This is a genomic window from Picosynechococcus sp. PCC 7002 (assembly GCF_963860125.1).
Classification (GTDB): Bacteria; Cyanobacteriota; Cyanobacteriia; order Cyanobacteriales; family MRBY01; genus MRBY01.
The window spans coordinates 1,714,620-1,829,105 of record NZ_CAWLFA010000001.1 but is presented as its reverse complement, the minus strand read 5'-3'; the positions used below and the strand labels follow the sequence as shown (position 1 = coordinate 1,829,105).

Annotated in this window: 106 protein-coding genes, 1 tRNA gene and 1 pseudogene (2 of these 108 running past the window's edge); 45 read left to right on the top strand and 63 right to left on the bottom strand. The window is 49.5% G+C overall.

Features of this window, described 5'->3' with window-relative positions; all coding sequences use genetic code 11:
- The 3 genes from cobT to AACQ84_RS08865 all read right to left on the bottom strand — a co-directional run.
- Positions 1–637 carry the 5' portion of a nicotinate mononucleotide-dependent phosphoribosyltransferase CobT gene (gene cobT, locus AACQ84_RS08875; protein WP_012307354.1) on the bottom strand. 470 nt of this gene lie to the left of the window's left edge, so the window shows 637 of its 1,107 coding nt (coding positions 1–637); its start codon is at positions 635–637; its stop codon lies off the left edge, out of view.
- 142 nt (positions 638–779) lie between these two features.
- Positions 780–956: a 30S ribosomal protein S21 gene (rpsU, locus tag AACQ84_RS08870; RefSeq protein ID WP_012307353.1), complete on the bottom strand. Its 177-nt coding sequence runs from the start codon at positions 954–956 to the stop codon at positions 780–782.
- 346 nt (positions 957–1,302) lie between these two features.
- Complete coding sequence (locus AACQ84_RS08865) at positions 1,303–2,559, bottom strand: MgtC/SapB family protein (protein ID WP_012307351.1); 1,257 nt, start codon at positions 2,557–2,559, stop codon at positions 1,303–1,305.
- Between the two features lie 144 nt (positions 2,560–2,703).
- Here AACQ84_RS08865 and AACQ84_RS08860 point away from each other — a divergent pair, with 144 nt between their 5' ends.
- A complete protein-coding gene (locus tag AACQ84_RS08860; protein ID WP_012307350.1) occupies positions 2,704–3,375 on the top strand; it encodes a J domain-containing protein in 672 nt (223 codons plus the stop codon).
- Between the two features lie 113 nt (positions 3,376–3,488).
- Entirely contained in the window at positions 3,489–5,774 is a 2,286-nt protein-coding gene (gene recJ / locus AACQ84_RS08855) for a single-stranded-DNA-specific exonuclease RecJ (protein WP_012307349.1), read from the top strand.
- A gap of 10 nt (positions 5,775–5,784) precedes the next feature.
- On the opposite strand, the gene AACQ84_RS08850 is transcribed toward recJ, so the two are convergent.
- Entirely contained in the window at positions 5,785–6,243 is a 459-nt protein-coding gene (locus tag AACQ84_RS08850) for a tetratricopeptide repeat protein (RefSeq protein WP_159449838.1), read from the bottom strand.
- 199 nt (positions 6,244–6,442) lie between these two features.
- On the opposite strand from AACQ84_RS08850, the gene AACQ84_RS08845 reads away from it, so the two are divergent.
- From AACQ84_RS08845 to AACQ84_RS08830, 4 genes are all read left to right on the top strand, one after another.
- The gene (locus tag AACQ84_RS08845; RefSeq protein WP_012307347.1) at positions 6,443–7,420 is read left to right on the top strand and encodes a metal ABC transporter substrate-binding protein; all 978 of its coding nucleotides are present in this window, start codon (positions 6,443–6,445) and stop codon (positions 7,418–7,420) included.
- Between the two features lie 54 nt (positions 7,421–7,474).
- On the top strand, positions 7,475–8,272 hold the full coding sequence (locus AACQ84_RS08840) for a metal ABC transporter ATP-binding protein (RefSeq protein ID WP_012307346.1): 798 nt from the start codon (positions 7,475–7,477) through the stop codon (positions 8,270–8,272).
- Positions 8,269–9,132, top strand: coding sequence for a metal ABC transporter permease (locus AACQ84_RS08835; protein ID WP_012307345.1), 864 nt, complete (start codon positions 8,269–8,271; stop codon positions 9,130–9,132). The genes AACQ84_RS08840 and AACQ84_RS08835 overlap by 4 nt, the downstream gene beginning before the upstream one ends.
- Before the next feature lie 158 nt (positions 9,133–9,290).
- Positions 9,291–9,926, top strand: a complete 636-nt coding sequence (locus tag AACQ84_RS08830) for an L-threonylcarbamoyladenylate synthase (protein WP_012307344.1) — start codon at positions 9,291–9,293, stop codon at positions 9,924–9,926.
- Between the two features lie 11 nt (positions 9,927–9,937).
- On the opposite strand, the gene AACQ84_RS08825 is transcribed toward AACQ84_RS08830, so the two are convergent.
- The 8 genes from AACQ84_RS08825 to AACQ84_RS08790 all read right to left on the bottom strand — a co-directional run bounded on the left by AACQ84_RS08825 (position 9,938) and on the right by AACQ84_RS08790 (position 17,426).
- Positions 9,938–10,579, bottom strand: a complete 642-nt coding sequence (locus AACQ84_RS08825) for a hypothetical protein (RefSeq protein WP_012307343.1) — start codon at positions 10,577–10,579, stop codon at positions 9,938–9,940.
- A 127-nt stretch (positions 10,580–10,706) separates the two neighbouring features.
- A complete protein-coding gene (locus AACQ84_RS08820; protein WP_012307342.1) occupies positions 10,707–11,570 on the bottom strand; it encodes a shikimate dehydrogenase in 864 nt (287 codons plus the stop codon).
- A 71-nt stretch (positions 11,571–11,641) separates the two neighbouring features.
- Positions 11,642–12,418 (bottom strand): DUF6816 family protein, encoded by a 777-nt coding sequence (locus tag AACQ84_RS08815; RefSeq protein WP_012307341.1) that lies wholly within the window; start codon positions 12,416–12,418, stop codon positions 11,642–11,644.
- 4 nt (positions 12,419–12,422) lie between these two features.
- Positions 12,423–13,517 carry a redox-regulated ATPase YchF gene (gene ychF / locus AACQ84_RS08810; RefSeq protein ID WP_012307340.1) on the bottom strand — a complete coding sequence of 365 codons (1,095 nt, stop codon included), beginning with the start codon at positions 13,515–13,517 and terminating at the stop codon, positions 12,423–12,425.
- 38 nt (positions 13,518–13,555) lie between these two features.
- On the bottom strand, positions 13,556–15,439 hold the full coding sequence (locus AACQ84_RS08805) for a WD40 repeat domain-containing serine/threonine-protein kinase (RefSeq protein ID WP_234991397.1): 1,884 nt from the start codon (positions 15,437–15,439) through the stop codon (positions 13,556–13,558).
- Positions 15,440–15,658: 219 nt separating this feature from the next.
- Positions 15,659–16,291 (bottom strand): hypothetical protein, encoded by a 633-nt coding sequence (locus AACQ84_RS08800; RefSeq protein WP_012307338.1) that lies wholly within the window; start codon positions 16,289–16,291, stop codon positions 15,659–15,661.
- A gap of 2 nt (positions 16,292–16,293) precedes the next feature.
- Entirely contained in the window at positions 16,294–16,677 is a 384-nt protein-coding gene (locus AACQ84_RS08795; RefSeq protein WP_012307337.1) for a hypothetical protein, read from the bottom strand.
- A complete protein-coding gene (locus AACQ84_RS08790; protein WP_012307336.1) occupies positions 16,674–17,426 on the bottom strand; it encodes a hypothetical protein in 753 nt (250 codons plus the stop codon). The genes AACQ84_RS08795 and AACQ84_RS08790 overlap by 4 nt, the downstream gene beginning before the upstream one ends.
- 154 nt (positions 17,427–17,580) lie before the next feature.
- Here AACQ84_RS08790 and AACQ84_RS08785 point away from each other — a divergent pair, with 154 nt between their 5' ends.
- From AACQ84_RS08785 to AACQ84_RS08770, 4 genes are read left to right on the top strand one after another with little or no spacing between them, the layout of a single operon-like run.
- Entirely contained in the window at positions 17,581–18,822 is a 1,242-nt protein-coding gene (locus AACQ84_RS08785) for an HlyD family secretion protein (RefSeq protein ID WP_012307335.1), read from the top strand.
- 2 nt (positions 18,823–18,824) lie between these two features.
- Positions 18,825–20,786: an ATP-binding cassette domain-containing protein gene (locus AACQ84_RS08780; RefSeq protein WP_234991398.1), complete on the top strand. Its 1,962-nt coding sequence runs from the start codon at positions 18,825–18,827 to the stop codon at positions 20,784–20,786.
- Positions 20,787–20,789: 3 nt separating this feature from the next.
- Positions 20,790–21,896, top strand: coding sequence for an ABC transporter permease (locus AACQ84_RS08775; protein ID WP_012307333.1), 1,107 nt, complete (start codon positions 20,790–20,792; stop codon positions 21,894–21,896).
- Positions 21,897–21,906: 10 nt separating this feature from the next.
- Positions 21,907–23,037 carry an ABC transporter permease gene (locus tag AACQ84_RS08770; RefSeq protein WP_012307332.1) on the top strand — a complete coding sequence of 377 codons (1,131 nt, stop codon included), beginning with the start codon at positions 21,907–21,909 and terminating at the stop codon, positions 23,035–23,037.
- On the opposite strand, the gene AACQ84_RS08765 is transcribed toward AACQ84_RS08770, so the two are convergent.
- The 3 genes from AACQ84_RS08765 to AACQ84_RS08755 are packed head-to-tail and all read right to left on the bottom strand — an operon-like array spanning position 23,009 to position 25,585.
- On the bottom strand, positions 23,009–23,896 hold the full coding sequence (locus AACQ84_RS08765) for a tRNA (5-methylaminomethyl-2-thiouridine)(34)-methyltransferase MnmD (RefSeq protein WP_012307331.1): 888 nt from the start codon (positions 23,894–23,896) through the stop codon (positions 23,009–23,011). The two genes, AACQ84_RS08770 and AACQ84_RS08765, sit on opposite strands and share 29 nt — an antisense overlap.
- A gap of 20 nt (positions 23,897–23,916) precedes the next feature.
- Positions 23,917–25,005 (bottom strand): endolytic transglycosylase MltG, encoded by a 1,089-nt coding sequence (gene mltG / locus AACQ84_RS08760; RefSeq protein WP_083764453.1) that lies wholly within the window; start codon positions 25,003–25,005, stop codon positions 23,917–23,919.
- On the bottom strand, positions 24,995–25,585 hold the full coding sequence (locus AACQ84_RS08755; RefSeq protein WP_041443524.1) for a DUF3727 domain-containing protein: 591 nt from the start codon (positions 25,583–25,585) through the stop codon (positions 24,995–24,997). The genes mltG and AACQ84_RS08755 overlap by 11 nt, the downstream gene beginning before the upstream one ends.
- Positions 25,586–25,717: 132 nt before the next feature.
- On the opposite strand from AACQ84_RS08755, the gene AACQ84_RS08750 reads away from it, so the two are divergent.
- From AACQ84_RS08750 to metK, 3 genes are all read left to right on the top strand, one after another.
- Positions 25,718–26,065, top strand: a complete 348-nt coding sequence (locus AACQ84_RS08750) for a hypothetical protein (RefSeq protein ID WP_012307328.1) — start codon at positions 25,718–25,720, stop codon at positions 26,063–26,065.
- A gap of 89 nt (positions 26,066–26,154) precedes the next feature.
- Positions 26,155–27,147, top strand: a complete 993-nt coding sequence (galE, locus tag AACQ84_RS08745; protein ID WP_012307327.1) for a UDP-glucose 4-epimerase GalE — start codon at positions 26,155–26,157, stop codon at positions 27,145–27,147.
- Between the two features lie 133 nt (positions 27,148–27,280).
- Positions 27,281–28,534: a methionine adenosyltransferase gene (gene metK / locus AACQ84_RS08740; protein ID WP_012307326.1), complete on the top strand. Its 1,254-nt coding sequence runs from the start codon at positions 27,281–27,283 to the stop codon at positions 28,532–28,534.
- Positions 28,535–28,572: 38 nt separating this feature from the next.
- On the opposite strand, the gene AACQ84_RS08735 is transcribed toward metK, so the two are convergent.
- Positions 28,573–29,772, bottom strand: coding sequence for a YihY/virulence factor BrkB family protein (locus AACQ84_RS08735; RefSeq protein ID WP_012307325.1), 1,200 nt, complete (start codon positions 29,770–29,772; stop codon positions 28,573–28,575).
- A gap of 796 nt (positions 29,773–30,568) precedes the next feature.
- On the opposite strand from AACQ84_RS08735, the gene AACQ84_RS08730 reads away from it, so the two are divergent.
- Together AACQ84_RS08730 and AACQ84_RS08725 are read left to right on the top strand one after the other, a co-directional pair.
- Positions 30,569–30,988, top strand: a complete 420-nt coding sequence (locus tag AACQ84_RS08730) for a hypothetical protein (protein WP_012307324.1) — start codon at positions 30,569–30,571, stop codon at positions 30,986–30,988.
- A gap of 170 nt (positions 30,989–31,158) precedes the next feature.
- Positions 31,159–32,349 (top strand): hypothetical protein, encoded by a 1,191-nt coding sequence (locus AACQ84_RS08725; protein WP_041443521.1) that lies wholly within the window; start codon positions 31,159–31,161, stop codon positions 32,347–32,349.
- 29 nt (positions 32,350–32,378) lie between these two features.
- Here AACQ84_RS08725 and larC read toward each other — a convergent pair whose 3' ends face one another.
- Positions 32,379–33,623 carry a nickel pincer cofactor biosynthesis protein LarC gene (gene larC / locus AACQ84_RS08720; protein WP_012307322.1) on the bottom strand — a complete coding sequence of 415 codons (1,245 nt, stop codon included), beginning with the start codon at positions 33,621–33,623 and terminating at the stop codon, positions 32,379–32,381.
- Positions 33,624–33,636: 13 nt separating this feature from the next.
- Between larC and AACQ84_RS08715 the strand changes: the two genes are divergently transcribed.
- Positions 33,637–34,308, top strand: coding sequence for an L-threonylcarbamoyladenylate synthase (locus AACQ84_RS08715; protein WP_012307321.1), 672 nt, complete (start codon positions 33,637–33,639; stop codon positions 34,306–34,308).
- 134 nt (positions 34,309–34,442) lie between these two features.
- On the opposite strand, the gene phoU is transcribed toward AACQ84_RS08715, so the two are convergent.
- The 5 genes and pseudogenes from phoU to AACQ84_RS08690 form a co-directional block, all read right to left on the bottom strand.
- Complete coding sequence (phoU, locus tag AACQ84_RS08710; protein ID WP_012307320.1) at positions 34,443–35,111, bottom strand: phosphate signaling complex protein PhoU; 669 nt, start codon at positions 35,109–35,111, stop codon at positions 34,443–34,445.
- Between the two features lie 177 nt (positions 35,112–35,288).
- Positions 35,289–36,785, bottom strand: coding sequence for a DEAD/DEAH box helicase (locus tag AACQ84_RS08705; RefSeq protein ID WP_012307319.1), 1,497 nt, complete (start codon positions 36,783–36,785; stop codon positions 35,289–35,291).
- Positions 36,769–37,062 (bottom strand): hypothetical protein, encoded by a 294-nt coding sequence (locus AACQ84_RS08700; protein WP_315862037.1) that lies wholly within the window; start codon positions 37,060–37,062, stop codon positions 36,769–36,771. The genes AACQ84_RS08705 and AACQ84_RS08700 overlap by 17 nt, the downstream gene beginning before the upstream one ends.
- Positions 37,063–37,224: 162 nt before the next feature.
- Positions 37,225–37,650, bottom strand: a pseudogene (rnhA, locus tag AACQ84_RS08695) (ribonuclease HI); the annotation flags it as partial.
- A gap of 54 nt (positions 37,651–37,704) precedes the next feature.
- Positions 37,705–38,853, bottom strand: coding sequence for a tetratricopeptide repeat protein (locus AACQ84_RS08690; RefSeq protein ID WP_012307317.1), 1,149 nt, complete (start codon positions 38,851–38,853; stop codon positions 37,705–37,707).
- Positions 38,854–39,023: 170 nt separating this feature from the next.
- On the opposite strand from AACQ84_RS08690, the gene AACQ84_RS08685 reads away from it, so the two are divergent.
- Together AACQ84_RS08685 and gcvT are read left to right on the top strand one after the other, a co-directional pair.
- The gene (locus AACQ84_RS08685) at positions 39,024–41,252 is read left to right on the top strand and encodes a DNA polymerase III subunit gamma/tau (protein ID WP_012307316.1); all 2,229 of its coding nucleotides are present in this window, start codon (positions 39,024–39,026) and stop codon (positions 41,250–41,252) included.
- A gap of 44 nt (positions 41,253–41,296) precedes the next feature.
- On the top strand, positions 41,297–42,388 hold the full coding sequence (gene gcvT, locus AACQ84_RS08680; protein WP_012307315.1) for a glycine cleavage system aminomethyltransferase GcvT: 1,092 nt from the start codon (positions 41,297–41,299) through the stop codon (positions 42,386–42,388).
- A gap of 8 nt (positions 42,389–42,396) precedes the next feature.
- Here the strand turns inward: gcvT and AACQ84_RS08675 are convergent, their stop codons facing one another.
- From AACQ84_RS08675 to AACQ84_RS08640, 8 genes are all read right to left on the bottom strand, one after another.
- A complete protein-coding gene (locus AACQ84_RS08675) occupies positions 42,397–43,005 on the bottom strand; it encodes a TerD family protein (protein WP_012307314.1) in 609 nt (202 codons plus the stop codon).
- A 21-nt stretch (positions 43,006–43,026) separates the two neighbouring features.
- Entirely contained in the window at positions 43,027–44,643 is a 1,617-nt protein-coding gene (prfC, locus tag AACQ84_RS08670) for a peptide chain release factor 3 (protein WP_012307313.1), read from the bottom strand.
- A gap of 41 nt (positions 44,644–44,684) precedes the next feature.
- Complete coding sequence (locus tag AACQ84_RS08665; RefSeq protein WP_012307312.1) at positions 44,685–45,449, bottom strand: PD-(D/E)XK nuclease family protein; 765 nt, start codon at positions 45,447–45,449, stop codon at positions 44,685–44,687.
- Positions 45,450–45,600: 151 nt separating this feature from the next.
- Positions 45,601–47,334, bottom strand: coding sequence for a tetratricopeptide repeat protein (locus tag AACQ84_RS08660; RefSeq protein WP_012307311.1), 1,734 nt, complete (start codon positions 47,332–47,334; stop codon positions 45,601–45,603).
- A 27-nt stretch (positions 47,335–47,361) separates the two neighbouring features.
- The gene (locus tag AACQ84_RS08655; RefSeq protein WP_012307310.1) at positions 47,362–47,658 is read right to left on the bottom strand and encodes a hypothetical protein; all 297 of its coding nucleotides are present in this window, start codon (positions 47,656–47,658) and stop codon (positions 47,362–47,364) included.
- Between the two features lie 220 nt (positions 47,659–47,878).
- Positions 47,879–48,466 carry a DUF4087 domain-containing protein gene (locus tag AACQ84_RS08650; RefSeq protein ID WP_012307309.1) on the bottom strand — a complete coding sequence of 196 codons (588 nt, stop codon included), beginning with the start codon at positions 48,464–48,466 and terminating at the stop codon, positions 47,879–47,881.
- A gap of 198 nt (positions 48,467–48,664) precedes the next feature.
- A complete protein-coding gene (locus AACQ84_RS08645; RefSeq protein ID WP_012307308.1) occupies positions 48,665–48,949 on the bottom strand; it encodes a DUF29 family protein in 285 nt (94 codons plus the stop codon).
- 30 nt (positions 48,950–48,979) lie between these two features.
- Entirely contained in the window at positions 48,980–49,312 is a 333-nt protein-coding gene (locus tag AACQ84_RS08640) for a YkvA family protein (protein ID WP_012307307.1), read from the bottom strand.
- Positions 49,313–49,471: 159 nt separating this feature from the next.
- Between AACQ84_RS08640 and leuS the strand changes: the two genes are divergently transcribed.
- The gene (gene leuS, locus AACQ84_RS08635) at positions 49,472–52,030 is read left to right on the top strand and encodes a leucine--tRNA ligase (RefSeq protein ID WP_012307306.1); all 2,559 of its coding nucleotides are present in this window, start codon (positions 49,472–49,474) and stop codon (positions 52,028–52,030) included.
- 189 nt (positions 52,031–52,219) lie between these two features.
- On the opposite strand, the gene AACQ84_RS08630 is transcribed toward leuS, so the two are convergent.
- Positions 52,220–52,462: a hypothetical protein gene (locus AACQ84_RS08630; protein ID WP_012307305.1), complete on the bottom strand. Its 243-nt coding sequence runs from the start codon at positions 52,460–52,462 to the stop codon at positions 52,220–52,222.
- A gap of 359 nt (positions 52,463–52,821) precedes the next feature.
- Here AACQ84_RS08630 and pyrR point away from each other — a divergent pair, with 359 nt between their 5' ends.
- On the top strand, positions 52,822–53,355 hold the full coding sequence (gene pyrR / locus AACQ84_RS08625) for a bifunctional pyr operon transcriptional regulator/uracil phosphoribosyltransferase PyrR (RefSeq protein ID WP_012307304.1): 534 nt from the start codon (positions 52,822–52,824) through the stop codon (positions 53,353–53,355).
- Positions 53,356–53,419: 64 nt separating this feature from the next.
- Here the strand turns inward: pyrR and purH are convergent, their stop codons facing one another.
- Positions 53,420–54,970 carry a bifunctional phosphoribosylaminoimidazolecarboxamide formyltransferase/IMP cyclohydrolase gene (gene purH, locus AACQ84_RS08620; RefSeq protein WP_012307303.1) on the bottom strand — a complete coding sequence of 517 codons (1,551 nt, stop codon included), beginning with the start codon at positions 54,968–54,970 and terminating at the stop codon, positions 53,420–53,422.
- A 91-nt stretch (positions 54,971–55,061) separates the two neighbouring features.
- Positions 55,062–55,520 carry a molybdenum cofactor biosynthesis protein MoaE gene (locus tag AACQ84_RS08615; protein ID WP_012307302.1) on the bottom strand — a complete coding sequence of 153 codons (459 nt, stop codon included), beginning with the start codon at positions 55,518–55,520 and terminating at the stop codon, positions 55,062–55,064.
- Positions 55,521–55,582: 62 nt separating this feature from the next.
- On the opposite strand from AACQ84_RS08615, the gene upp reads away from it, so the two are divergent.
- The 3 genes from upp (at position 55,583) to AACQ84_RS08600 (ending at position 57,057) form a co-directional block, all read left to right on the top strand.
- Positions 55,583–56,239 carry a uracil phosphoribosyltransferase gene (gene upp, locus AACQ84_RS08610; protein ID WP_012307301.1) on the top strand — a complete coding sequence of 219 codons (657 nt, stop codon included), beginning with the start codon at positions 55,583–55,585 and terminating at the stop codon, positions 56,237–56,239.
- Between the two features lie 156 nt (positions 56,240–56,395).
- Entirely contained in the window at positions 56,396–56,698 is a 303-nt protein-coding gene (locus AACQ84_RS08605; RefSeq protein ID WP_012307300.1) for a hypothetical protein, read from the top strand.
- 92 nt (positions 56,699–56,790) lie between these two features.
- Positions 56,791–57,057 (top strand): YggT family protein, encoded by a 267-nt coding sequence (locus tag AACQ84_RS08600; protein ID WP_012307299.1) that lies wholly within the window; start codon positions 56,791–56,793, stop codon positions 57,055–57,057.
- A 283-nt stretch (positions 57,058–57,340) separates the two neighbouring features.
- Here AACQ84_RS08600 and AACQ84_RS08595 read toward each other — a convergent pair whose 3' ends face one another.
- The 7 genes from AACQ84_RS08595 to AACQ84_RS08565 all read right to left on the bottom strand — a co-directional run bounded on the left by AACQ84_RS08595 (position 57,341) and on the right by AACQ84_RS08565 (position 65,493).
- Complete coding sequence (locus AACQ84_RS08595; RefSeq protein ID WP_012307298.1) at positions 57,341–57,583, bottom strand: hypothetical protein; 243 nt, start codon at positions 57,581–57,583, stop codon at positions 57,341–57,343.
- 34 nt (positions 57,584–57,617) lie between these two features.
- Positions 57,618–58,031 (bottom strand): type II toxin-antitoxin system VapC family toxin, encoded by a 414-nt coding sequence (locus AACQ84_RS08590; protein ID WP_012307297.1) that lies wholly within the window; start codon positions 58,029–58,031, stop codon positions 57,618–57,620.
- Positions 58,032–58,033: 2 nt separating this feature from the next.
- The gene (locus tag AACQ84_RS08585) at positions 58,034–58,276 is read right to left on the bottom strand and encodes a hypothetical protein (protein WP_041443519.1); all 243 of its coding nucleotides are present in this window, start codon (positions 58,274–58,276) and stop codon (positions 58,034–58,036) included.
- A 21-nt stretch (positions 58,277–58,297) separates the two neighbouring features.
- Positions 58,298–60,016, bottom strand: a complete 1,719-nt coding sequence (locus AACQ84_RS08580; protein WP_012307296.1) for an AIPR family protein — start codon at positions 60,014–60,016, stop codon at positions 58,298–58,300.
- A gap of 107 nt (positions 60,017–60,123) precedes the next feature.
- A complete protein-coding gene (gene acnB / locus AACQ84_RS08575; RefSeq protein ID WP_012307295.1) occupies positions 60,124–62,730 on the bottom strand; it encodes a bifunctional aconitate hydratase 2/2-methylisocitrate dehydratase in 2,607 nt (868 codons plus the stop codon).
- A 121-nt stretch (positions 62,731–62,851) separates the two neighbouring features.
- The gene (locus AACQ84_RS08570) at positions 62,852–64,303 is read right to left on the bottom strand and encodes a serine/threonine-protein kinase (protein WP_012307294.1); all 1,452 of its coding nucleotides are present in this window, start codon (positions 64,301–64,303) and stop codon (positions 62,852–62,854) included.
- Between the two features lie 65 nt (positions 64,304–64,368).
- A complete protein-coding gene (locus AACQ84_RS08565; protein WP_012307293.1) occupies positions 64,369–65,493 on the bottom strand; it encodes a THUMP domain-containing class I SAM-dependent RNA methyltransferase in 1,125 nt (374 codons plus the stop codon).
- 131 nt (positions 65,494–65,624) lie between these two features.
- Between AACQ84_RS08565 and AACQ84_RS08560 the strand changes: the two genes are divergently transcribed.
- Positions 65,625–66,176, top strand: coding sequence for a Uma2 family endonuclease (locus tag AACQ84_RS08560; protein ID WP_012307292.1), 552 nt, complete (start codon positions 65,625–65,627; stop codon positions 66,174–66,176).
- A 41-nt stretch (positions 66,177–66,217) separates the two neighbouring features.
- On the opposite strand, the gene AACQ84_RS08555 is transcribed toward AACQ84_RS08560, so the two are convergent.
- The 4 genes from AACQ84_RS08555 to fabI all read right to left on the bottom strand — a co-directional run bounded on the left by AACQ84_RS08555 (position 66,218) and on the right by fabI (position 69,727).
- Entirely contained in the window at positions 66,218–66,799 is a 582-nt protein-coding gene (locus AACQ84_RS08555; RefSeq protein ID WP_041443517.1) for a Uma2 family endonuclease, read from the bottom strand.
- Positions 66,800–66,962: 163 nt separating this feature from the next.
- Complete coding sequence (locus tag AACQ84_RS08550) at positions 66,963–67,922, bottom strand: lysozyme inhibitor LprI family protein (protein ID WP_012307290.1); 960 nt, start codon at positions 67,920–67,922, stop codon at positions 66,963–66,965.
- Positions 67,923–68,001: 79 nt separating this feature from the next.
- Positions 68,002–68,874 carry a 16S rRNA (cytosine(1402)-N(4))-methyltransferase RsmH gene (rsmH, locus tag AACQ84_RS08545; RefSeq protein WP_012307289.1) on the bottom strand — a complete coding sequence of 291 codons (873 nt, stop codon included), beginning with the start codon at positions 68,872–68,874 and terminating at the stop codon, positions 68,002–68,004.
- A 76-nt stretch (positions 68,875–68,950) separates the two neighbouring features.
- A complete protein-coding gene (gene fabI, locus AACQ84_RS08540) occupies positions 68,951–69,727 on the bottom strand; it encodes an enoyl-ACP reductase FabI (protein ID WP_012307288.1) in 777 nt (258 codons plus the stop codon).
- Between the two features lie 280 nt (positions 69,728–70,007).
- On the opposite strand from fabI, the gene ntcA reads away from it, so the two are divergent.
- The 3 genes from ntcA to AACQ84_RS08525 are packed head-to-tail and all read left to right on the top strand — an operon-like array spanning position 70,008 to position 72,578.
- Positions 70,008–70,739, top strand: a complete 732-nt coding sequence (ntcA, locus tag AACQ84_RS08535; protein WP_232308876.1) for a global nitrogen regulator NtcA — start codon at positions 70,008–70,010, stop codon at positions 70,737–70,739.
- 52 nt (positions 70,740–70,791) lie between these two features.
- Positions 70,792–72,162 carry a DUF3084 domain-containing protein gene (locus AACQ84_RS08530; protein WP_012307286.1) on the top strand — a complete coding sequence of 457 codons (1,371 nt, stop codon included), beginning with the start codon at positions 70,792–70,794 and terminating at the stop codon, positions 72,160–72,162.
- 14 nt (positions 72,163–72,176) lie between these two features.
- Positions 72,177–72,578, top strand: coding sequence for a pre-16S rRNA-processing nuclease YqgF (locus tag AACQ84_RS08525; RefSeq protein ID WP_012307285.1), 402 nt, complete (start codon positions 72,177–72,179; stop codon positions 72,576–72,578).
- 54 nt (positions 72,579–72,632) lie between these two features.
- Here AACQ84_RS08525 and alaS read toward each other — a convergent pair whose 3' ends face one another.
- The 3 genes from alaS to AACQ84_RS08510 form a co-directional block, all read right to left on the bottom strand.
- The gene (gene alaS / locus AACQ84_RS08520) at positions 72,633–75,266 is read right to left on the bottom strand and encodes an alanine--tRNA ligase (protein WP_012307284.1); all 2,634 of its coding nucleotides are present in this window, start codon (positions 75,264–75,266) and stop codon (positions 72,633–72,635) included.
- A gap of 162 nt (positions 75,267–75,428) precedes the next feature.
- Positions 75,429–76,559, bottom strand: a complete 1,131-nt coding sequence (locus AACQ84_RS08515) for a site-2 protease family protein (protein WP_041443516.1) — start codon at positions 76,557–76,559, stop codon at positions 75,429–75,431.
- Positions 76,560–76,808: 249 nt separating this feature from the next.
- Positions 76,809–77,231 (bottom strand): DUF29 domain-containing protein, encoded by a 423-nt coding sequence (locus AACQ84_RS08510; RefSeq protein ID WP_012307282.1) that lies wholly within the window; start codon positions 77,229–77,231, stop codon positions 76,809–76,811.
- 99 nt (positions 77,232–77,330) lie between these two features.
- Here AACQ84_RS08510 and AACQ84_RS08505 point away from each other — a divergent pair, with 99 nt between their 5' ends.
- The 4 genes from AACQ84_RS08505 (at position 77,331) to AACQ84_RS08490 (ending at position 80,751) form a co-directional block, all read left to right on the top strand.
- Entirely contained in the window at positions 77,331–77,561 is a 231-nt protein-coding gene (locus AACQ84_RS08505) for a type II toxin-antitoxin system HicB family antitoxin (RefSeq protein ID WP_012307281.1), read from the top strand.
- Positions 77,561–77,782, top strand: a complete 222-nt coding sequence (locus AACQ84_RS08500) for a type II toxin-antitoxin system HicA family toxin (RefSeq protein WP_012307280.1) — start codon at positions 77,561–77,563, stop codon at positions 77,780–77,782. Before AACQ84_RS08505 ends, AACQ84_RS08500 begins: the two co-directional genes overlap by 1 nt.
- Before the next feature lie 61 nt (positions 77,783–77,843).
- Complete coding sequence (purL, locus tag AACQ84_RS08495; RefSeq protein ID WP_012307279.1) at positions 77,844–80,135, top strand: phosphoribosylformylglycinamidine synthase subunit PurL; 2,292 nt, start codon at positions 77,844–77,846, stop codon at positions 80,133–80,135.
- Between the two features lie 49 nt (positions 80,136–80,184).
- On the top strand, positions 80,185–80,751 hold the full coding sequence (locus tag AACQ84_RS08490; RefSeq protein WP_012307278.1) for a Uma2 family endonuclease: 567 nt from the start codon (positions 80,185–80,187) through the stop codon (positions 80,749–80,751).
- A 41-nt stretch (positions 80,752–80,792) separates the two neighbouring features.
- Here the strand turns inward: AACQ84_RS08490 and AACQ84_RS08485 are convergent, their stop codons facing one another.
- From AACQ84_RS08485 to AACQ84_RS08475, 3 genes are all read right to left on the bottom strand, one after another.
- Entirely contained in the window at positions 80,793–82,415 is a 1,623-nt protein-coding gene (locus AACQ84_RS08485; RefSeq protein ID WP_012307277.1) for a serine/threonine protein kinase, read from the bottom strand.
- A gap of 69 nt (positions 82,416–82,484) precedes the next feature.
- Positions 82,485–82,928: a hypothetical protein gene (locus AACQ84_RS08480; RefSeq protein ID WP_012307276.1), complete on the bottom strand. Its 444-nt coding sequence runs from the start codon at positions 82,926–82,928 to the stop codon at positions 82,485–82,487.
- Positions 82,929–83,215: 287 nt separating this feature from the next.
- Positions 83,216–83,992, bottom strand: a complete 777-nt coding sequence (locus AACQ84_RS08475) for a COP23 domain-containing protein (RefSeq protein ID WP_012307275.1) — start codon at positions 83,990–83,992, stop codon at positions 83,216–83,218.
- A 132-nt stretch (positions 83,993–84,124) separates the two neighbouring features.
- On the opposite strand from AACQ84_RS08475, the gene AACQ84_RS08470 reads away from it, so the two are divergent.
- Together AACQ84_RS08470 and AACQ84_RS08465 are read left to right on the top strand one after the other, a co-directional pair.
- Positions 84,125–84,205: transfer RNA gene (locus tag AACQ84_RS08470), tRNA-Leu, on the top strand.
- A 32-nt stretch (positions 84,206–84,237) separates the two neighbouring features.
- Positions 84,238–84,570 carry a hypothetical protein gene (locus AACQ84_RS08465; RefSeq protein WP_012307274.1) on the top strand — a complete coding sequence of 111 codons (333 nt, stop codon included), beginning with the start codon at positions 84,238–84,240 and terminating at the stop codon, positions 84,568–84,570.
- Here the strand turns inward: AACQ84_RS08465 and AACQ84_RS08460 are convergent.
- The 4 genes from AACQ84_RS08460 to AACQ84_RS08445 all read right to left on the bottom strand — a co-directional run bounded on the left by AACQ84_RS08460 (position 84,560) and on the right by AACQ84_RS08445 (position 90,736).
- Positions 84,560–85,387, bottom strand: coding sequence for a segregation/condensation protein A (locus AACQ84_RS08460; protein WP_012307273.1), 828 nt, complete (start codon positions 85,385–85,387; stop codon positions 84,560–84,562). The genes AACQ84_RS08465 and AACQ84_RS08460 overlap by 11 nt on opposite strands.
- 22 nt (positions 85,388–85,409) lie before the next feature.
- Positions 85,410–85,871, bottom strand: a complete 462-nt coding sequence (locus AACQ84_RS08455; protein WP_012307272.1) for a LapA family protein — start codon at positions 85,869–85,871, stop codon at positions 85,410–85,412.
- Between the two features lie 151 nt (positions 85,872–86,022).
- Positions 86,023–87,819, bottom strand: a complete 1,797-nt coding sequence (pyk, locus tag AACQ84_RS08450) for a pyruvate kinase (RefSeq protein WP_012307271.1) — start codon at positions 87,817–87,819, stop codon at positions 86,023–86,025.
- A gap of 202 nt (positions 87,820–88,021) precedes the next feature.
- Positions 88,022–90,736 (bottom strand): cation-transporting P-type ATPase, encoded by a 2,715-nt coding sequence (locus AACQ84_RS08445; protein WP_012307270.1) that lies wholly within the window; start codon positions 90,734–90,736, stop codon positions 88,022–88,024.
- A 388-nt stretch (positions 90,737–91,124) separates the two neighbouring features.
- On the opposite strand from AACQ84_RS08445, the gene proS reads away from it, so the two are divergent.
- From proS to AACQ84_RS08430, 3 genes are all read left to right on the top strand, one after another.
- A complete protein-coding gene (gene proS, locus AACQ84_RS08440) occupies positions 91,125–92,930 on the top strand; it encodes a proline--tRNA ligase (protein WP_012307269.1) in 1,806 nt (601 codons plus the stop codon).
- A gap of 57 nt (positions 92,931–92,987) precedes the next feature.
- Complete coding sequence (locus tag AACQ84_RS08435) at positions 92,988–93,428, top strand: DUF29 domain-containing protein (RefSeq protein ID WP_012307268.1); 441 nt, start codon at positions 92,988–92,990, stop codon at positions 93,426–93,428.
- Positions 93,429–93,640: 212 nt separating this feature from the next.
- On the top strand, positions 93,641–94,840 hold the full coding sequence (locus AACQ84_RS08430; protein WP_012307267.1) for an HhoA/HhoB/HtrA family serine endopeptidase: 1,200 nt from the start codon (positions 93,641–93,643) through the stop codon (positions 94,838–94,840).
- A 64-nt stretch (positions 94,841–94,904) separates the two neighbouring features.
- Here the strand turns inward: AACQ84_RS08430 and fmt are convergent, their stop codons facing one another.
- Positions 94,905–95,891 (bottom strand): methionyl-tRNA formyltransferase, encoded by a 987-nt coding sequence (fmt, locus tag AACQ84_RS08425; protein WP_012307266.1) that lies wholly within the window; start codon positions 95,889–95,891, stop codon positions 94,905–94,907.
- Positions 95,892–96,028: 137 nt separating this feature from the next.
- A complete protein-coding gene (gene bchB / locus AACQ84_RS08420; RefSeq protein WP_012307265.1) occupies positions 96,029–97,555 on the bottom strand; it encodes a ferredoxin:protochlorophyllide reductase (ATP-dependent) subunit B in 1,527 nt (508 codons plus the stop codon).
- A 303-nt stretch (positions 97,556–97,858) separates the two neighbouring features.
- Between bchB and AACQ84_RS08415 the strand changes: the two genes are divergently transcribed.
- The 5 genes from AACQ84_RS08415 to AACQ84_RS08395 all read left to right on the top strand — a co-directional run bounded on the left by AACQ84_RS08415 (position 97,859) and on the right by AACQ84_RS08395 (position 102,014).
- Positions 97,859–98,263 (top strand): Npun_F0494 family protein, encoded by a 405-nt coding sequence (locus AACQ84_RS08415; RefSeq protein ID WP_012307264.1) that lies wholly within the window; start codon positions 97,859–97,861, stop codon positions 98,261–98,263.
- Between the two features lie 54 nt (positions 98,264–98,317).
- A complete protein-coding gene (locus AACQ84_RS08410) occupies positions 98,318–99,805 on the top strand; it encodes a nucleotide-binding protein (RefSeq protein WP_012307263.1) in 1,488 nt (495 codons plus the stop codon).
- Positions 99,806–99,983: 178 nt separating this feature from the next.
- Positions 99,984–100,496, top strand: a complete 513-nt coding sequence (locus tag AACQ84_RS08405; RefSeq protein ID WP_012307262.1) for a Fur family transcriptional regulator — start codon at positions 99,984–99,986, stop codon at positions 100,494–100,496.
- A 27-nt stretch (positions 100,497–100,523) separates the two neighbouring features.
- Positions 100,524–101,381: an ABC transporter ATP-binding protein gene (locus AACQ84_RS08400; RefSeq protein ID WP_339367122.1), complete on the top strand. Its 858-nt coding sequence runs from the start codon at positions 100,524–100,526 to the stop codon at positions 101,379–101,381.
- Between the two features lie 159 nt (positions 101,382–101,540).
- Entirely contained in the window at positions 101,541–102,014 is a 474-nt protein-coding gene (locus tag AACQ84_RS08395; RefSeq protein WP_012307260.1) for a CRR6 family NdhI maturation factor, read from the top strand.
- A 1-nt stretch (position 102,015) separates the two neighbouring features.
- Here the strand turns inward: AACQ84_RS08395 and cysE are convergent, their stop codons facing one another.
- From cysE to AACQ84_RS08375, 4 genes are all read right to left on the bottom strand, one after another.
- On the bottom strand, positions 102,016–102,753 hold the full coding sequence (gene cysE / locus AACQ84_RS08390; RefSeq protein WP_012307259.1) for a serine O-acetyltransferase: 738 nt from the start codon (positions 102,751–102,753) through the stop codon (positions 102,016–102,018).
- A 113-nt stretch (positions 102,754–102,866) separates the two neighbouring features.
- Positions 102,867–104,495 (bottom strand): ABC1 kinase family protein, encoded by a 1,629-nt coding sequence (locus tag AACQ84_RS08385; protein ID WP_012307258.1) that lies wholly within the window; start codon positions 104,493–104,495, stop codon positions 102,867–102,869.
- 155 nt (positions 104,496–104,650) lie between these two features.
- Positions 104,651–105,565, bottom strand: a complete 915-nt coding sequence (locus tag AACQ84_RS08380; RefSeq protein WP_012307257.1) for a M23 family metallopeptidase — start codon at positions 105,563–105,565, stop codon at positions 104,651–104,653.
- Between the two features lie 64 nt (positions 105,566–105,629).
- Positions 105,630–105,839, bottom strand: coding sequence for an Hfq-related RNA-binding protein (locus AACQ84_RS08375; protein WP_012307256.1), 210 nt, complete (start codon positions 105,837–105,839; stop codon positions 105,630–105,632).
- Positions 105,840–105,880: 41 nt separating this feature from the next.
- On the opposite strand from AACQ84_RS08375, the gene dapF reads away from it, so the two are divergent.
- Positions 105,881–106,726, top strand: coding sequence for a diaminopimelate epimerase (gene dapF, locus AACQ84_RS08370; protein ID WP_012307255.1), 846 nt, complete (start codon positions 105,881–105,883; stop codon positions 106,724–106,726).
- Here the strand turns inward: dapF and AACQ84_RS08365 are convergent.
- Positions 106,723–107,961 (bottom strand): GAF domain-containing sensor histidine kinase, encoded by a 1,239-nt coding sequence (locus AACQ84_RS08365; RefSeq protein ID WP_012307254.1) that lies wholly within the window; start codon positions 107,959–107,961, stop codon positions 106,723–106,725. The genes dapF and AACQ84_RS08365 overlap by 4 nt on opposite strands.
- Positions 107,962–108,116: 155 nt before the next feature.
- Positions 108,117–108,869 (bottom strand): YebC/PmpR family DNA-binding transcriptional regulator, encoded by a 753-nt coding sequence (locus AACQ84_RS08360; RefSeq protein ID WP_012307253.1) that lies wholly within the window; start codon positions 108,867–108,869, stop codon positions 108,117–108,119.
- A gap of 185 nt (positions 108,870–109,054) precedes the next feature.
- Between AACQ84_RS08360 and AACQ84_RS08355 the strand changes: the two genes are divergently transcribed.
- Together AACQ84_RS08355 and AACQ84_RS08350 are read left to right on the top strand one after the other, a co-directional pair.
- The gene (locus tag AACQ84_RS08355) at positions 109,055–112,228 is read left to right on the top strand and encodes a hybrid sensor histidine kinase/response regulator (RefSeq protein WP_012307252.1); all 3,174 of its coding nucleotides are present in this window, start codon (positions 109,055–109,057) and stop codon (positions 112,226–112,228) included.
- Between the two features lie 62 nt (positions 112,229–112,290).
- The gene (locus AACQ84_RS08350) at positions 112,291–113,883 is read left to right on the top strand and encodes a SpoIID/LytB domain-containing protein (RefSeq protein ID WP_012307251.1); all 1,593 of its coding nucleotides are present in this window, start codon (positions 112,291–112,293) and stop codon (positions 113,881–113,883) included.
- Here AACQ84_RS08350 and AACQ84_RS08345 read toward each other — a convergent pair.
- Entirely contained in the window at positions 113,880–114,176 is a 297-nt protein-coding gene (locus AACQ84_RS08345; protein ID WP_030006981.1) for a hypothetical protein, read from the bottom strand. The genes AACQ84_RS08350 and AACQ84_RS08345 overlap by 4 nt on opposite strands.
- A 205-nt stretch (positions 114,177–114,381) precedes the next feature.
- Between AACQ84_RS08345 and hisF the strand changes: the two genes are divergently transcribed.
- On the top strand, positions 114,382–114,486 hold the 5' portion of the coding sequence (hisF, locus tag AACQ84_RS08340) for an imidazole glycerol phosphate synthase subunit HisF (RefSeq protein WP_012307249.1). 678 nt of this gene lie beyond the right edge of the window; the window shows 105 of its 783 coding nt (coding positions 1–105); it begins with the start codon at positions 114,382–114,384; its stop codon lies beyond the right edge, outside the window.

The following is a 114,486-nucleotide window of genomic DNA, read 5'->3' as shown; positions in this document are numbered from 1 at the left end:
AATTCGCTTTTTTTAAACCTGTTTGCACAATTTGCCACTTTAAATCGTGGTTACATTCGATATAACTGCTATTCACTTTCTGGTTGGCGTCATAACCTAATCCTGTTAACACCCCCAATGCCGTTGTGGTGCCTGCGACCACACATTCTCCCAACACGAACAAATGATTGAGATATTGGGTTGCTAATGTTTCGCCCCAGGTTAAACCCTGCTCGAAAAGTTTGTTCACCGTTGAAAATTCGAGGGCCTTTCCTGTCGAAACACACCTTGCTTTTTGACCACTGACATCAATACAATCCACGGCATTTTTGTCTGGTTTAAGCCATAAGCCCGTGTCAAATAAATAGGCAGGAATTTGATAATGCGACAAAATAGCACGGGATAAAATCGCCGGCGACGCCCCGACAATTAACGGTGGTAAGGGATAAATGGCTTTTTCTCGGAAACCATGGCAAATACATTCTGCATCGGCGATCGCTGTATATTTGCGCGCCTCTGGGGTGGCCCCGGCAGCGGAAATGTTCGGAATTAAAGCCGTATCTGTAAAGCCCAACCCACAGGCGAAAACGACCGATTTTTGCTGGTGGTTACTGAGCCAAGCCTGGCCCTGGGTCTGTTGTGTATAAATGCGGATCATGTTGCCTTTCCTTGCCCTCAGTCTAGCCAGAACGATATTTCCCTCCTAAAAAAATTAGGAGAATCGCAATGATCCCCCTAATCTTCCTACTTATTCGTGATATTTCCGAACATCAAGATTCAATAACCAAGACAGAAATTCTTTAGCGGAAACGCTTCTTCCGACGGGCCACAGCCTTACGCTTACGCTTCTCGATGGGCGTTTCAAAGTGACGACGACGTTTGATATCAGCAAAAATACCAGCTTTAGAAACTTGACGCTTAAAGCGACGTAATGCAGATTCGATATTTTCGTTTTGTCCAACAACCACTTGGGTCATAGGGTATCCTCCTTTGTTGGTGATGTTATTAATTGAAATAGATGGAGCCGGGCAAATGATTTTTTACGTCATTTCCTCGAAAAACATTTGGCAAACTGCCAGATATACGATCTTAGGATCTTTTTGGGGGGAGTTGCAAGGTTTGTCTTGTGAGGCATTCAGAAAAATGAGCTTAATCGAAAGCCACTTAAGGAAAGGCAACACCGGATCAAAACATGGTAGTCAGTGTCGTTTTTTTCGAGGTTTATCAGCCAATAAAGCTGATTCTTTAGTTAAAGTCCCGTACACCACCTCCAAAGGGGGTATTCAAAAGGCTCGTGAATCTTGATGGGAAAAAATATTTCACTCAGACTGCTAACAATACCAAAAAACCGGCAATTAAACCACTCAACATAATGCTGCCGCACCAATAGGCGAGTTTGGGATTCCCAATCGTCCGAGTAAAGCCGACTTTGACAAGGGTGTTGGCTGTTACGGCTAACCAAATACCATACATGGCAACTTTTTCGGGAAGGTCGTCTTGTACCGCGTTGGCGAGGGATAAACTCACGGCATCGACATCGGCAAAGCCAGACAGGGCAGAGAGGAGATAAATCCCCTGTTCACCAAATTCTTCCTGGGCCCACCGCACCAACAGGGATAAAACCACCAGGAGAGCGGTGTATTGAATTGCGGAACCGAGTTCAACGGGATTATTCACGCTCACTTCGGCGGCGGGTCTGTCCTGGGGTTGGGTTTTCCAACGGGCGATCGCCACTGCGGCAATCACAGGAATCAAACCCAAAATTAATAAAGGAGCCGCCAACTTGTAGGCCAGAGTTTGACTGACTACAGCAATCACCAACAACAAACGAGGGGCCATAATGCCATTGGCAAGGACAATGCCAGCCGCAAGGGAAATGGTTTCGCTGGGTTGTTGTTTGGCCATGCGAGAAAAGGAAACCGTCAAGGCAGTGGAGGAAGCAATCCCCCCAAAAAAGCCCGTTAACATCAGCCCGACTTGACTACCTAAAATGCGAATCGCAAAGTAACCAATGTAGGAAATGCCTGCAATTAACAACACTAGCCAACCGATCGCCCGTGGATTAAGAGCATTCCATGGCCCCATGGCTTGGTTGGGCAGAAGGGGTAACACGACCACCGCAATCAGCAGTAGTTGGAGAGTTGCAATTAATTCCTGGCGCTGGAGCCAATTGAGGGTTTTTGTGAGTTCCGGTTTTGCCCCTAGGATCCAGGCCACCACCACCGCCACGGCGATCGCCTCTTGGGTAAAGCCACTCAAGGCCAAGGCTCCCAGACAAAAGGTGATCATTAAGGCCAATTCTGTCGTGCTGCCATAATCACCGGATTTTTTCGCGGTTAAAACGTAGGAGGTGGCCACCAAACCCGCTAAACCGAGGAAAATGCCGACAAGAATACCAAATCCCCAACTTTGCGCCAGTAAAGCGGCAATTCCCCCTAGTAAGCCACAAATTGAAAAATTGCGGAGGCCGCTATCGCCGTAACCCTCATCGTCGGCCCGGTTGCGCCAGCCCCGTTCTAGGCCAATAATCACCCCCAAGGCTAAGGCGATCGCCAACTCGACAATCACATCTAAATTCATCGCATTCCTCAAATTTTCAACCTTAGCTTACCCACATTTAGGGGTCACAAAAATTTAAAAAACGCCTGAAACAGCCGCCAATTTCGGTTAGCATAGCTCGTAATCTCGCCGCAATTTCTCGCAATTTTCAGCGAATTTCGGAGTATGACAACGCCAGATTATTACAAAGTGCTCAACATTTCTCCGAAGGCCACCCAGCAGGAGATCAAAAACGCCTATCGTCGCCTCGCGAAGCAGTTTCACCCAGACACCTGCGATAAAAGTCAAACCGCCAACGGCGATCGCATTGTGGCCCTAAACCATGCCTACGAAATCTTGGGGGATGCCCACCAGCGCAAGCAGTATGATCTCAGTCGGGATGCGGCAAACTATCGCGGAATTCGCTCGGCCCAGGGGACAACGGTGCGCCCCCGCCAAACCATGGAAACGGATTTAGATGTCTGGTTACAGCACATTTATCGACCGTTAAACCAGGCAATTTTAAAGATTATTAAGCCCCTAGAAGCTCAAATTGATGAGTTGGCAGCCGACCCCTTTGATGATGATCTGATGGCAACGTTCCAAACCTATTTAGAAGATTGCCAAGCCATTTTAGACCAGGCCCAAAAATTATTTCAATCGTTGCCAAATCCAACTAATGTGGCGCGGGCCGCACGGGATTTATATTATTGCTTAAATCATCTGGGTGACGGGCTAGAGCAATTGGAATGGTTTACCCTCAATTACAATGAAGAATACCTCCACAGTGGCCAGGAAATGTTTCGCCGTGCCGACCAGTTTTCTTGGCAGGCCCAGGAGGCGATCGCTCAATTATAAAAAATCAATCTAAGCGAAGCTTGGAAATTATATTTCTATAATTTTACCGTAATTGGCTATTGAGCAAAATCTAACAGTCAAGCCATTAAAAACCCAGAGGAAAAAGCATTAAAGTGAATTGGCAGGTTTTAGCAACACCAGAGGTGCCGGACTCTTTTATTCGGCGGGTCGAAATCCTGACCGATGGCAAAGGCGATCGCCATTTAGCCCAACTCCTATGGCAACGGGGCTTTAATGATGAAAATACCTTAGCTGGCTTCCTCAACCCAGAGGCTTACGCGCCAACTTCTGCCTTTGCCTTTGGCCAAGAAATGAAACGGGCGATTCACCGCTTGATACAAGCGAAAGAACGGGGTGAAAAGGTGGCCATCTGGGGAGACTTTGATGCCGATGGCGTCACCGCGACGAGTGTTTTATGGGAAGGATTAGGGCAATTTTTTTCCCAAGAAACCCAATTAATCTATTACATTCCCAATCGTTTAACGGAATCCCACGGCTTAAATAATCCAGGCATTGACCGCCTGAAAACTTGGGGCGCAAGTTTAATTATCATCTGCGATACTGGTAGCACAAACTTGACAGAAATTGCCCACGCAAAAAGCCTTGATATTGACCTGATTATTACCGATCATCACACTTTACCGGAAACCAGACCCGACGTTTTATCGATTATTAATCCCCGTTATTTTGCTGAAAATCATCCCCTATTTCATCTGTCTGGGGTTGCCGTGGCCTATAAATTAGTTGAGGCGTTATCGGAAACTCTACCGGATCCGACGAGGCCGCCCGTTACCGATCTCTTAGACCTCGTGGCGATTGGTTTAATTGCAGATTTAGTGGCCCTCAAAGGAGATTGCCGTTATCTGGCCCAGGTGGGGATCCAAGCCCTGCAAAAACAAACAAACCCGAAGACTGTCGTCCATCCAGGCATTAAAGCGCTCCTCGACAATTGCCATAAAACCGGCGATCGCCCAACCGATATTTCCTTTGGCATCGGGCCACGAATTAATGCCGTCAGTCGCATCTACGGCGACGCAAGCTTTTGTGTGGAACTGCTCACCAGTCGTGAACGGGGCCGCTGTGGTTACCTCGCTCAACAGACGGAACTCGCCAATGCCCGTCGTAAAGAGATTCAACAAAAGGTCGTCCAGCAGGCCAAGGCCCAGATCGAAACCCTAGATTTATCGACCACGAGCGTTTTAGTGCTGTGTGATGCCCAGTGGCAGGGGGGCGTGCTGGGATTGGTAGCGAGTCAAATTGCCCAAACTTTTGGCCGCCCGACCATTCTTTTAACCTACGATCCGGAGCAAGACCTCTGGAAAGGATCCGCCCGTTCCGCCCACGGCATCGATTTGTATGATTTGGTACAAGCCCAAGGCCATCTACTGCATCGCTTTGGCGGGCATCCCTTTGCGGCGGGTTTGAGTGTGCGGCCCGAAAATTTGGCGATGTTTAAAACAGCCATTAATCAGCAGGCCCGGCAACAGTGGGGGAGTTCCATTGAAACGCACCAGGGAGAAATCACCATTGATCTTGTGGTGGCGATCGCCGACCTGGGGGAATCATTATTTCAATCTTTAGAATGCCTAGAACCCTTTGGGATGGGGAATCCAAAACCAAAATTATTGATCAAAGACTGTGGTCTGACGGTGACTGGGTTTAGCAAATTGCGGGACAAATTTAATCGCAAACTGAATTATTTCAAAACAAACTTTGAACTTTGGGATGAAACGGATCAAATTAGTGGCATTTGGTGGGGCGGCCATCCCGACGATTTAACCCAGGGGGCCGGGTTGGACGTGGTAGTTGAGCTAGACCGCAAAGAGGCCCAGACTCAGGATCAATATTTTGTGCGTCTCTTGGCTGTGGCCCCGACCGCAAAGATCGCCGCAGAATCGGCCCCACAAACATTACTCGATTTTCGCCATCAGTCTCTCCCCCAGGAAGCTTTGGATCAGTATGTGTTGCAAAAGGATTGCCCTGTCACTTGGCAGGAACTTTATGGGAATTATCAGCAGGCGATCGCCACGGGAAAACCCTTGGCCCTCCACTATGCTTCCCCAACTTCCCGTACTCCGGAGCAGTGTTTTAAAACGCTGATTGGCATTGCGAAATATGTACTGGCCCAGGATCAAACGGTTTCCCTGGCTGACCTGAAAGCAAAACTCCATTGCGGCGATCGCCCCTTAGATTTCGGTCTAAAGGCTTTAAAGAATGTCGGCTTTGTCGCTGAAATTCAAGGCGAACAAGTGCGTTTTCAGCAGACGACCGTCACTCCTGATCCAGAAGCCTTTGCCCAATTTAAACAGGCGATCCTCGAAGAGCAATTTCAAAGGCAGTATTTTGCCCAGGCTCCCCTCACCGTTATCCAAGCCACCCTCGAAAAAATTCCGGTCTAAATCACAAGGCTTACTCCGGCGCGGTCTGTAACTGTTGGTAGAAAGTTTGGGCTTGGTCAAAATTTGGGGCGATCGCCAGGGCTTGGTTCACCTGAGTCAACGCCTGGGTTGGGTTTCCTTGGCGATTATAAATAATACCCAGGTTGTAATGGGCGAGGGCATGGATGCTTGCGGGTTCCTCCGGGTGATCCGGCAATGCCAACACTGTCTGTAACAACGCTTCCGCGTCGTCCAACTGGCCCATGCTGATATAGATCAAGCTCAAATTGATGTAGGGATCAACAAAATTCGGATCAACGGCGATCGCCCTTTGGTAGGCGGCGATCGCTTGGTCAAAATCAGCCATCCCGTGGAACTCAACCCCCGACTGATAAGCTGCTTTTCCCGCAGTAGTTGGGGGCAACTCTAAACCCTGAGTTAAGGGCGAAACCACCTCTGAAACGACCGGAAATTGGGGTTCTGAAACCATTGCAAATACAACATTCAACATAAATTTTTCGACGACCAATTAGATATCGGCAACTATGGCCACTCCTCTAGCTTAACGATGGAGTACCTACGGAACGAATAGTAAAGAAACTTTACAAAAGCAGTTTTTAGGAGGGCAACCTTGGCAAATATGAAAAGAAAATGAGATAATCTGGCTAGGATTTTTTCATAATTGTTTCATGATTCGGATAAACTTACCGCGTCAAACCCTCAGCCTAGTCGGTATTGTCTGCGGCATTTGGTTAGTAGGTTGTACCCAGCAAGCGGCTCCGCCAGTCAATAGTGATGTTTCGACTAATAACGAAACAACGGTTAATGACACAGACAGGCGCAAAAAAGTCTTAACCACATTCACCGTGATCGCCGACATTGCCCAGAATGTGGCAGGCGATAAATTAATCGTTGAATCCATCACCAGAATTGGGGCCGAGATCCACGGCTACGAACCCACCCCCAGTGATCTCGTGCGGGCCCAGGATGCGGATTTATTGCTCTATAACGGCATGAATTTAGAACGGTGGTTTGAGCAATTTTTAGGCAATCTCAACGATGTCCCCGCCGTCATTGTGACCGAAGGCATTGAACCGATTCCCATTGCCGAAGGCCCCTATACCGACAAGCCCAATCCCCATGCTTGGATGTCGCCAAAAAATGCCCTGGTTTATGTCGAAAATATCCGTCAAGCGTTTGTGGCACTCGATCCAGACAATGCGGCAACCTATAACGCCAATGCCGCTGCCTACAGTGCCGAACTAGAGGCGATCGCCGCCGAATTTGAAGCTGATCTCAACCTTGTTCCCGCAGCACAACGGTTCCTCGTCAGTTGTGAAGGCGCATTTTCTTACTTGGCCCAGGATTATGGCCTCGAAGAAATCTACATTTGGCCCATCAACGCCGAACAACAATTTACCCCCAAGCAAGTCCAGAGCGTCATCACCCAAGTTGAAGCTAACGATGTCCCCACCATTTTCTGTGAAAGCACCGTCAGCGACGAAGGCCAAAAAGAAGTGGCTAAGGCGACGGGCGCCCGCTTTGGGGGGAACCTCTATGTCGATTCCCTCTCAACCCCCGATGGCCCAGTGCCAACATTTTTAGATCTCCTCGAATATGACGTGCGGACGATCGCCAATGGTCTCCTTGCGGGAACGGCCCAGTAAAAGCCAACCCACTTAAATCAAACTTTCCCAAACCCACTACCCCTGTAAAATGCGATGACTTACCCAATCCCAGAAATCGCCGTTGAGAATATCAGCGTCATCTACAGCAACACCCGCCTCGCCCTTTACAACACCAGTTGTCACGTCAAACCAGGCACCATCACCGCCCTTGTTGGCCCCAATGGTTGTGGTAAATCAACCCTGTTTAAATCGATTATGGGGTTTTTGAAACCGACCCAGGGGCGTGTCACGATTGCGGGTCAGTCGGTGCAGCAGGCCCAGAAAAAACAACTGATGGCCTATGTTCCCCAAGCCGATGAAGTGGATTGGAACTTTCCTGTGAGCGTGTTTGATGTGGTGATGATGGGTCGCTATGGCTATATGAATCTGCTACGGATTCCCAGTCAAAAAGACCGTCGTTTAGTGATGGAAAGTCTAGAGCGGGTAGATCTGGTGGAATTTCGTCACCGTCAAATTGGCGAACTCTCCGGCGGCCAAAAAAAACGGGCTTTCCTCGCGCGGGCCTTGGCCCAGGAAGGCAAAATTATTTTGCTCGATGAACCCTTTACGGGAGTTGATATCAAAACAGAAAAAAGCATCATCGATCTGTTGGTGCAGTTGCGGGATGAGGGGCACACGATTTTAATCTCGACCCACGATCTTGCTTCGATCTCAACGTTCTGCGATCGCACAATCTTACTAAATCGCACCGTCCTCGCCGAAGGTTACACCGCTGATACCTTCACAGAAGAAAACCTCGTGATGACTTTTGGGGGGTTACCCGTCGCCAGTCTCGAGAAATTATCCTCCCATTACCAACAGCAACCCAACAGTTTAGAAGTAGATCAATGAGCTTAGTGAATTGGATTATTGAACCCCTACAGTACGGATTTCTCGTCAAAGCCATTTGGGTAAGTGCCTTTGTCGGCCTCGTCTGTGCGGTGTTGTCCTGCTATATCACCCTCAAGGGTTGGTCACTGATGGGGGATGCTGTTTCCCATGCCGTCGTTCCAGGAGTCGTGGTGGCCTATGCCCTAAATATTCCCTTTGCCATTGGCGCCTTCATCTTTGGTTTTGGCGCAACTGTGGCCATTGGTTATGTAAAGTCAAAAACAAGGCTCAAAGAAGATGCTGTCATTGGGGTGATTTTCACCGGGTTCTTTGCCTCTGGCTTGGTCTTAATTACGAAAATCCCCAGTAATATCGATCTTTTCCATATTCTGTTTGGCAACGTTCTTGGGATCTCCAACAGTGATATTGTGCAAACCTTGATCGCCGGCACCCTGACCTTGGTAGTGATCCTCATTCAACGGAAGGATCTGTTACTTTTTTGCTTTGACCCAAATCACGCTAAAGCCATCGGCCTGAATACTCGACTGATGTATTACACGCTTTTGTCTGTACTGGCGTTGACCATTGTGACGGCCCTACAAACAGCGGGCATTATTCTCGTCATTGCGATGCTCGTGACCCCAGGCTCCATCGCCTATCTACTGACAGACCGCTTCGACCATATGCTGTGGATTTCTGCGGCGAGCAGCATTTTTTCCTGTGTTTTCGGCACCTATTTGAGCTATCACTTCGATGTTTCGACGGGGGGGGCGATCGTGGTTTTACTGACGATTGTCTTTGTGTTGGCGATGTTTTTTGCGCCGAAGTATGGCATTTTAAGCCAGGGCAAGTCCTCGATACCGTTGGAATCTTCGCCATAGGATAAGAATATTGCCAGCAGTTCATTGGCCTTGAAAAAGGGTGAGCCTCGCTGCCATTTAGATTAGATATGCGAAAAATTAAATATTTTAATGCAAAAAAACGCATCATGCAGCAATTGCATCACTTAGGATAGAAAAAATAGCTAGGTGCAATTACTATGGCAACATTTTTGCCCAAATCTCCCCAGGCGATCGCCCCGATCATCGAACAACTAGACCGTGGGCAGGTCGTCGTGATCCATACCGACGTAGTGTATCTGCTCATTGCCAATGCCCTAAATCCCCAGGCGACCAATCAGATCCACGAACTCAAAGGCTGGGAGCCCCGCAAACCCTTGACGCTTCTTTTAACGCCCCCAAAAGTACCTGAATACGGCATCCTCAGTGCCGAAGCCCAAACCCTCGTCAATCAATTTCCCTATCCCATTAGCGTCATTCTTCCCCACCGCAACAACTTGGCTGAAGGGGTAACTGCTGGTCATAGTGAGGTTTTTGTGTCCTGTCCTGACCAATTTATCTACGACCTCGCCGCCCAAGCTCCTTTTCCCATTGCCGCTGGCACCGCAAGTTTAGGGAGTGAGATGCGTGCAAATGATGCAAAAACCGCTGAAGCCTTTTTTGGGCAACAAGTTTCGCTCATTATCGATGGCGGCAAGGCCAAGGAACGCATCCGCACCACCCTCATTGATTGCCACTTGCCTTTACCGACCATTTTGAATTTTGGTCTGGTGTCCTTTGATGATTTGCGGGAAATTATTCCCCACATCGAATTGCCTTCTCACCTGCGGAAATAAAAGCTCGTCGTTCACAGTTGCTCATCATCACCCAACAGCTCTGAACCAGAACTGCCCGTTAAAAACATGATATTTGCCCCTTTTAGTTTACGGCGGAGGTAGGTGTAGGGATTGCCATAATTCCCTTCCCAAGGGTTGACCCAAACTTCCGCTTCCAGGAGGGGGAAAATTCGCACCACTGTACGCGTTAATTCGTAGATATTATCGAATTTAAAATCTGGAAAGAGAATTTTTTCTCCTTTGCCCAAGAAACGCAGGGTGTCATATTGAGTAACGTGGAGTGCTTTGAGTTGGGGAATTTTGAGGGCGTAAACCTTGGGTTGGGGCAAGAATTGAAACCAAGGGCGGCCCCGCTTAAAGAGTTGAATTAAATAGGCTTCTAAATAAATAATTTGGTTCGCATCGGCATCTACTTTTAGATAGCGAGCGTAGGGCATCAGATAAAAGGGAAAAAAGATAAAAGTATAGATAAATAAACCCACAAGATAAACGGCATAGCGATAGCCCAAAAAATCAGAAATTGGCCATAAAATAATCGCGAGGGTTGGCACGAAGGCAAGGATTATCGCTGTGTTTTTATCAATGCCTTGTTTGAGCACGAGGTCAGAAGGACTGATGCTCTGGATTCTATAGACTCTTTTGTATAGGCCCATGGGGATTTATCTTTTGTGAGCGCCTGGCGAGGAAGAGTGGAAGAGTTGGCCCTGGCCTAGCCAAGGGAGATGCTTTTATCATACGCAGTTTTGATCGAGGAACCGATAGATCTGTCCGACTCTAATTTTACCGAGCGAGATGATTAAGTAACGCTTGACGCATGGTATCGACAGGAACCGGTTGACCAAGCCATTTTTCTAAGGCGATCGCCCCTTGCTGTACCAACATTTCACTCCCGTCAATAATTGCTGCGCCCTGGGTCTGGGCTTGTTTAAGAAACTGGGTAGGAGAAGGCGTATAGATTAAATCGTAGGCGATCGCCCCTGGGGGAAGATTGGCCATCAACTCGTCACTGACTGGGGACGCATCGACCTTGGGAAACATCCCGATAGGTGTGGCATTGATCAGCAGTTGGGCCTGGGGAATCAAGCGTTGGCGATCGCCCCAAAGATGGGTTTGTACCTTGCCCGCTAGGGGCGTATTTTGCCAACTTTCGCTAAATTGCGCCAATTTTTCGGGATCACGCCCCAACACATGGATCTGCGGACAACCCAGTTGATGGCAACCGACCACCACTGCCCGGGCTGCACCGCCATTACCGAGAATCACCGGGGTCACGTTCGACCAGTCCCGTTCTAACGCCTGCAAAGGAGCCACAAAGCCCGCCACATCGGTATTTGTCCCCTGCCAGCCGGTTTCTGTGCGCCAAACGGTATTCACCGCGCCCACCAGTTCAGCCTCCGGGGCGATCGCCTCTAGGTGCGCCATAATCGCCTGTTTGTGGGGAATGGTGATGCTAAATCCTTGGAGATCAATCGCCCAAAATCCATCCAGGGCCGCTTTTAGAGCCGCCGCCGCCACCGGGAACGCGAGATAAACATAATCCACTCCCAGTTCGGCGATCGCCGCATTGTGCATGATCGGCGAGAAGGAATGTTTAACCGGATCCCCAATCACACCGAGGAGTTTTGTTGTGCCAAGAATTTTCATGATTCACCTTAATTTTTAAAAGATTAGCTTTGTATTAAAAATCGTTCTGAAACGTGTTTAAAATTCCTAATTTATTCAGAAATTTTCGTTAACTCTAAATGGTAATGGTAAAGGGCTACAGGTTTATTTTGGGCCTGGAAAAAGTCTGGATCACTGGGAGACAAATAAATCGCAGTTACTTGATTGGCTGTAACATGATCGGAGTCAAGCTGTTGATAATCCGTCGTTGTTTCAACGCGATTCAGGTAGATTTGCTCGCTACTTTGAAATTGCTGTTGGGTGAGTTCACTACTGAAAAACTGGTCGGGTTCAGGTTGAGCTTGGGCACGGCCTGTGACGGTAGAAATTAAGCGGCGATCGCCTTTTAAAATCGTTAACTGGCGGTTAGGATTCTGGGGATCGACTTCTACTTTTTGTACCGTTTTTTCGCCTAGGTAAGCCCTCGCAATTTCAGCACCATTAAACGCCCGGTCTGCCACAATCGCCGCCGCAGTCTGCCTCGGTAAAGATAAAGGTTTTACTAAAAAGTTCGTCTGGGGCTGAAACCGCACCCGAAACAGAAAAGGCTGACCAATTAATGTTTCGTTAGCGGCAAAGCCAGGTGTCACTAAATCCGGCGCGAGGGGAGCCACCTGGTCGATCAGGGTACTCGCGACCTGCCAGGTACCCGCAAACCAATCCGGATAAATTAGATCTTCTCCAGTTTGCACCGGATTCAAGCTTGGTAAATCCTGCCACTGGGGATAATGATCAAGGCGATCGCCTAGGGATTCGGCCCAAACCGGACTCCACCCCAAAAACCAAATCAATAAACCCAGAACAAGCACTTTTCCCCAAACCTTAACCATTGCCCTAGACATTAAACCGGAACAACATCACATCCCCTTCCTGGACTAAGTATTCTTTTCCTTCCGCACGCACTAGGCCCTTTTCCTTAGCCGCAGGCATTGCCCCACAATCCACCAAATCTTGATAGGCGACCGTTTCTGCCCGGATAAAGCCCCGTTCAAAGTCTGTGTGAATTACCCCGGCGGCCTGGGGTGCTTTCATGCCCACATGGATTGTCCAAGCGCGGGTTTCTTCAGGGCCAGTGGTGAAATAGGTTCGTAAACCTAACAGTTCATAGGTGGCACGAATCAGAGATTGCAACCCCCCTTCTTCTACGCCGAGAGATTCCAAGAAATCTTTCTTTTCAGCGGCGTCTAATTCCACTAATTCTGCTTCTACTTGGGCCGAAACCACGACCACCTGGGCATTTTCCTGCTGGGCTAACTCCCTGACCTGTTCTACCCAAGCATTACCGTCGGCAAGATCTTCCTCGGAAACGTTGGTCGCATAGATTACAGGCTTACGGGTCAGCAAACCAAGGGCTTTAATCGCCAGTTCTTCCTCTTCATCCAATTCCACTTCCCGGGCTGGACGAGCATCTTCGAGGACGGGCAAAATCTTTTCTAAAACGGCCACTTCCAACAGAGCTTCCTTAGCGCGACTCTTGGCTTGTTTGCGGGCGCGATCAAGACGTTTTTCCACCTGGGCCAAATCAGCGAGGATCAACTCTAGGCTAATCACTTCAATGTCGCGGATCGGATCAACGGAACCGGACACATGGATAATGTCATCGTCGTCGAAACAACGCACTACATGGACGATCGCATCCACTTCACGGATATTAGCGAGGAACTGATTGCCCAAACCTTCCCCTTGGCTCGCCCCTTTTACCAAGCCAGCGATATCGACAAATTCGATGCGGGTGGGGACAATTTTGGCGGATTTGGAAATGTCGGCGAGGACATCAAGACGCCCATCGGGAACCGCCACCACCCCCACATTGGGTTCGATGGTACAAAAAGGAAAGTTAGCCGCGTCTGCTTTGGCATTCTCACAGAGGGCATTGAAAAGGGTGGATTTTCCAACGTTGGGTAGTCCGACGATTCCGGCTCGTAGCATGGGGCTTTATGTTTTAAATTCTTGTTTTTGCTCGGTGGTCATTGTATCCCGAATCGCCAGAGTTTAATGGTTTTATCGGCGGCAGCGGTGGCAATAATCTGACTGTCTGGGGCAATGGCGATCGCCTTTATTTCGCTACTGTGGGCAGCTAATGTGACAAAGGGTTGTTCCTGACCGAGTTGCCAGAGGGAAAGGTTTCCTTGGCGATCGCCGCCAGCAAAAAAACGTTGACTAGGGGCGATCGCCAATTGGGTAAAGGGAATGACTGGCCGAAGAATTTTGGGTGTGTAATCAGAAGCGAGGGGCCAAATTTTGAGGGTCTGATCCGTGGCGATGCTGATTAAAAATTGACCATCGGCACTGACTTGAAAATCAAGAATGTCTCCCTGATGTTCCGGGAGAGTTTGAACAGACTGGCCTTGTTCATAGCAAGTTAAATGATTTCCCTGGGCGAGCCAGAGCTGATTATTTCCTTGGGATGCTCGGATCAGTTGAGCACCTGATGCGGTAAAAGTGTAGAGAATTTTTTGTGTCGTTAAATCCCAGACAACGATTTCCTGATCGGCCCCCAAAGTGGCTAATTGACCTGTTTTTTCCCAGCAAGCAAGCCCCTGAATCCAAGTCGATCTTTTCTGGAGACAAGCGGTCTGTTCTCCCTGTTGCCAATTCCAGAGACGAATGGTGTAGTCCCAACTGCCAGAAATGAGGCGATCGCCCCAAAAGGCCAACCCAGAAATAATTCCCCGGTGCCCCCGCAAACAACGAGACTCCCGGCGGCGATCTAAATCCCAGAGGCGAATCGTTTGATCCGCAGCAGCACTGGCAAGGAACTGACCATCTGGAGCAAACTGCAAAGCGGTGATATAGGCATGGTGACCCGTAAAGGTGCGAAAACAATACCATTGGGGCACGGGGCTGGGTTCAATTAGGGAAATAATTTGAGGCGGTTCGGGGGCAACTCGCGGTATCGGTTTTGGGGTAACTGGTCTGGCGGTTGGGAAAAGTTGATCGAGGATCGCCTGGGCAGACTGGGGGCGATCGCCAACGGCTTCAGCCAACATTTGATCCAGTAAGTGGCCCAGATTATTGCTAATCGGTGTGGTGAGATAATCCCGCCAGACCCAGCGATTTTCCCGCACACTGTAGAGATCAAAGGGATGAATTGAGGTGAGCAGTTCCAGGCAAATCACCCCCAGGCTGTAAAGATCGCTGCCAGGATAACTTTGACCCCGCAGTTGCTCTGGGGCAGTGTAAATCCCCGAACCGATTAGGGTGCCGGGTTCCGCGCTGGCCATTTTTGAGGTCACCTTCGCCGCCGTAAAATCGACGATCGCCCAATGCTGTGCTGGAGTAAACAGGAGATTATCGGGGTTTAGATCTCGATGAATTAGCCCATGATCATGAATGAGTTGTACCAAGGGGAGAATGTCTTGGAGAAACTCCCGTAATTTTGTCTCGGAGAATGGCCCCATAAGATCGAGCCGCTGCCGTAAACTTTCCCCAGCAATTTTTTCAAACACAAGGGTCGGTGGAATCGTGATTTGATGCCAATGTTCCGGTAAAAATAGCCCTAAAACTGTCGGAAATTCCGGGCGATCGCCTAACGTTTTTAACCGCGCCGCATTCTCCTGGAACGTTTCCACAAACTGCTGGGCCTGCACGCTCTGGGTCAGAAAAATCTGCTTCAGAATGCAATAACTCTCAGGAAAAGTGCCCCGGTCAATGCCCAAGAGAGTGCGTCCCTTAGTTCCTTGGTGCAAAACTTGCCGGACTATATAGCGATCGTCTAACACCAGGGGTTGACCACAGGCCATGCAAAATTTCCCCTGATCAGGGTTGCGGGGTTGGGAACAAGTGGGATTCAGGCAAAGAATCATCAGTGGCGATCGCACAGAAACCTTTCCATTGTGGCAGGAAGCCATCGTTCCGTTAAAACTTTCCCAGTAAACTAACGGGGATAGTCACCAGTAATTTCTAAAGTGAAAATTAATTCCCTATTTTTCCGGAGATTTTTGTAGATCGCTTAGGTGCAATCTACAAGGCGATCGCCAACAAAATAATCAGCACTGCCATTATCTTGCGGGATAATTTCAATGCTGCTGCCAAATTTTGCATCATTTGTACATCATCCTACAGTTGAGTCAATTTTGTTGTGAATTTGAAAAGGCGATCGCCGCCACCCAGATGTGGAGATAATCTGCGGCCCGTCGCCAGGATCCCTGGGATTGGGTCACAATTTCCGCCGCCTTTTCTGGGGAAAGAATTAAAGGGCAAGTCTGATCCGGGATGGTGGCCGCCGCAATTTTGAACGCAGCCCAGGCTTGCAAAGTGGGTATGTCGAGAGAGGGAAGCTGAATCGTTGTTGTTTTCAGCCCCGCAAGTTTCGCCCAAAAACTCACATCTACATGGCTGCCAACTACTACCGTCCCCCGTCGCATCCGCACCCGGAGCAGTCCCCCCAAAAATAACCCCAGGGGCAGGCGATCTACTTCGTCCCAATAGGCGATCGCCCCCGTTTTTAGCCATTGCCAGCGCTGGAGATAATTGGGCGGCACATAACAATAACTTCCCCCCGTTTGCGATCGCCAATGGTGCAGATGGGCCGTTTTCCCGAAACCCTTTTCCCCCAGGATTTGCACAAATTGATTTCCCCCTGGCAAGGGCGCTTCAGAATAACCGTGATCCAGCCAAAAAGTGACCGTCTGCGCCAGTTGTTCCGTGCCGATAAAGGGATTGTGCCGTAAACCGATGGCCTGGTAAGGATTTGTCGCCATGCCTAAGCCAATACCTGAAAAGGAGCTACCGCTGTATCTTTGTCGCTAAACAAGCCTGGAAACGTGATCCGCACTTCCACAGACCACATCAACCGAAATAAAAAGCCATCGTAGGAAATAGGCGCATCCAACGGAATCTCAAACGTAAAAGGATGGTTTCGTTCCATGAGATTCAGCACCATATTTGGGTCAAGGATTTGGGAACTGACCCTGTGGCGATCGCCTTTGCCTCGGCCTTCCGTTGACCACAGAATAGAAACCGTCGCTTTTTTCGGGCAACGTTCCGTATCTTCTGGCTGCCAGACAAAATCACCCGATAATCTCTCTCCCAAACTCACTGCATCACGGTCAAGATGTAGCGTAATGGGCGTTTTCAGCGTTGTCATGGTCTCCTCACCACCCTTAACTTAAAAAAAGATGTATCCCGCACAACCTGGGGCAAATGACAACGCACCTGAAGTTCCCAGCGCAGTTGATTGTGGGGCGGCGCGTAGATGCTCGGCTTGGCATCGGCGGGAATGGTCAGATCGATTGTGTATTCTAGTTGCTTGACTCCCCGACCAATGGCGCGCTCCAAGCAAGCCTGGGTTGAAAGCCCGTGGGTCACAGTTTCGAGGTCTGTGCCGCGATAATATTGCACCCATTCGTAATGCAGCCAGGTGGCAGATAAAAGGGCGGTTTGGGTTGTTTGCCCGTTACGCAAGGGACGACGATAGCGCACCCGATAGGTTTCCCCAGCATAGAGCGGATAGGTCGGTAAAATCAGTACCCCAGTTTTGATTCGATATTTTTGGTAGAGGAGTCGCCCAACCCAAATCAGTCCGCCCACACCAATGGCCACAAAGGGAATTAGGAACAGCAACATCAAGATATTGCCGACGGTTGGTGTTCTGAAGAGTTGTAACAGGGCGATCGCAAACATCGTAAAAGAAACCCCGCACCAAATCCCCAGCCACACCGTAATAAAAAGACCCGCACAGCCCATCGCGGCCCAGCTTCTCGATTGGGGAGATTCTGCTGAGAGGACATAACCTTCTGGGGTCGATTTTGGTTCCCAATATTGGGCGTAGGGGCAATACTCTTGCTTCGGGATTTTGAGATTGGCCATGGGCGATCGCCTTAAGTTGCCCACCATTTTCCCTGGAATTTTGCCGGGTGTCGCCAAAAATAGATAAACCTTATCAGCCGATGGCAATTTGTCGAAATACTACGTGCTGAGCCATCCCCCGGCGTATCCCTTCCATAATGAAAGGTAGTTAGATTAACGACGAAAATCTCCTAGAAATGTGATGACTGCCGCCACAACGACCCAAAACAAAGGCATTCCAAAATTTTTTAAAATTGCGCTGCCCATTGTGCTGGTGGGGGGATTGGGCGTTGGTCTTGTAAATTATTTCCTCCGTCCGGAACCCACCCAAGGCATCGAACTCAGTGGCAGAATCGAAGGCTATGAAACGAATATTAGCGCCAAGGTGGGCGGGAAAGTAGAGGCGATCGCCGTGCGGGAAGGAGATACGGTACAAAAGGGGCAAGTTATCGTCACCCTCGACAGTGCGGAATTGCAAGCATCCCTTGATGGCGCCCAGGCACGGATTAACGCTGCCCAGCAACAGGTGAACCAAGCCCAACTGCAAATTACCGTCATCGAAAACCAGATCACCGAAGCCCAACTCACCCAACGGCAAGCCCAGGACGACACCGCCGGACGGGTCAATGCTGCCCAAGCCAATGTTGCCGCCGCGAAAGCCCAACTCGCCCAAGCCCAAGCTCAGGTGAAACAACTTGAAGCTGAACTCGCCCTTGCCAAAGCCGATGGCGATCGCTTTCAAGAATTGTACGCATCCGGTGTGGTGTCTAAACAGCGTTTAGAACAGGCCCAAACCCAATATTTATCGACGAAGGAAAACCTCGATGCCCGCCGTGCCGTGGTGGCTGCCGCCGCTGAACAGGTTAAAACCGCCGAGGGAAATCTCACCCAAACCCAAGCCAGCCAATTTAACCCCGATATCCGTGCGGTGCAAGTGCAACGGCTCCAAACCCAACTTGTCCAAGCTCAAGCTCAACTTAGTGCCGCCCAAGCCCAAGTGCAAAATGCCCAAGCCAATTACAACGAAATTGCCGCGAAACTCCAGGATTTAGAATTGGTCAGTCCCATCGATGGGGTGGTGTTAACGCGCACCGCCGAACCGGGGGAAGTGGTGGCAACGGGAAAAACCCTGTTAACCCTAGTGAATTTGGGGGATGTGTATCTACGGGGCTTTATTCCTGAAAAAGAGGTGGGGGCGATTCAAATTGGGCAGGCGGCAGCGGTGTTTTTGGACTCTGCGCCGGAGGAACCTTTACGGGCAACGGTGGCGGCAATTGATACGGAGGCTTCCTTTACGCCGGAGAATATTTATTTTCGGGATGATCGGGTGACCCAGGTGTTCGGTTTGAAATTGCAGATTGAAAATGAAGCGGGTTTTGCGAAACCGGGAATGCCTGCAGATGCGACGATTTTGACGGATGAGACCCAAAATGTGCAGCGATAGTGATGATGACAGCGACGAGCAATCATTCAACTTTTAGCAACGGGTTACGCTACGGGGAAACGACGATTCAGGTGGCGGGACTGCGGAAAGACTATGGCGCGGTGCGGGCGGTGCGGGGCATTGATTTTTCGATGAAAGCGGGGGAAATTTTTGGGCTGATTGGGCCGGATGGGGCGGGAAAAACGAGCACGTTCCAGATTTTGGCGGGGGTGATGGGGGCCACGGCGGGAACGGTAGCCATGCTCGGTAAAACGCCGCAGGAGTCCCGCTTGGATGTGGGCTATTTAACGCAACAGTTTTCGCTGTATTTGGATCTGAGCATTCTGGAAAATTTGCGCTATGTGGCAGGCTTACGGAATGTGCCAGAGCGGATATTTGGCGATCGCCATCGGCATTTACTGAAATTGATGAACCTCGATCAGTTTCCAGAGCGGTTGGCGCGGCAGTTGTCGGGGGGGATGAAACAGAAGCTGGCGTTATGTTGTGCGTTGATTGCCCAGCCGAAAATTTTGTTGCTCGATGAGCCGACGACGGGGGTTGATCCGGTGTCGCGGCGGGAGTTTTGGGATTTGCTGGCGGGGATTGCGGCCCAGGGGGTGACGATTGTCACGGCAACGCCCTATCTGGATGAGGCGGAACGCTGTCATCGCCTCGCCCTGATCTATGACGGGGAAATTCAGCAGCTTGGCACACTGGGGGAATTGCAACGGAATTTAGGCTTGCAGCGCTTGGAATTGCGGGCGACTCCCCTAACCGCAGCGGAAAAATTGTTACGAAAAAATGCGCCGGAAACGGTGATCGATGTGCAATCCTTTGGCGATCGCCTCGACATTTTGACCCCCGATATTCATCAAGCCCAGCGGGACATCACCCAAACCCTAGCCCAAGAAAAGATCACTTTACACAGTTTAGAGGCGAATGAACCGACCCTCGAAAATGTCTTTGTGAATCATCTACGGCAGGCCGGCGCAGATCCGGTCTATAAAGCGTTTCCCTATTATCGACAACGAAAAAATTTAACCCCAGAAGCGCCTAAACTTGCCATTTCTGCCCAAAACCTCCAAAAAACCTTTGGGGAATTTCAGGCGGTGAAAAATGTCACCTTTGATGTCCGCTACGGCGAAATTTATGGACTCCTCGGCGCAAACGGGGCAGGCAAAACCACCACGATTAAAATGATCTGCGGTCTGTTACCCGCGACGGCAGGGATAATCCAGTTGGCAGGGGAAACGGAAAAACTCCACCGTGCAGAAGTGCGATCGCGTCTTGGGTACATGAGCCAAAAATTTACCCTGTACGATGACCTGAGCATTCAGCAAAATTTGGAATTTTATTGCGGCGTTTACGGCATTCCCCGAAAATTGCGGCGGGAAAAAATCGCCTGGGTTTTAGAAACCTGTGGCTTGCTCGGTCGGGAAAAAACCACAACGGGCAGCTTACCGGGGGGCTGGAAACAGCGGGTCGCCTTTGGGGCATCGGTGATGCACGAGCCAGACATTTTATTTCTCGATGAACCAACTTCGGGGGTGGATCCGGTGGCGCGGCGGCAGTTTTGGCGCTTGATCCGGGATTTTGCTGGGCAGGGAACGGCGATCCTCGTCACGACCCACTATCTAGAAGAAGCAGAGAATTGTAATCGTATGGCGTTTATGGTGGCGGGGGAGATCGTGGCGCAGGGTTCCCCCACGGAAATTAAGGCGGCACAACCAGGGCAATTGCTCGAACTTTGCACCGACCAAATTCAGCGCAGTTCGGATCTCCTCAAGGAAAAATTAGCCCATTGGCGGGTCTCGATTTTTGGCGATCGCCTCCACCTCGTTTTAGATAATCCTGCCCAAGACTTAAATTTTGTCCAGCAAACCTTACAGCAAGAAGGGATTGAAATTTACAGCCAGCGCACCATTCCCTTTACCCTCGAAGATTCCTTTATTGGCACAGTGCAACGGGCGGAGGATTCACACTAAACCATGAGCCTCAAACGGATTTTATCCCAAGCGAAAAAGGAACTGGCGCAATTTAGCCGCGATCGTCTGACCGTTGCCTTGGCGTTGGTGCTGCCCTTGGGGATGCTGTTAATTTATGGCTACGCGATCCGCTTAGAAACGAAAAATATTCCCCTCAGTATTCAGGATTCCGACAATTCGCCCCTGAGCCGCAGTTACGTGGAACGGCTTTTTGCCACCAATCAATTTATCCCCACGCCCCTCGCTGGAACCTCCCCGTTATCGTCGCTGGATCGGGGCACCGCCAAAGCAACCATCGTCATTCCCCCAACCTTTGCCGCAGATTTGGCAGCAGGTAACGCCAAGGTACAAGCTCTGATCGACGGCACCGATGTCAATAATGCGCGGGTGATTCAAAATAGCGTCCGGGCCGTGACCAACTTTTTTATCCAAACTCTGCCCAACGCCCAACGTCCCGGAGGCATTCAAGCGCGGGTGCGGATTTGGTTTAATCCCGGTCGCGAGGAAGCCCTGTACATTGTGCCGGGGATTTTTGGGGTCGTCTTTTGGGTATTTCCATCGATGCTGTCTGCCATTTCGGTGGTGCGAGAAAAAGAGCAGGGAACCGCAATTCAGGTTTACGCTTCCGATCTCAGTTCTACGGAATGGCTTTTGGGGAAAGGGTTGGCGTATTGGCTGGTGGCGATCGCCGAAGCCCTTGTGGTGATGGTCGTCTCGTTTTCACTCTTCCATATCCGCCTTCAAACTAGCCCTCTTCCTCTAATAGTGGGCACTGGAACCTATCTCGCGGCGGCAGTTTCCTTTGGCCTCTTTGTTGGGGCGCGGGGGGGCAATCAAAATGCCGCTGTCCAAGGCACGGCGATCCTCGGTTTTCTCACCTCATTTTTACTGTCTGGTTTTATTTATCGCCTCGAAAATATTCCCTTTCCGCTCTCTCTTATTGCTAGCATTATTCCTGCTCGCTACTACATTCTGCTCACCCGTGATGCCTTTGTGCGGGGGAGTGGCTGGGAGAGTATCTGGTATGTGCCGATCATTGTTAGCATCATGGGCTTAGTCCTCTTTAAAGCTGCTACAAAAACCATGGAAAAAATGCAGTTTTCGGAGTGAATTTGACACGATGAAAATCAATTTATTACAACGTTTTTTTGATGGTCGCTTCTGGGCTTTAGTCCTAAAAGAAATCCGGCAAATCCTTAAAAATCGTCAATCTATTTTTCTCCTTATTTTTCCGCCGACAATTCAATTATTAGTTTTTGGTTTAGCCCTCAGTCCCAATGTTGACCATCTCAGTTTAGGTTTGGTTGATTATGCTAACTCTGGCCAAAGTCGTGAATTTGTTTCGGCACTGGTTGAAAATGATATTTTTCAAATTGCTGCGACCCCAAAAAATGAAGCCCAATTGCAACAACAGGTGCGCAACGGCCAATTAATTGCCGGGTTGATTATTCCTCCAGACTTTGATCGGGACTTAAATCGGGGAAATTCTACCTTCGTGCAAGTTTTTATTGATGGAGTAGATGCCAATACCGCCGGGATTACCCGTGGCTACCTCCAGCAAATTATTAATGCTTATAATCGCCAACAAAATCCTCAATTTTCTACCTTGCCCATCGAAACCCAAAGTCGTTTTTTATATAATCCGGGTTTGATCAGTAGTTGGTTTTTCGTACCGGGGGTAATTGGGGTAGTGTTAACGTTAACGGGATCTTTGATTTCTTCGGTCACAGTGATCCGGGAAAAAGACGTGGGAACATTAGAGCAATTATTAATGACGCCTGCTTCGGGCTGGGAAATTTTGTTAGCAAAAATTGTGCCGCTATTTGTCTTATTAATGGGGGATGTTTTAATTGCGGCGGCGATGGGAAAATTTATTTTTAATTTACCTTTTCGGGGGAATTTTTTGATTTTTTATGGTCTTTCTGGATTGTATGTTTTTGTCAGTATTGGTTTAGGCATTTTACTCGCCACGTTATCCCGTACCCAACAACAGGTCGTCTTAACGTCGTTCTTTTTTAATGCGCCGATTATTCAGCTTTCTGGGGCGATCGCCCCGATTGAGAGTATGCCGACATTTTTCCAGATTCTCTCGTGGTTTGACCCGCTGCGCCATTATGTGGCGATCGCCCGGAGCTTAATTCTCAAAGGGGTGGCGATTGACTCCCTGTGGCCGAATATTTTCGCCCTGTGCGGTTTTGCGATTATTTTGTTGTCGGTGAGTGTCAGTCGCTTTCGGGCGCAGTTGAATTGAGGGCTGACCAGCGTTTTTTCCAGTGGCTCGTGGATTCTCGCTGGCTAGATTGTTGTTCCTCCCGTCGCCGTTGCAAAATTGTTGCTGCATCGTCTTGGAGGGTCGGATCGCGGTAGGCGATCGCCGCATTAGTGAGAAGATGTTCCTGCTCCTGTTGGGAAAGGGGCGTGAGTTCGTCGGGGATAAACCGGGCGAGGGTGCCAGGGGATTTACGGCCCACACCGGGGGTTTTGCCAAGTTGTAAACCTGCTGCCTGGAGCGCCACCCGCACCGCCGCCGCACAGGAATAGGTTGCCAAATAGCCGTCGGGGGCAAGGCATTGGGCGACTAAATCGAGAAATTCCACCGTCCAGAGCTGGGGACATTTTGGCGGTGAAAAGGGATCAAGAAAGATGGCATCGGCCTGAAAATTTGACTGAATCACCCGTTGGATAGTTTGTCGCGCGTCCCCCGTGAGCAATTGGGCTTTAAGCCGCCTTGTTTCAACTTGGAGATTTTCACTACTCAGCTCCCGGAGTAAGGAAACTACCATTTCAGGATAGGCCGCCAGGATATTTTGTTGAATGCTATCGAGGGCGATCGCCTGGTCTTTTTCTAGGGCAAATAAGGTCACTTGGCAGTGTGGATTAACGCGCCAAATTTCTGTGAGAGCCGTGGCGGTATTATGACCCAAGCCGTAGCAAACATCCAAAAGCCGGAGCTGTGGTCGTTGGGCAAGTTCAGCGATCCGACAGGGCAGGAGAAATTTTTCTTCGGCCTCCCGTTTGGCCCCCACCTGGGAGTGAAAATGCTCCTGAAACTCTTCCGAAAAAAAGGTGTAGGAACCGTCGGCGGTTAACTGGGGCACCAAGCTAGACATCGTCGCGATTGATTTTTTAACTATTCCGTCTCACCGTCGATGGTGGCGCGGATCCGTTGGGTGGCGGCTTCATGTTCTGCCAGGGTTTCACTGAAAACATGGGTACCGTCGTAGTTGGCCACGAAAAATAAAAAGTCCGTCGCTTCAGGATTGGAGGTGGCTCGAAAACTCGCTAACCCCGGTGAGGCGATCGCCCCTGGTGGCAAACCTTCATTGAGATAGGTGTTGTAGGGATTGGGGGTGCGTACCTGTTCAAGGGTCAGGGGCTGTTCCTTCGTTTGGCGAATGCCGAGGCCATATTCCACCGTCGGGTCTGTTTCCAGGCGCATGCCCTGTTCCAGACGATTGACAAATACCCCGGCAATCAACGGCCGCTCCTCAGGGATCACCGCTTCTTTTTCCACAATGCTCGCTAGGGTCACCCATTCTGTGAGGGACAAATCCAGGGGCACTATTTCGGCATCATAGAGGGGCAAGACCACCGCTTCAAACTGGCCCAACATCTGCTCAATGATCGCTGGGGGGCTGGGCTGGGCGGTATCGAGAAAATAGGTGTCGGGAAATAAAAAGCCTTCTAAGGAGGTTAAATCTGCTGGCAACCAGGGAAATTGCTCGCGGGGGATGGTCTGGGTCGCCGCAATAAACTCCGTGGCCGGAAAAAACCCCAAAGCTTCAAAACGGTTTGCCATCTGTTGGATCGTCCAACCTTCGGGGATCGTCACGCTCGTCTGCACCACGTCCCCCGACCAAATTTGCTGGGCGATCGCCGGGAGATCTTGGTTGGGCGGAAATTGATAGGTGCCCGCCTTGAGACTGCCGCCCCGATCCGTGAGCCTGAGCCACTTCACCCAGATCTGCCAGGCCTTGGGCGATTGGATTAAACCCAAAGCCGTTAAATCTTCGCCAATTTGGGCTGCGCCCGTACCGACCGGAATGTCGAGTTGTACCGCCTGGTCGGCATTTTCCCCAGGGGCGATCGCCCACCGCCACCAGGCCCAACTCTGCCAAAAGGCGATCGCCACTGTCAGGGCGAGGATCCCAGAAAACCAAGGAAAGCCCCGTTTTCGCTGTGCTAAGGGTTGCGTTTTGGGGGGCGCATTAGTCGGCATCTTGGAGCAGGAGCGTATCAACTAAACTCTGGATCATCGGATCCCCAGGTTCGAGGATCTCCATTTCTTCATCCTCGGTCACCTTCACAAAAATGGGAATCGGCTCTAGGGGCGTGTAGATGCTATACAGTTGGTCGAGGTGGTAGAAGCGTGCTAATTCCTGTAACTCTTCGGCCTCTAGCTCTTCGTCTTCAAAGTCATCATCTTCAATCTCTAAAGAGAGAATTTTATCCTCTTCCAGGGGGGGCAACTCACCACGGACGGTCATCACATGGGCTGTATCCTGGAGGATTAAATCATGTTCTGCCAGTACCGCCTTGGCATCGGGAAAAATTTCTGCAAGTTCCTCTGGATCTTCAACCAGTTCCGTTTCCGGTAAATCGCTCTCATCGGCTTCATCTTCGTCCCAAGCGAGGATCACCACTGGCTGGTCTACTGGCATCAAAAAATAGTATTCAGTGCCATCCTGGGTAATTTCATTCTCAACGTAACAATCTAGCGATCGCCCCATGGCATCGGTGAGGGTAACGATGTCCTGAGCATCAAGCTCCCGTCCGGAATCAAAAGAAGGCGAAGACATAGACAGTGGCTGGCAAAAAAGGAACAGAAATAATTTCTCTCAGAATATCACGCAGTGGGCCAAAGTTTTGATTTGTACAGGCCCCCTAAACTCCCACTATGATGTTTTCAATGCGCCCATTGTGATCTGCCCATGTCCAAAGCCCCAATTACTGTCCAATCCGAGGTTACAGCCCCCCTCACAAAAACCGTCCAGGAGCAAGAATTTGAAGAGAAACGCCTCCAGGATATGTTGCTGCTCATTGAAACCATGTTTTTGCGGGAAGAGACCACGGTCAAACTGGTTTTAGAATGCCTCTACGACATTGGCTCGGTGAATTTAATCAACAAAAAAGTCCGCCGCCGCCCCCTCAATCGCTTGGCGAAATACATTGCCCGATTTTCTAAGCCTATTTTTCGGATTTTGGCCTGGCGTTGGTTTATGAAAAATTGCCCGACTCTCCTGGTAAATTGGCTCCATGGGAAGGTGTCTAAATTCTAGTTTCTGAATTTGAGAAAGGATTTGATGCCGAACCAGTTAATTGCACGAATGTTCTAGCGGTCATTTAGAAGATAAACAGGGGGACAGCCATGGCAGACAAAACAGTTTTAGTCACGGGGGGAGCGGGTTACATTGGCTCCCAGGCGGTATTGAGTCTGCAACGGCGCGGTTATCGGGTCATTGTGCTAGATAACTTGGTCTATGGTCACCAAGATTTAGTGGCGTCGGTGCTCAAAGCGGAACTGATCGTTGGGGACACAGGCGATCGCCCTTTGTTAGATCAAATTTTTGCAGACCACAAAATCGATGCGGTGATGCACTTTGCCGCCTATGCCTATGTGGGGGAATCGGTCACGGCACCGGGCAAATATTACCGGAATAACGTGGTGGGTACGTTGACCCTCCTGGAGGCGATGGTTGCGGCCGGGGTAAAACAATTCGTCTTTTCTTCTACCTGTGCCACCTACGGCGAACCAAGCGAAATTCCCATCCCCGAAGCTCATCCCCAAAACCCGATTAACCCCTACGGCATGAGCAAGCTGATGGTGGAAAAAATGCTCTGGGATTTTGACCGGGCCTATGGGTTGCGGTCGGTGATGTTTCGTTATTTCAACGCAGCGGGAGCTGATCCCAATGGTCACCTAGGAGAAGACCACAACCCCGAAACCCACTTGATCCCCCTGGTACTCTTTGCAGCCCTTGGTAAACGAGACAGTATTTCCATTTTTGGCACCAATTATCCTACCCCCGACGGTACTTGCGTCCGGGATTATATCCATGTGAGTGACCTCGCCGACGCCCATGTTTTAGGTCTGGAATATTTACGGCAAGGCGGGGTAACTGAGGCCTTTAACCTCGGCAATGGCAATGGGTTTTCGGTAAAGGAGGTAATTGAGGCCGCCCGCAAAATTACCGCCAAAGAGATCAAGGCGATCGCCACCGACCGTCGCCCCGGTGATCCCCCCAGCCTTGTGGGGAGCAGTGAAAAAGCCCGTACAGTTCTGGGTTGGCAACCCCAATACGCCGACCTAGAAACTATTTTGCAACACGCTTGGCACTGGCACCAACAGCGTCATGGTTAACCTAGCAGTCAGGAAAATTGGCGATCGCCCAGCAGAAACTCCCGAATTCTGAAAGAGAAAGGAACTCAACCAGATAAAATAAAAAGCCACTACCCCGCTTGTCCACTTTCTAAACTCAAGAGGATATACAACATTGTCTCGTCGTTATCTCTTTACCTCCGAATCCGTCACCGAGGGACATCCCGATAAAATTTGTGACCAAATCTCCGATGCAATTTTAGATGCCGTACTTGCTGCTGATCCCAGTAGCCGTGTTGCTGCTGAGGTTGTGACCAATACCGGTTTGGTGCTGATTACGGGTGAACTAACAACCCAAGCGAATGTGAATTTTATCCAGGTGGCTCGCCAAAAAATCAAAGAAATTGGCTACACCAATGCCGATAATGGCTTTTCTGCCAATAGCTGCTCTGTGATGGTTGCCCTGGATGAACAATCCCCCGACATCGCCCAGGGGGTCACCAGCGCCCAGGAGCAACGGGACAAACTCAGTGACGACCAACTCGATGAAATTGGTGCCGGAGACCAGGGGTTAATGTTTGGCTATGCCTGCAACGAGACACCCGAATTCATGCCCCTCCCGATTAGTTTGGCCCATCGTTTGTCTCTGAAATTGAGCCAAGTGCGCAAAAGCGGTGAACTGCCTTACCTCGGCCCCGACGGTAAAACCCAAGTAACGGTGATCTACGAGGACGGCAAACCCGTGGGGATCGATACGATTTTGATTTCGACCCAACACACAGAGACCATTGGGGCACTCACAGACAATACGGAGATTCAGGCCAAGATCAAAGCGGATCTGTTGGAAAAAGTAATTAAACCTGTTTTTGTCGGGGCAACGGTGGGTTTAAGTGACAGTACGAAGTTCCTGGTAAATCCCACTGGCAAATTTGTCATTGGTGGCCCCCAGGGAGATTCTGGACTTACGGGCCGCAAGATTATTATCGATACCTACGGTGGCTATTCACGTCACGGGGGCGGTGCTTTCTCCGGCAAAGATCCCACTAAGGTAGATCGTAGTGCTTCCTATGCTTGCCGTTATGTGGCGAAAAATATTGTCGCAGCGGGCCTTGCGGAAAAATGTGAGGTGCAGGTGAGCTACGCGATTGGGGTGGCTCGTCCAGTGAGTGTGATGATCGAGACCTTTGGTACTTGCACTGTGGATGAGGATCGGTTGCTTGAAGTCGTGCAGAAACATTTTGAACTGCGTCCGGCGGGGATTATCCAAGCTTTCGATCTGCGCAATTTACCGAGCCAACGTAATGGGCGTTTTTATCAGGATATGGCCGCCTATGGACATTTTGGTCGGACAGATTTAGATCTTCCCTGGGAACGTTTGGACAAGGTAGATATTCTCAAACAGGAACTGGCCACGGCAACAGTTGCCTAGTTTTCTTGCGTACTGACGTCCTAAACCTAAAAAGCTAATTAAATTTCCCCTGGTGCTTCTTCTGGCAGTGGGGGATTTTTGTTGAGTTGGCGATCGCCGCGTTTGAGGGCATCTGCAAGCATGGCTTCGCCGACAACGACATTAAGCTGATCCCCTAGGAGCATCACCAGGGCGCTGAGTTGGAGCCAAAGCATCAGAATAATCGCCGTCCCCACAGCCCCATAGACACGGTTATATTGGCCAAAGTTGGCAACATAGAGGCGAAATAGAGAAGAGATAATCGCCCAGGAAACAGCTCCCAGAACGGCACCGGGCAAAATGGGCATCCCTTTAATCAGGCGACTAGAACCCATGCTGTAAATAAAAGCAAAGGCAATGGAAACGATCGCCAAGGCGACGGGCAGGCTCAAAAAACGCCAGAGAATGACCAACAGATTTGCCAGATCGTAGTTGATCTCCATATCGACAATCAGATTTTGGATAAAGAGAATCGAAAAACACAGGGCGAAAAAGGCAATGAGGGCGATCACTAAACCAAAGGACATCTGTTTGAGTTTGCGCAGGGGATGACGTCGATCAGGGGGACTCGTCAGAATGTTAATCACCATCGCAATAATGCCCGTCCCTAACCCCAACGCTAACGGGAAACTCAATAGCCGCCAGAGGGTGACCAGGACATTGACCCCCGTCGTATCTACAGGTAAGCGCACAATTAAATCGAGCCCGACTTTAATGACGCTATCGCCCACCAGCACCAGAAATGAGGCAAAAATCAAAAGGGCGATCGCCCCCAGGGTAATAAAAATCGACATCAACTTTGCTTTCCAGAAAGGACGCCGTTGTTCCGGGGGGATTTCGTGGATTTGATCGAGGGCATTCATTGCCGCACTCAGCGCTCCGGACGAGACCCAGATCGTCGCGACAAAACTCACCGAAAATAAACTTTTACTGGGAGTTTTGCTAATTTCTGCCGCGAACTCTCGCAGGAGCGTCCATACCGACACCGGCATCACATCTTCGTAATAGCTCGCCAACTGTAGAATGGTTTGGTTATCGAGGGTGGCCGTGAATAAGCCTAGGGCCGTCAACGCCATAATGATCGTCGGGAACAAGGACAGCATGACGTTAAAGGCAATCTCCGCCGAAAGCCCCAACAGTCGCCGTCGTAACGCCTGGCGGATCGTCCAATACAGCGTTCGGTGATTAAGAAATAAAAAAAATCGCAAAAAACGTTTCATCGCCTGACCGATCGGGGCAACATATTTTTTGGGGCGTGTTTATGCAGCTGCATTTGCTGAAACATTTTGAGATTCCAAGAAGTACAGTACCACTACCTATTAGTTTATCGGTCAAAACTCCCTTGGCGATCGCCTCGCTTCTCCCCCCAAAGTACAAAGCCACGTCAGGCCGCTGTCGCACTACCCAAAAATTATCTGGTCAGCTGACGGGATTATCAAGTACATCTTTATGACGAAAATCACGCCCAAAGTTTACCAATGGTGCGATATTTGATAGATTGCTGCCGAAAAAAATCTTTTTCAATCTTAATAAAAAGTAGTGGGAAAATACCAATAAAAAAATATAGAAATACGACCCAGAACTTTTTATTTTTCTCTGGGTTATAAATCCTTCAAAAGAGTCAAATGATCCCCGAATATGGGGAATCACCCCTCAACCCCATCGGGTCAAGCCTTACTTTCTAAAGTGATTTTTCTGGTTAATGGCTTAAATCCTCTGTTTTTAAGGACAATTCTCTTATTGAATAATTTTTAAATCGGTTAAAAATAAAATAAAGAAAAAATTAAATTTTTTAAGCCATTGGTTATTACTTTTTATAAAAACAAGCCATTGTTGCAGGGAAAAATAGCGACAATATTATTAGCCTTACATTACCTTTTTGATGGTGGAGGTAACTGAGATGTTACACCCTACAATGCACCGATCCCTAAGTCTGTTGCTAGTCCCCTCGGTTTAGTCCTGGCCACAGCCCTAGGCCCCCAGAAAAATCTCAATGCCCAATCCTGCAACGTCTATATGGGTCAAGCGGTGACTGGCGCGAGTATCAATGTGGATCGTTGTTCCATCCGGCGGGCTAGTGAACGTAGTGTTAACTTCACTTACTACCTCGGCCAAATGAAAATTAATGCCCAGGCCCATTGTTGGGATAACACCTGGACGAGCTTCCATGATGGTGTGACCCATAGTCCCAGATCCACGGCCACCCAAAATATGCTGAACTTTGTCTGTGATGGTAATCCTGGTAATACGGGCGCAAATGATACTGCTTTTGTCTTTGCTCCCCCCTCGAATGTCCGCACTTACCCCAATGGGCCAATTTTGTGCACCGTGCGATCGCGCCAAACCATCAACCTCTATGGCAACCAAGGAAATTGGTTCTATACCGATGTCTGCGGCGGCATGGGGATGATTCACTCTAGCCAAATTCGCTTCTAGGAACGGAGGGCAAGACTCAATGTTGAGGCCCAAGATTGGGCAAGGGGTGGGGAATTTTTGGTCTTAGGTTGACGCCTCGCTCAATGGAAAAATTATTTCGGTAATTTTTCGGCGGTTTCGTAAAAGATCAACAACGCAATGTAACAAACCCCAGGGGAGAGATACACTACATGGTAGCGCTGGGGTTATTTGATCAAATCAGTGAGGAAAGCATGCCCATCGATAACGCACCACAATTAGAGCGTCTACTCTCTTTAGTCAAGGAAGGTCAGCTTACCCAGGAGGAGTTTGGTGTACTCCAGGCTCACTTTGACCTCAAAATAACTCCCCCCCCTCAAGGTACGACGAATCAGACGACTGCGGCCCCAGAGTCCCCATCGACGGAAGAAAAAACCGCCGATTCTTTTTGGAAGAAGCCGATTTTTGGCAACAAGAGCTTGGTGGAGAAGGTCACAAACTATTTTGCGAAGCCTCCGGTTCCCCCTTATTCTCTTGATCGCTATGGGCAGCTTTGGAAGCAACTTGAAACGAAGGCGATCACTCTCCAGGGCTTAGAAAATCGAAAATTCGGCAATCAGGAGTTCCTTGATTTCTTTCGGATTCGGATTTTAATCGATCTGAACATGGGCACCTTTAAAAATCTCAAGAATACGATTGATTTGTTTGAGGTGATGTTATTTTCCCTTGAAAGTTTTGTCTTGATTAACGAAACGGAATTTCTGTATCGCAGCCCGACTCAGCTTAAGGTCTATGAGGCGATCGCCGATATCTTAGACAACCACACCGACACCACCGAGATTGTCCTTGAAATGAAAGCGAAAGTCACCCCTTTCCTCAAGGAATTTAAAACCGATGAGGGATTGCGAGTTACCAAAAACTATATTTTGGCGATTAAAGAGGTCAGTCGCTATAAAAGTGGCGTGAAGTTGCTGAACATTTTGAGAAACCTGAAATCCCGCTATTCTCTGCTGTTATCAACCTTTAAACTAGCTCAGGAAGTATTGACACAGCCGATTGGCACCGATCTAGAGGTTTTGGAGCAGCGGGTTTCGGAGATCGAAGAAACGGTTTACACGCTGTGTTCGGCGATGGGGATGCCGAGGAACCAAAATAACCTTTTGGGCCATGTGAAAGTGTTTCACTTTCTCGCACTGAACTACCGCAATAAAAACGCAGGGGCTGAGTTTAAGGCTCTCCTGGGGGATCTCAGAAAGTGGGAGCAGATTGCTGGGGAGTTACAGAGCATTAAAGATACCTATCCTCCCAATGATTATGATGTGCCGGATGTTTTTAAGCAGGATTTCCCCGGTTTACCCCTCTATCAGAAATACCAGCGTTTTTTGAATATTCGTAAGGCATAGGGGACGACGGTGCTGGATTTTTTGAGGGGTCAAGACTCGGCATCCCTGGGGAATTGGCAAAGGGCTTGTTGGGCGATCGCCTGCCAGGATTGTCCAGTTTGTTGGGCGATCGCCTTAACGTCTTCGTATTCCGGTTGGACGTTGTAGATTTTGTCGCCCCGGTAGCCGATTTTCAGTTGAATCTCTCCAGCAGGGGTGGCAACGGTTTCAAAGCGCCGCTGGAGAATTGACCGGGTTTGGGTGTGGCGACGGATGCCGAGGGTGCTGGTTTCGGTGAATAGAATTTCTTCGCAAATCTCGACCAATGCCACGGGACAAATCACCGTTAGGAGAGTACCCAAGCGATTTTTTTTCATCGTGATCCCCTGGGTGAAAACGTCTAACGCCCCGGCCGCTTGTAATTTTTCGCAGGCATAGGCGATCGCCTGGGGATTGAGATCATCAATTTGGGTTTCGAGGGTAACTATGGTTTCCAAGTGGGGCGTTTCTGGCTGGTGGCCGATCCAGAGCCGCAATAAATTCGGCAAGGGTAAATCAATGGTGCCGGAACCTAGGGCAATTTTTGCGAGGGTCATGGCGGGTGGCTGACAAAAGTCCGTTGCTAAAGTGGTGGCGATCGCCGCGCCAGTGGGAGTAACTAATTCTTTTTCGATGCCATTGCTATAAACCGGAACCTGGCGTTGTTGCCAGAGTTGGAGCACCGCTGGTACCGGGACAGGCAAAATTCCGTGGGCTGCTTTCACCGTGCCGCCACCAGTGGGCATCGGCGCACAATATAATTCATCAATTTCTAACCAATCTAGTCCTAAACAAGTCCCCACAATATCTACCAGGGCATCGGTCGCACCAACTTCGTGGAAATGTACTTGCTCTGGGGTTGTACCGTGAACCGTTGCTTCGGCGATCGCCAAATTCTGAAAAATTGCCAAACTCCAACGTTCGACCCGCTCTGGTAAACCTGCCCCTTTAATCATGGCCTGAATTTCTGGCAGATGGCGGTGGGGTGCATGGTCAGCATGATGGTGATGAGTCTGATCCTGGGAATGATCATGGTCATGGTGAGTTGCTTTAGTTTTGAGATCCACAAAGACCTTTGTCGCCCGCTGTCCTTGACGAATCACCGTTTCCGCCCGAAGATCGTATTCAGCGGCGATTCCCAAGCGATTTAGCTGATTTTTGAGATATTCCAGCGGTACGCCCCCATCTATCAATGCACCGAGACACATATCTCCTGCAATCCCCGTCGGGCATTCGAGATAGGCAATTTTTTTCATAGCGGCAAAAACAATGGCTAATTATTATTCACTCCACCCGAAAAATCCCCAACAACGGGATTTAGAGGCGATCGCCCAACAACTCCGGGCTGGGGCCGTGATGTTATATCCAACAGATACAGTGTACGCCATTGGTTGTGATCTCACCGCAAAGCAAGCCGTGCAAAAAGTGCGCCAACTCAAGCGCCTCGCCAACGATAAACCCCTCACTTTCCTCTGCTCATCCCTGTCGAATATTTCTGAATATGCCCTCGTCAGTGACGAAGCTTACCGGATTATGAAACGGGCAATTCCTGGCCCCTATACCTTCTTACTTCCCGCCACAAAACAGGTGCCGAAGCTGGTGATGAGCCCCAAACGCCGCAGCACCGGGATTCGTGTCCCTGACCATGCGATCTGTCAGGGTTTACTCCAGGCCCTTGGCAATCCGATTATTTCCACCTCGGCCCACTTGCCCGACGAAGATGGTGAACCTTTTACCCTTGGCCTTGAAAAAGCGCGCCTCTTTGATGCCCTAGAGCCCCTTGTGGATATCATCATCGACAGTGACAGCGAGCCCGGCACCAAAACTTCAACGATTCTCGACTTTTGCGATCGCCAACCGACCCTCATCCGTAAAGGCCTCGGCTGGGATGCCCTCGAAGGCTGGCTTGACGTGGTCGACCTCTCCGACGCCACACAATAAACCCACTATCCTTCCTTGGGGAAGGTGGCCGCTAGGCCGGAAGGGGTTCTGCCTTGGGGAAGGTGGCCAATCTTCTCCCCTCAAGGGGAGCTAGAGGGGTGTGGATGTTTCTCAAAAAGGGAGCTAGAGGGGTGTTAGCCCCGTTGTCCGGTGATGATATAAGAAACCCGCTGGGCAATATTGGTCGCGTGGTCAGCCATGCGTTCTAGATCCCGAATAATCAACGCCATTAAAATAAATGGTTCTATGACCCCAGGCTGATTTTGCTGCTGGGCTAAGGCCGCATAAATGCGGTCATAATCATCATCGACCCGGTCATCCAATTTTTTCACATAGGCACCTGCATTGGGATCTAGATCCGCTAGGGCCACCAAGCTTGTGGACAACATTAACTGGGCATGTTCTGACATCCCTTCAATATCCGCCATTAGAATGTGGGTCGGATAGGGGACTAAACGCATGGACTTTTCCGCCAAATCCTCAGCATAATCAGCGATCCGCTCTAAATCTCGCACCAACTGCATAAACGCACTCACAAACCGGCAATCTTGACTCACTGGGGCCTTCAAGGTGAGCATTGCCGAGCAATCAGCTTCAATCTGGCGATAGTAGCGGTCAATCTCTTTATCTAAGGCCCGGAGCGTTTCATAAGCCTCTAAATCTTCTTTAAACAGACAGTTATGACCCAAACGAAAGGCTTGCTCGACCAGCGCCCCCATCCGCAAAACTTCTTGTTCTAAACGTTGTAAAGAACGTTCAAATTGCGTTCGTTCTCTTTGAGGCGACTGATGAAATAATTGCATAGATTTTAAATTGCGTTTCTTTATATCGTTTTTTATAGAGACTATTCTTACATTATAATTCCAAAGTTTAAAAAAGATTAAGTTATAGTTTGGTTAACGGTTTTTTCGAGGGGTTTTCTTCGTAAAAAGGGATGCTTTATAGGCAGAATCAAAGCATATTTTAGCTATCGAGAAGCTTCAAATGGGTGGGTCTTTGGGCTGTTCAGATTTCTCTGGGAAGTTTGCTTTATAAGGGCTTTGGGCTTCTGCAACCCGTGGTAAATTACTGTTTGAATTTATAGAGGTAAGCGGTTGCTTTGTTGGGTTAAGGGGAGAACGTCGCCGTTGGGAAAGTTGCTCTTCGTTTGTATTTTCTGCTACCAATTCATACAAAAGAGCCAATTTTGTCGCTGATTTACCTTTGCGTAAAATTCGCCCTAAACGTTGTACATATTCCCGACTCGAACCGCTGCCGGAGAGAATAATTGCCACTCTAGCATTGGGAACATCAACCCCCTCATTTAAAACATGGGAAGTCACCAGGATATGGTATGTTTCGCGACGAAATTTTTCGAGGATTTCATGGCGTTCTTTGACTGGGGTCTGGTGGGTAATGGCGGGAATTAAAAAGTCCTGGGAGATGCGATAAACGGTGGCGTTGTCGTTGGTAAAAATAAGGATTTTTTCGGGGTAGTGACGTTGGATTAACTGGGCAAGGGTGCGGAGTTTTCCAGCAGTGCCAGCGGCAATATCTTTGGCCTGACGGTGGGCCAACATGGCGCGGCGACCCGCAGCGGAACGACAACTGATGGCGACAAAATTTTGCCAACCTTCGAGAGAACCCAAATAAATATTGTTGTCCCGGAGAAATTGATTGCGGGTGGCGATGAGTTGTTGATATTGGTCGGCCTCGGTGATGGTTAGAGGAATTTTGAGTTGAATAATTTGGTGCTCGGCTAGGGCTTTCCCGGAAAGGGAACTGGGGGTACGGTCATATACGACAGGCCCAATGAGGTGTTTTAGATCCTGCTCACGGCCATCGCTCCGGTCGGGGGTGGCGGTTAAACCGAGACGATAGGGGGCAATGGAATATTCGGCGATCGCCCGGAAAAAGTCACTGGGTAAATGGTGACATTCATCGAAAATAATCAGGGCATATTGGTTTCCGAGGGTTTCTGCGTGGATCGCGGCGCTGTGGTAGGTGGCAATCAAGATAGGGGTGCGATCGCGGGAACCACCCCCCAACAGACCCACATCAATGTTCGGAAAAGCGGTGCTGAGCTGGGCATACCATTGGTGCATCAAATCGAGTGTAGGCACCACCACCAAGGTTGTGCGGGGGGTACTGGCCATGGCCAGTTGGGCGAGGTAGGTTTTTCCGGCGGCGGTGGGTAAGACCACAACTCCTTGGCGATCGCCTTTTTTCCAGGCTAACAAGGCTTCCCGTTGGTGGGGATAGGGTTCGAGGGGAAAGGCCGGATCAAAATCTAGGGGTGAAAATTGTTGGGCCGCATCGATAAAATCTACCCCTTCGTTTCGTAACCGTTCCACGAGGGGGCGATAATCCTGGGCTGAGAGCCTAAATTTTTCAATGCGATCATCCCAAGTGACGAAATCTAGCCAAGTTTTACCCTGGGGTGGGGGATGGAGGATCAGGGTGCCCCGGTCATAGGTGAGTTTAGGTCGTCGTCTCATCACCGATAATGCGGTCGAGTTGCCAAAGGATCTGATTACCTTCTCGTTTGACCCGGGAGACAATCCAATTGCGCCAAGTCCATTCATGGCCCCGACTGGTGACGGCACTGGCATTCACATCCATTAGATCTGCCAACTCAGAACTACTAATAAAATAACCATTTTCCGCAATTTCATCGGCAATACGGAGACTTTCGATGAGGTCTGTTAAGCGCTTAACTCGTTCATGGTAGGGCAGGGTAATGTCTTCAGGGGCAAGGCTGGTGAGATCTGTCATGGGCTCTTGGGGGGATGGATTCGGCGTTACAACGTTAGATTTTGGGTAATCTATTGTCAATTGTGGCGGGCTGTTGGTGCTCGTACCTCTAGATTTTGGTAGATCTTTGGTTGCATTGGGGCTGCGTAGGTTAGGAGCTTGACCCCGGGCAAAGCCATTGGCGATCGCATCGGCCCGTTCATTCCCCGCCTCACCGCTATGGCCTTTGACGTGACACCAAGAGATGGTCGGTTGATTCAGTTGATTGAGCTGCTGCCAGAGGTCTTGATTTAAAACGGGGTTGCCAGTGGCGGTTTTCCAGCCCTTTTTTTGCCAACCTTTAATCCATTTAGTGATGCCGTCGATGACATATTTACTATCGGTAAAAAGGCGCACTGGTTCTGGCTGGGGACAGTCGCGGACAAATTCGAGGGCCTGGATTGCGGCTTGCATTTCCATGCGGTTATTGGTGGTTTCGGGTTGGCGATCGCCCATTTCCAAAACGGTGCCATCGGTGAACTGGATCACCACTCCCCAACCACCGGGGCCGGGATTGCGAATACAGCCACCGTCGGTATAAATGCGGTCAATTGTGCGTTGTTGTGCCATGAAATGCGAGAAAAAGAACAATGGAGATGGGGACAGAGCAGTGGCCGCGCTTAATTATTCAGCCCAAGGATCTGTCGGTAGCGGTGAGGACGGGGCATTGAGCACTGCTTCGATGGCCTCTAAACGCTCTCGGGCCTGGACAAAATCCGGCACAAGATGCAAAACGCGACGGTAGTTGATTTGGGCGTTTTCTAGTTTGTTGAGTTGTTCTAGGGTGAGGCCCCGCTGGTACCAAGCTTCGGTGAGGTCTTCTTGCAATTCGATGGTGGTATTCCAGCTTTTGAGGGCTGCCTGCCATTGTTCAAGGGCCATGAGCACATAACTGTGATCGCGCCAAATGAGAACGTTATCGGGGGCTAACAGAATTGCTTGTTTGAGGGATTCGAGGGCTTGGTCATATTGCTTGAGGCGACCAAGGGCACTGCCCCGGTTATGCCACACTGCAGAAATTGTTGGATTGATTTCAATCACTTGATCCCAGTCAGCGATCGCCCCAACAAAGTCTCCTTGATCGGCCTTTGTCAGACCAGCCTGAAACAACGATTCAATGGTTTGGGGAGTGCCCTCAGTTGTGGTTTCCGTGATTTCTTGGGTAGTTTCCTCTGGCATCTCTTGGATCGGCGTTTCTGGTTCCTCTGGATTGATCGTTTCCGGCATTTCAGACAGGGGTTCCGCCGCCGTTTCCACTTCGGGGGTGACGACCGGTTCTACTGTTTCTGGGGATGCTTCTTGGGAATATTCTGGTACTGGGGTATTTTCTGGGGTTGTTTCTAACTCAGCGAGTTGATCGGCACCATCGTACTCCCAAATTTCAATGGTAATTTTCCCGCGTCCCGTGACTAATTGTTGTCCTGTATCCCCGAAAGCACGGGCGAAACGTTGTAACTTCGGCGAATTTTTAAAGGCATTACTGATGTAGAGCAATCGTGTGCCAATTTGTTGTTGTTGGGGGGGTTGTGCCTGTGCTAGTATTTGTGTACTGTAGCGTTCTAGCCATGCTTCCCAGGCGGTGACTTTGCCGCGAATCCCCAAATCAGCGATAAATACTTCTAGGCGGTCAGGCTGCCACCCGCGAGAGATACCCTGGAGGAGCTGCGCCAATAAAAATTCAAAATCTGCGTCGGTGAGGGGGGGAAGGTCTACGGTGGGTATTTGGCCCCGACCCTGAGAGGGAGAAAATAGCTTTTTTAACCAACCCGCCATATCCTTAATAATCCTTTTACTTGCTCTGGTCGTTCTTGTACTCACCCATTTTATGTTGTTAACCCCCAGATATTAGACATTGGACGTTAGATATCGATTCTTTATCGTTGCTGCTGGATCCATAACTGTTTACTGATCGCCGTCCTTTATCGAATTTTTCGTTGTTTCCCATGGCCTACGAACCGCTCCACCACAAATATCGTCCCCAGACTTTTGCGCAGTTGGTTGGTCAAGAGGCGATCGCCACAACCTTGAGTAATGCCCTCGAACAGCGACGCATTGCCCCAGCCTATTTGTTCTCAGGGCCACGGGGGACGGGGAAAACCTCCAGCGCGCGGATCTTGGCTAAGTCTCTAAATTGTCTAAATGCAGCCCAACCGACGCCCCACCCTTGTGGCGAGTGTGAAGTTTGTCGGGCGATCGCCAACGGGTCAGCCTTAGATGTGATTGAAATTGACGCGGCGAGTAATACGGGCGTTGATAATATTCGCGAACTCATCGAGCGATCGCAGTTTGCCCCAGTGCAATGTCGCTACAAAGTTTATGTCATCGACGAATGCCATATGTTGAGTGTGGCAGCGTTCAATGCTTTATTGAAAACCCTCGAAGAACCCCCTGCCCACGTTGTATTTGTCCTGGCAACAACGGATCCCCAAAGGGTTTTACCAACGATTATTTCCCGCTGTCAACGGTTTGACTATCGGCGTATTCCCCTCGATGCGATGGTCGCCCACCTACGGAAAATTGCCCATTTAGAAAATATCGATATTCCCCTCGAATCGGTAACGTTAATTGCGCAAATTGCCAACGGAGGGTTGCGGGATGCAGAAAGTTTATTGGATCAACTGAGTTTATTGTCCGGTGAAATTACCCCTGATAAGGTCTGGGATTTAGTGGGGGCCGTGCCGGAGCGGGATCTATTGCAATTACTCCAAGTGATTCACAGCAATGATCCAGAGGCAGTTATTCAACAATGCCGGAGCCTGTTAAACCGAGGTCGGGAACCCCTGGTTGTGCTGCAAAATTTGGCGAGCTTTTATCTAAATTTGCTCATTGCCAAAACTGCCCCCCAACGGGGAGATCTGATCGCTGTGACCCAACCGACTTGGGAAATCCTGTGCCAGGAAGCCAACCAGTGGGAGCTTTCCACCATTTTGCAGGGACAGCAACACCTCAAAGAAAGTGAATATCAACTCAAAAATACGACCCAACCGCGTCTGTGGTTAGAAATTACCCTGTTGGGATTACTTCCCGCTGCTTTTGGACAGACCCAAACTACTCGAACCGCGACCACTCCTTTAAATACTCAGATCAATCTACAAACGCAGCCTACCGCGACACCGCCGACTTCTCCGCCACCTCCACAGGACATCCCCCATCCCTTTGGGGAAACACCCCCTGCAACCAATGGCCACGGCTCTGGAACGCCCCCCTCTCCGGTAGACACTCAAGTTCACCAAGTTCCTCCCAAACCCGAAGTTCCCCAAGTTCCGGCCCCTGTACCAGAAGCAAAGGCGATCGCCAAAGCGCCACCGTCCCAGGATGTAATCCCTCCAACGGTTCAGCCCACCGAGCCACCCCCTTTATCACCGTCACCTCCTGCAACCACCAGCCCGACAATTTCGGCCCTGGAACGGGAAGAATTGTGGCAAGGCATTGTGCGCCAACTGCCCCTGTTGAGCCAGTCTTTGTTTCGAGACCATGGCAAACTGCTCCAGCTTACGGATCACAGCGCTCTCATCGGCATTAAAAGCGCCAACTTACTCAAAATTGCCAAAAATAAAACCCTCCAGCTTGAGGCGGCCTTTGAGAAAATCTGTGGCAACCCCCTTAAGGTGACCTTACAAGTGGGCCATGGTTTAGAAAATGGCCAGGGAGGAACATCAGTAACCCCGATTTTATCTACGCCTGCACCAGCACCAACAGTTATTTCTCCGGCGCAAAATCCTATCGAGATGCCGCCGCCCCCGGTTGCGGAAACCCCGCAGCCCATGGCCCCACCGCCCCTAGGGTCGCCAACCAAACCAGCACCAGATCCAAAACCTCCGGAACCAACACCAACGGCGCACCGCAAAGCGGATCTCGGAGAGATCACCCCGCCAGCCCCAGCGGTTCCTCCCCTCGTTGAGTCAGCATCAGCGTCTGAACCCACAGCCACAGCAGAGATCCCAGAAACGACCGATGATATTCAGGCGATCGCCCAACAGTTTGCAGAATTGTTTGACGGAGAGGTGATCGAACTGACTCACTTTGTCCCCCCAGAAGAAACGGACGTGCAGGTTGTGCTTCCTCCCGAACCCGAAAAACCCCCACCACCTGTTCCCGAACCGCCGACCATCCCCGTTGTTCAAGGTCGTCCACCCGTGCCAGTGGCCCCAGACGATGAGATTCCGTTCTGAGAACCTCGTATCATTGATGGTGATGTCTCTTGGATGAAGCCCCTATGACTTTACAGCGCACGCCCCTCCATGACCTCGCCATTGCAGCGGGTGCCAAATTTGTACCGTTTTCCGGTTGGGAGATGGCCGTGCAATACAAAGGCCTAAAGGTGGAGCATCAGGCGGTGCGCACAGAGGTGGGAATGTTTGATATTTCCCACATGGGCAAGTTTCAGTTGGCTGGGGAAAACCTCATTGCAGCCATGCAAAAACTGGTGCCTTCAAATCTGGCACGACTTGCTCCCGGTCAAGCGCAATACACAGTGCTACTCAATGACCACGGCGGCATCATCGATGATGTGATCTATTATCACCAGGGCGATCGCCAGGGCTTTTTGATTGTGAATGCGGCCACCACCCAGAAGGATTGGGACTGGTTAACGCACCATTTGACAGCGCAGGGGATCACTTTAACCGATGTCTCCCAAGAAAATATCTTGCTGGCGATCCAAGGCCCCCAGGCGGAGAAAGCCTTGCAACCTGTTGTGGAAAATTTAGATTTGGCGACCCTAAAGCTGTTTAACCACGGCCAAGGACAAATTTTCGGGGAAACGGCTTTTATTGCCCGGACTGGCTACACTGGCGAAGATGGCTTTGAGGTGATGGTCGCGCCGACAGCAGGGAAAAAACTTTGGAGCGCTTTAATCGATGCGGGGGTGATGCCCTGTGGTTTGGGAGCACGGGATACGCTGCGACTGGAGGCCGGGTTACACCTCTATGGTCAGGACATGGACGACGACACAACCCCTTTGGAAGCGGGTTTGGGGTGGCTGATCCACTGGCAAGAAAAAGATGCGTTTATCGCTAAGGATATTTTGCAGACCCAAAAAGCAGCAGGTGTTCAACGGCGTTTGGTGGGCCTAGAGATGCAGGGGCGCGGTATCGCCCGCCATGACTATTCTGTTCTCGTCAATGGTGAAGCAGTGGGCCTTGTGACCAGTGGTACGATGTCCCCCACCCTCGAAAAGGCGATCGCCTTAGCTTATCTCCCGTTGGAATTTAGCAAAGTAGGTCAAGCTGTCACCGTAGAAATCCGCGGGAAACAGTACCCAGCCCAGGTGGTGAAAAAACCTTTTTATCGTGCCAGCAAAAAATAGCTGATCAGTTAGCGATATTTTTTGAGCAGATTTTCAGAATCCTGGGGGTCAAGGCCATCACCAAGGGCAGTCATGGCCCAGCCATTTTCCTCCCGACGTAACTCGGCCATCAACATCCCCGTTTTGCCTTGGTAGGTTTCCCCAGACAGTTTGTAATGGGCGATCTCTTGGTTGTTGCTCAGGTCAACGAGGCGCACGAAGGCATTTTTAATCTGGCCAAATTCCTGGCCCCGTTGTCGGCCTTGGTAAATGGTGACGGTAAACAACAGACTCTGGATCGTCGCAGGCACCTGCTCTAAATCGACAAAAATTTGCTCGTCATCCCCTTCGCCGGCGCCAGTGAGGTTGTCCCCTTGGTGGGCGATCGCCCCGGATTTGTGATTAAGATTGGCGTAATACACAAAGTCACTGGCACTGTTGAGTTTCCCTTGGGAATCTAAGCACAGAACCCCGGAGTCGAGGTCAATGCTACCGGCGGGCTTTTTAAAAATGCCGAAGAAACCGCCCCCTGAACTGCTGGTTGCCATGTCCCAGCCGAGGCCAAGCATCACTTTCTTGAGGCCAGGGGCTTCTTTTTTGAGGGAAATGCGGTTGCCTTTTTTCAGTTGAATTGCCATGGGCTTTTACCAAGCGAAACATCATTTAACAGAAGAACCAATGGGGGCGATCGCCGACAGTTTGAGATGGGGATGATCCCCTTGGATTTGGTGGAGATTCCACTCATTTTTAAAGAGAATCACGGGCCGTTCCCAAAGGTCTTTAACGATCATCGTGTTAAAAATTTTGCCCGCCTTTTCCAGGGCTTCCCAACCGTTCGTCACCCAGCGCGCCACACTGTAGGGGATCGGTTCAAGTCTACTATCCACGCCATATTCGCTTTTGAGACGATGTTGCACCACCTCAAATTGCAGTTGTCCAACGGCAGCTAAAATGGGTTCCCGTTTAAATTCATCGGCGGAATACATAATTTGTACGGCCCCTTCCTCCTGGAGTTCTTTGACTCCTTTTTGGAATTGTTTAAACTTCGAGGGGTTGGGATTTTTTAGATAGGCAAATAGTTCCGGTGAAAAGCAGGGAATACCTTCATATTCCAATTTTTTGCCGCAGTAGATCGTATCGCCAATGGCAAACACCCCCGGATTATTTAAACCGATTACATCGCCCGCATAGGCTTCTTCGAGGGATTCACGGCCCTGGGCAAAGAGCTTTTGGGGACGGGATAGACGCACTGTTTTTCCGGTGCGGGCATGGCTGACGGTCATATCCTTTTCAAATTTCCCGGTACAGACCCGCACAAAGGCAACGCGATCGCGGTGTTTGGGGTCCATATTCGCCTGGAGTTTAAAGACAAACCCAGTAAATTCGGGATAGGTGGGTTCTAAATCACCAAGGCTAGAGGCCCGTGGCTCCGGCTTCAGGGCATATTCCAGGAACGCACTGAGGAAGAGTTGCACCCCAAAATTGGTCATTGCACTGCCAAAGAAAATGGGAGTTTGCTTGCCCGCATGGATCGCTTCTAGGTCAAAGTCGGCACCAATTTCTTCGAGAATTTCTAATTCTTCCTGGAGTTGTTCGTAAAGATCTGCATCTAAAATACCTTCGAGGGCCGGATCGTCAATTTTATAAACGGTTTCCGTGGCGGCCTTGGTGCCGTGGGCTGTCCGTTCAAATAAATGCACTTTCTTGAGGCGACGGTCATAAACTCCCTGGAATCTGTCTCCCATGCCAATCGGCCAATTTACCGCATAGGTTTGCAGACCCAATTCCTGTTCAATTTCATCGAGGAGTTCGAGGGGTTCCCGCCCCGGACGGTCTAATTTGTTGATAAAGGTAAAAATGGGCAGCGATCGCAGTTTGCAGACTTCAAATAATTTCCGAGTTTGGGTCTCCAGACCCTTGGCCGCATCCACCAGCATTACCGCATTATCCGCCGCTGCGAGGGTACGGTAAGTATCTTCACTAAAGTCTTGGTGACCAGGGGTATCGAGCAGATTAATTTGGTAACCGTTATACAAAAATTGCAGCACCGTCGAGGTAATGGAAATCCCCCGTTGTTGCTCCATCTCCATCCAGTCAGAGGTAACTTTGCGCTGTTCGCGACGGGCTTTGACGGCTCCGGCTTCGTGAATGGCACCTCCGTATAACAAGAGTTTTTCGGTGAGGGTGGTTTTACCCGCGTCGGGGTGGGAGATGATCGCAAAATTCCGTCGCAATCGGACGGCTTCTTCTAGCTCTGTGTGCAATTCTGTCGCCATAAATCTGGTCTGGGGTTTGTGCTTCTGGATGAATGGTGCGTCTACAATTGTACTGCTTCAATCTCCCCCAGAAAGTCCTCTAGGCTTTTCCCGGCGAGAAAATCTAGGGTTTCAACCTCGGAAAAATGCTGATGGGGTGGGCAATGGGGACAAATTTGGCGATCGCCATGGTGCAAAGGCGTACCATCTTGAAGGTATTGCTCTAAATCCCGTTGCAGTTGGGTCAGCAGGGCGACCAGTTCAGTGTGGATGTGCTGATGCCAAGTCTGATCATATTGAAATGTCAGGGATTGGGGCGCTTGACCTGGGGCGATAAACCAGTAAGTCATCACGAGTTGCTCCGGCTGATAACCCGTGGTCTCGGCCATGACATAAAGATAGAGCTTCGTTTGCCAGTGGTCTTTTAGATCATCGCTTTGGCGGGGTTGACGGTAGGTTTTCCAGTCGTAAATTTGGAGGGTCTCAGCACCAAAATTGATCCAATCACAAATAATCGTGAGCAGAAAATTGCCCATCATCAGGGTGCGGCGGTATTCGGCGGCAGTTTGTTGCTGTTGGTCGAGGAGTTGGGGTTGGGCGGTGAGCAGGGCTTGGAGACTCTGGTGGAGATTGGAGTCTGTGGTAATTTGCGCTGGGGGCAAGCCTAGCTGGAGTTGTTGCATCGCCTGGTGAAATCGGATGCCCCATTGCTGATTTTCCAGATAATCTGGGTTGTTGGGAGCCGTCAGTTGCTCTAGATAAAGGGCTTGGAAGGCTGGCGGGCAGCGTTGGAAGCGTTCGAGATGGGCTTGGGATAGATAAAACATTTACAGAGCCAAAGTTTAGGAGAAATTTTGCAACAACGCTATGGGAACAAACTAGCCATTGATCGAGGACTGGATCCTGTTGACAAACAAAAAGATTGCACTATCGTCAAACAAAAACTCACTTCAGAAAAAACTTCGAAAATAATCTTAGTCAAAATAACATATCATCTGATTCAGATTCGAAGTTGACAATTTTTTTGATTTGGTTTTTATTATCCAGATATATTGAATTTTGATTTTGGGGATTTAATCTAAGAGCATTTTCAAAATCTTGTAATGCCTCTGTGTATTTCTCCAGGCGATAGCATGCAACACCTCGCATATTGTAGTATCCAGAGCAATTATGGTATTCAGAATTTAAGTACAACTTAATTAACTTGTTTAGCCTAATTGCTTCACCATAGTCTTCTATTGCTTCACTGTATTTTTTTAAACAATAGTACGAATCGCCTCTGAGTCGATAAAAAACATCATCATTGGGATCTAGCGATATAGCCTTACTGAAGTCTGTTATGGCAAACTCATATTTCCCCATATCATAATGTGTTAGACCCAAATCCAAACACACAAACAATGCATCGTTCTCACTTGATTTTTTGCTGACGAGAGCATTAAGTAATTGGTCTATTTGAGCCTCACGTAAACCGTCAAGATAATCAATGTTTTTGGGGTGAAACAATTCACTTATTGAAGCATGTTTTTGTTCAAAAGAAAAATCGTAAATTTGTGATTTTGATATTGTATTTTTGTTAAATTTTGACTGATTTTCTTCTCGCATTACCTTGAGTCGTTTGATCTGTTCAGCATGAGCTGATCTAAGGGATTCCTTTAAGGATTCACATGTTGTTGCAATACTCTCTGAAAAGATATTCTGGAATTCGTTGGATAGTATTGTCGGCTCGTAGTAAAAATTAAAGCTCAAAAAATATAGATCTTTGATATAAACAATGAGGATTTTTTGGATATAAGAAATTGTTTCCTCAATTTGGAGAATGGCTTCTTCCTGGTCATCTGATTGTTTAAAAATCTCAGACATATCCCAAGCAGGAGGCTGAATTATTATATTTTCTTCGTCTCCCATTCCCCAAAAGACACCACTAAAATAGATCCGATTACGGATAATCTTGGTTGAGAGAATTAGAGTTGGAATACTATTTAGGATTTTTTGTACCCTAGGAATATCAGTATCTTCGATTGGACTTTTAAAATAGTCGCAGTAAACTTCTAATTCTGATCTAGGAATATGTTCATTTAGATCAAAAAGACTACTTTTGATTTGCTCATGGAGAACATCAAGACAAAAAAGATCATTGCCTACAATTTTTGGGCGCGAGACCAAAGTCAGCAGTCGATGCTTAAACTCTTTTGGTTGCAGTAAATCTTCTGTTTCCTCTCGATTTAATTTGGAGTTCCAGTTGCTTAAATCCCACTGCTGTAAGATTTGGCGATTTTGCTGGCTAAATTTTTCTCGATGCCATTGCTCCATCAGCGACAGCTTTAATTGCTCCAGTTCTTTAACTTGCTCTAGCTCCTGGGCTTTTAACTCTGCAATACGCTGATTATGTTGAGCGGCATTATCAATGAGTTGCTGCTGCTGTTGATAATTTAGTTCCTTCCATTTTTCCTCCTGCAAAATCATTTGACCTTGCATCTTTGTAGAAGCAAAGACTAATTGCTTTAACTCAGCTTCCCTTTTTTCTTGCTGGATTACATATTGCTGTAATAGCTTTTGATATCGATCGTCTTTTTCAATGGCAACAGGCGTTGCTGGTGTGATACTCGAACTATTCTTTTTTGTAAATTTGTCAAATAATGTTTTTCCCGCTGCAAGACCAACTCCTGAAAGAACACCACCGATCAGTGGCGCAATTAGTGGCAAAACCATTTTTTATTCTCTAAAACAGTGATTAAGTTAAAGTAAATCTTCAAAAACATTTCCGAGACTCGCGAGGAAGTCTTGAAACACATCCGCGACACCATCACCGTCAGTATCAACTGCTTCTAACCATCCATCACCATCGGCATCCGCATCAAAAAAGCCTGGAATGCCATCGCCATCTACATCCGTATCGAGATTATCTGCAATGGTTCCATTGGGGTCTGTTCTCCAATGACCATCAACGACAGTGCCATTGCCACGAACATAGGATTCTATCCATTGCAGATCAGGCTTACCTTCGTAAATAGGCTCGTTAATGAAATCCGTCATAATGGCACCAGAACTAAGGAAAGTAGGTGTAGATTTTCCAATTATAACCAGTTAATTTAGGTCATACACTAAACCAGCAGAAAAGTTAGGCAATATTTACACTAATAGATTGGTAAATTTCCCAAAATTCTTTTCTGGCAAGGCTTTCAACCTCTCCGGTGATGGAAATTAGCAACGAATGGTCGCCTTTTTCCCTAGATTACAAAATCGGACATGAATTTTAGGGGAAAAGATTTGCCCAGCGATTGAGGGCCGGGTCCTGCTGACAAATGGCGATCGCCTGGGCGCGCACATTGCGGATATCGTTGATCGTGCCTGCTGCGGGATTTGTCCGCACATCCATACAAGCACAACCATAGCCGTAACTGCCGACATTGGTCACCACCCACTGATCCGGCGCAAAATTCGGCCAGTCCCAATCTGTTGCTACCTGATGTCCCCCTTGGACGCCAATGATCCATTCACGGTCTGCATCATAGAGAGAAATATTGCCTGGGGTCGGATTCGAGAACCAACCGCAGCGGGTTTCAAAGCTGGTGGAGGTTTGGGCAATGGGTTGTGGTGGCGATTGCGGTTGTGCCTGGGATTGTGGTTGCGGCGGTCTTGATGTTGCGATGCCGCCACCTGTGCCCGTTTCAGCAACGCTCTCATCACTAGCCCCAGAACGGGTTGCCGTATTGCCTGGTGGATCTTGGGTAGTCACGTCTTCTGTCGGGGGAGTTTTCGGATTAGATCCAATGGTTACTTCACAGGCGCTTAAACCCAACAACACAGCGACAATCCCTAGCCGATAAATGTGCTTCACCATGGGTAATCTTCTCCAACGTTTCCAGTGATTGATGAAAAACTGTCTATTTCAAAAAGTGGTTCTCTAATTATCTAGCATCACCTGAGTTTCTTTCAAATAAATTTTTACTTGATTTTTTGGAATCAAGAAGATTAAAGATTCAAGTTTTTTAAATTATCAGATAATACTTGACTTGACTGTAAATATAAAAAAAACAAATCACGCCTTGCCTAAAATAACAAATATCGACCAAGGACATTCTTTTGGTAGTTGGCGTACAGCAGCTTTATTTTCTTTTTTAAGAATTTTGATAGCACCTTGGTAAGCTGATTTTAATTGTATCTCCATTTCTGCTGGGTCTAGCTCCTGGGAATCTAGCATTTTGATTGCTTGGATTTTCTTGCGGGTAAAATCAATAATGACCTTCAGGTTATCAAGATCTGGGTCAAGTCTATATTCTGACTTTAATAAAGCGACCAATAAAACTTGTAAATATTGCTGCAATTCTTGCTGTTTTAATATCGCTGATTCATCCTAGGCAAACCACTGATCTAATTGGTCTTTTGCGGCGGTTCGATGTTCTGGTTTGATATGTTGAAAAAATGTTCCAAGGGTAATAATGAGAGCACTAAAATCATCTCCATAACCCACCACTGGCAGAAAATCAGTGACCGCATCCAGGGGCATGATGAAATAAGCCAGTACCGCAATGATCGCCCCTTTGATCTGAATCGGTGTTTCTGGATCTTTCAAGCAAAAGTACAAAACCAAGGCATTTTCCAGGATCGGCTTGCCGATGTTACGGGGTTGTTTCTTGATCTTTGCCCAAAAGGAAGGTTCATCAAATTGGCGATCGCTTGGCGACATCTTTTCTCCTGTGGCCCTATTTCCCATTGTGCCCGATCTTTTTCCGAGGCGAGAATAAAGGCGATCGCCCCTAAAAAAATCCCTGGCCCTCCTAGGCAGCAACCCATCCACTCGGAGGTTAAAATAAGCCACTGACCCTTACAACACGGAGAACCAAGAGTGGAAACGCGATACAGTGCCGCTGATATTGAAGCGAAATGGCAACAACAATGGCTAGAGCTTGGCTTAGACAAAACCCCTAGCCAAAGTGACAAGCCAAAATTTTACGCTCTGTCGATGTTTCCCTATCCCTCCGGCAAGCTCCACATGGGTCATGTGCGCAACTATGTGATCACCGATGTCATTGCCCGCTACAAAAGAATGCAAGGCTATCGAGTGCTCCATCCCATGGGTTGGGACGCTTTCGGGCTACCCGCAGAAAATGCCGCCATCGACCGGGGGATTCCGCCCGCAAAATGGACGTATCAAAATATTGCTCAAATGCGCGAGCAGCTTAAACAGTTGGGCCTTTCTATCGACTGGGATCGAGAAGTTGCCACTTGTTCCCCCGACTATTACAAATGGACGCAATGGCTCTTTTTGCAGTTTTACAAAGCCGGATTAGCCTACCAAAAAGAAGCGGCAGTAAATTGGGATCCCATTGATCAAACGGTTTTGGCGAATGAACAGGTAGACGCGGAAGGCCGTTCCTGGCGGTCGGGGGCGATCGTTGAGAAAAAATTGCTGCGCCAATGGTTCCTCAAGATCACCGACTACGCCGAAGAACTCCTCCAGGATCTCAATACCCTCGACGGTTGGCCGGAGCGGGTGAAATTAATGCAAGAAAATTGGATCGGTAAATCCACCGGGGCGCACCTAGAATTTCCTGTTGTCGGTAGCGATGAAAAAGTCGCAGTCTTTACGACTCGCCTGGATACGGTCTTTGGGGTCACCTACGTTGTCCTCGCGCCGGAACATCCCCTCGTGGCCCAGGTGACAACGCCCGCACAAAAAGCTGCCGTGGATGCGTTTATCGCTGAGGTGAGCCAGGAAAGCGAACAGGATCGCACCGCCGATGATAAACCGAAAAAAGGGGTGGCAACCGGAGGGATGGTAACGAATCCTTTCACTGGGGAAGAAGTGCCGATTCTGATCGCAAACTATGTGCTGTATGAATATGGCACAGGGGCAGTGATGGGGGTTCCGGCCCATGATAGCCGTGACTGTAAGTTTGCTAAGGAAAATAATTTACCGATCAAAATGGTGATTATCCCGGAAGGGGGCGACGCGACGGCGGTACTCACAGAGGCTTACACCGAGGCAGGCATTATGGTGAATAGCGGTCAGTTCGATGGCCTAGTTTCTACCGAAGGGAAAAAGGCGATCGCCAAATTTGCCGCTGAAAATGGTTTCGGTCGAGAACAAATTCAATATCGTCTGCGGGATTGGCTAATTTCTCGACAGCGGTACTGGGGCTGCCCGATCCCGATGATCTACTGCGATGATTGCGGTGTGGTGCCGGTGCCCGACAGTGATCTCCCCGTCGTATTGCCCGAAGATGTGGAATTTTCGGCGCGGGGTGGTTCGCCCTTGGCCCAGATGGCAGATTGGCAAGCGGTGGACTGTCCCTGTTGCGGGAAAGCGGCCCGCCGGGAAACGGATACGATGGATACCTTTATTGATTCGTCCTGGTATTTTCTGCGCTACACCGACGCCAACAATACCGAAAAACCCTTCGCCCTCGACCCAGTTAACGATTGGATGGCGGTGGATCAATACGTGGGCGGCATTGAACACGCGATTCTCCATCTGCTCTACTCCCGCTTTTTTACAAAGGTGGTGCGCGATCGCCAACTGGTGAGCGTAGATGAACCCTTCAAGCGTTTGTTAACCCAGGGGATGGTGCAGGCATTAACTTACAAAAATCCGCGCACGAATAAATATGTACCCGCTGATCAAGTTGACCCCAATGATCCCAAAGATCCAGAAACCGGCGAACCGCTCACAGGCTTCTACGAAAAAATGTCGAAGTCGAAATACAATGGCGTCGATCCAGCGTTGGTCTTAGACAAATACGGCGCAGATACGGCGCGGATGTTCATTCTCTTTAAAGCGCCCCCCGAAAAGGATCTAGAGTGGGACGATGCCGATGTGGAAGGGCAATTCCGCTTTTTGAACCGGATTTGGAATTTAGTCGCTGGCTACGAAGCGGCAGAAACTAGCGTTAAAGCGACAGGCGAACTCTCTAAGGCAGAAAAAGATCTACGTCGGGCTGTCCATACTGCGATTAAAGAAATCCAAGAAGACCTCGAAGGGGATTACCAATTTAATACGGCGATCGCCGAACTGATGAAGCTCAATAACGCGATCAAAGACGTGAAATGCGTGGATTCCCCTGTGTACAAAGAGGCGATCGAAACGCTGATTTTACTGCTGGCTCCCTTTGCGCCCCACATCGCCGATGAACTTTGGTCAAATCTCGGTCACAGTGAATCGATCCACACCGTTCCCTTCCCACAGTTGGATGAAACAGCCCTGACAGTGGACGAAATTACCATCGTGATCCAAATCCTCGGTAAAACCCGGGGGACAATCCAAGTACCAGCAGGGATTAGCAAAGCGGATCTAGAGAAAACTGCCACAGCTTCCGACATTGCCCAACGCTATATTGCGGGCAAAGAAATTAAAAAAGTGATCGTTGTCCCGAACAAATTGGTGAACTTTGTCATTCCTAAGTAATCACCCACAATTGAGTTCTTAGGAAATAGAGGGTTCCGTGAAAATTATCTCACTGGCCCTCTTTTTTTATGTGGCTTCCTTAGCTAATCCCAGCACCGGGCATAAAAAACTCTCCCTTCATCCACAACAATGATGGGGAGAGCCTCAAAAGCTCAATGGGATCTTCAAAAGAGGCCAAACCTTAGCCCGTCATCGAGCGGCAGACAAATGCTCTGGCATCGGGACATTGGCGCGATAGTGGGGATCAATCCAAGCTTTGGGGAGCGATTCCCCCGAAGGAAAAATCAATTCAGCTTTCGGATAAAATTCCGGGTCTTGCATTTCTTCCCCGGCATGGGCACGGGCCCAAACTTTCGTTTTGAACGGATCCCATAATTCGGGCAGGTTCAGCACTTCGATCAAGACCTGTTCTGGGGCGTGGTTGAGAAACATCGGAAACCTCCGTGGCAACTTCAAAGTGGTTGAGGTGCAACAAGGCTCAGGCGTGTCTGGGATTTATCGACAAAATCTACGTTTCATTTAAGGTTAATCAGCTTAATATCTGGCCTAAGCCCAGGATTGATTAAGGAAAAGGCGATCGCCTTTCGGCAGCAGCTTTTATCTTATTTGCCAGGTCAAAAAGCAGAAAAATCAAGCGTTACTGCCCCCTAATCTACCTCTAGCATGGCATTTCCGCCGCTAAAACGCCGTGCTTTATGAATTTTTCTAACGGTTACAGCCCCGTATCTTGTTGATTCCCATCGACCCGAAACAAGCTCTACAATGGCAATACTTTTGCTTAGAATGAGCCCATGACAAAGAGCGTCATCGAAATTTTATCCGCCGAGGAGATGCGTCGCACCATCACCCGTCTCGCCTCACAAATTGTCGAAAAAGCGGGGGATTTGACTGATTTAGCCTTGCTGGGAATCCATACCCGTGGTGTTCCCCTTGCTGAAAATATCGCCAAGCAAATTGAAACCCTCGAAGGCATTGCGGTGCCCGTCGGTGCCCTTGATATCACGTTTTATCGCGATGACCTCGACCAAATTCGGGTACGCACACCCTCAAAAACAGATATTCCCTTTGATCTGAATGGCAAGAATCTCGTCCTAATCGATGATGTGATTTATAAAGGTCGCACCATCCGCGCCGCCCTCAATGCGGTGAATGATTATGGTCGCCCGGAGGTAATCCGTCTAGCGGTTTTAGTTGACCGGGGTCACCGCCAACTGCCGATTCAGCCAGATTTTACCGGGAAAAAGCTCCCCACCGCCAAAGAGGAAAAGGTCAAAGTTTATCTCCAGGATTTGGATGGCCGTGATGCCGTAGAACTGATCAAATAGACAGCAAAAAAGGTGCATCGCAATTTCTACAACACACCTTCTCGCTTCATTTCAAAAAGAAATCCTAGTGGAGGAAATGGCGGGAACCCGTGAACATCATGATTAGGCCCAATTCATTGGCTGCCTTGATCGAATCTTCGTCCCGAATGGAACCACCCGGTTGAACGATCGCCTTAATCCCTGCTGCGGCCGCACTGCGCACAGAGTCATCGAAGGGGAAGAAGGCATCACTCGCAAGATATGCTCCTTGGGCTTTTTCTCCCGCCTGTTCAAAGGCAATTTTTGCGGCACCGACTCGGTTCATCTGACCAGCACCCACACCGACGGTGGCCCGATCCTTGGAAACGAGAATTGCGTTGGATTTAACGTGCTTGCAGAGCTTCCAGGCGAAGAATAATTCCGCAAGATCCGCTTCACTGGGTTGCTTCTCCGTGACGCACTGCCAATCCTTGGGGTCTTCAATCTGGGTATCGGCATCCTGGGCCAAAAAACCCCCGGCGATCGCCTTTAGGGTTTGGGTCGGGCCAGTGAGCAGATCGGAGAGGGTTAAAACCCGCAGATTTTTCTTCTTCGCAATGATTTCCCTGGCTTCGGGGGTACAGTCGGGGGCAACCACACATTCTAAAAAGACTTTCCCCATGGCTTCAGCGGTGGGGCCATCAAGGGGTTTATTTAGGGCGACAATACCGCCAAAGGCAGACACAGAATCGGCGGCAAAGGCTTTTTCGTAAGCTTCTTGTAACGTTGAACCCAGGGCGACACCACAGGGATTGGTGTGCTTGAGAATGGCCACAGCAGGATCCCCATCGGGAAATTCGGCAATGATCCGTCGTGCCGCTTCGAGATCCACGAGGTTGTTGTAACTAAGTTCCTTGCCCTGGAGTTTTTCAGCGGCGGCCCAACCACTAACTTGGGTGCCGGTCTTGTACCAAGTGGCCTTTTGGTGGGGGTTTTCGCCGTAACGGAGGGTTTGGACGGCTTCCCCGCTGAGCCCTAAGCGTTGGGGTAAGTCAGCTTCAGCATTCACCGTGCTAGCAAAATAACTGGAAATGGCCTGGTCATAGGCACAGGTGAGGGCAAAGGTTTCCCCGGCCATGCGTTGCCGAAATTCAATCGTGGCAGTGCCGCTGTTATTGCGCAGTTCCGTTAAATATTCGTCGTAATAGCGGGGATTAGAAATGACCGTAAGGCTCCCAAAGTTTTTCGCCGCTGCCCGGAGCATTGCGGGGCCACCGATATCAATTTGTTCAACGGCTTCGGGAACAGTTACACCCGCTTTGGCAATGGTCTGCTCGAAGGGATAAAGGTTAACCGCGACGAGGCTGAGGGGCCGAATATTATTGTCGTCTAAGTCTTGTAAATGTTCGGGGAAGTCCTGACGAGCGAGGATGCCCCCGTGGATCTTGGGATGGAGAGTTTTCACACGGCCACCGAGGATTTCTGGGGAACCGGTGTAATCGCTGACTTTGGTGACGGGGACGCCTGCATCCTTGAGGGCTTTGGCGGTGCCGCCGCTACTGATGATGTCAAATTCAAATTCTTCTACGAGTTGTCGGGCAAATTCGACGATGCCAGTTTTGTCTGAGACGCTCAATAGTGCTAAACGACGTGCCATATCCGCGATTTCCTTATGTGAACCAGCGTCCCATCATACGCGATCGCCTAAACTTTCTTCAAACGATTACGGGGGCATCTGTCAGGAAGGATTAACAGCCCTCAGCAGTGCGGCAACCCTGCACCCATTCGCTTGTGCCTCCGGCAAAAAATTCCTTTTTCCAAATCGGGGCATTGTGTTTGATCGTATCGATGCCATAGCGACAGGCCGCAAAGGCTTCAGCCCGGTGGGGACAACTGGCGGCGACGAGGACGCTAATTTCACCAATTTCTAGCTTGCCGATGCGGTGGTGAATCACGACCCGATTTGTGTCGGGCCATTGTTGGCGGATGTCGTGGGCGATCTGCTGAAAAATGGCGATCGCCATTGGTTCGTAGGCTTGGTATTCGAGATAATGAACAGCTTTGCCATCGCTGCGATTCCGGACGGTACCGCTCATCACCACCACGGCCCCACTACCGGGGTCTTCGGCGAGACGGTACACCGTATCAAAGGAGAGGGGAGCAAAGGCGATCGCAAACTGATCGTGGGGATAGGTGGGGACGCGCATCGGGTTTCATCTAAAAGCTTATGCTAGTCTAAAGGACGGTTCTTTCTTGATGCAAAACGTCTATGGCTTCGCAACTCCGGGTTTTTGTGCCTGATCATCCCCTCCTCAAGCATTGGTTGGCGATCGCCAGGGAAACCAATACCCCCACCCCCCTGTTTAAAACGGCCATGAAAGAACTGGGGAAATGGCTCACCTACGAAGCCTGTCGCTATTGGTTGCCCACCCTCGATGCAGCCGTTGAAACCCCTCTCGCCCAGGCCCCAGCCACCTTAATCCATCCCCAAACACCGATTATTGCAATTCCCATTCTGCGGGCCGGACTTAGTTTGATGGAAGGAGCCCAGGAGGTAATCCCCAACATTGCTGCCACCTACCACCTCGGCTACAAGCGAGACGAAGCAACCCTTGAAGTGGCTTGCTATCTAAATAATTTGCCAGCGCAATTTGCCCCAGAAACTCGTCTACTGCTCCTCGATCCGATGTTGGCAACAGGGGGGACGATCACGGCGGCCATGGCTGAAGTGACAAAACGCGGCATTGCCATGGAGAATGTGCGCATTATTTCTGTGGTTGCGGCTCCGCCAGCTCTCCAGAAACTGAGTCTAGACTATCCCGCCCTACAAATTTATACGGCGATGATTGACCAAGAACTAAATGATCAGGGCTTTATCGTGCCCGGTCTCGGGGATGCCGGCGATCGCACCTTTGGTACCCACTAAACCCTAATGCTGCTGACTCGCAAAGAGACAACGAACAAATCTCCAGGCAAGGGTCATTCCCTGGTAAAAATCTTTGCAAACGCACCCTAGTCAAGAGCGATCCCCAACCGTTAAGCTTAAGGTAGCACTAAGAAGAATCAAGGGTTTTGATTTCCTATGAGTCAACGCGATGGATTTGGGACGGGGTTCCTGTTAGGCACTATTTTTGGTGGTGTTGTGGGGGGCATTGCCGGGGCGATCGCCGCTTCGAAAGTCAAAGACAATCGCGCCCCGCGTCAGACCGAGTGGTCAGAGGAAGAAGAACCCCTCAGCTTTGACACCGAAGAAGGGATGGAAATGGCCCGTCGCAGCCTTGAAAATAAAATTGCCCAATTGAACGGTGCCATTGACGATGTGCGCCAACAAATGACGGTGTTGCATCCTCACAATGGTCAGGAGCCATTGAACCCCAATTCTTGATATCCGTACCCAAGCAATTTTGCAACATCGGTTAAGATGAACGACAAAGACCCCATTGTCAGGTCTTCAGTTTTTTACACGGTAACAGGAATATGGCAGCCGAACTATTACGAGTCAGCCTCGGAAACTTTATCCAGATTTATCTTCTGCTTCTCATTGTCCGCATTCTTCTCAGTTGGTTTCAGACCGCAGATTGGGCAATGCAAGTGATGGGTTTTCTGAGCCCTGTGACCGACCCCTACCTTAACCTGTTCCGCTCGTTTATTCCGCCCCTGGGAGGCTTGGATCTATCTCCTATTGTGGCAATTTTCTTACTCCAGGCGGTTGGTGGCGTCCTGGGCGGTGGTGCTTTATTCTAAACAGCCTAAACTTTCGGCGATCGCCCCCATTGTGATTTTCTCCAGTTGGGGGCATCTGCTTTGACAGATTTTTTCAAGTTTTTTCCACAAAAACAGTTCTTTTTCCACAAAAATCCGAAAGTTTTCCACAAGAAACCCGACTAAACCTTAAGGAAACATAAAGAATCTTTTTGGCGATCGCCATCATCATCGAGGAAAAATTAGCCACAGAGAAATAAATGTTTATTCTTCCGTGCGACAAAAAAAGTGGTGGGTCTTCAAGGACGTTTCTTGCTTCAGTGAATTAATCTGATAAACTTTGCAACTCATCAGCAATCAAATTTTGCCACTCTTCATCACAGTGAGTCTGTAAGTGAATCGATGCAACGAGGAGTTCCGACAAGATTTTTCCCCGTTGGCGATCGCTCAAATCAGTAAGCTGCAATTGATGAATGAGAGAAATAACCTGTTGGCACTCTTCTTGAAGCTCCAAGAGCAATATATTTAAGGTTTCATTTTGAGTGTTGATTTTTTTTCGAAAATCCACATTAGTTTTTCCCCAATCATTCACTGTCGGAATTTTATCGAGGGACACAAACGATGCCCAAACCTGCCATCTGTCGAATGTGCTCATCAAAGGCAAAAATTTCTGGTATTTGCAGCCGTTGAGACATAACTAACAACGAGCAGTCTGTGTAGCTCCATTTCTTATCGTCGTATTTTCTGAAGGTTTCCCAAATGGCATCATCATCGCTGTCGGATAAATGACAATATTGATGTTCTGTTCGTAGAACTTCACCTAGTTGCACTGAAGCCTGGCTAGAAACTCTTGTACGAAACCATGTCACAGTTTCATCAAAGACTGTTTCTAAGATTATCCATTCTTTTTCTGGATGACTCACGATATATTTTCTGGCGGTTTGGTTATGAGTTTCGGTTTTGACGAAAAAGGCAATCAATGCAGAAGTATCAACAAGGATTTTTGGTTTGGACATTTCTAATATAAGTCTTGATCCAAATTTTCTGCATAGTTCGTTGCACCTGTTTCATCTGTTGACTCTGAAGGATGAGAATTTGTCACCTCAAAAGCTCCACATAACTCCCATGTCTTTGTCTTTGCAAGAGATCTTTTTTCTAAATATTCACTGATTGCTTCCAAAAGAAGACTTTGAAGAGGTTGATCTTGCTCTTCTAACTTTTGCATTATATCGTCTGGTATGTCCACTGTAAGTTGACTCATTCCTACTATTAAACCTTAAATCTATTGACTACTATTTTCAATCAACTCAGAAAAAGTTTCTATCCGCTTTCGCGAAAGCATTTTTTTATATGATGACAATATAGATTTGGATAGGTCATTTATCTTATCCGTCTTTTTAAATACAGATTTAAAATCATAATCTTGACCTCCACGTTCTTCAAATTCTGCATTTAAATCAATAATTAAATCGCTAATTATTCGGCTAATTGCAAACTCCATTTTTCTCTCTTGAGTGCTGGACGAGAAAAAATCCTCTGGATGTTTACAAAATTCCTTTCCTTCTTCATCAAGTTCAAGAACTTGACGCAGCAAGTAGAGCAAAAAGAATTTTGTTATTTGATATCCAGCAAATATAGATGGGTTAACTTGACTTAAACTATTACTGACAATGTTAAATATTTTAAATAAAGCGACAATTCTTGCACCATTTACTTCTGGTCGTGAGAAGATTTCTTGATGCCAATCATCAAAAATACGCCCTGGTCTTTGAACTCTGGAGGGCAGCTTGAGATCGAAAGCAAGCATTAGCTGTCCAGCAAGAGTGTTATCAATAATTTTTTGATTATCATCGACTTGAGCTTTTTTTGTTTCTCCTGTCTTGATTTGATATACAAAGTCAGAAAAATTTGTATTGATTTCTTGCTGCAAACGTACTTGAGTAGGTGTGTTTGAGCGGAAATCTCTTGCTCTAATACCATTTTGATTATTACTATTGTAAGTGATTTTTGATATCAAATCAGACTCAGAAGGAACTTGAATAAGACGAGCTAAAATCCGCAAGTCCTCTGTAATACTTTCTTTGTTTTTATAAAGGCATGAAACACTTTGACACCCATTAACAATCGAATAGTTTTTGATTTTTATTTTATCTTTTTCGGATGTGTCAACACTTTCACAAATAATTGTGATGCCATTATGATAGAGCAGAAAATTGATATGCTCAGAAGAATCTTTAATACTATTGCTTATATCTTTGTTGACTTTTGTTTTATTGCTACCCAATGATTTTCTTAAATTCAATTCGAAAATTTGCTGATTTTCAATCCCTTCCATCTTTACCAAATCTATAGCCGAAAGAGGGGCAATTACAATCTTTACTGAGTTTTTTACATAAAATTCTGCATGATCAAATCCATAAACATCAAAAGATAATTGTTGTGTCTTTGGTATTGCTTTTTCACTGGAAGTATAATTTTCAACAATCAAATCTTTGTCCCATACGACCAAAGATAAATCACTGTTAGAGAATGTATCTAATAGAAGCTTTGCATTATGATCTTTATTGATATTTGTAATGAAAACTCCACGCACAGTAAAGTCTGGTGATAAAAAATATTCTTTGTTGTTTTCTAACAACCCTTTAAGCTGTACATTATGTGTATTTTTTATGAATTTCTCTAGGTCAATATCATTCTTGACTTGACGAAGACTACCGATGAATTCTTTAAGTTGTGAATCCCCAAGAGTTTTTGTTGGAGTTTTGACTATTTTAGCTTGAAATATATCAATAATTTCTTCGTTGTGATTTATATATATTCCATCAATTCCTTTGTCTCCACTACCATCGCAAACTATATTTTGAACATCCATTTCTTCAAGCCTATAAATATTTATTAGAAACCAATAAAGAAATGCAGTAGACTCTGTTCTTCCTTTTATTATGTATGGCTTGATATGTGTAACAAGGCTTGAATAGTCTATGTTGATATCTGTTTGCATTTCTGATATTTTTCTTTCTTAGGATAAAAATGATAATTAAATTATAGGCTAATAAAAGGTGAATCAATGATGATTCACCTTAATTATAAAATCAGATTCCTATATTTTTACTTCGCGCCTACAGGCATACCGAGGAGATCTTCGATCTTCGGCATATCCTCAAGGGCAATCACGCGACCCTCATCCTCAAAGCCATCAATCTCATTGAAATTGAGATAACGGTATAGATCACCCTTAAACGGATCAATCTTCTCAGAGACGATCGCCTGATATTCTTCCACAGTGGGAATCTTGCCGAGGAGCGCACAAACCGCTGCTAACTCCGCCGAACCAAGGTAAACTTGCGCCCCCTTGCCCATCCGGTTATTGAAGTTCCGGGTCGAAGTAGAGAAAACTGTTGCATTATCTTCAACGCGGGCTTGGTTCCCCATACAAAGAGAACAGCCGGGCATTTCCGTCCGCGCTCCTGCCGCCGCGAAGACACCGTAAACCCCTTCATCCCGGAGTTGCTTTTCATCCATGCGCGTGGGTGGACAAATCCAGAGACGACCTTTGACAACACCCGCCCCTTCCAGGATTTTCGCCGCTGCGCGGTAGTGACCAATATTCGTCATGCAGGAACCGATGAACACCTCATCAACTTTGTCCCCTGCACATTCAGACATCAGTTTGACATTGTCAGGATCGTTCGGAGCCGCAACGATGGGTTCCTTAATCTCATTCAGGTTCACCTCGATCACATCCGCATATTCCGCATCAGGATCCGCCGACATCAGAGAAGGATTCGCGAGCCATTCCTCCATCTTCGCAATCCGACGCAGTAGGGTACGCGCATCGGAGTAACCACGGGCAATCATGTTCTTCATCAGCACGACATTAGACCGCAGATATTCCGCCACGGTTTCTTCGCTGAGTTTAATCGTCGAACCAGAACAGGAACGCTCGGCAGTAGCATCGGTCAATTCAAAGGCTTGCTCTACCTTGAGATCCGGCAGACCTTCCATTTCCATGATCCGACCGTTAAAGACGTTAACCTTGTTCTCTTTGCCGACGGTCAATTTACCCTGTTGCATCGCCACCCAGGGAATCGCATTGACAATATCGCGGAGGGTGACACCGGGTTGCAGTTCGCCCGTAAATTTCACGAGGACAGATTCCGGCATATCAAGGGGCATGACACCGAGGGCCGCTGCAAAGGCCACCAAACCAGAACCCGCCGGGAAAGAAATCCCCAAGGGGAAACGGGTATGGGAGTCACCACCAGTTCCCACGGTATCGGGCAATAACATCCGGTTCAGCCACGAGTGGATAATGCCATCACCGGGTTTGAGGGCAACACCGCCACGGGTCGCAAAGAAGTCGGGCAGTTGTTTGTGGGTAACGACATCAACTGGCTTCGGATAGGCGGCAGTGTGACAGAAAGTTTGTAGGGTCAAGTCCGCATTGAAACCGAGACAAGCCAGCTCTTTTAGCTCATCGCGAGTCATCGGGCCAGTGGTGTCTTGGGAACCCACGGTGGTCATGATCGGCTCGCAGGATGTCCCAGGACGAACCCCTTCTAAACCGCACGCTTTACCCACCATTTTTTGTGCCAAGGTAAACCCTTTGTGGGTATCTTCTGGCAGGGAGGGACGCACAAACACCGTCGTCGGTTCGAGTCCGAGGGCTTCACGGGTTTTGTCGGTGAGTGCCCGGCCAATCAGCAAAGGAATTCGGCCACCCGCTTGCACTTCGTCGAGGATCGTTTCAGGCTTTAGTTCAAAGGTAGAGATTGTTTCACCCGCTTCGTTAGTAATTTTGCCTGCGTAGGGATGAATGGTGATCACATCGCCCGTATTAAGCTTACTGACATCACACTCAATGGGCAGTGCACCGGAGTCTTCAGCGGTATTGAAGAAAATCGGGGCAATTTTACCGCCGAGAATATAACCGCCTGCTTTTTTGTTGGGGACAAAGGGAATGTCGTGGCCGAGGTGCCATAGTACGGAGTTGATCGCTGATTTCCGAGAGGAACCGGTACCGACCACATCACCGACATAGGCAACGGGATGACCTTTTTGCTTCAGTTCGGCAATAGTTTCTAACCCCTCTGGCATTTTTGATTCCAGCATTGCGAGGGCATGGAGGGGAATGTCGGGGCGAGTTGTGGCGTGGGGCGCGGGAGAAAGGTCATCGGTATTGGTTTCGCCGGGAACCTTAAAGACAGTAACGGCGATCGCCTCGGGAACTTTGGGCTTACCGATAAACCAAGCGGCTTCTGCCCAAGCATCGATCACTTGTTTGGCGTAGGGGTTGGTATCAGAGAGTTCGAGGACATCGTTAAAGGCATCGAAAACCAACAGAGTTTTGCTCAGGGCAGTGGCGGCGGCACTGGCAATATTGCTGTCGGGGGATTTGAGGAGTTCGACGAGGGATTGGACGTTATAGCCACCCACCATAGTTCCCAGGAGTTCCACTGCACCCTGGGGACTGATCAGGGGACAAGTAATTTCTTTTTTGGCAATTCCGGTTAAAAAACCCGCTTTCACATAGGCGGCTTCATCAACACCGGGAGGCACGCGATCGCGCAATAAACTCAGCAGTTCTGCTTGTTCTGCTTCGGGGGGATTTTTGAGGCGATCGCAGAGTTCAGAGGTTTGTTCTGCGGTTAGCGGTAAAGGGGGAATTCCCAATTGGGCGCGTTCGGCGGCGTGTTTGCGGTAGGCTTCTAGCATAGGGAGATCTATCGGTTATCTAACGTTTTAGATACTCTATTGTAATGCCCGCTGTAATGACGCTATGGGTGAACAATCTCAGTCTTGGATTGTCCATAGAAGTAAGGCAAAGCTGGGCTGTTTAAAGAATTTTTTGGAGCAAACGGTAAATCAGGGTAAACAAGGCGATCGCCGCCACCAAGCCCGCCCCGACTAAAACAGCAATCATTGCCAGGGTGGTAAATTCCATAGTTTGCACCAGGAAAAAAGCCGCCCCCAGGGTAATGGCACCGAGGATCACCATTTCCTTCAGTTCGAGGATGCGTCGGGCGATCGCCAAAATGATTAACCCCATGGCCGCCCCCCAAACGCCCATGCCCACATTGCCCGCCAAGAAAGTCCCCACAAGGGGCATTAATAATACTCCCTGAAAGCCCGTAAACCCTACCCCAATCAGGAGTGGCACCACAGAACCAGTGGCGGCCTGGTTCCCAGTCGAGGCTTTCGCAGGAGGTGGCGTTTTTTTAGGTGGCGCAAGGGGTGGCTGTTTTTGTTGTTTAGGGGATTTTGCCGGGGCTGGGGGCTGTACCCTTGTGGCGGCGGTGGCAGGTTGAGCGGAGCCTTGTTGCTGGTTAGGCAAGTCTAAAAGTTTGAGGGCGACCTGGGCAGATTTTGGGCGATCGCCTGGGGTGGGTTCCAACATCAAATCCAAAAGCGCCCCAAAGCGCGGTTCAATTTTTTGGATAAATTTGCGCCACTGCCATTTATTCTGATACCCATCAAACAATGTTTCCGGCGTTTCCCCCGTGAGCAACACAATACAGGTCACTGCCAACGCATAGAGATCCGTCGCTGGATAAACCTGCGCCCCCCGCATCTGTTCCGGTGGTGCATAGCCCGGTGAATAAATCCCCGTCGAACGTTGGGACGCACTGGCCGCCCCTGCCCCTGCCGTGACCTCCTTTACTGCCCCGAAGTCCAGCAGATAAAGTTCTCCGTCCACATGGCGCATAATATTCGACGGTTTAATATCCCGGTGGATCGTGCCCTGGTCGTGGACAAAGGCCAAAACCTTCAACATCGACACGAAAATTTCTTTAACTTCCGTCTCTGGTAACTTGCCCCGTGCCGCTAATTCCTGTTCTAGATCTTTCCCCTCGATGTACTCTTGCACGAGATAAAAATACTGGGCTGTTCCCTGGCCCTGGGGTTGGGGCACGATCAACGGGAAAAAGGCAAACAAATCCGGAATTTGGGGGTGGCGATTGCCGATTCGTTCTAAAACATGGGCCTCCCGCTCAAACAATTCCTGGGCCATGGCCAACTGCTGATCATCTAAATTCCCCATGGGCTGAAACTGTTTCACCACGCACAGGCGCATGGTCGGCGTATAGCGATCGCGCGCCAAAAAAGCCGTCCCAAAGCCCCCCTGACCGAGAAGTTTTTGGGGAAGGTAGCGGCCACCCAAAATTAAATGCATCCCGCAACTGGTGCAATATTTCTGCTGGGCTGTTTTTAGGTGGGTTGGATCATCGAGATCACTAAAATGATTTTGGGGATGGTGACATCCGGGACGAGTGCAGAGGATCTCCATGCCAAGGTTTAAAAATGAGGTGAAAAAAGAGCGTCAATTTGCCCCCCATCCTAACAGAGAACCCTTTAGTAGAGTTCGTATTTCAGCAGGCGACATTCCAAGCCACCGTTATAGACTACAAAGCGCCGCGACGCCCGCAGTCCGACCCGTTTCGCCAGTTCTGCATTCCCCGTAAGAATATAGCCCGTCCAGCCCTTAAACCGCTGTTTGAAAATATCGCCAATGCGTTTATAAAGCAGCCCTAGATCTTCATCAGCACCGAGACGATGGCCATAGGGCGGATTGCAGATAATCACGCCACGGTCGGCAGGGGCTTCTACTTGTTCCAGTTCCCGACAAGCCAGTTGGATATGGTCGGCAACGCCACAATTTTCCGCATTCGTCCAAGCCTGTTGAATCACTTCTTGATCGCGGTCTTGGCCAATGATTGGCTGTTGCAGTTGGTCTTTGGTGGCATATTCGGCCTCGTTGAGGAGGGTTTGCCAAAGCTCGGCATCAAAATCTTGCCAATGCTGAAAGCCAAAATCCCCCTGGAAAAGGCCGGGGGCAAAATTCAAACTTTTTAGGGCGGCTTCAATGACAAAGGTGCCGGAGCCACAGAGGGGATCCACGAGGGGCAGATCCGGCGTCCATTCGGCGAGATCCAGGAGACCAGCGGCAAAATTTTCCTTGAGGGGTGCTTTCCCCATGGCGGGCCGATAACCCCGACGGTGCAAACTATGGCCGGAGCTATCGAGGCTGATAGTGCAACGGTTATCGCGAATGTGGGCATTGATCAGCACGTCAGGATCTTCGACATTGACACTGGAGCGATCGCCAAATTGATCCCGCTGTTGATCGATGATCGCATTTTTTACTTGGAGGGCGGTGAAATGGGTGTGATTGAGATTTTTATTTTTACCGGTACAGGTGACGGCAATGGTTTGGTTGGGTGCGAGGTATTCAGACCAGTCAATGCTTTGTACGCCCCGATAGAGTTCCTTGGCCGTAAATGCTTTAACTTTTCTAATCTGTACCAACACCCGAAACGCCAACCGTGACCAGAGATTGACTTTGTACAATAACTGGCGATCGCCTTGAAAAGAGACCCCGCAATATTCTGTTTTCACCGCCTGGGCACCGAGGTTTGTCAGTTCCTGGGCCGCAAGCTCCTCAATGCCCTGGGCTACCGTTGCAAAATAGGTTTGCATTCTATATCTATCGCCTGAAATTGTTTGCCGGAAAGATTATCCCCCAGTGTAAGGGATGGGGCGATCGCCTTTTTCCTAATCCGAATTCGGTAGGATAGAACATACCATCACCCAGCACGAGGGACGATTTTATGACCGTTGCCACGAGCCGCCCCGTCCTCACCGAAACCCAAAACTTAATCCTCCCTGGTCGCTACAGTTGGGAAGAATTCCAGGCGATCCAAACGGCGATCGGTCAAGCTGCCAGCCTGCGGATCACCTACCTAGACGGAGTAATCGAACTGATGACCCTGGAGGAATACCACAAATCCATCAAAACCATTATCGGCTTTCTTGTAGAACTATATTTGTTCAATCAAGGGATCGAATTTCATCCTGTCGGGAGTGCCACCCGGGTCTCGCGAGAAAAATCCGTTTCCTTTGAACCAGACGAATCCTATTATCTCGGTGAACAAAAAGAGCATCCCGATCTCGCCATTGAAGTCAATGTCACCAGCGGTAGTCCCCAGAAACTCGAAAAATATCAACGCCTCGGCATTCAGGAAGTTTGGCTGTGGCAAGCGGAAAAATTTTCAATTTATGTCCTCGAAGAAAATACCTACCAAGCTTTACCCAAAAGTAAATTGTTGCCAGATCTTGACTTTGAACTGTTGGCGCAATGTGTGTTATGCCGTCGCGATTAGAAGCAATCCAGACCTTTACGGCCCAATATCCCCAAAAATAATCAATCCAGATGCCAAATGGGGTTTAAATCGAGTTCAAAGCCTAATAAAACTTGTTCTCCGGAAAGACAATTTGGTTGCTCTAAAATTTCTGACGCTTGGTTTTCTCGATAAATTTCTACCTGCTCCGTGGTCGGATCAATCAGCCAGCCTAATTTTGCGCCATTGTCTTGATATTCCTGCATCTTTTCCTGGAGGGTTTGGAGGCGATCGCTAGGGGAACGAATTTCCACAACAAAATCTGGACAGAGGGGCGGAAACTTCGCTTTTTCGGTAGCGGTGAGGGCATCCCAACGGTGACGACTTACCCAGGCCGCGTCTGGAGAACGGTGGGCACCATTGGGCAACTTAAAGCAAGTGGAAGAATCAAACGCAACGCCTTGTTGATTTGTTGTACTCCATATTTCCAGGCGGGCAGATAGCTTAATATTGCGTCGTCCGGTTTCTCCGCCCGTCGGTGGCATGATAATCAATTCTCCTTGGGTACTGAGTTCAAAGCGGCAGTCCGGATTGTTTTGGCACAACTCAAAAAATTGTTCGCCACTGAGCCTGCATGTATCGGGAAGACTGAGGGTGAAATTCATTACGCTAGACCCCATCGCCAGAAAATTTTGTCTGCATCCAGCTTAGCTTGTCTGTTTCAGAAAAAGGGCAATTACTTTTGGACGCGAGAGTTTTTTATATTCATATACAGACTTAATATAGGTTGGATTTTTATATAAGCAAAAACAAAGAGAATTCAAAAAGTCAAAAACAACCTTCTTCACGATCTATCAAGTTATTCATCTCGTCTATTCTTTGATCTGTAAGCCTAGCCATATGATTACAATAGATCATTGCATACATCGAGCCTCCTTTGACAATTTCAGACCAAATTCTCGCTTGCTTTTCTCGATATATTAGCCAAGCATTTTGTGATTCTTTTATTAATTCAATTAGATCTTTATTTTCCTCAAATTCAGATAGAAGGTTGTCAATGATATCATTCATTATTTTGTCTTTTTCTCGAAAAGACTTTTCTGCAAATTTATTCATCTCAAACTGAGTATTCAATCGTGGAATTTCCTCTCTTGAAAATTCATATAGTTGACCATCTCTAAATTTATAGACTACCCGGTCTCTATGTCCAGCAGCATGCGGGAGACCTGAGCTTTTATTATCTTCATTTACAATGATTTCAGCATATGCGTCTCTATCTATATCACTTACGTCTTCTAGGAAATTTACAGGGCAGATTTCACCAATCATTTCAAAATATGTTTTTATTTCTTGTTCTCTAAATTCCAAGATAGGCTTAAAAATTCTCACGCGACACCAGTAGAGGCCTTCCATACTCGAAATAACAAATTCATCCCTACCATCACCGTCTACGTCACCAATTTGTACTGAAAAAGAAGCCGTATTTATCTCTCCATTATTGTTTTTTAAATATCGATTTTTGTTAGTGTTTGAAGCTTCATTTGGTGCTAGGCTTTGAATTATTGGAGTCATGATATCTTTAGAAAATTCTTCTAAGGTTTTATCAATGGCCTTTTCTGTTTGTTTTTTACTTAAGGAAATTTCTGCATCACCAAATTTTGCGCTTTCTAATCTATTGAGAATTGCACGAAATTCTTTGTGATACTTTATGGCTATATAGAAGAATAAGCTAGGCCAAGTTATCAGGGCTTCAATCAGACTGATTATTCCTTCTAGAATTTGTCTCATTTTTAATGACGATCAAACTTAATGTACAAAACCGACTTGTGTGATAGCTTTTTCTATCTTATTGAATTAATTAGCTCGCCTATTCTGTTGTTTCTTTCAACTCGGCAAAGCGTAATTTTGCGGATCGTGCCCGAGGATTTTGGTTGATTTCCGTTTCACTGGCAACCATTGGTTTTTTTGTTAGAATCCGCCAAATGTCCCGCTGCCGAAAGGCATTTTTGACGAGACGATCTTCTAAACTATGGAAACTAATAATCCCTAATCGGCCTTGGGGCTTAAGCCATTGGGGGGCATTGACTAATAGATATTGCAGTGCATCGAGTTCACCATTGACGGCAATACGTAATGCTTGAAAGACCCTTGTTGCCGGATGAATTTTCACTTTTCTAGCCTTGGGATGATAGGTATAAAACACAATTTCTTCTAGTTCTTTAGTTGTCTGAATCGGGCGTTTCATGACTATTTTTTTCGCAATTTGTCGTGACAATCGTTCATCACCATACTCATAGAACAAATTCGCCAACGCCTTTTCCTCATAGGTGTTGACAATATCCGCCGCTGTTAATGTCTGTTGTTGATCCATGCGCATATCCAAGGGGGCATCAAAACGAAAACTAAAGCCGCGATCGCCTTGATCAAATTGCACCGAACTCACCCCAAGATCAGCGATAATCCCGTCAAATTTTTCTCCCTGGGGCTGATATTCACCAAAATTTGACCGCACCGCCCGGAAGCGATCGCCAAAGGATTTTAATCGTTCTGACGCTGCGGCGATCGCCTGGCTATCTCGGTCTACCCCCGTCACCCGCACATCGGGATATTGCTGCAAAATCAATTCTGTATGGCCACCACCACCCAGGGTCACATCTAAGTAATGGCCTTCCGGTTTCACTCCCAAACCTGCTACCAACTCTTCTTTCAATACCGAAATATGTTTAAACTCTGCCGCCATGAACCTATCCAATAAAAAACAAAATCCCCCTATCACTGAGGGGGAACCCAAGGGCGATCGCCACTAAACCAGGACATTACATCCCCATAATTTCGTAGCCAGAATCCACATAGAGCACTTGACCCGTGACCCCGCTAGAAAGATCGCTACACAAGAAAGCCGCCGCATTACCCACTTCCTTTTGGGTCACAGTCCGACGCAAAGGAGCCGTGGCTTCCACATGGTGAATCATATCGAGGATGCCGCCCACCGCTGAAGACGCCAAAGTCCGGATCGGGCCAGCCGAAATGGCATTCACGCGAATATTACTGGGGCCCAGATCCGCCGCGAGGTAACGCACACTCATTTCAAGGGCCGACTTTGCCACACCCATCACATTGTAATTAGGGATGACTTTCACCCCACCCAAATAAGTCAGGGTCACAATGGCGCCCCCTTCGGTCATCACGGTTTTAGCCCCCCGGGCCAGACGCGTTAAAGAATAGGCACTAATGTCAAGGGCCGTATTAAACCCATCCCGTGAAGTATCACTAAAATCACCCGTCAAATCTTCGCGGTTCGCAAAGGCAAGGCAATGGATCAAAATATCTAACTTGCCCCACTCTTTTTTGACAGACTCAAACACTTGATCCACCTGGGCATCATCCTGCACATTACAGGGGAGAAAAAGGGAAGGGTTGAGGGGCGCCACAAGCTCACCTACTTTTTTCTCGAACCGTCCCTTATCATCGGGGAGATAGGTAACCCCAATATTTGCCCCGGCGGCATGTAATTGTTGGGCGATCCCCCAGGCAATGGACTTATTATTTGCAATCCCAGTGACTAGGGCATTTTTTCCGGTTAAATCAAGCATATGGGTTCTCAAAAAGTATAAAAAATTAAAGCCAAGAAGCCAGCGTATATTATCTTCGCGCTCTGGTGACTTCGATGCAAACGGCTACTTTAGGGCAAATCAGGGAAAATTCTGCAAAATGCCTGGGAACTAACCCAGAAATCCATAATTATTTTGAAGCAAAAAGTACAAAATACTATACCAGAGTAAGATTTAGTTTAAGGGGAATGCTCATGGTCTCTGCACACTGAGCGCTGATATTTCACCCATCACGGTGGGGAACTGTTGCCCAACAGAATCTATGATGTACAACCCTGATTTCAACCAACCTCCTTTCTCTTCTGCCAATCCAGTGCCTGAACTACCTGCGACTCAAATTACAGACCTTGCGACAGCGTTTCGTCAGTTTCACAGTGGCCCCTTCCCACCTGTTGTGGAGAACTATGACCGGGGCAAGACGATCTTTTTTCCGGGGGACCCAGCGGAACGGGTTTATTTTCTTCTGAAAGGAGCTGTCCGGCTGTCTCGGGTCTATGAAGCGGGGGAAGAAATTACGGTGGCCCTGCTCCGGGAGAATAGTGTCTTTGGGGTTTTATCGCTACTCACGGGACAAAAGTCGGATCGCTTTTACCATGCGGTGGCTTTTACTCCTGTGGAACTGTTATCGGCTCCCATTGAGCAGGTGCAAAAGGCGCTTAATGAGCACCCAGAATTAGCAATGTTAATGCTAAAGGGGCTGTCGTCACGGATTTTACAAACGGAGATGATGATTGAAACCCTGGCCCACCGGGATATGGGGTCACGTCTGGTGAGTTTCTTGTTAATTCTCTGTCGAGATTTTGGGGTGCCGACCGATGAGGGGATTCGCATTGATCTCAAACTGTCCCACCAGGCGATCGCCGAAGCAATTGGTTCGACACGGGTGACAGTAACGCGCCTCCTGGGAGAACTCCGGGAACAGGACATGATTTCGATTTATAAGAAAAAAATTACCGTCCATGACCCCGTAAACCTGAGTCAACAGTTCGCTTAACGCTAAAGTAGAGAAGTCATACTTGTGTGTTTGGATGTCACCTTTTTGTTAAATGACCAGTGCTTTTGTACTAATCTTTTCAGTTTTAATCTTGGGGGGCATCCTGGCGGCACTGGGCGATCGCCTTGGTAGTAAGGTCGGCAAAGCGCGGCTTACATTATTTAATCTGCGGCCAAAACAGACGGCGGTGGTCGTCACGGTAATGACGGGAACAGTGATCGCAGCTAGCACCTTGGGGTTATTGTTTGGCTTGAGCAAGTCCTTGCGCCAGGGGGTTTTTCAGTTGGATGAAATCCTCGCCCAGCGGCGGCAAGAGTTGATGGATGTGACGGCGGAAAAGGAAAAGATTGAAAAAGAGTTACAGGCCGCGAGGGATGATCGCCTAGAAGCAGAACAAGATTTACAGGAGATTGAAGCAAAATTTGAAACGGCCCAAACTCAACTGGCGGGTTTTCGGGAACAAGCCAGCGAACTTCAGGCTGATATTAATGCGCTCACCACAGAGCAAACGACCTTGCGGCAACAGCGCGATCGCCTCCAAGCCCAAAGTGAAACCCTCCGCGCCCAGCTCAATCAACAAAACACCATTATTGAGGAACGCTCCCAGCAGATCGAAGCCCTAGAAGCCCAACAAAGTGAGCTCCAAGCCGAGATCAACCAGCGCGATGGTCGCATTGCCCAACTCGACCAGGCGATCGCCCAAAAAGATCAAGTGCTCACGGGCCTAGAAAATCAGATTGGCTCCCTAGAACAGCAAATTGATATCCTCGAAGCCAACTACATCAATTTCCGGAGTGGGAATGTCGCCCTCACCACAGGGCAAGTTTTAGCCTTTGGGGTGGTGCGGATTATTGATCCCAAAGCAGCCAGCCAAGCCGTTGATCAGCTGCTCCGGGAAGCGAATCGCAACGCGATCATTGCCACCGGAGGCGTTAATCCTGACTTTGAGGCGCGGGTGGTGCAAATTACCAATGCCCAAGTGCAACAACTCCTAGGGCAAATTGCCGATGGTCGGGACTACGTGGTGCGCCTCCTGGCGGCGGGGAACTACCTCCAGGGGGAAGGTTCCGTCCAAGTGTTTGCGGATGTGACTTTAAATGAGCAGGTTTTTCGCGCCGGGGAAGTGATTGCCACTTTGTCCCTAGAGGAGCTGAGTGTACAAAATCCTACTGCGGCCCGGCGTCCAGTGGATTTTCTGTTGGGGGCAGCGCAATTCCGGGCGCGGCGAGCCGGGGTTCTCGGAGATATTCAAGTTAAAGATGGCAATGTCGGTCACATTATCAATTTTGTCGAAGCCCTCAACAACTCACCAGAACCCGTGACAGAAATTCGGGCGATCGCCATCGAAAATGGTTTTACGGCTGGCCCCCTCCGCTTAGAATTAGTGGGCCTCAGTAACGGTAGAATCGTCATCAGACAATAGGACAAGAAGAGTACATGAGCGTTTATCTTGGGTTTGACCCAGGCCGTGACAAATGTGGCCTTGCGGCGCTGGATGACCAAGGGCAATTGTTGAACCATGGCGTCATTGCAGCGGATCAAGCGCCCAACATCGCCAAGGAATGGTGCCAAAGGTATGGTGTTTCCCTGGTGGTCATGGGCAATCAAACGACGGCTAAAGAATGGCATCAAAAGCTTACCGCTGTTTTGCCCCCAGACATGGCGATCGCCTTTGTCAATGAACGCAATAGCACCCTCGAAGCCCGCGATCGCTATTGGCAGATGTATCCGCCCAATTTGTTCCAGAGATTGCTTCCCCAGGGAATGCGCTTACCTCCCCGACCCATTGACGATATTGTGGCGATTTTATTGGTCGAACGCTATCTCAACCCAACCTAAACAGCAAAAAAGATGGGCCAGAATCCGACCCATCTCGACGATTGGGGTGTGAGCTTAACCTAGAGTTTCACGAAGTTGCTGTTTTGCAGTGTGGAGGGCTTCGGGTAATTTACTGGCATCCCGTCCCCCGGCTTGGGCTAGGTTGGGACGACCGCCGCCGCCACCACCGCAAAGTTTGGCAATGCCGCCGATAAATTTACCCGCTTGTACTTTTTTGCCTTTGTAAATCCCTTCGCTAAAGGCGGCCACCAGGGAAACCTTGCCATCTTCTGGGGTTGACCCCAAGACCACTGCTGCCTCACCCAGTTTTTGTTGGAGCCGTTCAGCCGCAGTCTGGAGGGCCTTGGCATCGAGATCGCCCATATTTTCCACGAGGATCTGAAATTCGCCGACGGTTTCCGCTTGGCTCACGAGGGCTTCGGATTTGGCGATCGCCAGTTCTGCTTTGACCTTTTCTAATTCCTTTTGGGTGTTGCGCAGTTCCGCCTGGATATTTTCTACCCGTTCGGTGATTTCTTCCGGTTTGGCTTTAAATTTATCGCCGAGGTCTTTGACCACCTGATCCCGCACCTTGAGGTATTCCAGTACTGCCGGGCCAGCCACAGCTTCAATGCGGCGGATCCCAGAAGAAATGCCCGTTTCGGAAATGATTTTAAACAGGCCAATTTCAGCGGTATTTTTCACGTGGGTGCCACCACAAAGCTCCATGGACACCCCAGGAAAATCCACAACCCGCACTTCTTCGCCGTACTTTTCGCCGAACATGGCCACGGCCCCCTTCGCTTTGGCCTCCGCAATGGGCATCACTGCCACTTGGCCTTCGTGGGCTTCGGCAATCCAAGTATTGATTTGGGCCTCAATTTGAGTCAATTCTGCAGCCGTTAACGCCCTGGGGCAATTAAAGTCAAACCGCAGGCGATCAAAGTCCACTAAAGAACCCGCCTGGGAAATGGAGTCATCCACAATATTTTTCAGGGCTGCTTGCAATAAATGGGTTGCGGTGTGATTCGCCTGGGCGCGACGACGGCAGGCCCGATCAATGGTGGCATTAACTGTGTCGCCGACCGTTAAACTGCCCCGTTCCACCTTGCCATGGTGGACAAAGAAACCCGACTCTTTCTGGACATCGTTAATGCGGACGACGAGTTGATCGCCGGAGAAATAACCGCGATCGCCAATTTGTCCCCCAGACTCTGCGTAGAAAGGTGTTTGGTTACAAATCAGTTGCACCACTACCCCGGCTTCGGCGGTTTCTACCCGGTGGCCATCCACGAGAACGGCTTCAATTTTGACCTGGGATTGCAGATCCGTATAGCCTAAAAACGCCGTCGGATGGATGTGTTCAGCTAATTCATCAAGGCTGCCTTGGACGGTGAGGTCAATGGTTTCATGGGCGGCCTTAGAGCGTTCCTGCTGCTTTTTCATCTCCGCTTGATAGCCTTCAGCATCGACCGTTAAACCGTTCTCTTCGGCAATTTCTTGGGTGAGTTCAAAGGGGAACCCAAAGGTATCGAATAGCGTAAACGCATCGACCCCGGAAATTTGTTTTTCTTCCTTGGCGATAATATCTGCGAGGAGTTTTTCGCCCCGTTCGAGGGTCTTGAGGAAATTGTTTTCTTCCCGCTCTAATTCCTGTTTAATGAAACTTTCCCGTTCGCGGGTGTTGGGGTAGGCGGCTTCTGAGAGTTGAATCGCTGTTTCTGCCACCTGGTTAATAAAATTCCCGTCAATGCCGATCAGTCGACCGTGACGCACCACCCGTCGAATTAAGCGCCGCAGCACATAACCCCGATCCGTATTGGAGGCCGTAATCCCATCGGCAATCATGTGGACGACAGAACGCACATGGTCGCCAATCACTTTTAAGGAAACCTTTGTTTTTTCGTCAGCTTTTTCGTAGTGAATCCCGGCGGCTTTGGCGGCCGTTTCAATAATCGGAAAAATCAGATCCGTTTCGTAGTTGTTGGGCACCTGCTGGAGGATTTGCGCCATGCGCTCCAAGCCCATCCCCGTATCAATATTTTTGTTTTGTAGGGGTGTTAAATGACCTTCGGCGTCGCGGTTATATTGCATAAAGACGAGGTTGTAATACTCGATAAACCGGGTATCGTCCTCTAGGTCAATGTTGTCATCGCCGAGTTCTGGCTTGAAATCGTAATAGAGTTCAGAGCAAGGCCCACAAGGCCCCGTTGGCCCGGATTTCCAAAAGTTATCTTCTTCTCCCATGCGGATGATGCGTTTGGGATTTACACCGACCTTGTCACGCCAGATTTCAAAGGCTTCATCGTCTTCGCGGAACACACTGACGACAATATTTTTCGGGTCAAGCTGAAACACTTCCGTAGAGAGTTCCCAGGCCCAGGCGATCGCCTGCTCTTTGAAATAATCCCCGAAGCTAAAATTACCCAGCATTTCAAAGAAAGTATGGTGCCGGGCGGTGCGGCCCACATTTTCGATGTCATTGGTGCGGATACATTTCTGGGAGGTAGTAGCGCGGGGGCTAGGGGCGTCCTGCTGACCGAGGAAAATCGGCTTAAACGGCAACATTCCCGCAATGGTGAGGAGTACCGTCGGGTCTTCCGGCACCAAGGATGCACTGGGGAGGATGGGGTGTTGCCGCTGGTTGAAAAATTCTAGAAATTTTGACCGAATTTCACTTCCGCTCAGGACAGGAGGCACACTAGACATAGGAGTTACGAAAAATTTTTGCGCTACAAACTTTACTGTCTGTATTGTGACATTCTTTGCGGTGGATTCTTGGGGAAAACCTCAGAATCAGGCGATCGCCCCAGGAACTTTTGTGCTTCCAAAAGGCGATCGCCCAAGTTGATTTTGATTGTGAGTTAGAGATTAAGCAGACTGAACTTTTGTATCCTGTTGACTACTTTGCAGCCGTTGAATAATCGCTGATTTCTCTAGCAGTCCCACGAGGGTGCCATTGGTCTGGATGACCGCAAGGGCCTGTAAACCTTGTTGTTCCAATTTAGCGGCCACGTCTAGGAGTGATAGATCAGACTGGACTTGATTTTCCGCAGGGACAGATTTGATGAAATCGCGCACCTGATTGTGGGGCCAGTCATTGGTAGGCACTGCACGAAGAACATCAAGGTGCACTTCACCAAGCAGTTGACCTGTTTCATCCTGGACTAGGAAGCGTTTCCACTGGTTACCAGAGCGAATGGCACTGTTGGCTAAATCCCGTAGCGTCGTTTCTGCGGAGATGATCGGACTATCTTCAACCACTGCATCAGCCGCCGTTAAGCCAGAGAGGGCCGATTGAATGGTGGCAGATTGGGCAGAACGACCCGCGTTTTGAAGCAAGAACCAACCGATGATTAGTGTCCAGAAGCTACCCACATTAGAAATACCAAGGATAGATAATGCACCGAGAATAATCGCTGTCCAACCGATAAACTGACCAACACGGCTAGCCCAGATGGTGCCGGTAAAACGATTTCCTGTTAATTTCCAGACAATAGATTTAAGGACATTACCACCATCAAGGGGAAGACCTGGGATCATGTTAAAGGTGGCCAAGATTAGGTTGATGTAAGCCAACAATCCGGCGATCGCCGCTGGCGGCCCACTCAGGACACCACTACCTGTTAAGAGAAAGAGTGCGATAAAGAGAGCCAAACTCACAAGCGGCCCTGCTACAGCAATCCAGAATGCACCACCGGGCGTTTTCGCTTCCTCATCAAGGTTGGCGAGTCCCCCGAATAAGAACAGGGTAATGGAGTTTACACCAATGCCTTGGCGAATTGCTGCATAACTGTGACCCAGCTCGTGGAGTAACACAGAGGCAAACAGGAGCAAACCTGCTACCAATCCTAAAATTAAGGCGTTAATGCCGAGGCCTGGAAACTGGGACGACAGGCCGCCGCCAAAGTTCAGGGTGACGAGTACCAGAACAATGAACCAAGAAATGTTGATGTAGAAGGGGATGCCAAATAAATTCCCCACACGAAAATTGCCGTTCATGAATGAACCTCCCGAATCGTTGCTGAGGCCCAAAAAGACTTACGTTTAGCGCTATTGAAAACCTTTTTGTCCGCTTTCATTGCTTATATTGTAACAAAATGTAAAGTGCTTACTTTACTTACTGGGTAGTGAAACCCGCCGTTTTGGGTTCGGTTCACTCGGAATTGCTTGCTTTTGATGGCACTGGTTGAAAAAAGGCGATCGCCTCTACAAAAACAAAATTGTCACCCAATTCAACAATGCTTAGACTTAATTCAATAGGTTTTGTGAGGGACTAAGAAAAGGATAATCTTGGGGAAAATCTACATCATATTCAAGTTGCATATTGGCCGCAGCTTCCTGATAACAGTCTAAATAAATTTCTTCGAGTAAATTACTTAAACTGGGGGAATCTGCTAATAAATCTTTAAGTTTTGATTGAGTTCTGCGAATCTTCCCCTCCCAACCGCGATAACATTCTGGCATGGGGACATAGTGGCGTTTTAAAAGATGCTCAAACAAAGTAATTAAGCGATTTTTCAGCTCTCGCTTTTCCCGTTTCCCCAAAGACTCTACCTCATCAATTAAATGCTCTAAATCTAATGCCGAGAAATTTTGGGTTTTGAGTTGTTCAACAGTCTTCTCGATCCACATCACAAAGTCATGATCATAAAGTACTTTGTCTATCTCCATGAATCTCCTCAAAATACCTCTCTGATCATCATAACGACAAACCCCAATTTGCATCGCATAGAATAGTGAAGTCATTCCTTGAGATTAGGCGATCGCCTCATGAAAACATTGATTCATCTCAAAATCGAGAAACTTCACGAAGCAGGGCAGGACTACTATTTGGCGACCAGTGAGGATGTACAGGGTTTAGTCGCCGAGGGGCAAACCATTGAGGAAGTGATTGAGATTGCCAGTGACTTAGCCAAAATGCTACTGGAACTGCATCAACAGAATGAACAACCACCCGCCTTGCCGAATACATTCCAATATCCGCTGATTTTAGAAGTTTAATGGGTCGTTTATCCGGATTTTCCTATCGAGAAGTCACCAAAAAGCTCCGTCGAGCAGGCTTTGAATTCTATCGCAGTGGTAAGGGTGACCATGAAATTTGGTTTAATCTAGCGACAAAACACACTACAACAATCCCACACCATAAAACCATTAAAGAGGGAACATTACGCGCCATCCTGCAACAAGCACAGATTCCCGTAGAAGACTTCCTTAATCTTTAACTGCCGCTCGTCTCCTGAAGCCTTACAATAACGCTGTTACAGAAAGAATCGACGTAAAACTATGACCACTTGCCCCTTCACCCCCGAAGAAATTGCATCTGAAGGCATCAAACCCGAAGAATACGAAGAAATTGTGAGCCGTCTCGGTCGCCATCCCAACAAGGCTGAACTGGGGATGTTTGGCGTGATGTGGTCGGAACATTGTTGTTATAAGAATTCCCGCCCATTGCTGTCTGGTTTCCCCACGAAAGGCGATCGCGTCCTCGTCGGCCCCGGTGAAAATGCGGGCGTGGTCGATATGGGGGATGGTCTGCACCTCGCCTTTAAGATCGAATCCCATAACCACCCATCGGCGATCGAACCCTTCCAAGGGGCAGCAACCGGGGTCGGTGGTATTCTCCGCGATATCTTTACGATGGGGGCGCGTCCCATTGCCTTGTTAAATTCTCTACGCTTCGGCACCCTCGATAATGCCCAAACTCGCCGCATTTTTCAGGGAGTTGTGGAAGGGATTAGCCATTATGGAAACTGTGTGGGTGTGCCAACGGTGGGCGGTGAAGTCTATTTCGATAAAGCCTATGCCGGAAATCCCCTCGTCAATGCGATGGCGTTGGGCTTGATGGAAACCGAGGAAATTATTAAATCGGGAGCCTATGGCATTGGTAATCCCGTTCTCTATGTCGGCTCCACCACCGGACGGGATGGCATGGGGGGCGCAAGTTTTGCCAGTGCGGAATTGACCGATGAATCTATGGACGATCGCCCTGCGGTGCAAGTGGGTGATCCCTTTACCGAAAAATCCCTGATTGAAGCCTGTCTCGAAGCCTTTAAAACGGGGGCAGTGGCAGCGGCGCAGGATATGGGGGCGGCGGGTTTAACCTGTTCGACAGCGGAAATGGCGGCTAAAGGTGGGGTCGGTGTGTTGCTCGATCTCGATAAAATTCCGGTGCGAGAAACGGGCATGGTTCCCTATGAATATTTACTCTCGGAATCCCAAGAACGGATGCTTTTTGTTGCCCACCAAGGACGGGAACAGGAGTTAATTGATATCTTCCATCGTTGGGGTTTACAGGCAGTTGTTGCGGGGGAAGTGATTGCGGAACCCATCGTGAAAATCATGTTTAAGGGTGAAGTAGCCGCAGAAGTTCAAGCAACTGCGCTATCAGATAATACGCCCATTTATCATCGGGAATTGATGGCAGAAGCTCCCAAATATGCACAAACGGCTTGGGCTTGGTCGGTGGATTCTTTGCCGAATTGTGATGGGAATGGCATCGCTGAAAAATCTTGGAATGAGATTTTATTAACCCTGTTAGATGTGCCAACTATTGCGTCTAAAAAATGGATTTATCGCCAGTACGATCATCAAGTACAAAACAATACGGTGATCTTCCCCGGTGGCGCAGATGCCGCTGTGGTGCGGGTTCGTCCGGTCAATGGTAAGCCCGATGCGTCAACAATTGGTGTGGCGGCTTGTACCGATTGTAATCCCCGTTATGTCTATTTAAATCCGTTGGAAGGGGCAAAGGCGGCGGTCGCTGAAGCAGCGAGAAATTTAAGTTGTGTCGGTGCTGAACCCTTGGCAATTACAAACAATTTAAACTTTGGTAGTCCTGAAAAACCTGTGGGTTATTGGCAGTTGGCAAATGCTTGCAAAGGGATTGCTGAAGCTTGCCGAGAATTGGACACTCCCGTTACTGGTGGTAATGTTTCCCTCTACAATGAAACCCTTGATAGTGATGGCAAACCGACCCCCATTTATCCGACTCCTGTGATCGGGATGGTGGGACGAGTTGAACATATTAATCAGGTCTGTGGTTTAGCCTTCCAAAATGCTGGGGATAAGGTCTATCTCCTTGGTACTCAGGCAACAACAACCCTCGGCGGTTCGGAATATCTAAATACGATTCATAACACCGTCGCGGGTATTCCGCCCCAAGTGGATTTTGAGCTAGAGAAAGCCGTCCAGAAAACTGTACGGGAGGCGATCGCCGCTGGCTTGTTAAACTCTGCCCATGACCTTGCGGAGGGTGGTTTAGCCGTTGCCCTTGCGGAATGTTGTATCGGTGGGAAGCTCGGCGCAACCGTTGAAATTACTGGCACTGACCGTCTCGATGCCATCCTATTTGGCGAAACCTGCGGCAAAATTATTGTCTCTGTTGCTCCCGACAAACAAGCTCAATTTGAAGCCCATCTGACGCAATCCTTGGCGGACAATTGGCAGGTGATCGGCTCTGTGAGCAACACCAATCAGTTACAAATTACCGTCAACAATCAGGCTGTAATCGCGGTTTCTGTCGAGGATATGACCACCAACTGGAGTGAGGCGATCGCCCGTCGTTTACATCCGTAATCTAATTAACTGATTACAATAGAAAGTACAAATCCAGTGGGTAAGGCTAATGACAACAATGACCCTTGCGCTAGAACCCGTTTTCACCTTAAGCAATGAACAATTTCAGCAACTTTGTCTGGTTAATCCAGAGCTTCAACTGGAACGTACAGCTAAAGGAGAATTGGTAATTATGCCTCCCACTGGTGGCGAAACTGGGCGGCAAAACGCTAACCTAATTTTTCAAGTACAACTCTGGAATCACAAATATCAATTAGGAGAAGTTTTCGATTCCTCAACGGGTTTTATTTTGCCCAATGGTGCGACCCGTTCTCCTGATGTTTCTTGGCTTGAAAAATCTCGTTGGCAAGCATTAACAGCCGATCAGCGAGAAAAATTTGTTCCCCTCTGTCCTGATTTTGTCATTGAGTTAGTTTCGCCTAGTGATGCTGTCCAAAAAACAAGGGATAAAATGGAAGAATATCGAGACAATGGTTGTAGTTTTGGGATATTAGTTAATCGCAAGGAAAAACAAGCAGAACTCTATATTGCTGATTGCGAGCCTCAAACTTTATCTCTACCTCATAAAATTTTGGGTATTAATATCTTCAAAGATCTTGTACTAGATTTAACATGATTGATTGGCGATCGCCTTTTTAACGAAGATTAGAGATGGCTTTAAAATTCCCCAAGGTTACTGTTCGTCCGGGAAGCCGCCAACTTCATTAAGATTTTGCTCTTGCTTTTCTCGTATTCTTTTTTCAACGTTTGCTTACTTACCACAGGATTACTGGCAGGCAATCGCTGACCTAAATCTGCCCAGCGGGTAAGCTGTTCCCGTTGCTTCAGGGAAATCGTTGCCTGGGTGATGTGAAAATACCGCTGGGGTTGCCCTAAGGCAAAAAGCAGAATTCGATAGTTCCCTTGGCTGGCTAAGAGACGCGCCATCTGTTGGCCAATCTTCGTTTTCAAGTCCAGATAGCAAGGCAACCAACGGGCTCCTTCACTGCTGTTGTACAGCACCGTGATCCACAACAACATCGGATGGGGGGCCTCAATGAAGAGAAATTGATTGTAACGGGTATCAAAACGGCGTTTGCCCAACTCCTCAGCTTCTAACATCGCCCAAAGACTGGCGATCGCCGTCGGTTCAGCCGGTAAAATCCGTGGAAAAACAATCTTATTTTGGGGTTTATCCGCTGGCCAGGACTGGGCCGCACAAATGGTATCGCTAAAGGTTGTATTCAGTTTGTCTGTAGGCCTTCCCTGGCGATTTACCGTTGAATTACGAAAGCTGGGGGCCGTGGTGGCATTGTTAATCCGGGTCGGATCATTGGGGCCTGCCACCGGAGATGTTGCTTGGAAATTTTGCAGATTTTGGGACGTGGTAAAAAAGGATTTCCTGGTTTCTGCGGCTTGTTGCTCGTAATATTTGGCGATGGGGGCCATGGCTTGCCAAATATCATTGACGGTCTGGGGGCGATCGCGCGGACTTTTCGCCATACAACACATGATAATTTCAGCCAGAGGAACCGGAATCCGCAGACTTTTATCAAAGGGAATTGGTGGTGTGTCATGGTGCGCCCGGTACCAACCCCCAAAGGAATTATTTTCAGGCATCACGGGCATATCCCCCGTAAGCATCTCGTACATCGTAATCCCCAGGCTATAGATATCAGAGCGTTGATCTAATTCCTTGCCTTCCATTTGCTCTGGGGAACAGTAGGCGAGGGTGCCCATAAACGATTGGGTCTGGGCAGCTCCGGCTTGGCTGAGACGTGCAATCCCAAAATCCAGAATTTTTACCAATTCCCCTAGGGACGCATCCTGCATGATCAGAATATTGCTGGGTTTAATATCCCGGTGAATAATTAAACATTGTTCCCCCTTGAAGGTAATCCCTTGGTGGGCTGCTTCCATCCCCAAACATATTTGCCGCACGACTTGAAAAAAACGCGGTAAACCGAGGGTAGCATGGGCAATAATATCGCTTAGACTTTCCCCCTCTAAATATTCCATGACATAAAAGGGCACATCCTGGTCATCGACGCCATAGTCTTTTACCCGCACGATATGGATGCTTTTTTCACTCAGGAGGGCGCAAATGGTTGCCTCCCGCTCAAAGCGTTGGCGCATTTTGTCGTTGAGCAAGGTCTGGGCTAGGAACTTTACGGCGACCGTGACTCCCCCTAGGACTGTATCTTCACCCCGGTAGACACGCCCCATAGCCCCCTGGCCTACGAGGTCTACCAGGCGATAACGGCCGGCGAGAAGGCGATTGATATTGGGATCGGTAGTCATAGTTTGGGGTGGACGAACAAAACAATCAAAACAACAGGAGACCGGACAAAACTTAAAAGATTAAAGCTATTAAAGCTGACGGAGGAGAGTCCCTTCAATGGTACTGGTGAGGTAATGGCCGGCGAGGATGCCCCCGGAGTAGCGATATTCATCGTCGTTAATCTGGTAGAACATTTCAAAGCCACTGCGCCGTTGGCGATCGCCAAGCACCCAGTATCGCTGAACGATTGATTCTGAGCCAACCCAACCTTCTCCTTCCACCCGTCCCAAAATACTTTGTTGCAACACATAGGTATATTGTCGCTCACCGCTATCTAAACGCCCTTTGTATTGATAGGAAATTTCGGGGCGATCGCCGTCTTGAAACGTTAACTTTGTCACCATCGTAAACCAATTATTTTGGCCCCAAGCAACAATTGTTTTACCCCGAATGAGAATGGGGGGCTGATTTCGTTCGATCCAACTACCATTTAACGTCCAGCGACCTGCTTCCAACAAAAAACTATGGGCCACAATGTATCTTGCTCCTTGGGACTACGAGACGAATCAATGTCATTTGACCCTGTTCTAGTTGACCAAAAACCTTGATCACACACAGTGGGGATTCGTGACGAAACCTCCTTCTATTGTAAGGAGTTCTGCCCCATTCCGAAAAAGCCAGCGACCCGCTTTACTAGATTGTTAACGATCGAAATATTAAAGACTAGAAAAAACCCTAGGCGATCGCCTAGGGAAAAATTACACAGTAGAGGACGCTTACGGGCAAAACTAAATGCTCTGGGGCCTAGATGCTAAATGATCTAACGGAAGAGATCGGTGTTGAGTCTGAGGCCATTGTTGCTTGGATTCGGGTTCGACTGGTCTGCCGCGCGACCCTGGGTCAAATATTCTCCGGTACCACCATCGGCGGGATCGAGGAAGGGCTTGAGGCTAATACCACTGTTTGAGTAACCTTGGGCTACGGGACTAGGGGTAGAGGTAGAGCGGCCGCCAAAAATACTTTGGAGTTGTCCCAGGAGGCTATTGGTCGAGCCAGTGCCCATGAAGGTGTTGACCCCACGGGTTTGGAAACCGCTGTCGGCACTGAGGAGATTATCGAATACTTGATCCCGTGTGGCGATCGCATTTTGGCCCCGGGGCACCGTAAAGACGATTTGGCAGGTGGGATTCAGTTCGGTGGTCACACAAACGATGTCGTAACCATTTTCGCGGCCAGTGGTGAGTTCGACGAGACCATCACCCCGGTACAGTTCCAAGCGGCGGGCAATTTCTTCACAGCGACGCTCTGCATTCCAACCGCCCCCCATAGTGCGGGGTATCGCCCAAGGATAAACTTCCCCCGGACGACTTTCGGGCTGGTACATTACGGTGTATTGTCCCTGATCATACTGACACACAAAACGGCGATCGCCAGAATTGTAGATCACATCACCAGGCGTATTCCCCGTATTGGAATCTGTGTCTACAACGATATCCGGCGGTACCTGGGCGATCGCACTGCTGGCGGCAAACCCTAAAATTTCTAAGCCGACAATACCGATTTTTAACCAAGTTCGAGTGTGCAAACCTTTACTCATCTTCAAATTTCTCGTGCGTCACAGTGAATTTTAGGGGGATCCTATGGGTTTTGATGACGGGATAAGCTGACTTTAGGTTCCCCTTGTCGGCCGGAAAATGGATGTGATATATTTACTGAGCTAATTAATTTTGCGGACGTGGCGGAATTGGTAGACGCGCTAGATTTAGGTTCTAGTGTCCTAGACGTGAGAGTTCGAGTCTCTCCGTCCGCATTTACAAAAAAAAGTTCCTGGGGTTTGGAGTGATGGCACTTTCCCACACTGAATTTGAGCAGGCGATCGCCCAAGTGGAAGCTGACCTTGCCGCCCTAAAAGACCGTCACGCCCAGGTCAAGACTGCCGAAGCCCGCATCGCAGAGCTGAAAGCAGAACAAGAGAATCTCCAGGCAGAGCCAGAAACGATCCAAAAACAAGCCTCCCTCAAAACAGAACTCAACCTCATTGCCGCCGAAATCGCGAAGTTAGAACTGCAACTCGAAAGTCAGTTGCTCAAGTGGCAGGAACCCTTTTGGCAAGTTGTTCGCTTCACAGGGGTAGGCATTTTATTGGGCTGGATTCTTAAATCGTTTACGGTTTAGAGTTTAAATCTCCTTGTGGTCGCCCTGGATAAAGCGGACGCACCAACACCGGCGCATAAAAATCGTCCTGGGAAAGCACCACCTTTGATTGAGCCGACAACAGAAGTAAAGCCCAAAAGATCCCGACCTTTTCGTGGCGATGTTGTTTGGCGGTGATCTCTTGGGGGAAAAATTCGTTGGCTTCTTTATAGGCGATCCACTGACGGATTAAATCGTCTAATGCAAACACCACGGGGGTTTCTGGATCAGGGGGCATCTGGGTCTGGAAAAATTGTTCTAGCTGGGCGGCTAATTCCGTGAGATTTTCATCATGGGCCAACTGGGTAATCTGTTTAATGGCCGCTTTATTGGACAGTTTACGTGGCGTTTTGAGGCGTTTTTTGGGGGTGTGATCCTCGATTTCGTTGGCAATTTGCTGAATTTGCTCAATAAATTCCTGGAGGGTGACCCGCCGCCGTTTGGGGGGAGGTGCCGTAGCCCGCCGCCGGAGTCTTTTTTCGAGCTTGAGGGGGAGTCGTTCCGTATCGCTTGCGTCCCAATCTTCGTAGAATTCTTCGTCCTGAACCTCTGCTTCAATGACCGTTAAACTTTCGAGGGTGTCGGCCTTGAGGAGGACAAGTTTAGAGGCCCACAGAAAGGTCTGACCCGACTGGGGTAGGTCTGCTTCCCTGAGCATTGGGTCTGTATCCCCGGCAAGTCCTAGTTCACTGAGGAACTGATCGATAACATCGATGACTTGCACATCCCAGGGATCGATTTCTCCCTGTTGGGCTAGTTCAATGAGGGTGGCGATCGCCGCTTGGGGTTGGGTAGCCATGGCTTTATCGAAGGGTCAAAAATTAGGCCGTTTGCTCAGGTTGAGATTCTTCTGGGGGTGCTTCAGCGGAGTCCTGGGTGTCTCCTGTCTCGGTATCGGTAGAAGTTTCAGGTTCAGGCACCGTTTTGTCTGCGGTGGATGCAGTCGTCGCACTGGGGGAATCTGCCGATGATTCTGCGGCATTTTGTTGGGCGGCCTGCAGTTCAGCCAAAGCTTTTTCTAATTCCTCAATTTTTTGACTCTGGAGCTTCAGTTCCCGTTGGGCTTTCCATGATTCAATTTGCCGCTGCAACTGATCCCACAGGCTAAACATCCAAGCTAAAATCGCCCCTGTGCCCACCGCCAGCAGGAGTTCGATGGAGAGGGGCGCTTCGGCTTGGAACCCCGGAATGATGTTAATTCCGACGGGTTGCGTATTTTCGATACTAAATAGCGCTAGGGCTAAGCACAGGGCAAAAAACAATAAAAAATTCAGTTGCCGCATGATCTCTCCACAGGATGCATCGCGTGGCTGATCTCGATGGCGATCGCCAACACACCCCCTAGGATATCGTAATTGTTCCAACCCAAAAAAATTGCCCCAAACATTGTTGGGGCCGCCGGATGATAAAAGTGATAATTGCGATCGCCTGGGCTTAAGCTAGGGACATTTTGGTACCACCCACAGCATCCCCAAGGCTCACATTGACCCCAGAATAAACAGTGCCTCGACGGGCATCAATGGAGATAATCGAGCCATCCCGAATCAACTGGGTTGCTTCCTTAAAACCGACAATCACCGGAATACCCAACCGCATCCCCAAAGTTGCTGCATGGCAATTTTGATTTGGTTCTTCGATCACGATGCCGCTGGCCTTACGGATCATTTCCACATAGGCCGCATCCGTAGACCGAGCAACGAGGATCTCCCCTGGCCCAAAATCATTAATATCTTCACTTTGATTCACGACCCGGGCACGACCGCTGGCCGCCCCTTGACCAATGCCAATGCCTTCTCCGAGCACCGCCTGCACCATTTCGACTTTGATGAGATCTGTGGAACCAGACACCCCTTGGAGCGTCCCCGCTGTCATGATCACCAAGTCCCCTTCATGGAGAAAGCCGCTCTCCTGGGCCACATTAATCGCCGCCTTAAAAGTTTGGGTCGTTGACGGAGAATCCATAACGAGGAGTGGCTTTGCCCCCCAGACCAACTGGAGACGACGAGCCACATCCACATGGGGGGTGACAGCAAGGATCGGCGTTGCTGGGCGAAATTTGGAGACGTTTCGGGCCGTTGCCCCAGACTTGGTGAGGGTCATGATCGCCGTTGCATCTAACTGTCCAGCAATGTGGCTGACGGCGGCAGAAATAGCATTGGGAATCGATTTTTTATCAGAAGGTTGTTTTTGAATGCCGTCGGGTTCCTTTTCGATGCGCTTGGCGATGGTTGCCATGGTCGCCACGGCTTCTACGGGGAATTCACCCACAGCAGTTTCATTAGAAAGCATCACCGCATCGGTACCATCCAAAATCGCATTGGCCACATCGGAAACTTCGGCGCGGGTGGGGCGAGGATTACTCACCATGCTATCGAGCATCTGGGTGGCGGTAATCACAGGAATCCCGAAGCGGTTGGCGGTGGCAATGAGTTTTTTCTGGAGAATGGGTACGTCTTCGGCGGGCAGCTCGACCCCAAGATCCCCCCGGGCGACCATAACACCATCGGAAAGGGACAAAATAGCCTCCATTTGTTCGATCGCCTCGTGTTTTTCAATTTTGACGATCACGGGGACATTTTTCCCAGCATTGGCGATGAGCTCTTTGATTTCCAGGACGTCTTGGGGATTGCGCACAAAACTGAGGGCCACCCAATCGACCCCTTGGTCGAGGCCAAACATGAGATCTTCGCGGTCTTTGTCGGTGAGGGCTTTGACGGAGAGATAGACCCCAGGAAAATTGACCCCTTTGTTATTGGAGAGTTTGCCACCGACGACCACGCGGCAGTGGAGATTTTTTGCGGCAATATCGACCCGTTCGACCTTCATTTCTACCTTGCCATCGTCGAGGAGGATGGTGGAGCCTTCGGGGACTTCTTCCGCTAGCTTGTCATAGCTGACATAGCCCACTTCTTGGGTACAGGGTACTTCGCGACTTGTGATGATGTAGGGATCGCCGTTTTTAAGGGTGATAAAGTCGCTCTCATAGCGACCAAGGCGAATTTTTGGCCCCTGGAGATCCTGGAGAATGCCAACGGGTTGATTCAGTTCAAAGGCGGTTTGTCGAATCAGACGGATGTTGCGTTGGTGGTCATCGTGGGTACCATGGGAGAAATTTAGCCGTAGAGTGGTTGCCCCTGCTTCGATGATTTCCCGGAGAACGTCTGGTTTGCTAGTCGCAGGGCCAATGGTGGCGACGATCTTAGTGCGGCGGGGCATTTCTCTAGAGGGCATAGTGAACTTTCTCGGGTCAGTTGGGAAAACAAGCCTCATATTATCCCAAAAGTTGACGTTTCTTTCTATACGTGGCAGGGGAGTTCTGGGAGATTTTGGGAATCTCGATGGGATCTGCTCTGGGGTTTGTCGGTAGGAGCTTTTGGTGGACAAGGGGGAAGCCAGAGAATCTTCCCCTAATTTTCGTGATTTTTCTGAAGTTTTAGGTATCCAAATAGTTGGCGGCGATCGCCGTGGGGATCATCGGTAACATCGGCAGTACACAGATCAATCCCTGTTGCCAGGTGAGGGGAGCTGTCTGAAAGAGTTGATTCATGAGGCCCCATTGACTAAAGGCAACCTGCAAAGCGACGGCGACGGCAATGCCAACCAACAGGAGCGGGGCTTGGATGATGGTTTTTGTTTGGCCGCTGATGTAGCGAAGGAGGCTACGGCCCAGTTGACTGATGCTTAGTAAATAGATGATCCGAGCGGCAACGAGAGCTTGGATCGCCATGGTGCGGGCGAGGGCGAGATCGCCGGTGCTGGTTTTGATCCATTCAAAAATGCCAAAGATAAGAATCCAGTTGAAGATCGAAATAATCCCGATCCGTCGCAGCAGCTTGGGGGTGATCAGGGGTTCATTGGGATTGCGGGGGGGGGATTGCATAATCCCGGCGGGCTTGGCTTCAAAGGCGAGGGGCACAGTCATAGTGATCGAGTTGATCATATTCAGCCACAGCACCTGCAAAGACAGAATGGGCAAATCCCGCGCCAGCAAGACACTGATCAAAATAGTCATGGATTCACCGCCATTGACGGGCAAGAGGAAGGCGATCGCCTTGCGGAGATTGCGGTAAACGGTGCGTCCTTCTTCGACGGCGGCTTCAATGGAGGCAAAATTATCATCGGTGAGCAGCATATCGGCGGATTCCCTGGCCACTTCGGTGCCGCCTTTCCCCATGGCGATACCAATGTCGGCTTGTTTGAGGGCTGGGGCATCATTCACGCCATCACCCGTCATCGCGACGATATCACCTTTTTTCTGGAGGGCTTCGACGAGAGCAAGTTTTTGGGCTGGGGCAACCCGGGCAAAGACCGACCCAGTTTCGGCGGCCTCGGCCAGACTTTGGGGATCCATTTTTTCGAGGTCTTGACCCTCAAAGGCAATGACTGTTTCTCCGGTGCGAATCCCCATGCGTTGGGCGATCGCCTTGGCGGTGGCAATGTGATCTCCAGTGATCATCTTGACGTTAATGCCCGCCGTTTGGCAGGCATGGACAGCGGCGATCGCCTCCGGTCGGGGGGGATCAATCATTCCCTGGAGCCCTAAAAACTCAAGGCCCGTGGTGAGATCCTCATGGTCAACGCTGTGTTGGTGACTGCTGACTTCTTTTTTCGCAAAGGCGAGAACCCGTAACCCTTTGGTGGCCATGGTCTCTACCACTGCTTCGATGGCCGCAGGATCGAGGGCGATCGCCTGACCATCGTCCAATAACATCGTTTCACAACGGCGCAACAGCGATTCCACCGACCCTTTGACATAAATTGTCCGCCCCGTGCCATCATGGAGCGTTGCCATGTACTGATATTCCGACTCAAAGGGAATCGAATCGAGCCGGGGCCGCTGGGCGTCTAAACCCACCTGACTGAGGCCCGCCTTCGCTGCCGAGGTGATCAAGGCTCCTTCCGTTGGATCGCCCACCACAGACCAATCATCACCCGTTTGTTTCAGTTGGGAATCGTTGCAGAGCAACCCTGCGGTGAGACATTCTGCCAGGACTGGGGGCAAGGTTTCAAAGCTGGCGTCCCCATCATCACCGGTTGCGGCCAGGTAAACTTCTCCCTTCGGACTGTAGCCACTGCCACTCACTTTGAAATGAACATCCCCCGCATAGATCGCCTGGACGGTCATCTGATTTTCCGTGAGGGTACCCGTTTTATCAGAACAGACCACCGTGGCACTCCCAAGGGCTTCTACAGCGGGTAATTTACGAATAATGGCGTGGCGGCGGGCCATCCGGTTCACCCCAATCGCCAGGGTAATTGTCACTACGGCGGGTAATCCTTCGGGAATCGCACTCACGGCCAGGGCCACGGCAGCTTCAAACATCTCGGCGAGATCGCCCCCCCGGCCCCAACCAATGGCAAAGGTGAGGGTCGCCAGAGTCAAAATCACATACAGCAGGGAATGGCTAAATTTGGTGAATTTTCGGGTCAGTGGTGTGGTTAAACTGACCTGCTTCTCCATGGATTGGGAAATCTGTCCCATTTCCGTCTGATTGGCGATCGCCACGACGATGCCTGTGCCCTGGCCAAAGGTGACAAAGCTCCCTGCATAGGCCATATTGCGGCGATCGCCGAGGGGGGTGTCTAGGGGTAAAAGGCCTAACTTTTTCTCGACGGGCACCGCTTCCCCCGTCAGGGCTGACTCATCAACTTGGAGGTTCCGCACCTTGAGTAACCGCAAATCCGCCGGGACTTTATCCCCGGAAGCCAACAGCACAATATCGCCAGGCACTAAATCCCGCGACGGGATCCGGAGAGTATTGCCTTCCCGCAGAACCATCGCTTCGGTGGTGACTGCTTTTGCCAGGGAGGCGATCGCCCCTTCCGCCTTAGCCTCTTGGATATAGCCAATCACCGCATTAATGAAAGTGACTCCCCAGATAACCCAAGCATTCGTCCAGGAACCCAAAGCCGCTTTAATACTTCCGGCGATGATTAGGATGTACAGAAGCGGCTGGTGGAACTGCAACAAAAAACGTAACCAAGCGGGCTTACCGCCTCGAAATTGCAACTCATTCCAACCATACTGCTCGTAACGCTGGGCCACTGCCTCTGGCGATAATCCCCGTTCTGCATCGCTCTTTAGGGATTGAATTAATTCGGCCTCTGATTGGGTATGGCAGGGAGGAAGTGATGATGACACTGGCATAACTTAAGCTTAAAAATTAACCTGCAAATTTGATCCTCCAAATTCTAGCAATTTAGTTTTATAAAATTGCGTAGTTAAATTATTAAATTTTCCTTGAAAAATCCAATTTTCAACTTGTCAATAATTTCTTTATGGACTTTTTTGTTGTCAAATCCTCAGTGATAAAGCCTGTTCGGTTTCTTTGAAGCTAATTTTTGAAAATCCCAAAAAGTGATTTCTTTTTATCTTTTTATTGCCAATTAAGTTATTAAGTTCCCTTGTTTTTTTAAGGAGAAAAATTGGCTGCCGACGACATTTTGACCAGGCCCCCGATTCTAAAATGGCAGCAAGTAATCCATAATGGGCGATGGTTCATTCCATTAGCTGTCACGAAAAACTCAAAATAACCATGCGCCTTTCCCAAAGTCTGTTCGTTACCCTCCGAGAAGATCCCGCCGATGCGGAGATTCCTAGCCATAAGCTCCTGCTGCGGGCCGGCTATATCCGGCGGATTGGGCGGGGGATTTATGCTTATCTACCGTTAATGTGGCGCGTGCTCCAGAAGGTATCCCAGATCGTCCGGGAAGAGATGAATGCCACCGGTGCCCAGGAAACCCTGTTACCCCAGTTGCAACCCGCAGAGATTTGGCAAGAATCGGGCCGTTGGGATACCTATACCCAGGCAGAAGGGATTATGTTTTCCCTGCGCGATCGCCTGGATGGAGAGTTGGGTTTAGGGCCGACCCACGAGGAAGTGATTACCACCATTGCCAAGGACATGATCCGCTCCTATCGGCAGTTGCCCCAGCATTTGTACCAGATTCAGACGAAATTCCGCGATGAGATTCGACCCCGGTTTGGCCTGATGCGCGGGCGGGAATTTATCATGAAAGACGGCTACTCGTTCCATGCTTCCGAGGAATGCCTCAAAAAAACCTACGCAGACATGGATCAGGCCTACCGCAATATGTTGCGTCGCTGTGGTTTACAATTCCGGGCGGTAGAAGCAGACTCTGGGGCCATTGGTGGTTCTGGTTCCCAGGAATTTATGATCCTCGCCGATGCCGGGGAAGACGAAATTCTCTACACCGAAGACGAAAAGTATGCCGCCAATACCGAGAAAGCCGTGTCTCTACCCGTTGAGGCGATCGCCTCTCCCTTCAACAGTTTTGAAAAGCGTGAAACCCCGAACACAGCCACCATCGAATCCCTGTGTAAGTTCCTAAATTGTTCCCCCACTTGTGTCGTTAAAAATGTCCTTTATCAGGTGGTTTATAACAATGGCAAAACAGTTTTAGCCTTAATTTCAATTCGAGGCGATCAAGATGTCAACGAAGTTAAATTGCAAAATGAATTGACAAAATTAGCGCCTAATTACGATGCCAAAACTGTCATTTCCTTAACAGTTCCCGATGCCGATGCTCAACAAAAATGGGCCGCAAAATCATTACCTTTAGGCTACATTTCCCCAGCTTTAGCAGATGATTGTATTGCTAAAAATAAAGCGGTTTCAGGCGAATTTCTGCGCTTAGTTGATCCCACTGCGGCGACATTAGAAAACTTTGTCACGGGTGCCGATGAAACGAATTACCATGTCCTCGGTGCAAACTGGGGCACAGAGTTTAAGCTACCTCCATTGCAAGTGGATGTGCGGTTAGCAAAGGCAGGCGATCGCGCTGTCCATGATCCGACCCAAATCCTCCAAACAGCGCGGGGCATCGAAGCGGGTCACATTTTCCAACTGGGGACAAAATATTCCGAGGCTATGGGGGCCACCTTTACCGACGAAAATGGTAAAGAACACCCCCTGGTGATGGGCTGCTATGGGGTTGGCGTTTCCCGTCTGGCCCAGGCCGCCGTGGAGCAATCCTACGATGAAAATGGCATTATCTGGCCCGTGGCGATCGCCCCCTACCATGCCGTGGTAGTCGTGCCCAATGTTAAGAGTGAAGAACAGATGGCAGCCGCAGAAAAACTCTATGCTGATCTCAACGCCGCTGGGGTTGAAACCATCCTTGATGACCGCAACGAACGAGCTGGGGTGAAGTTTAAGGATGCAGAACTGATTGGTATTCCCTTCCGGGTTGTCACAGGGAAATCCCTCAAGGATGGCAAGGTGGAAGTGGTGCGCCGCAAAGAAGGCGATCGCCAAGATCTTGATCTCGATGCTGTGGTTGCGACCTTAAAAAATTGGGTCGAAGCCGCAGGCCAGTAAGCCCCTGGGGAATCGTTATAATGGCCCTAGGGTTAAGCGATTTCCCCTTTTTTAGCCATGGTTCAAACGCCTAGGATTCCCGACATCACCTACGACCAAGATTATCAACTTTGGCTGCAACAGACCCTCGAAAAATTGCGCCTCCGGGATTATATGGCCGTCGATTGGGAACATCTAATTGATGAAATAGAATCGATGGGTAAACGCGATCGCCACCGCCTCAAGAGTAATTTGATCATTTTGTTGATGCACTTACTACAGTGGGACTTTCAGGCAGAGAAACGTTCTGGTAGCTGGGAGTCAACGATCATTGAGCACCGTCGCCGCATTATTGACGAGTTAGAAGATTCTCCGAGTTTGCGGCCCTATTTACAGCAGATTTTAGCCTCTGCCTACACCACGGCACGGCAACGGACAAAGGCAGAAACAGGTTTATCCCAAGACAGCTTTCCCCAGGAATCTCCCTACGATCTAGAACAGATTCTTGGTTTGGGTTAAGCCATTACAATCTCCATTTTTGTGAACCAAAACCAGCAAATTTACGTCAAAAATTGTGACTCAGGGTTTAGTAATGGCGGGAAAACCTCACCTAAACCGGGAGAATTCAATTGCTAAGATTGACGATAAAACCTCCTGCGGTGTCCCCCTAACGCCCGGCTCGATGTGGCCATCATCCTAAAACTTTATACAGACTGGATAGAAAAACTTCTATGAGACGATCAAAATTTGTCCAACGATTTACAACCCACATTGTTGCCCTCTGTGTGGGCTGTGCCATTACCTTCGGGGCAATGCAAGGCTCTAGCCAAACCCTCAACCAACCTTTAGCTGATACCAATCCGCCCCAGGAAGTGGCAGCGGTACCCGTAGCAGCAGGTCGAAGTTTTGTCGCCGATGCGGTGGCCAGGACAGGGCAAGCGGTAGTGCGTCTAGACACAGAAAAAACCGTGGTGCGCCGCTTCCAGGACCCGTTTATGAATGATCCATTTTTCCGGGAGTTTTTTGGCGATCGCTTTGGGATGCAATTTCCCGATGAACAACGTCAGGTGCTCACCGGACAAGGATCTGGGTTTATTACAGATCGGTCTGGGGTGATCCTCACCAACGCCCATGTTGTGAGCGGTGCTGATCGAGTTACCGTAACGCTAAAAGATGGCCGCAGCTTTGAAGGGGAAGTAAAGGGTACCGACGAAGTAACTGATTTGGCCGTCGTGAAAATTGACCCCAAAAATGAGTCTATTCCCGTGGCTCCCCTCGGTGATTCTGGGTCTGTGCAGGTGGGTGACTGGGCGATCGCCGTAGGGAATCCGGTGGGTTTAAACAATACTGTTACCCTCGGCATTATCAGTACCCTAGAACGGTCTTCGGCCCAGGCAGGAATTCCCGATAAGCGGGTCGATTTTCTCCAGACCGATGCCGCCATTAACCCTGGTAACTCCGGTGGCCCCCTCCTCAACGCCGACGGTGAAGTGATTGGGATTAACACCGCGATCCGCCGGGATGCCATGGGCATTGGATTTGCGATCCCGATCAACAAAGCCAAGGATCTTGAACCCACCCTCGCCGCTGGGAAAGAAGTACCCCATCCCTTCATCGGGATTCGGATGGTGAGCCTCACCCCAGAAATGGCCAAGGAAAATAATGCTGACCCCAATTCCATCGTGCTCTTACCGGAAGTGAACGGAGCGCTGGTGCTGGGTGTGGTGCCGGGTAGTCCAGCGGAAACAGCGGGTCTGCGTCGGGGCGATGTGATTACAAAAATCAACGGTAAGGCGATCGCCAATGCCCAACAACTCCAGGAAACCGTTGAACAGAGTGGCGTTGATGCTAGCTTGAAGGTGGAACTGCGCCGGGGCGATCGCACCTCAGAGCTCACCTTGAGAACAGCACAAATGCAAGGGGTTTCATAAGTTCTTTAAGTTGAAATTTCCCCCAAGGTCTCCGGGTTCACAACCTGGGGACTTTTTTTGCGTTCTAGCCCAAGGATTCACCGACAGTTAGGCGCATCCCATTGACCATATCCCAACCGGACTGGGGTTTTTTGCCGCTGGGTTGCACCTGTTTGAGCAACAAAAGTCCGTCCCCCGTTTGGATGATTGGCCCAAATTTTTTGGCGATCGCCACAATTTCCCCAACCTTCCCTGTGTTCCCAACAAATTCCTTGAGGGGTTCATATGCTGCGGGATATTGCGCAAAACATTCCGGCACGAGGGGGATCGTTTCTAACACTTTTAACGGTTTATCGCGGCAGGTGGTGAGGCAGTTGGGATAAAAACCGCGCACTTGGTTATGTAAGGCGATCGCCCCTTTTTGCCAATCTAGCTGAAAATCTTCTTTCTGAATCAACGGCGCATAGGTGGCTTGGTCTGGATCCTGGGGGATGGGGGTGATTTTTCCTTGAGCCAGTTGAATGAGCGTTTCTGTCAATAAAGCCGCCCCGGAGGTCGCTAATTTCACTGCCAAATCATGGGCATTGTCCCAAAGATCAATGGGCGTTTCAGCCTTGAGGAGCATTGCCCCGGTATCCATCCCCTCATCCATGAGCATGGTGGTCATCCCCGTCACCGTTTCCCCCTGGACGAGACTCCACTGGATCGGCGCGGCGCCGCGATATTTCGGCAACAGGGAACCATGGCCATTGACACAGCCGAGCCGGGGCATCTGGAGGATTTGCGGCGAGAGCAACTGCCCGTAGGCGACCACCGCAAACACATCGGCTTGGAGGTTTTCGAGAATCGCTAAGGTTTCAGGATCTTTTTTGATGCGCTTCGGTTGCCAGACGGGGAGATCATGGGCGATCGCCACCTTTTTTACCGCCGACGGAATCAGTTGACTGCCCCGACCTCGCCGCTTATCCGGTTGGGTAACGACCCCCAGCACTTCAATGTCCGGGTGGTTCAAAAGGGCTTCTAGGTAGGGCACTGCAAACTGAGGCGTACCGAAAAAGACAACTTTAAGCATGGGAAAAAGAGCAACCAAGCGTGCGATCAGCCTTTCACTTTAGCGCAGATCTCCCCCGACCTTAGCGATTATGCAAACCTCATCGGTCTTTTGAACTGCTCCTAAATCTCCCCCAAACTGGGGGCAGGGGGGCCTTGTTAAGCACCGACAGACTCCTTAGCGGCGTAGAGCACTTCCAGGGAAATTTCACTCAGTCCCTGGGCGCGGGCATATTTTTCGGTGTTGCGCTTCACCTTGCCCCGCACAAATCCGGGGACTTTGTTCAGTTGTCCCTGGGCTTCCGTTGTCCAATTCAGATCAGAACTGGCCGACATGGTTGTGGTAATGACTTCCTTGGTATCGTGGCCGCCGAAAATTTCGAGCAAATGGTCTTCCATGCCTAGGGTAAAGGAGTTATAAACCAGATCCGCGATTTGGTTAGTGCCCTCATAACCCACGAAAGGCCGATAACCAATGGGGAAGTTTTGGATGTGGATCGGGGCGGCGATCACGCCACAGGGAATATTCAGCCGCTTACCCACGTGGCGTTCCATCTGGGTACCGAAAATGGCAGCAGGTTCTAGGCGGGCGATCGCATCAGCAATTTCGCCATGATCTTCGCTAATTAAAATCTCATCACAGTATTCGCTCACCTCTTGACGGAACCAGTCAGCATCATATTTACAATAAGTTCCCGCCAGCACCACATGGATGCCCATTTCCCGCGCCAGAATTTTCGTCATTGCCACAGCGTGGGTATTATCCCCAAAGACAATCGCCTTTTTGCCCGTTAAATTTTGGCAATCAATGGAACGACTAAACCAAGCGGCCTGGGACACATGGAGGGTTTGTTCTTCGATAAAGGCTTCATAATCTGCCGTGGCTCCCTGGTCATTAATCGCTCCCTGGATCGCGCGGATGCAACGGGCCGTTTCCACAACGCCCATCGGTGTAATGTCCACATAGGGTTGGTCAAATTCTTGTTCTAAATATTTTGCCGTGGGCAGGCCCAATTCCCGGTAGGGCACAAGGTTAAACCAGGCCTGGGGCAATTTTTTCAAATCGTGGACAGAGGCTTTGTCAGGAATTACTAAATTCACACTAATCCCCAACTCGGCCATCAAAGTCTTTAGTTCGCGGATGTCGTGGTTGTTGTGGAAACCAAGGGTCGAAATCCCAATAATATTCACCGACGGTTGCGGGGTTTTCTCCGTGGCTAAGTCACCTTTTTTTCTTGCTTTATTGATATAAAACTGGACAATTTGCTGGAGGGTGCGATCGCCAGCCTGGAGTTCATTAACCCGGTAGTGGTTCACATCCGCCAAGATGACGTCTCCCTGGGCATCCAATTGGGCGCGGGCGACGAAATTTTCGAGGTCTTCCTGGAGAATGCTTGAAGTGCAAGTGGGGGTCAAGACAATTAAATCGGGTCGTTCCTCTTGATCCTTGCGGACAATATTATCAACAACTTTTTCTTGGGAGCCCCGTGCCAGAACATTCCGATCCACAATGCTGGCGGTGACAGGGGTGAAATTGCGTTCCCGTTCTAACATCGAACGCATCACATTAAAGTAATCGTCGCCTAGGGGAGCGTGCATAATCGCATGGACATTTTTAAAAGAACTGGCAATGCGTAATGTGCCGATGTGGGCTGGGCCTGCATACATCCAATAGGCAAGTTTCATAGGTATTTTTACTCCCAAAAAAAACTGGTTTGTGATCAAAAGTGATCTCAGTCAGTGTCATTTTCGCAAATGATTTTCGGGTTCTCGGAGAAGAAAACAAAAGTCAATAAAACGATGTATCTCGCAAAGAAAATGGTTTCATTTCAAGGGATATCTCTACAAATAAAGGTTCATCATCTGTTTCTTTCAACGAATTTCAAGCTCTGCCTCGATGATGATTCGCCGTCAAGAACTTTGGGGAAGGATATACAATGCACTTTATTAATGAATTTCGTTTGATTGCAATTGTCTCTGCTCCTAGCCATGACCCAAGTTTTTACACCAAAACCCATTCAATACGCTCCTGAAACAATACAGCGGGCACTGGTGGCTTTTGCTTGCACACCGCTCCGGTGGGAACTGCTGGCAGCGATGAAAGATCAGAGTGTGGCGCTCCCTGATATTGCTGGAGAAGCTGGACTCCGGGCGAGTTATAGTGGGCGATCGCTGCCGGAAGGGGCCGTGGAAGAGTTGATGATGTGGCTGATTCAAGTGGGATTGCTCCGGCGGGAGGTCGATGGTCAAGGTTTGACAGATAGTTTTCGCTTAACGCCTCTGGGTCGTCAGGTGTTGGCCCAATGGCAAGCGGCCCCCCAGGCGGTAAAGGTGTCGTGGTTGGCTCGGTGCCAAAATGCTTTACAACGTTGGCTGAGTCGGTTTTCGGTCTAGACTGTACAATCTAAATCTATGCATCTATCTTTCGGTTTAATGTGAGGAAGCTTCATGCGGGCGATCGCCATTTTTAGCCCTAGTCGTCGGTCTGGAAAATCATGGTTAATTACGGCGCTGGCCCGTTCCCTAACTCGGCAGGGGTTGCGAGTTGTTCCTTTCCAAAGTCAAACGGAAATCACAAAAGGTTATCGGGTCAGTGCCGACGCAGAAGTCAGTCAATCAGCGGCTTGGCAAGCGTGGGCCGCAAAAATTCAACCAACAACCCATCTCAACCCAGTTTTACTAAAAGCCTGTAGTCCCCCTGGTGAATCAAAGCCTAAATTTCAACTGCTGATTCAAGGGCGGGGGATTGGTACTGTCAAACGAACAGCTTACTACGATAGCTATTACGATATTGCGCGACCGCTGATTCGAGAATGTTTGATGGCATTGCCGCCGAAATACGATGTGCTGCTATTCGATAGCTATCGCGACAGTCTTTACCATCCCCTCACCAGCGATACCGACCAAAATTTTGAGATTCTCAAGGGTTTAGAGGCGCCCGTCACGGGTATTATTTTGATTGACTGCACCCATGAAGGGGCCATTAATCAGCTTTGGGGCCTCTGGCAACGGCTTTCCCCAGAAAATCGTCAACTGATTCGGGGGGTAATCTTCAATCAGTGGCAAGGCGATCGCCCCCAAGAAACCCAAACCAGTCAGTGGGTCAAAACGTATCTCAAACGACCCGTCCTCGGCTATATTCGGCCTCTCCAAAATCTGGCCTTTGACCCCGAAAGCCTCTGTACTACCGTTGCCCATAACCCTGTCAATTTACCCCAAAATAAACTGCGCTTGCAGGTAATCCAGCTCCCTCACCTCTGTCCCTATGCAGACTTTGATGCCCTGATGGGTGAGGCTTCGGTACAGTTGGAGTTTATTAATCCGACCGAGACCCTGGGTTATCCCGATGCGGTGATTGTGCCCCACACCAGCCAGGCGATCGCCGACCTCGACTATCTCCACAAATACGGCTATCCCCAACAGCTGCAGCAATATGTCAATGCAGGCGGCACGGTGATAGGGATCGGCAATGGTGCTAATCTCCTCAGTAAAAAAATTGCCCTCCCCAGTGGCGATTTTCAACCAGCCCTCGGTTTAACGCCCTTTGATAGCCAACCCCATACCAAGGCCGCCCTCTTCCCCGCCGAAACATTTTCGCGGTTCCCCTTTCCAAATCTTCCCCTGAGCGGCATGACCCTCCCCTGTGACATCCTGAACTATGCTCCCAGTAGCGGTTATACCCAACTCTTTGAAACCCCAAATTTGGGTCTTGTTAACCAAAGTCAAAACATCTGGGCCGTCTACTTGCAAGGTTTGTTTAATAATGGCCCCTGGTGTCGCTTTTGGCTCAATGCCCTCCGCCAAAAACGGGGCCTCTCTTCTCTACCGACAGGTATTGCTAATTTCAACGAACGGCAAGAAGCAATCCTCGAAGCCCTCGCCAATCACCTTGAGCAATATGTTGATCCGACGATTTTATTAGAGGATGCCGATTAATCGTCCTCGGTTGATAAAAAAAGGGGCAATATTTTTGTTGGCGTAGATTACAGCAGGCGATCGCCTTTTGGGGCCGATGGTGACCTGAATGTTAGTATTTATTTGCAATAAGGCCAGATTGTTGCAAAAGTAGAAAAGGGCGTTTATTATTGTCAATAAGCTGAACTTGTTGAAAAATATGCTGGTACCTTCCTACGACGTAAGCGCCCTCAAGACCGAACTCAATGCTAAAGGATGGCGGTTAACGCCCCAGCGGGAAAAAATTCTCCGCACCTTTCTAAATTTGCCGAAGGGTGAACACCTCAGCGCTGAAGATTTGCACAATGAGTTATTGGAGCAAGGGGAAAAAATTAGTCTCTCAACGGTGTACCGTAGCGTAAAACTCATGACCCGCATGGGCATTTTACGGGAGCTAGAGCTCGCCGAGGGCCACAAACATTATGAGCTGAACCAATCCCAAGCCCACCACCACCATTTGGTCTGTGTCCAGTGCAATAAAACCATTGAGTTTGAGGATGTCGCGATCAACAAACACAGCATTGCCCAATGCCAACAGCAGGGTTTTGAGTTACTCGACTGCCAGTTAACCATCACCACCATTTGTCCGGAGGCCCGCTTGATGGGTTGGCCCTCGGCGCTCCCCCATGATTGGGTCTGTTCGCGGGAAAAAGCCCAAACCCATCTCCATTAATCGAGGCGATCGCATTTGACGGTAACATTGCAGTCCCAATCTTTATTGGTGACGGAAAATTTAACGGTGGGCTACCAACGGCGTGCCTTACTTCAAGATCTCAATGTGGCGATCGCCCAGGGACAGTTTGTCTGTTTAGTGGGGGCGAATGGATCGGGAAAATCGACTTTGATTCGGACGTTGGCGGGTCTGGAGTCCCCCCAAGCGGGTCAGGTTTGGCTGAATGGGACACCCTTGACGGCCCTCAATGCGGCCCAGCGCGCCCAACGCCTGAGCTTGGTTTTAACGGAACGGGTTGATCTCCCTTGGATGTCGGTTACAGAACTGGTTGCCCTGGGGCGTTATCCCTATACCGATTGGCAAGGGCGTTTGGGGCCAACGGATCGACAGATTGTCCGGGAGGCGATCGCCGCTGTTGGTTTAACGAACCTCCAGGCCCAACCCCTGAATAACATTAGCGACGGGGAAAGACAAAAAGCGATGATTGCGCGGGCCTTGGCCCAGGCGACGGATTTAATGTTGCTGGATGAACCGACGGCCTATCTCGATGTACCTCGTCGAGTGGAAGTGATGCAATTGTTGCGGTTTTTGGCGCACCAACAAGGGCGCACCGTTTTGATGTCTACCCATGACCTCGATTTAGCCCTGCGGAGTGCGGATCAGCTCTGGCTCATTACCCCCAGCCAAAGGTTAGTAGTGGGTACACCGGAGGAATTAGCCCTAGAGGGATATTTGGGGACAACTTTTAGTAGCGATCGCTTTTATTTTGATCAAATGAGTGGTCAGTTTCAGTTACAGTACCAGCGGCGATCGCCCATCCAATTCACCGGCCAAGGCTTGGCGGCCACCTGGACAGAACGCGCCTTGACGCGTCTGGGGGTTTGAAGCCGTACAGACCCCCTGGCCATTGCGTCTTGATCTCCAGGAACAGGCGACTTGTTGGATTTTGTCCCAAGGCGAATCGCAAATGCAATTCATGAGCCTTGGAGCACTCAGCGCCCATCTCCAAGCTTTACAATGGGAAAGCTGTTGACCGAAGCAACCATGGCAGAGATCAAAATTCCCCAACGCGACATCCTCAGTCTTAATTTGGCCCCCCTGAAAACCCTGGTGCAATCGATCCTGCTCGATGAGGCCCTCGCAGACCATGAGCAAAAGTTTCAGTTAAAGATTGATTTTCCCCAGGAAGCGAATGATCCCCGTGAACTCTCAGAAATCCCAGAAATTCGTCTCTGGTTTGTGCGTCTCGATGCGATCTTTCCTTGGTTTCCGTTCCTCCTCGACTGGAAAGCAGGGGAATTAGGCCGTTATACGGCGATGCTCGTGCCCCATCAATTTCATCGCACCGAAGGGATTCAATATAATCCCGAAGCCCTCGAAATTTTTGTGATGAGTAAAGTATTTTGCCTCAGTGAGACTTTACCGAAATTCGGCATTCAACCTCAGTCACGGGTAAAGGCGATCGCCCAATTATTAGGCTACGAACTAGACGACGACTTTTTAAATGATCTCAGCTAAATTAAATTCCCGCACCATCTAAATATTGTTGAATTTCTCGGTCAGACAAGCGACAGCTATCTTTGTGATTCTGACGACGGTGGGCTGTTACGAGATCCGGCTGCTGTTGACCTTGGAGGGTTTGGACTTGCTCTTCTAGGGCCTCAATGCGGTCTAAGAGGGTACGAATCACCGTTGCTTCCGAATCGGGTAGGCTGCCGTGTTCCAAAGGATTGACCTTGACCCCAGAACGATAGACGATCCGCCCCGGAATGCCGACTACTGTGCAATCCGAAGGGACATGGCGTAAGACCACTGACCCGGCCCCAATGCGCACGTTATTCCCAATTTCAATATTGCCGAGTACCTTGGCTCCCCCACCAACAACGACATTTTCACCGAGGGTCGGGTGGCGTTTTCCACTCTCTTTCCCTGTACCGCCGAGGGTGACGCCTTGGTAGATCAAGCAATAGTCACCAACAATCGCTGTTTCGCCAATGACAACGCCCATGCCATGATCAATGAAAACCCCGTGGCCAATACGGGCACCTGGGTGAATTTCAATTCCCGTTAAAAAGCGGGCGATGTGGGAAAGAAACCGGGGGATAAACGGCAGACCAGAGCGATAGAGGGCATGGGAGACGCGATGAAACAACAGCGCTTGGAGGCCCGGATAGCAAAATAGAACTTCAAGCCAGTTACGCGCAGCAGGATCCCGTTCAAAAATAATGCGGAAGTCGGCGAAGAGGGTGGAGAGCATAATGAATTCTAATCAGAGCGATAATTCATGCCAAAGGTCAAGGCCATTTTCTATAGTATCCTTTGGTTGTTCTGCCTGGGGCAATTTTTTAGATTTCATCACCCAGGGGATATTTACTTTAGGCGTCCTGACCGCAAAATACTAATGATTAGCCACAATCCTAAAAGACTGGCTGCCGCAAACAAAATTTCATTCACAATCATTAACTGACGGTTCGGCGAAATGGTAATGATCGCGGCTCCCATGATTAACGACCCCACCACAATACTGAAGGATAGGCGATTAGCGGAGTCGTCAATGCTACGGCGCAGGCCATCGAGTTCCCGCAGGTTTAAATTCCACTGGAGGGTTTCTGAGCTGAGGCGGTCGAGAATCACGTCAATCTGGCGCGGCGATCGCAAAGAAATCGTTTTCAGATCGAGGACCGTGCGGAACATGGTCTGAAATGGAGTATCCCCCACCAATTGCCGTCGGAAAATATCAGTGATCAGCGGCTTAATCTCATCGAGTAAATTAACCTCTGGATTAAAACTGCGGGCGACCCCCTCCAAATTGGCGAGACTTTTGGCATACAAACCCAAATTTCCCGGCAGTTTAACCTTATTGTTGCGGGCTACCTGCAAAATTTCATAGAACACCTCACTAAAATTTAACTGCGTTAAGCTCCGGTCGTAATATTTACGCAGCAGGCGATCATAGTTGGCTTCTAGGCGGGCTAAGTTCGTCGTGTGCGCCCCTTCGGATAGTTCTAGGGTCAACTGGGCACAGCTCTGGGCATCCATATCCACAATGGCCAGTAGCATCTCTGTCAGTAGTTTTTGGGTGCGCGGATCGAGGCGGCCAATCATCCCACAATCAATTAACGCCACCGTCTGACTATCGAGGTAGAAAATATTACCGGGGTGAGGATCAGCATGGAAAAAACCATCCACAAAAATTTGCTGGAAAAAAGCCCGAAACAAAATTGTCGTGATTGCTTGACGTTGTTTTTCTGAAGTGACCTCCGCTTCCAGCAAGGGCTTGCCATCGAGCCATTCCATAACCAGCAGCTTTTCGGTGGTCAGCTCCCAATAAATTTCTGGAATCGTCAGTTTTTGTTGATCAAACCAACTGCTTTTCGCTAAATTGCGCCGGAGCTGATCGGTATAACCTGCTTCAGTACGAAAATCGAGCTCCGCCTGGACAGCTTTTGTAAACTCTTTCGCGAGGGCAATTACATCATAATCTTGGCCAAATTCTGTGAGAGCAGCGAGTTCTGCAATCCCTTTGATGAGGGCAATGTCCTGGGCGACGATTTGATCGATGCCTGGCCGTTGTACCTTCAAGGCGACAGCTTGACCATTCCGCAGAACCGCCCGATGGATTTGGGCAATGGAACCCGCTGCAATGGGGTTGGGATTAATTTCTTGAAAAACGTCTTCGAGGGGTTGGGAAAGTTGCTGACGAATGGTTTGCTCAATTTCAAACCAAGGCACCGTGGGGACTTTGGCTTGGAGAGCAGTGAGGGCCTCAATGTATTTCGGGGGTAGAAGATCGGGCCTAGTGCTCAGAAGCTGTCCGAGCTTGACATAAAAAGGCCCTAGCTCCACCAGAATATTGCGAAAAACTTCAGGGGGGGGGATCTGTGGTTTATCGGCTTTACCACCAGTCAGGAGACTCTTCATGAAGTCCCAACCATTACTGAAAACAATTTCAATAATTTCCCGCTGGCGTGAACTGCTCTGGGTCAGAGAAAAAACCATGGAACACCCGATGTAGAATTAGCTTGGTCTCTACTATACGTTAGTTTTTTTAGAGGGAAGCGCCTCCATCAAGTTATTCATTTGTCCCCAAAAATGCCTAGCCCAGACTTTACCTTGGGCTCCAGAACAAATGGCAGCAGATTTTTGTAAGTAGGTTATTGAACCGTTTGGTTACGCCACAGTTCTGGATCGATCGCCACGCCATTGACATAGAGTCCCCAGTGGAGGTGAGGCCCGGTGGAAGCACCACTAGAACCGACGGTGCCGATCGCTTGACCTGCTTGGACAAAATCTCCTTCCTTGAGGTTGCTGGGAATACTGTTGAGGTGTAGGAAAACGCTAATGACGCCCTGGCCATGGTCAATACCGACGGTATTGCCGTGTACTTTAAAACCATTTTTCTCGAAGTCAATCAGGGCCACTTTGCCAGGGGCAGGAGCGACCACCGGGGAACCATAGCCTGCTGCATAGTCAATGCCGCGATGGTAGTAATCCTGGGCAAAAACGCCATTGTAGTAGCGCCGTACGCCAAAAATCGTTGAAACGCGACCACTATTCGGCCGCAGGAAAGGGCCATTCCAATGTTTTGTGGGGGAGACGATAGCTTTGAGGGCGGCGACGCGGTCAAGTTCGTATTGGGTTGCAGGGCCAGAGCCACTGCCAGAAAGGGTAATGCGCTGGGTCGGAAAACGGCGGTCTTGGATCCAAACGGCGAGGTTGCGGGTTTCGTTGCCATCACTCACCTGGAGGAGGGTTTTGCCGTGGGATTCGAGGGGAGATGTCGGAATTAAAGCTCGGTAGCGATCGCCGGCCGGATCGAGGGGGAAAACAGGATAAGTATCGGCCTGGGTCGCGCCACTTTTAGTAAAGCGTACCGTTAAAGTATCGGCCTGTTGGGGATCGAGGGTGCCGGGGGGATCAATAATTACGGCCATGCTCTCCCCAAGTTTGGGACTGCTGGGATTGACTGTGACTTGGAGTTGCGGTTCGCTGGTGGCTGATTCTGAAAACCCCACAACTAGGGCAAGGCTGGCAACGAGGGGGAGAAAACGGGGGAAAGAAACAGTCATGGTAAATTGCGTTAGGTCAACAGATTACAGGGACGGATCGCAGACGAAAAAGTTTACCGACAGTTTAAGCTTTGACGTAGGCGATCGCCTGGCGAGGAATCATAAATTCCCTAGTGGAGCTGCGGTCTACGACACAAAGATAGTGGGGATCTTGCCATAAAATTTTGCCAATGATGACATCATTGGTAAGGAGTTTAATCTCCACTTCCCCCTTTACTTTGACGAAGCTCTGGATGCGACGCACACTCGGATAGCCCGTATTAAATTCTGTCATAATGGCGAATTAACTTTTATTGATTAGCTTAACCGACAAGTATGGTGCTGGAATTTACGAAATATCAAGGTCTGGGTAATGATTTTATTCTGCTGGATAATCGCCAGCAGACGACGCCCCTCGTCACCCCGGAGCAAGCCATTCAACTATGCGATCGCCACTTCGGCATTGGTGCGGACGGTGTGATTTTCGCTCTGCCAGGCCAGGCTGGTGCCGACTATACCATGCGCATTTTCAATTCCGACGGTTCTGAACCGGAAATGTGCGGCAACGGGATTCGTTGTTTAGCCCGCTTCATTGACCACCTAGAGGGGGGAAATGCCCCCGGCAAAACCTACAGCATCCATACCCTGGCGGGGATGATTCGACCCCGTTTAGAAACTGACGCACTCGTGCGGGTTGATATGGGTGAACCGATTCTCACGGCAACGGATATTCCCACCACCCTAAAAGACAGTAATGGCCAAGCCGTTAATCAGCCCCTCGAAGTGGCCGGAAAAACATGGATGGTGACCTGTGTGAGCATGGGGAACCCCCACTGCATTACCTTTGTCGAAGATGTGGCGGCGATCGCCCTAGAGGTGATTGGTAAAGATTTTGAGCACCACCCGGCTTTTCCCCAACGGATCAATACCGAGTTTATTGAAGTGGTACGTCCCGACTACATCAAAATGCGGGTCTGGGAACGGGGCGCGGGGATTACTCTCGCTTGTGGGACAGGGGCCTGTGCGTCGGTGGTGGCTGGGGTCTTAACGGGCCATTGCGATCGCCTTTGTACCGTAGAACTACCGGGGGGCTGTCTCCAGATCGAATGGTCAGCAGCAGACAATCACATCTATATGACCGGGCCAGCAGCCATTAGCTTCCAGGGTCAAGTGACCCTCTAGGCACTGGGGGCGATCGGCAAGCGAAACGAAAACGTCGATCCTTCCATCCAACGGCTTTCAATCTCTAGGGCAGTGCCCATCTGGTTGAGGTAAGTCTGACAGAGCAATAACCCCAGGCCAGTCCCTTTTTCATTGTCGGTGCCTGGGGCTGACAGCTGATAGCTATGGCTACGAATTTTTTTAAGGGTTTCGGGCTTCATTCCCAGCCCCGTATCCCGAACCCCCAATTCTACATATTGACCACTCCGGCGCGCGAACAAGGTGATCGTTTCACCGTGACGGGAATATTTCACCGCATTGCCCAGGAAATTACGCAGCACAACCCCGATAAGCTCTAAATTGCCTAGGACTTGTAATTGGGGCTCCATTTCAACTTGTAAGGTCACATTTTTTCGTTGGGCGCAGTCCTGGCACCAGGGCAACACATGGGCGGCGATCGCCTCGACTTTGATCATCTCAATGGGAACCACTTCCGTCTGGAGTTGCTGCTGCGCCCATTGCAACATCTGCATCACCTTCATTTCTGTTTGGTCAAACTTGTTGCAGACTTCGGGAATTAAAATTTCTAGCTCCTCCGGCTCTAGGGCCTGGGCGGCCAAGAGTTCTATCACCGACCGGAAACTAATCAGGGGACTGCGCAGATCGTGGGACAACACCGCTAACAGTTGATCCTTGAGGTTATTGCTTCGATCTAGGGATTGTACTTGCACCGTGAGCAGCTTAATTTTGTTTTGCTTGCGTTTTAGATTACGGCGTAAACGGAGCAAATCTTCTACCTGGTGCGCCAGCATTTGCAGCAGTTCCCGTTCAGTGGCCGTCAATTTACGGGGTTGTTCATCAATTAAACACAGGGTACCCAGGGGATAGCCGTCCCCAGAGCGGATGGGATGACCCGCATAGAAACGAATATAGGGTTTTCCAGTGACAAGGGGATTGTCCCAAAAGCGTTCATCGGCTAAGGTATCCGGGATTTCAAAAATGTCTGCCCTCTGAATTGCGTGGCCACAAAAGGAAATATTGCGGGGGGTTTCGCTCGCTGCCAAGCCGACCTTAGCCTTAAACCACTGCCGACAATCATCCACGAGGGAAATCAAAACGATTTTGACCCCAAACAGTCGCGCCGCGAGGTTGACAATGCGATTAAATTCAGGCTCCTGGGGGGTATCTAAAAGATCCTGTTGGAACAATGATTTGAGGCGTTCTGCTTCATGGGGCAAAGGTTCGGGGGTTCGCATCACTTCAGGATTTCCTTACTGCTGTGAAAAGATTATTTTCTCTCTCCAAGGTACCCAAACTAGAAATATTTTGTGCGCCCCTGAAACCTCAAAGGAGCCTTCAAATCAAGTCTCTGTCGCTAGGGGATCACTTTGGCTCAATTTTTAAATGACCTTTAGAGGGTCGCAAAGGCTGGGGCGATCGCCAAATTACTGGTGACCGTTTGCACATCATCAAGGGCTTCGATCGTTTCGATCATTTTGAGGATCGTTTGGATCTGTACTTCGTCGGTGAGGTTCATTTCTGTCTCCGGGAACCAGCGCAACTCCGCCTCTTTCACCGTAAAGCCCGCATCCTGCAAGGTTTGGTTGAGGTGTTCTAGGTTCTCAACGGCACTGAGGACTTCCACCTCATCGCTGTCTTCGATGGCACTATAACCTTCTGCTTCGCCAATTAAGGAAGCTTCTAGTAGGGCTTCTTCGTCGATCTCCCCCGTGAGCGTCACCACACCTTTGTGGCTAAACATCCAGCTCACACAACCCGTTTCTCCCAAATTGCCACCATTTTTGCTAAAGGCAGAACGTAAATCCGCCGCTGTGCGGTTGCGGTTGTCGGTGAGGGCTTCGATCAAAATGGCCACGCCCCCGGCCCCATAGCCTTCGTAACGGATTTCTTCGTAATTGGCTTCGCCATCATTATAGGTACCCGCTCCCTTGGCGATCGCCCGTTCGATATTTTCATTGGGGATGCCCGCAGCCTTCGCTTTTTCAATGGCAGTACGGAGTTGAAAATTCCCCGCCGGATCAGGGAGACCATGGCGAGCCGCAACAATGATCGCCCGGGATAACTGAGTAAACGTTTTCCCCTTCTTGGCATCAACCCGTGCCTTTTGTCGTTTAATATTTGCCCACTTACTATGTCCAGCCATGGTGAATGCTCAAATCAAATCATCACTGTTGCTTTCTTCTTAAACCATAACAGGCCACCAATACACAGCAGATTTTGAACCTGTCAGTAAAACTTTACCTTAGGTAATCCACCCGAAAGATTAGGTTATCCTGATTGTAATTGACAATTCCTGTATTTTTTGACCAGCGTTGGATGGGGGCACCAGTGAGCAACAACAGTCATAATGAAGCACATAACTATCAAGATTCTGAGTTTGAAGACGAACTCCTAGAACTGTTTGAAGACCTCGACGCAGAAACCTCTGCCCCCCCAGCGACCGATTTTCCCAAGGAGCCAGCGACCGATTTTCCCAAGGAGATCGATCCGAAAGTTTCATTTATCAGCTTCGCAAATAACTTTGAAGAACTTTTAGCCTTCGAGGAAGTGACCTCCCCCCAGTCCCAAACGCCTCAGCAAGCCTCGTCCCAAAACGAAGCAGACCTCGAAGCCGACTTAGAAGCTCTCCTCCAAGATACTGATCCCAACCAACCCTCCGAAACAGAAACTTACGCCACCGAGAGCGAACCTTATTTTCCCCTCGAAGACCCCGTTTCCCCGCCCCTCAAACGCCCCAAGGCCATTTCCTCCAAGATCTCCCCGGTTACCAACGGTCAGATCACCTACTACCCTGCCCTAGAGGATCTCGGTCAATACCTAGAAGTATCACCAAGCTCGTCGGCCAATTCTGTTGACTGGCAAGCCCTCACCCAACTCATTGAACAAACTCCGAGCGCTCCTAGCCCTAGTCCCTCTCCCAAAAAACGCCCCCAAATTGCCATTTCCAAACAGACGGACTTTGGTGAATTAGAAGCCCTGCTCCAACAGGCAGACACCATGGGAGGGCCTCCCATTACTACCACCAGCGGCCCTAGTACAAATCGTCAACGCTCCCAAAAGGTCAACAGCTTTGAGCAGACCATGCGGATTCCCGTCAAGCAACTCGATAACCTCAGTAACTTGATGGGAGAACTCGTTGTCAACCGCAATACCCTCGAACAAAGCCAAGAAAAACTCCGGCAATTCCTCGACAATCTCACGGGCCAAGTCCAACGGCTCAACGACATTGGTAGCCAGATGCAAGATCTTTACGAACGCTCTCTCCTGGAGCGTTCCCTGCTAGCCAGTCGTGGTCAAAGTAGTGAATATCACTTTCCCCCAGGTTTCACCGATAAGGCGGATGCCCCCGGTCGCCATCGTTCCCAAGAATATGACCCCCTAGAAATGGATCAGTTCACCGGCTTTCACCTCCTCTCCCAGGAGATGATTGAACTGATTGTGCGGGTGCGAGAATCTTCTTCGGATATCGAATTTCTAGTCGATGACAATGAACAAGTTGCCCGTAATCTCCGGCAGGTCAGTACGCAGCTCCAGGAAGGCTTGACTAAATCACGGATGATTCCCTTTGCCCAAGCAGCCGATCGCCTGGTGCGCCCCGTCCGGGAAATTTCCCTCAAACTCAATAAGCGAGCCTCCCTCAATGTCGAAGGTCGAGAAGTGCTCATTGACAAAATGATCCTAGAGCAGCTCTATGATCCCCTGACTCACCTGATCAACAACGCCATTACCCATGGGATTGAGTCCCCGGAAGTACGCCTCAGTAAGGGTAAGCCTGCGGCGGGGGTTGTCTCCCTCAAAGCCTATATTCAGGGGAATCAAATTGTAATTGCCATTGCCGATGATGGTGCGGGGATGGATTCTGAAGCCCTCGTCCACAAAGCCCTTGAAAAAAACCTGATTACCCCTGATCAATTATCGGATCTCAGTCAACAGGATATTTATGATTTTATTTTCCATCCTGGCTTTACCACCAAGGCACAGGCCGATGACTTTTCGGGTCGGGGGGTTGGCATGGATGTGGTCCGCACGGCCCTCGGTAGTATTCGAGGCACAATCACCATTGACTCCGCCCTGGGTAAAGGTACAACGTTTACCATCCGGCTACCCCTCACCCTCAATATCTGCCGCGCTTTATTTTGTCTCAATCGCCACGCCCGCATTGCTCTGCCCATGGATGGGGTTGAAGATATGCAGACCTACACCCTCGACCAAGTGGAACAGGAAGGCCGCAGACGTTATATTCGCTGGCGAGATTCTCGATTGCGGGTGTATCCCCTCAGTAATCTATTGACGCTCCAACGACAAATTGGGCGGGGCTCAATTTATGGAGGGGTTGGGGATCCTGACCAAATTCCCGTTGTGATCCTACGCAGTGCGGGCAATCTCCTGGCGATTCAGGTGGATCAGGTGCTAGGGGAACAGGAAATCGTGATTAAACAGATCGAGGGGCCGATTCCGAAACCAGCGGCGATCGCCGGGGCGACAGTCCTGGGGGATGGCACAGTTATGCCCGTGGTTGATGTGTTAGAGCTGATTGAACTTGCGGCCCAGGGACGGGTCAGGGCCAAGGCTACCACCTGGCAAGATAACCCGGCCTTACACTTGCTCGTACCAGAGATGGTACAAAGGGAGCCCATTGTGTTGATTGTGGATGATTCGATCACGGTGCGCGAACTCCTCTCGATGAGTTTCACAAAGGCTGGCTATCGGGTTGAGCAGGCCCGGGACGGCCAGGAAGCTTGGGAAAAACTGCGGGGAGGCTTACCCTGTGAACTGGTCTTTTGCGATATTGAGATGCCGCGCATGGATGGCTTGGAGCTATTATCTCGCATTCAAAAAGACCCGAATTTAGAAAAAATTCCGGTGGCCATGCTGACATCAAGGGGGGCAGATCGCCACCGACAAATGGCCGCTGAACTGGGGGCGAGTGCCTATTTCACGAAACCCTATTTAGAAGAAGTGCTGTTGGATGCGGCCCAAAAAATGCGCCAAGGAGACGTGTTACTGCCGGGCAGTACGAAACAGCCCACGGTCTCGGAGCCTGGGGACGGGATGGGCGATTTTGAACCCCTAGATGATGCGTCGGTAAAAATAACGGCCCCAAGGATTTTGATTGTGGATGATTCGGTGACGGTGCGAGAATTGTTAGCCATTACCTTCCAAAAGGCGGGCTACCATGTGGAGCGGGCCCGGGATGGAGAAGAGGCTCTAGAGCAGTTGTTGGAAAATCCCGATTTTAGTTTGGTGTTCTGTGATATTGAGATGCCGCGCCTAGATGGTTTAGCGTTGCTCGAAGAAATTCAACAATATCCTGAATTGGCCCACATTCCCATTGCGATGTTGACCTCGCGCGGGGCCGGACGACACCGGAAAATTGCGGCGGACCGGGGGGCAAAGGCCTATTTCACAAAGCCCTATGTGGAAGATCATTTGCTAGAGGCAGCGGCCCGGTTAATGGCTGGGGAAATTTTACTAGACGAAAATGGTAAGGTGGTGGCGTAACTTTGGGCTGGCGATCGCCGTCTATATTTTCATCAATTGTTTTAGGTGTCAGGGGACTCGCCATGGTGCGCAGTGCTAAATTTCAGGGGCAGTGGCTCGGATTGGGGCTATGGATCGGACTTGGACTATGGGGGCCGGGGGCTTTGCCCGGTAATGCCGTTGAGATCGAAGTGGGCATTGTCCAACGATTCGGAGAAGAGCAAAACGATACTTTGACCATCTCCAGTCTGTCGGGCGATCGCCTTGAGGTGGACATTATCAGCGGCGGCCAACAACAGACGCTCCAGACCAATCAAGTCACCCTAGAGGTCGCCCAGCAACCCTTGCCCCAGGCGGAATTAGCGGAATATATCGTCCTCAGTGACCAGGGTACCTTTGAGACGGCAGAGGACAGCGCCAAATTTTGGCGTTCCCTCGGCATTGAAGTAGAAATTACCCAACCCGGTCGCTGGCAAGTGTGGGCGAAACGGGATGTCTACCAAACGCCTCTCCTCCGGCGGTTGTTGCTCCAGGAATTAAAAGCGAAGGGTTACACCACCCCTTATCTCAGTTCGACGGTGCGTACCGAAAAGGCGATCGCCTCCTTTGTGGTGGGGGGGTACCGGTACAATCGGGCCAATGTGGCGATCCGTTCGCGCAACGGTTTGTTTAATGTCCAAGAAGATGGCGGCCCAGAAAGTCGCTTTGCCGGGGAACTGAGGCTCCAGCCCAACGCCTACGGTACTTTTACCCTCGTTAATGACGTCGATATTGAGGTGTATTTACGGGGTGTTGTGCCCCACGAAATTGGCCCCAATGCCCCTGATAATGCCGTCGAAGCCCAGACAATCATTGCCCGCACCTACGCCCTGCGCAATTTACGGCGTTTTGAAGCTGACGATTACGAACTTTGTGCCACGATCCATTGCCAAGTTTATAAAGGTCTCCAGGGCACTAGTCCCCGCATTGACCAGGCGATCGCCCGCACTAAAGGTTTAGTGCTCACCTACAACAACGAATTAGTCGATGCCCTGTATTCCTCTACCACTGGCGGCGTAACCGCTTCCTTTAGCGATGTGTGGGATGGGGCAGAGCGGCCTTATCTCAAAGCCGTGATTGATTCTCCAAATCCAGTCTGGGATCTAAAAGGCAACTCCCTCGCTGATGAACAGGCTTTTCGGAAATTTATCGCTCTCAACCAAGGCTTTAACGAAACGGGGCGGACTGTCTTTCGCTGGGAAAGATCCGCCACTCTCCAGGAATTAGCCACAACCCTGCAAACCTACCTAGAGCGCACCCAAAATCCCCTCGCGGGCATTCAAACGGTACAAAAATTAGAGATTAAGCGGCGATCGCCTTCGGGTCGTGTCCTGGAGTTGGATGTCACCACCGACCGGGGCATTGTCAAACTCCTGAAAAATGAAATTCGCAGTGCCCTGGGGCCGCCCCGCAGTACCCTGTTTTACCTACAACCCAACCTCAATCCCCAAAATCAACTCACGGGCTATACCTTTGTGGGCGGTGGGTTCGGCCATGGGGTCGGCATGAGTCAATATGGCTCCTACAATCTCGCTAACTTGGGCTGGTCAGCGGCGCGGATTCTCCAGTTTTACTATCCTGGCACCACCCTCCAACCCTTGGATGAGTCCATTGTCTTTTGGCGGGAAACCCCCTAGAGATAGGTGGCAACGGCGCGTAAAGAGTCAGGGATGGCGATCGCCTCAGGAAATTCTAAAGTCGTCTCCGAACTGCCGAGGTACCCGGAGGTGGTAAAGGCCATCAACATCCGCCCTAAAGCAACCCACACCACCCGGTCAAATTCCCAATCTCCCTGGCGCGGCGTATAGCAAGCAATGGATTTCAATGCCCAAAAATAACTATTGCGCACCACCGAGCCGCCTTTTTTGTAGGGGGGCAGATCATCTTGGTGAATACAGAGAATGTCATCCTGGAGAGCTACAACACGCATAAACACTGCTCGGCGAAACACACACAGGCCCATTTTAAATCACCGCAAAATTCTCAAGGTCAAGCCGAGCAGCGGCAGCGACTAATTTTTGTAATCAACGATGCGTGAAATTTCTGCTAATTTCTTGGGGGCGATCGCAATTGTGGTGTTGCGAGCAAGGGGTAAAATATGACCTTGCCCCCCGACCTAGGAGACCCCCTTTAAAATGCTCGCCAAACGAATTTTGCCTTGCCTCGATGTGAATGCTGGACGGGTTGTCAAAGGTGTGAATTTTGTCGATCTCAAGGATGCTGGCGATCCGGTAGAGTTG

Bases quoted from the DNA above. Each gene is read 5' to 3' on its own strand.
- alaS (WP_012307284.1), bottom strand. From the start codon at position 75,266: ATGTCTAGTGTGCCTCCTGTCCTGAGCGGAAGTGAAATTCGGTCAAAA.
- rpsU (WP_012307353.1), bottom strand. From the start codon at position 956: ATGACCCAAGTGGTTGTTGGACAAAACGAAAATATCGAATCTGCATTA.
- AACQ84_RS08590 (WP_012307297.1), bottom strand. From the start codon at position 58,031: ATGTCCAAACCAAAAATCCTTGTTGATACTTCTGCATTGATTGCCTTT.
- purH (WP_012307303.1), bottom strand. From the start codon at position 54,970: ATGGCACGTCGTTTAGCACTATTGAGCGTCTCAGACAAAACTGGCATC.
- AACQ84_RS08780 (WP_234991398.1), top strand. From the start codon at position 18,825: ATGATGACAGCGACGAGCAATCATTCAACTTTTAGCAACGGGTTACGC.
- AACQ84_RS08505 (WP_012307281.1), top strand. From the start codon at position 77,331: ATGAAAACATTGATTCATCTCAAAATCGAGAAACTTCACGAAGCAGGG.
- AACQ84_RS08865 (WP_012307351.1), bottom strand. From the start codon at position 2,559: ATGAATTTAGATGTGATTGTCGAGTTGGCGATCGCCTTAGCCTTGGGG.
- AACQ84_RS08605 (WP_012307300.1), top strand. From the start codon at position 56,396: ATGAGTCAACGCGATGGATTTGGGACGGGGTTCCTGTTAGGCACTATT.
- AACQ84_RS08715 (WP_012307321.1), top strand. From the start codon at position 33,637: ATGGCTAATTATTATTCACTCCACCCGAAAAATCCCCAACAACGGGAT.
- AACQ84_RS08435 (WP_012307268.1), top strand. From the start codon at position 92,988: ATGGTTCAAACGCCTAGGATTCCCGACATCACCTACGACCAAGATTAT.
- AACQ84_RS08580 (WP_012307296.1), bottom strand. From the start codon at position 60,016: ATGCAAACAGATATCAACATAGACTATTCAAGCCTTGTTACACATATC.
- AACQ84_RS08805 (WP_234991397.1), bottom strand. From the start codon at position 15,439: ATGGCTTCCTGCCACAATGGAAAGGTTTCTGTGCGATCGCCACTGATG.
- AACQ84_RS08550 (WP_012307290.1), bottom strand. From the start codon at position 67,922: ATGAGACAAATTCTAGAAGGAATAATCAGTCTGATTGAAGCCCTGATA.
- AACQ84_RS08570 (WP_012307294.1), bottom strand. From the start codon at position 64,303: ATGGAGATCCTCTGCACTCGTCCCGGATGTCACCATCCCCAAAATCAT.
- phoU (WP_012307320.1), bottom strand. From the start codon at position 35,111: ATGCAATTATTTCATCAGTCGCCTCAAAGAGAACGAACGCAATTTGAA.
- AACQ84_RS08395 (WP_012307260.1), top strand. From the start codon at position 101,541: ATGGCAGAGATCAAAATTCCCCAACGCGACATCCTCAGTCTTAATTTG.
- gcvT (WP_012307315.1), top strand. From the start codon at position 41,297: ATGACTTTACAGCGCACGCCCCTCCATGACCTCGCCATTGCAGCGGGT.
- AACQ84_RS08685 (WP_012307316.1), top strand. From the start codon at position 39,024: ATGGCCTACGAACCGCTCCACCACAAATATCGTCCCCAGACTTTTGCG.
- AACQ84_RS08785 (WP_012307335.1), top strand. From the start codon at position 17,581: ATGACTGCCGCCACAACGACCCAAAACAAAGGCATTCCAAAATTTTTT.
- AACQ84_RS08415 (WP_012307264.1), top strand. From the start codon at position 97,859: ATGACCCAAGTTTTTACACCAAAACCCATTCAATACGCTCCTGAAACA.
- AACQ84_RS08700 (WP_315862037.1), bottom strand. From the start codon at position 37,062: ATGACAGATCTCACCAGCCTTGCCCCTGAAGACATTACCCTGCCCTAC.
- AACQ84_RS08515 (WP_041443516.1), bottom strand. From the start codon at position 76,559: ATGAACGGCAATTTTCGTGTGGGGAATTTATTTGGCATCCCCTTCTAC.
- cysE (WP_012307259.1), bottom strand. From the start codon at position 102,753: ATGCTCTCCACCCTCTTCGCCGACTTCCGCATTATTTTTGAACGGGAT.
- purL (WP_012307279.1), top strand. From the start codon at position 77,844: ATGACCACTTGCCCCTTCACCCCCGAAGAAATTGCATCTGAAGGCATC.
- AACQ84_RS08860 (WP_012307350.1), top strand. From the start codon at position 2,704: ATGACAACGCCAGATTATTACAAAGTGCTCAACATTTCTCCGAAGGCC.
- AACQ84_RS08460 (WP_012307273.1), bottom strand. From the start codon at position 85,387: ATGGCTACCCAACCCCAAGCGGCGATCGCCACCCTCATTGAACTAGCC.
- AACQ84_RS08600 (WP_012307299.1), top strand. From the start codon at position 56,791: ATGGCAGCCGAACTATTACGAGTCAGCCTCGGAAACTTTATCCAGATT.
- AACQ84_RS08500 (WP_012307280.1), top strand. From the start codon at position 77,561: ATGGGTCGTTTATCCGGATTTTCCTATCGAGAAGTCACCAAAAAGCTC.
- AACQ84_RS08630 (WP_012307305.1), bottom strand. From the start codon at position 52,462: ATGTTTCTCAACCACGCCCCAGAACAGGTCTTGATCGAAGTGCTGAAC.
- rsmH (WP_012307289.1), bottom strand. From the start codon at position 68,874: ATGGCGGCAGAGTTTAAACATATTTCGGTATTGAAAGAAGAGTTGGTA.
- AACQ84_RS08820 (WP_012307342.1), bottom strand. From the start codon at position 11,570: ATGAAAATTCTTGGCACAACAAAACTCCTCGGTGTGATTGGGGATCCG.
- AACQ84_RS08725 (WP_041443521.1), top strand. From the start codon at position 31,159: ATGGTAGCGCTGGGGTTATTTGATCAAATCAGTGAGGAAAGCATGCCC.
- AACQ84_RS08490 (WP_012307278.1), top strand. From the start codon at position 80,185: ATGACAACAATGACCCTTGCGCTAGAACCCGTTTTCACCTTAAGCAAT.
- AACQ84_RS08530 (WP_012307286.1), top strand. From the start codon at position 70,792: ATGACCAGTGCTTTTGTACTAATCTTTTCAGTTTTAATCTTGGGGGGC.
- AACQ84_RS08445 (WP_012307270.1), bottom strand. From the start codon at position 90,736: ATGCCAGTGTCATCATCACTTCCTCCCTGCCATACCCAATCAGAGGCC.
- AACQ84_RS08455 (WP_012307272.1), bottom strand. From the start codon at position 85,871: ATGCGGCAACTGAATTTTTTATTGTTTTTTGCCCTGTGCTTAGCCCTA.
- AACQ84_RS08375 (WP_012307256.1), bottom strand. From the start codon at position 105,839: ATGACAGAATTTAATACGGGCTATCCGAGTGTGCGTCGCATCCAGAGC.
- ychF (WP_012307340.1), bottom strand. From the start codon at position 13,517: ATGCTACGAGCCGGAATCGTCGGACTACCCAACGTTGGAAAATCCACC.
- AACQ84_RS08485 (WP_012307277.1), bottom strand. From the start codon at position 82,415: ATGACTACCGATCCCAATATCAATCGCCTTCTCGCCGGCCGTTATCGC.
- proS (WP_012307269.1), top strand. From the start codon at position 91,125: ATGCGCCTTTCCCAAAGTCTGTTCGTTACCCTCCGAGAAGATCCCGCC.
- AACQ84_RS08650 (WP_012307309.1), bottom strand. From the start codon at position 48,466: ATGGTGAAGCACATTTATCGGCTAGGGATTGTCGCTGTGTTGTTGGGT.
- AACQ84_RS08825 (WP_012307343.1), bottom strand. From the start codon at position 10,579: ATGGGCCTATACAAAAGAGTCTATAGAATCCAGAGCATCAGTCCTTCT.
- AACQ84_RS08750 (WP_012307328.1), top strand. From the start codon at position 25,718: ATGTCCAAAGCCCCAATTACTGTCCAATCCGAGGTTACAGCCCCCCTC.
- AACQ84_RS08585 (WP_041443519.1), bottom strand. From the start codon at position 58,276: ATGAGTCAACTTACAGTGGACATACCAGACGATATAATGCAAAAGTTA.
- ntcA (WP_232308876.1), top strand. From the start codon at position 70,008: ATGATGTACAACCCTGATTTCAACCAACCTCCTTTCTCTTCTGCCAAT.
- acnB (WP_012307295.1), bottom strand. From the start codon at position 62,730: ATGCTAGAAGCCTACCGCAAACACGCCGCCGAACGCGCCCAATTGGGA.
- AACQ84_RS08830 (WP_012307344.1), top strand. From the start codon at position 9,291: ATGGCAACATTTTTGCCCAAATCTCCCCAGGCGATCGCCCCGATCATC.
- AACQ84_RS08800 (WP_012307338.1), bottom strand. From the start codon at position 16,291: ATGGCGACAAATCCTTACCAGGCCATCGGTTTACGGCACAATCCCTTT.
- AACQ84_RS08705 (WP_012307319.1), bottom strand. From the start codon at position 36,785: ATGAGACGACGACCTAAACTCACCTATGACCGGGGCACCCTGATCCTC.
- AACQ84_RS08410 (WP_012307263.1), top strand. From the start codon at position 98,318: ATGCGGGCGATCGCCATTTTTAGCCCTAGTCGTCGGTCTGGAAAATCA.
- pyk (WP_012307271.1), bottom strand. From the start codon at position 87,819: ATGCCCTCTAGAGAAATGCCCCGCCGCACTAAGATCGTCGCCACCATT.
- AACQ84_RS08380 (WP_012307257.1), bottom strand. From the start codon at position 105,565: ATGACTGTTTCTTTCCCCCGTTTTCTCCCCCTCGTTGCCAGCCTTGCC.
- AACQ84_RS08565 (WP_012307293.1), bottom strand. From the start codon at position 65,493: ATGCAAACCTATTTTGCAACGGTAGCCCAGGGCATTGAGGAGCTTGCG.
- AACQ84_RS08430 (WP_012307267.1), top strand. From the start codon at position 93,641: ATGAGACGATCAAAATTTGTCCAACGATTTACAACCCACATTGTTGCC.
- larC (WP_012307322.1), bottom strand. From the start codon at position 33,623: ATGAAAAAAATTGCCTATCTCGAATGCCCGACGGGGATTGCAGGAGAT.
- AACQ84_RS08665 (WP_012307312.1), bottom strand. From the start codon at position 45,449: ATGTTTTATCTATCCCAAGCCCATCTCGAACGCTTCCAACGCTGCCCG.
- AACQ84_RS08510 (WP_012307282.1), bottom strand. From the start codon at position 77,231: ATGGAGATAGACAAAGTACTTTATGATCATGACTTTGTGATGTGGATC.
- AACQ84_RS08835 (WP_012307345.1), top strand. From the start codon at position 8,269: ATGAGCTTAGTGAATTGGATTATTGAACCCCTACAGTACGGATTTCTC.
- AACQ84_RS08360 (WP_012307253.1), bottom strand. From the start codon at position 108,869: ATGGCTGGACATAGTAAGTGGGCAAATATTAAACGACAAAAGGCACGG.
- AACQ84_RS08795 (WP_012307337.1), bottom strand. From the start codon at position 16,677: ATGACAACGCTGAAAACGCCCATTACGCTACATCTTGACCGTGATGCA.
- AACQ84_RS08345 (WP_030006981.1), bottom strand. From the start codon at position 114,176: ATGCGTGTTGTAGCTCTCCAGGATGACATTCTCTGTATTCACCAAGAT.
- AACQ84_RS08350 (WP_012307251.1), top strand. From the start codon at position 112,291: ATGGTGCGCAGTGCTAAATTTCAGGGGCAGTGGCTCGGATTGGGGCTA.
- bchB (WP_012307265.1), bottom strand. From the start codon at position 97,555: ATGAAACTTGCCTATTGGATGTATGCAGGCCCAGCCCACATCGGCACA.
- AACQ84_RS08675 (WP_012307314.1), bottom strand. From the start codon at position 43,005: ATGGCAATTCAACTGAAAAAAGGCAACCGCATTTCCCTCAAAAAAGAA.
- AACQ84_RS08815 (WP_012307341.1), bottom strand. From the start codon at position 12,418: ATGGTTAAGGTTTGGGGAAAAGTGCTTGTTCTGGGTTTATTGATTTGG.
- AACQ84_RS08465 (WP_012307274.1), top strand. From the start codon at position 84,238: ATGGCACTTTCCCACACTGAATTTGAGCAGGCGATCGCCCAAGTGGAA.
- AACQ84_RS08765 (WP_012307331.1), bottom strand. From the start codon at position 23,896: ATGTCTAGCTTGGTGCCCCAGTTAACCGCCGACGGTTCCTACACCTTT.
- dapF (WP_012307255.1), top strand. From the start codon at position 105,881: ATGGTGCTGGAATTTACGAAATATCAAGGTCTGGGTAATGATTTTATT.
- AACQ84_RS08845 (WP_012307347.1), top strand. From the start codon at position 6,443: ATGATTCGGATAAACTTACCGCGTCAAACCCTCAGCCTAGTCGGTATT.
- AACQ84_RS08525 (WP_012307285.1), top strand. From the start codon at position 72,177: ATGAGCGTTTATCTTGGGTTTGACCCAGGCCGTGACAAATGTGGCCTT.
- upp (WP_012307301.1), top strand. From the start codon at position 55,583: ATGGCTTCGCAACTCCGGGTTTTTGTGCCTGATCATCCCCTCCTCAAG.
- AACQ84_RS08660 (WP_012307311.1), bottom strand. From the start codon at position 47,334: ATGGTTTTGCCACTAATTGCGCCACTGATCGGTGGTGTTCTTTCAGGA.
- AACQ84_RS08755 (WP_041443524.1), bottom strand. From the start codon at position 25,585: ATGTCTTCGCCTTCTTTTGATTCCGGACGGGAGCTTGATGCTCAGGAC.
- fabI (WP_012307288.1), bottom strand. From the start codon at position 69,727: ATGCTTGATTTAACCGGAAAAAATGCCCTAGTCACTGGGATTGCAAAT.
- AACQ84_RS08365 (WP_012307254.1), bottom strand. From the start codon at position 107,961: ATGCGAACCCCCGAACCTTTGCCCCATGAAGCAGAACGCCTCAAATCA.
- fmt (WP_012307266.1), bottom strand. From the start codon at position 95,891: ATGCTTAAAGTTGTCTTTTTCGGTACGCCTCAGTTTGCAGTGCCCTAC.
- AACQ84_RS08850 (WP_159449838.1), bottom strand. From the start codon at position 6,243: ATGGTTTCAGAACCCCAATTTCCGGTCGTTTCAGAGGTGGTTTCGCCC.
- AACQ84_RS08730 (WP_012307324.1), top strand. From the start codon at position 30,569: ATGGGTCAAGCGGTGACTGGCGCGAGTATCAATGTGGATCGTTGTTCC.
- AACQ84_RS08385 (WP_012307258.1), bottom strand. From the start codon at position 104,495: ATGGTTTTTTCTCTGACCCAGAGCAGTTCACGCCAGCGGGAAATTATT.
- AACQ84_RS08640 (WP_012307307.1), bottom strand. From the start codon at position 49,312: ATGTCGCCAAGCGATCGCCAATTTGATGAACCTTCCTTTTGGGCAAAG.
- AACQ84_RS08775 (WP_012307333.1), top strand. From the start codon at position 20,790: ATGAGCCTCAAACGGATTTTATCCCAAGCGAAAAAGGAACTGGCGCAA.
- AACQ84_RS08690 (WP_012307317.1), bottom strand. From the start codon at position 38,853: ATGGCGGGTTGGTTAAAAAAGCTATTTTCTCCCTCTCAGGGTCGGGGC.
- AACQ84_RS08735 (WP_012307325.1), bottom strand. From the start codon at position 29,772: ATGAAACGTTTTTTGCGATTTTTTTTATTTCTTAATCACCGAACGCTG.
- AACQ84_RS08790 (WP_012307336.1), bottom strand. From the start codon at position 17,426: ATGGTGGGCAACTTAAGGCGATCGCCCATGGCCAATCTCAAAATCCCG.
- AACQ84_RS08840 (WP_012307346.1), top strand. From the start codon at position 7,475: ATGACTTACCCAATCCCAGAAATCGCCGTTGAGAATATCAGCGTCATC.
- galE (WP_012307327.1), top strand. From the start codon at position 26,155: ATGGCAGACAAAACAGTTTTAGTCACGGGGGGAGCGGGTTACATTGGC.
- prfC (WP_012307313.1), bottom strand. From the start codon at position 44,643: ATGGCGACAGAATTGCACACAGAGCTAGAAGAAGCCGTCCGATTGCGA.
- pyrR (WP_012307304.1), top strand. From the start codon at position 52,822: ATGACAAAGAGCGTCATCGAAATTTTATCCGCCGAGGAGATGCGTCGC.
- AACQ84_RS08615 (WP_012307302.1), bottom strand. From the start codon at position 55,520: ATGCGCGTCCCCACCTATCCCCACGATCAGTTTGCGATCGCCTTTGCT.
- AACQ84_RS08555 (WP_041443517.1), bottom strand. From the start codon at position 66,799: ATGAATTTCACCCTCAGTCTTCCCGATACATGCAGGCTCAGTGGCGAA.
- AACQ84_RS08405 (WP_012307262.1), top strand. From the start codon at position 99,984: ATGCTGGTACCTTCCTACGACGTAAGCGCCCTCAAGACCGAACTCAAT.
- mltG (WP_083764453.1), bottom strand. From the start codon at position 25,005: ATGCCGACTAATGCGCCCCCCAAAACGCAACCCTTAGCACAGCGAAAA.
- AACQ84_RS08770 (WP_012307332.1), top strand. From the start codon at position 21,907: ATGAAAATCAATTTATTACAACGTTTTTTTGATGGTCGCTTCTGGGCT.
- AACQ84_RS08560 (WP_012307292.1), top strand. From the start codon at position 65,625: ATGACCGTTGCCACGAGCCGCCCCGTCCTCACCGAAACCCAAAACTTA.
- AACQ84_RS08655 (WP_012307310.1), bottom strand. From the start codon at position 47,658: ATGACGGATTTCATTAACGAGCCTATTTACGAAGGTAAGCCTGATCTG.
- AACQ84_RS08475 (WP_012307275.1), bottom strand. From the start codon at position 83,992: ATGAGTAAAGGTTTGCACACTCGAACTTGGTTAAAAATCGGTATTGTC.